Origin of the sequence: Streptomyces odontotermitis (assembly GCF_050510915.1) — a bacterium.
In the GTDB taxonomy this organism is placed as follows: domain Bacteria; phylum Actinomycetota; class Actinomycetes; order Streptomycetales; family Streptomycetaceae; genus Streptomyces.
Window position 1 is genome coordinate 56412 of record NZ_JBNJLS010000007.1, and the last position, 112164, is coordinate 168575.

The 112164-nt window shown below is 74.0% G+C and carries 101 protein-coding genes and 2 pseudogenes (2 of these 103 running past the window's edge); 52 read left to right on the top strand and 51 right to left on the bottom strand.

Features of this window, described 5'->3' with window-relative positions; translation table 11 throughout:
* Positions 1-623, bottom strand: partial view of an EamA family transporter gene (locus tag ACQB60_RS21165; RefSeq protein ID WP_496927613.1) — the 5' portion only. Its footprint begins 277 nt before the window's first position; 623 of the gene's 900 nt are visible here — the first part of the coding sequence; its start codon is at positions 621-623; the stop codon falls past the left edge of the window.
* Positions 624-836: 213 nt separating this feature from the next.
* On the opposite strand from ACQB60_RS21165, the gene ACQB60_RS21170 reads away from it, so the two are divergent.
* The gene (locus tag ACQB60_RS21170; RefSeq protein WP_496927614.1) at positions 837-1703 is read left to right on the top strand and encodes a LysR family transcriptional regulator; all 867 of its coding nucleotides are present in this window, start codon (positions 837-839) and stop codon (positions 1701-1703) included.
* Positions 1704-1795: 92 nt separating this feature from the next.
* Here ACQB60_RS21170 and hemC read toward each other — a convergent pair whose 3' ends face one another.
* Positions 1796-2731 (bottom strand): hydroxymethylbilane synthase, encoded by a 936-nt coding sequence (gene hemC, locus ACQB60_RS21175; RefSeq protein ID WP_496927615.1) that lies wholly within the window; start codon positions 2729-2731, stop codon positions 1796-1798.
* A gap of 337 nt (positions 2732-3068) precedes the next feature.
* Between hemC and ACQB60_RS21180 the strand changes: the two genes are divergently transcribed.
* The gene (locus ACQB60_RS21180) at positions 3069-3536 is read left to right on the top strand and encodes a GNAT family N-acetyltransferase (RefSeq protein WP_496927616.1); all 468 of its coding nucleotides are present in this window, start codon (positions 3069-3071) and stop codon (positions 3534-3536) included.
* 28 nt (positions 3537-3564) lie between these two features.
* Here ACQB60_RS21180 and ACQB60_RS21185 read toward each other — a convergent pair whose 3' ends face one another.
* The 4 genes from ACQB60_RS21185 to ACQB60_RS21200 form a co-directional block, all read right to left on the bottom strand.
* Positions 3565-4038 (bottom strand): carboxymuconolactone decarboxylase family protein, encoded by a 474-nt coding sequence (locus tag ACQB60_RS21185; protein WP_496927617.1) that lies wholly within the window; start codon positions 4036-4038, stop codon positions 3565-3567.
* 116 nt (positions 4039-4154) lie between these two features.
* Complete coding sequence (locus ACQB60_RS21190; RefSeq protein WP_496927618.1) at positions 4155-5021, bottom strand: class I SAM-dependent methyltransferase; 867 nt, start codon at positions 5019-5021, stop codon at positions 4155-4157.
* 54 nt (positions 5022-5075) lie between these two features.
* Complete coding sequence (locus ACQB60_RS21195) at positions 5076-6587, bottom strand: MFS transporter (RefSeq protein ID WP_496927619.1); 1512 nt, start codon at positions 6585-6587, stop codon at positions 5076-5078.
* A gap of 25 nt (positions 6588-6612) precedes the next feature.
* On the bottom strand, positions 6613-8163 hold the full coding sequence (locus ACQB60_RS21200) for an MFS transporter (RefSeq protein ID WP_496927620.1): 1551 nt from the start codon (positions 8161-8163) through the stop codon (positions 6613-6615).
* Positions 8164-8254: 91 nt separating this feature from the next.
* On the opposite strand from ACQB60_RS21200, the gene ACQB60_RS21205 reads away from it, so the two are divergent.
* Together ACQB60_RS21205 and ACQB60_RS21210 are read left to right on the top strand one after the other, a co-directional pair.
* Positions 8255-8995: a vWA domain-containing protein gene (locus ACQB60_RS21205; protein ID WP_496927621.1), complete on the top strand. Its 741-nt coding sequence runs from the start codon at positions 8255-8257 to the stop codon at positions 8993-8995.
* Positions 8996-9129: 134 nt separating this feature from the next.
* Positions 9130-9666, top strand: a complete 537-nt coding sequence (locus ACQB60_RS21210; RefSeq protein WP_496927622.1) for a sigma-70 family RNA polymerase sigma factor family protein — start codon at positions 9130-9132, stop codon at positions 9664-9666.
* Between the two features lie 41 nt (positions 9667-9707).
* Here ACQB60_RS21210 and ACQB60_RS21215 read toward each other — a convergent pair whose 3' ends face one another.
* Genes ACQB60_RS21215 through ACQB60_RS21225 form a run of 3 tightly spaced genes read right to left on the bottom strand, consistent with a single transcriptional unit; the run spans position 9708 to position 12645 of the window.
* Positions 9708-10526 carry an ABC transporter ATP-binding protein gene (locus tag ACQB60_RS21215; RefSeq protein ID WP_496927623.1) on the bottom strand — a complete coding sequence of 273 codons (819 nt, stop codon included), beginning with the start codon at positions 10524-10526 and terminating at the stop codon, positions 9708-9710.
* Positions 10523-11557 (bottom strand): FecCD family ABC transporter permease, encoded by a 1035-nt coding sequence (locus ACQB60_RS21220; protein WP_496927624.1) that lies wholly within the window; start codon positions 11555-11557, stop codon positions 10523-10525. Before ACQB60_RS21220 ends, ACQB60_RS21215 begins: the two co-directional genes overlap by 4 nt.
* A gap of 5 nt (positions 11558-11562) precedes the next feature.
* Positions 11563-12645, bottom strand: a complete 1083-nt coding sequence (locus tag ACQB60_RS21225) for an ABC transporter substrate-binding protein (protein WP_496927625.1) — start codon at positions 12643-12645, stop codon at positions 11563-11565.
* 140 nt (positions 12646-12785) lie between these two features.
* Here ACQB60_RS21225 and ACQB60_RS21230 point away from each other — a divergent pair, with 140 nt between their 5' ends.
* A complete protein-coding gene (locus ACQB60_RS21230; protein WP_496927626.1) occupies positions 12786-13739 on the top strand; it encodes an aminoglycoside phosphotransferase family protein in 954 nt (317 codons plus the stop codon).
* Positions 13740-13744: 5 nt separating this feature from the next.
* Here ACQB60_RS21230 and ACQB60_RS21235 read toward each other — a convergent pair whose 3' ends face one another.
* Together ACQB60_RS21235 and ACQB60_RS21240 are read right to left on the bottom strand one after the other, a co-directional pair.
* On the bottom strand, positions 13745-15298 hold the full coding sequence (locus ACQB60_RS21235) for an ATP-dependent DNA ligase (RefSeq protein ID WP_496927627.1): 1554 nt from the start codon (positions 15296-15298) through the stop codon (positions 13745-13747).
* 124 nt (positions 15299-15422) lie between these two features.
* Positions 15423-17120 carry a sigma factor gene (locus ACQB60_RS21240; RefSeq protein WP_496927628.1) on the bottom strand — a complete coding sequence of 566 codons (1698 nt, stop codon included), beginning with the start codon at positions 17118-17120 and terminating at the stop codon, positions 15423-15425.
* 221 nt (positions 17121-17341) lie between these two features.
* Between ACQB60_RS21240 and ssgD the strand changes: the two genes are divergently transcribed.
* Together ssgD and ACQB60_RS21250 are read left to right on the top strand one after the other, a co-directional pair.
* Positions 17342-17752, top strand: a complete 411-nt coding sequence (ssgD, locus tag ACQB60_RS21245; RefSeq protein WP_496927629.1) for a spore wall synthesis regulator SsgD — start codon at positions 17342-17344, stop codon at positions 17750-17752.
* A gap of 53 nt (positions 17753-17805) precedes the next feature.
* A complete protein-coding gene (locus ACQB60_RS21250) occupies positions 17806-18540 on the top strand; it encodes a siderophore-interacting protein (protein WP_496927630.1) in 735 nt (244 codons plus the stop codon).
* 60 nt (positions 18541-18600) lie between these two features.
* Here ACQB60_RS21250 and ACQB60_RS21255 read toward each other — a convergent pair whose 3' ends face one another.
* From ACQB60_RS21255 to ACQB60_RS21270, 4 genes are all read right to left on the bottom strand, one after another.
* Positions 18601-19626: a Gfo/Idh/MocA family protein gene (locus ACQB60_RS21255; RefSeq protein WP_496927631.1), complete on the bottom strand. Its 1026-nt coding sequence runs from the start codon at positions 19624-19626 to the stop codon at positions 18601-18603.
* On the bottom strand, positions 19623-20882 hold the full coding sequence (locus ACQB60_RS21260) for a D-alanyl-D-alanine carboxypeptidase family protein (protein ID WP_496927632.1): 1260 nt from the start codon (positions 20880-20882) through the stop codon (positions 19623-19625). The genes ACQB60_RS21255 and ACQB60_RS21260 overlap by 4 nt, the downstream gene beginning before the upstream one ends.
* A gap of 356 nt (positions 20883-21238) precedes the next feature.
* Complete coding sequence (locus ACQB60_RS21265; protein ID WP_496927633.1) at positions 21239-22303, bottom strand: AF_0692 family protein; 1065 nt, start codon at positions 22301-22303, stop codon at positions 21239-21241.
* 156 nt (positions 22304-22459) lie between these two features.
* Positions 22460-22867: a peptidase inhibitor family I36 protein gene (locus tag ACQB60_RS21270; RefSeq protein ID WP_496927634.1), complete on the bottom strand. Its 408-nt coding sequence runs from the start codon at positions 22865-22867 to the stop codon at positions 22460-22462.
* 134 nt (positions 22868-23001) lie between these two features.
* On the opposite strand from ACQB60_RS21270, the gene ACQB60_RS21275 reads away from it, so the two are divergent.
* The 3 genes from ACQB60_RS21275 (at position 23002) to ACQB60_RS21285 (ending at position 26575) form a co-directional block, all read left to right on the top strand.
* Positions 23002-23547, top strand: a complete 546-nt coding sequence (locus tag ACQB60_RS21275) for a nitrobindin family protein (RefSeq protein ID WP_496927635.1) — start codon at positions 23002-23004, stop codon at positions 23545-23547.
* A gap of 158 nt (positions 23548-23705) precedes the next feature.
* Positions 23706-24137, top strand: coding sequence for a VOC family protein (locus ACQB60_RS21280; RefSeq protein WP_496927636.1), 432 nt, complete (start codon positions 23706-23708; stop codon positions 24135-24137).
* A 50-nt stretch (positions 24138-24187) separates the two neighbouring features.
* Positions 24188-26575 carry an ATP-binding cassette domain-containing protein gene (locus tag ACQB60_RS21285; protein WP_496927637.1) on the top strand — a complete coding sequence of 796 codons (2388 nt, stop codon included), beginning with the start codon at positions 24188-24190 and terminating at the stop codon, positions 26573-26575.
* A 31-nt stretch (positions 26576-26606) separates the two neighbouring features.
* Here the strand turns inward: ACQB60_RS21285 and ACQB60_RS21290 are convergent, their stop codons facing one another.
* Positions 26607-27095 carry a glutathione peroxidase gene (locus ACQB60_RS21290; RefSeq protein WP_496927638.1) on the bottom strand — a complete coding sequence of 163 codons (489 nt, stop codon included), beginning with the start codon at positions 27093-27095 and terminating at the stop codon, positions 26607-26609.
* A 191-nt stretch (positions 27096-27286) separates the two neighbouring features.
* On the opposite strand from ACQB60_RS21290, the gene ACQB60_RS21295 reads away from it, so the two are divergent.
* The gene (locus tag ACQB60_RS21295) at positions 27287-27889 is read left to right on the top strand and encodes a hypothetical protein (protein ID WP_496927639.1); all 603 of its coding nucleotides are present in this window, start codon (positions 27287-27289) and stop codon (positions 27887-27889) included.
* 650 nt (positions 27890-28539) lie between these two features.
* Here the strand turns inward: ACQB60_RS21295 and ACQB60_RS21300 are convergent.
* The gene (locus ACQB60_RS21300) at positions 28540-29328 is read right to left on the bottom strand and encodes an ABC transporter permease (RefSeq protein ID WP_496927640.1); all 789 of its coding nucleotides are present in this window, start codon (positions 29326-29328) and stop codon (positions 28540-28542) included.
* Between the two features lie 174 nt (positions 29329-29502).
* Between ACQB60_RS21300 and ACQB60_RS21305 the strand changes: the two genes are divergently transcribed.
* The 4 genes from ACQB60_RS21305 (at position 29503) to ACQB60_RS21320 (ending at position 32757) form a co-directional block, all read left to right on the top strand.
* A complete protein-coding gene (locus ACQB60_RS21305; protein ID WP_496927641.1) occupies positions 29503-30588 on the top strand; it encodes an S-(hydroxymethyl)mycothiol dehydrogenase in 1086 nt (361 codons plus the stop codon).
* Entirely contained in the window at positions 30588-31220 is a 633-nt protein-coding gene (locus tag ACQB60_RS21310; RefSeq protein ID WP_496927642.1) for an MBL fold metallo-hydrolase, read from the top strand. Before ACQB60_RS21305 ends, ACQB60_RS21310 begins: the two co-directional genes overlap by 1 nt.
* Before the next feature lie 200 nt (positions 31221-31420).
* Positions 31421-32146, top strand: a complete 726-nt coding sequence (locus ACQB60_RS21315) for a DUF2470 domain-containing protein (protein ID WP_496927643.1) — start codon at positions 31421-31423, stop codon at positions 32144-32146.
* A 32-nt stretch (positions 32147-32178) separates the two neighbouring features.
* A complete protein-coding gene (locus ACQB60_RS21320; protein WP_496927644.1) occupies positions 32179-32757 on the top strand; it encodes an isochorismatase family protein in 579 nt (192 codons plus the stop codon).
* Positions 32758-32778: 21 nt separating this feature from the next.
* Here the strand turns inward: ACQB60_RS21320 and ACQB60_RS21325 are convergent, their stop codons facing one another.
* Positions 32779-33966 carry a lactonase family protein gene (locus ACQB60_RS21325; protein ID WP_496927645.1) on the bottom strand — a complete coding sequence of 396 codons (1188 nt, stop codon included), beginning with the start codon at positions 33964-33966 and terminating at the stop codon, positions 32779-32781.
* Between the two features lie 523 nt (positions 33967-34489).
* Between ACQB60_RS21325 and ACQB60_RS21330 the strand changes: the two genes are divergently transcribed.
* Both ACQB60_RS21330 and ACQB60_RS21335 read left to right on the top strand, forming a co-directional pair.
* Positions 34490-35176 carry a TNT domain-containing protein gene (locus ACQB60_RS21330; protein ID WP_496927950.1) on the top strand — a complete coding sequence of 229 codons (687 nt, stop codon included), beginning with the start codon at positions 34490-34492 and terminating at the stop codon, positions 35174-35176.
* A 149-nt stretch (positions 35177-35325) separates the two neighbouring features.
* The gene (locus ACQB60_RS21335) at positions 35326-36549 is read left to right on the top strand and encodes a cytochrome P450 (RefSeq protein WP_496927646.1); all 1224 of its coding nucleotides are present in this window, start codon (positions 35326-35328) and stop codon (positions 36547-36549) included.
* 65 nt (positions 36550-36614) lie between these two features.
* On the opposite strand, the gene ACQB60_RS21340 is transcribed toward ACQB60_RS21335, so the two are convergent.
* From ACQB60_RS21340 to ACQB60_RS21350, 3 genes are all read right to left on the bottom strand, one after another.
* Positions 36615-37013 (bottom strand): PPOX class F420-dependent oxidoreductase, encoded by a 399-nt coding sequence (locus ACQB60_RS21340; RefSeq protein ID WP_496927647.1) that lies wholly within the window; start codon positions 37011-37013, stop codon positions 36615-36617.
* An 82-nt stretch (positions 37014-37095) separates the two neighbouring features.
* Complete coding sequence (locus ACQB60_RS21345) at positions 37096-38004, bottom strand: aminoglycoside phosphotransferase family protein (RefSeq protein WP_496927648.1); 909 nt, start codon at positions 38002-38004, stop codon at positions 37096-37098.
* Between the two features lie 43 nt (positions 38005-38047).
* Positions 38048-38425, bottom strand: a complete 378-nt coding sequence (locus ACQB60_RS21350; RefSeq protein WP_496927649.1) for a DoxX-related protein — start codon at positions 38423-38425, stop codon at positions 38048-38050.
* Between the two features lie 220 nt (positions 38426-38645).
* Between ACQB60_RS21350 and ACQB60_RS21355 the strand changes: the two genes are divergently transcribed.
* From ACQB60_RS21355 to ACQB60_RS21370, 4 genes are all read left to right on the top strand, one after another.
* A complete protein-coding gene (locus tag ACQB60_RS21355) occupies positions 38646-39941 on the top strand; it encodes an MFS transporter (RefSeq protein ID WP_496927951.1) in 1296 nt (431 codons plus the stop codon).
* Positions 39942-39980: 39 nt separating this feature from the next.
* Positions 39981-40781, top strand: coding sequence for a helix-turn-helix domain-containing protein (locus ACQB60_RS21360; protein ID WP_496927650.1), 801 nt, complete (start codon positions 39981-39983; stop codon positions 40779-40781).
* Positions 40765-40968 (top strand): hypothetical protein, encoded by a 204-nt coding sequence (locus ACQB60_RS21365; RefSeq protein ID WP_496927651.1) that lies wholly within the window; start codon positions 40765-40767, stop codon positions 40966-40968. Before ACQB60_RS21360 ends, ACQB60_RS21365 begins: the two co-directional genes overlap by 17 nt.
* A 305-nt stretch (positions 40969-41273) precedes the next feature.
* Positions 41274-42917, top strand: coding sequence for an ABC-F family ATP-binding cassette domain-containing protein (locus tag ACQB60_RS21370; protein WP_496927652.1), 1644 nt, complete (start codon positions 41274-41276; stop codon positions 42915-42917).
* Between the two features lie 60 nt (positions 42918-42977).
* Here ACQB60_RS21370 and ACQB60_RS21375 read toward each other — a convergent pair whose 3' ends face one another.
* The 5 genes from ACQB60_RS21375 to ACQB60_RS21395 form a co-directional block, all read right to left on the bottom strand.
* Complete coding sequence (locus tag ACQB60_RS21375; RefSeq protein WP_384837852.1) at positions 42978-43172, bottom strand: DUF5999 family protein; 195 nt, start codon at positions 43170-43172, stop codon at positions 42978-42980.
* Between the two features lie 280 nt (positions 43173-43452).
* Positions 43453-43950, bottom strand: coding sequence for a hypothetical protein (locus ACQB60_RS21380; protein WP_496927653.1), 498 nt, complete (start codon positions 43948-43950; stop codon positions 43453-43455).
* A 140-nt stretch (positions 43951-44090) separates the two neighbouring features.
* The gene (locus tag ACQB60_RS21385; protein WP_496927654.1) at positions 44091-45377 is read right to left on the bottom strand and encodes a PucR family transcriptional regulator; all 1287 of its coding nucleotides are present in this window, start codon (positions 45375-45377) and stop codon (positions 44091-44093) included.
* Positions 45378-45604: 227 nt separating this feature from the next.
* Positions 45605-45787 (bottom strand): hypothetical protein, encoded by a 183-nt coding sequence (locus ACQB60_RS21390; RefSeq protein ID WP_496927655.1) that lies wholly within the window; start codon positions 45785-45787, stop codon positions 45605-45607.
* Positions 45788-45863: 76 nt separating this feature from the next.
* Positions 45864-46550: a response regulator gene (locus ACQB60_RS21395; protein ID WP_496927656.1), complete on the bottom strand. Its 687-nt coding sequence runs from the start codon at positions 46548-46550 to the stop codon at positions 45864-45866.
* A gap of 537 nt (positions 46551-47087) precedes the next feature.
* Between ACQB60_RS21395 and ACQB60_RS21400 the strand changes: the two genes are divergently transcribed.
* Positions 47088-49541: a phosphoketolase family protein gene (locus tag ACQB60_RS21400; protein ID WP_496927657.1), complete on the top strand. Its 2454-nt coding sequence runs from the start codon at positions 47088-47090 to the stop codon at positions 49539-49541.
* A 43-nt stretch (positions 49542-49584) separates the two neighbouring features.
* Here ACQB60_RS21400 and ACQB60_RS21405 read toward each other — a convergent pair whose 3' ends face one another.
* From ACQB60_RS21405 to ACQB60_RS21415, 3 genes are all read right to left on the bottom strand, one after another.
* Entirely contained in the window at positions 49585-50115 is a 531-nt protein-coding gene (locus ACQB60_RS21405; RefSeq protein WP_496927658.1) for a DUF4188 domain-containing protein, read from the bottom strand.
* A gap of 20 nt (positions 50116-50135) precedes the next feature.
* Positions 50136-50633 (bottom strand): SRPBCC family protein, encoded by a 498-nt coding sequence (locus ACQB60_RS21410; protein WP_496927659.1) that lies wholly within the window; start codon positions 50631-50633, stop codon positions 50136-50138.
* 92 nt (positions 50634-50725) lie between these two features.
* Positions 50726-51322: a TetR/AcrR family transcriptional regulator gene (locus tag ACQB60_RS21415; RefSeq protein ID WP_496927660.1), complete on the bottom strand. Its 597-nt coding sequence runs from the start codon at positions 51320-51322 to the stop codon at positions 50726-50728.
* Positions 51323-51551: 229 nt separating this feature from the next.
* Between ACQB60_RS21415 and ACQB60_RS21420 the strand changes: the two genes are divergently transcribed.
* Genes ACQB60_RS21420 through ACQB60_RS21430 form a run of 3 tightly spaced genes read left to right on the top strand, consistent with a single transcriptional unit; the run spans position 51552 to position 58533 of the window.
* Entirely contained in the window at positions 51552-53339 is a 1788-nt protein-coding gene (locus ACQB60_RS21420; RefSeq protein WP_496927661.1) for a fatty acyl-AMP ligase, read from the top strand.
* Positions 53339-57484: a beta-ketoacyl synthase N-terminal-like domain-containing protein gene (locus ACQB60_RS21425; RefSeq protein ID WP_496927662.1), complete on the top strand. Its 4146-nt coding sequence runs from the start codon at positions 53339-53341 to the stop codon at positions 57482-57484. Before ACQB60_RS21420 ends, ACQB60_RS21425 begins: the two co-directional genes overlap by 1 nt.
* Before the next feature lie 29 nt (positions 57485-57513).
* Positions 57514-58533 carry an alpha/beta hydrolase gene (locus ACQB60_RS21430; RefSeq protein ID WP_496927663.1) on the top strand — a complete coding sequence of 340 codons (1020 nt, stop codon included), beginning with the start codon at positions 57514-57516 and terminating at the stop codon, positions 58531-58533.
* A 27-nt stretch (positions 58534-58560) separates the two neighbouring features.
* Here ACQB60_RS21430 and ACQB60_RS21435 read toward each other — a convergent pair whose 3' ends face one another.
* Entirely contained in the window at positions 58561-59073 is a 513-nt protein-coding gene (locus ACQB60_RS21435) for a MarR family winged helix-turn-helix transcriptional regulator (protein WP_496927664.1), read from the bottom strand.
* Between the two features lie 19 nt (positions 59074-59092).
* Here ACQB60_RS21435 and ACQB60_RS21440 point away from each other — a divergent pair, with 19 nt between their 5' ends.
* Genes ACQB60_RS21440 through ACQB60_RS21450 form a run of 3 tightly spaced genes read left to right on the top strand, consistent with a single transcriptional unit; the run spans position 59093 to position 61422 of the window.
* Entirely contained in the window at positions 59093-60082 is a 990-nt protein-coding gene (locus tag ACQB60_RS21440; protein ID WP_496927665.1) for a DMT family transporter, read from the top strand.
* Complete coding sequence (locus ACQB60_RS21445; RefSeq protein WP_496927666.1) at positions 60082-61080, top strand: AraC-like ligand-binding domain-containing protein; 999 nt, start codon at positions 60082-60084, stop codon at positions 61078-61080. The genes ACQB60_RS21440 and ACQB60_RS21445 overlap by 1 nt, the downstream gene beginning before the upstream one ends.
* A gap of 60 nt (positions 61081-61140) precedes the next feature.
* Positions 61141-61422, top strand: a complete 282-nt coding sequence (locus tag ACQB60_RS21450; protein ID WP_496927667.1) for a YrhB domain-containing protein — start codon at positions 61141-61143, stop codon at positions 61420-61422.
* 22 nt (positions 61423-61444) lie between these two features.
* Here the strand turns inward: ACQB60_RS21450 and ACQB60_RS21455 are convergent, their stop codons facing one another.
* The 3 genes from ACQB60_RS21455 to ACQB60_RS21465 are packed head-to-tail and all read right to left on the bottom strand — an operon-like array spanning position 61445 to position 63768.
* Entirely contained in the window at positions 61445-61987 is a 543-nt protein-coding gene (locus ACQB60_RS21455; RefSeq protein ID WP_496927668.1) for a dihydrofolate reductase, read from the bottom strand.
* Positions 61984-62781: a thymidylate synthase gene (locus tag ACQB60_RS21460; RefSeq protein ID WP_496927669.1), complete on the bottom strand. Its 798-nt coding sequence runs from the start codon at positions 62779-62781 to the stop codon at positions 61984-61986. Before ACQB60_RS21460 ends, ACQB60_RS21455 begins: the two co-directional genes overlap by 4 nt.
* Before the next feature lie 21 nt (positions 62782-62802).
* Complete coding sequence (locus ACQB60_RS21465) at positions 62803-63768, bottom strand: acyl-CoA desaturase (protein WP_496927670.1); 966 nt, start codon at positions 63766-63768, stop codon at positions 62803-62805.
* A gap of 296 nt (positions 63769-64064) precedes the next feature.
* On the opposite strand from ACQB60_RS21465, the gene ccrA reads away from it, so the two are divergent.
* Positions 64065-65357 (top strand): crotonyl-CoA carboxylase/reductase, encoded by a 1293-nt coding sequence (gene ccrA, locus ACQB60_RS21470; RefSeq protein ID WP_496927671.1) that lies wholly within the window; start codon positions 64065-64067, stop codon positions 65355-65357.
* Here ccrA and ACQB60_RS21475 read toward each other — a convergent pair.
* Positions 65323-66621: a polysaccharide deacetylase family protein gene (locus ACQB60_RS21475; RefSeq protein WP_496927672.1), complete on the bottom strand. Its 1299-nt coding sequence runs from the start codon at positions 66619-66621 to the stop codon at positions 65323-65325. The two genes, ccrA and ACQB60_RS21475, sit on opposite strands and share 35 nt — an antisense overlap.
* 191 nt (positions 66622-66812) lie before the next feature.
* Here ACQB60_RS21475 and ACQB60_RS21480 point away from each other — a divergent pair, with 191 nt between their 5' ends.
* Positions 66813-68798, top strand: coding sequence for an APC family permease (locus tag ACQB60_RS21480; protein WP_496927673.1), 1986 nt, complete (start codon positions 66813-66815; stop codon positions 68796-68798).
* Here ACQB60_RS21480 and ACQB60_RS21485 read toward each other — a convergent pair.
* The gene (locus tag ACQB60_RS21485) at positions 68786-70885 is read right to left on the bottom strand and encodes an ATP-binding protein (RefSeq protein ID WP_496927674.1); all 2100 of its coding nucleotides are present in this window, start codon (positions 70883-70885) and stop codon (positions 68786-68788) included. The two genes, ACQB60_RS21480 and ACQB60_RS21485, sit on opposite strands and share 13 nt — an antisense overlap.
* Positions 70886-71134: 249 nt before the next feature.
* Here ACQB60_RS21485 and ACQB60_RS21490 point away from each other — a divergent pair, with 249 nt between their 5' ends.
* Complete coding sequence (locus tag ACQB60_RS21490) at positions 71135-72991, top strand: ABC transporter ATP-binding protein (protein ID WP_496927675.1); 1857 nt, start codon at positions 71135-71137, stop codon at positions 72989-72991.
* An 11-nt stretch (positions 72992-73002) separates the two neighbouring features.
* Here the strand turns inward: ACQB60_RS21490 and ACQB60_RS21495 are convergent, their stop codons facing one another.
* Positions 73003-73545, bottom strand: a complete 543-nt coding sequence (locus ACQB60_RS21495) for a DinB family protein (RefSeq protein WP_496927676.1) — start codon at positions 73543-73545, stop codon at positions 73003-73005.
* Between the two features lie 52 nt (positions 73546-73597).
* Between ACQB60_RS21495 and ACQB60_RS21500 the strand changes: the two genes are divergently transcribed.
* Complete coding sequence (locus tag ACQB60_RS21500; protein WP_496927677.1) at positions 73598-74425, top strand: maleylpyruvate isomerase family mycothiol-dependent enzyme; 828 nt, start codon at positions 73598-73600, stop codon at positions 74423-74425.
* A 107-nt stretch (positions 74426-74532) separates the two neighbouring features.
* On the opposite strand, the gene ACQB60_RS21505 is transcribed toward ACQB60_RS21500, so the two are convergent.
* Positions 74533-76581: a GTP-binding protein gene (locus tag ACQB60_RS21505; protein WP_496927678.1), complete on the bottom strand. Its 2049-nt coding sequence runs from the start codon at positions 76579-76581 to the stop codon at positions 74533-74535.
* Positions 76582-76808: 227 nt separating this feature from the next.
* On the opposite strand from ACQB60_RS21505, the gene ACQB60_RS21510 reads away from it, so the two are divergent.
* From ACQB60_RS21510 to ACQB60_RS21525, 4 genes are all read left to right on the top strand, one after another.
* Positions 76809-77615 (top strand): Clp protease N-terminal domain-containing protein, encoded by an 807-nt coding sequence (locus ACQB60_RS21510; protein WP_496927679.1) that lies wholly within the window; start codon positions 76809-76811, stop codon positions 77613-77615.
* Between the two features lie 173 nt (positions 77616-77788).
* Positions 77789-79522 (top strand): GAF domain-containing sensor histidine kinase, encoded by a 1734-nt coding sequence (locus ACQB60_RS21515; RefSeq protein ID WP_496927952.1) that lies wholly within the window; start codon positions 77789-77791, stop codon positions 79520-79522.
* Between the two features lie 273 nt (positions 79523-79795).
* The gene (locus tag ACQB60_RS21520) at positions 79796-80335 is read left to right on the top strand and encodes a helix-turn-helix domain-containing protein (protein WP_496927680.1); all 540 of its coding nucleotides are present in this window, start codon (positions 79796-79798) and stop codon (positions 80333-80335) included.
* A 17-nt stretch (positions 80336-80352) separates the two neighbouring features.
* Positions 80353-81618: an MFS transporter gene (locus tag ACQB60_RS21525; protein WP_496927953.1), complete on the top strand. Its 1266-nt coding sequence runs from the start codon at positions 80353-80355 to the stop codon at positions 81616-81618.
* A 55-nt stretch (positions 81619-81673) separates the two neighbouring features.
* On the opposite strand, the gene ACQB60_RS21530 is transcribed toward ACQB60_RS21525, so the two are convergent.
* Both ACQB60_RS21530 and ACQB60_RS21535 read right to left on the bottom strand, forming a co-directional pair.
* Positions 81674-82369, bottom strand: coding sequence for a response regulator (locus ACQB60_RS21530; RefSeq protein ID WP_496927681.1), 696 nt, complete (start codon positions 82367-82369; stop codon positions 81674-81676).
* Between the two features lie 103 nt (positions 82370-82472).
* The gene (locus ACQB60_RS21535) at positions 82473-82940 is read right to left on the bottom strand and encodes a cyclic nucleotide-binding domain-containing protein (RefSeq protein WP_496927682.1); all 468 of its coding nucleotides are present in this window, start codon (positions 82938-82940) and stop codon (positions 82473-82475) included.
* 417 nt (positions 82941-83357) lie between these two features.
* Between ACQB60_RS21535 and ACQB60_RS21540 the strand changes: the two genes are divergently transcribed.
* The gene (locus ACQB60_RS21540) at positions 83358-84227 is read left to right on the top strand and encodes a phytanoyl-CoA dioxygenase family protein (protein ID WP_496927683.1); all 870 of its coding nucleotides are present in this window, start codon (positions 83358-83360) and stop codon (positions 84225-84227) included.
* A 444-nt stretch (positions 84228-84671) separates the two neighbouring features.
* Here the strand turns inward: ACQB60_RS21540 and ACQB60_RS21545 are convergent, their stop codons facing one another.
* Positions 84672-86342: a helix-turn-helix domain-containing protein gene (locus ACQB60_RS21545; protein ID WP_496927684.1), complete on the bottom strand. Its 1671-nt coding sequence runs from the start codon at positions 86340-86342 to the stop codon at positions 84672-84674.
* 173 nt (positions 86343-86515) lie between these two features.
* Between ACQB60_RS21545 and ACQB60_RS21550 the strand changes: the two genes are divergently transcribed.
* Positions 86516-87523: a winged helix-turn-helix domain-containing protein gene (locus ACQB60_RS21550; RefSeq protein WP_496927685.1), complete on the top strand. Its 1008-nt coding sequence runs from the start codon at positions 86516-86518 to the stop codon at positions 87521-87523.
* Here ACQB60_RS21550 and ACQB60_RS21555 read toward each other — a convergent pair.
* Positions 87508-88338 carry a methyltransferase domain-containing protein gene (locus ACQB60_RS21555; protein ID WP_496927686.1) on the bottom strand — a complete coding sequence of 277 codons (831 nt, stop codon included), beginning with the start codon at positions 88336-88338 and terminating at the stop codon, positions 87508-87510. The two genes, ACQB60_RS21550 and ACQB60_RS21555, sit on opposite strands and share 16 nt — an antisense overlap.
* Positions 88339-88366: 28 nt before the next feature.
* On the opposite strand from ACQB60_RS21555, the gene ACQB60_RS21560 reads away from it, so the two are divergent.
* Together ACQB60_RS21560 and ACQB60_RS21565 are read left to right on the top strand one after the other, a co-directional pair.
* On the top strand, positions 88367-88822 hold the full coding sequence (locus ACQB60_RS21560; RefSeq protein WP_496927687.1) for a MerR family transcriptional regulator: 456 nt from the start codon (positions 88367-88369) through the stop codon (positions 88820-88822).
* A 109-nt stretch (positions 88823-88931) separates the two neighbouring features.
* A complete protein-coding gene (locus ACQB60_RS21565; protein WP_496927688.1) occupies positions 88932-89594 on the top strand; it encodes a hypothetical protein in 663 nt (220 codons plus the stop codon).
* A gap of 157 nt (positions 89595-89751) precedes the next feature.
* On the opposite strand, the gene ACQB60_RS21570 is transcribed toward ACQB60_RS21565, so the two are convergent.
* From ACQB60_RS21570 to ACQB60_RS21580, 3 genes and pseudogenes are all read right to left on the bottom strand, one after another.
* Positions 89752-91632, bottom strand: a complete 1881-nt coding sequence (locus ACQB60_RS21570; protein ID WP_496927689.1) for a cytochrome P450 — start codon at positions 91630-91632, stop codon at positions 89752-89754.
* A gap of 317 nt (positions 91633-91949) precedes the next feature.
* Positions 91950-92846, bottom strand: a pseudogene (locus tag ACQB60_RS21575) (PucR family transcriptional regulator); the annotation flags it as partial.
* Positions 92847-93182: 336 nt separating this feature from the next.
* Positions 93183-93392: pseudogene (locus ACQB60_RS21580) on the bottom strand (PucR family transcriptional regulator); the annotation flags it as partial.
* Between the two features lie 117 nt (positions 93393-93509).
* Between ACQB60_RS21580 and ACQB60_RS21585 the strand changes: the two are divergent.
* On the top strand, positions 93510-94415 hold the full coding sequence (locus ACQB60_RS21585) for an alpha/beta hydrolase (RefSeq protein ID WP_496927690.1): 906 nt from the start codon (positions 93510-93512) through the stop codon (positions 94413-94415).
* A 38-nt stretch (positions 94416-94453) separates the two neighbouring features.
* On the opposite strand, the gene rbsK is transcribed toward ACQB60_RS21585, so the two are convergent.
* Both rbsK and ACQB60_RS21595 read right to left on the bottom strand, forming a co-directional pair.
* Complete coding sequence (rbsK, locus tag ACQB60_RS21590) at positions 94454-95353, bottom strand: ribokinase (RefSeq protein WP_496927691.1); 900 nt, start codon at positions 95351-95353, stop codon at positions 94454-94456.
* A complete protein-coding gene (locus tag ACQB60_RS21595) occupies positions 95350-96495 on the bottom strand; it encodes a LacI family DNA-binding transcriptional regulator (RefSeq protein WP_496927692.1) in 1146 nt (381 codons plus the stop codon). The genes rbsK and ACQB60_RS21595 overlap by 4 nt, the downstream gene beginning before the upstream one ends.
* Before the next feature lie 268 nt (positions 96496-96763).
* Here ACQB60_RS21595 and uriH point away from each other — a divergent pair, with 268 nt between their 5' ends.
* From uriH to ACQB60_RS21610, 3 genes are all read left to right on the top strand, one after another.
* Entirely contained in the window at positions 96764-97711 is a 948-nt protein-coding gene (uriH, locus tag ACQB60_RS21600) for a uridine-preferring nucleoside hydrolase UriH (protein WP_496927693.1), read from the top strand.
* Positions 97708-99156, top strand: a complete 1449-nt coding sequence (gene uriT / locus ACQB60_RS21605) for a uridine transporter UriT (protein WP_496927694.1) — start codon at positions 97708-97710, stop codon at positions 99154-99156. Before uriH ends, uriT begins: the two co-directional genes overlap by 4 nt.
* 130 nt (positions 99157-99286) lie before the next feature.
* Positions 99287-99880, top strand: coding sequence for a carboxymuconolactone decarboxylase family protein (locus ACQB60_RS21610; RefSeq protein ID WP_496927695.1), 594 nt, complete (start codon positions 99287-99289; stop codon positions 99878-99880).
* A 10-nt stretch (positions 99881-99890) separates the two neighbouring features.
* Here the strand turns inward: ACQB60_RS21610 and ACQB60_RS21615 are convergent, their stop codons facing one another.
* Together ACQB60_RS21615 and ACQB60_RS21620 are read right to left on the bottom strand one after the other, a co-directional pair.
* Positions 99891-100754: an ABC transporter permease gene (locus ACQB60_RS21615; protein WP_496927696.1), complete on the bottom strand. Its 864-nt coding sequence runs from the start codon at positions 100752-100754 to the stop codon at positions 99891-99893.
* The gene (locus ACQB60_RS21620; protein ID WP_496927697.1) at positions 100751-101662 is read right to left on the bottom strand and encodes an ABC transporter ATP-binding protein; all 912 of its coding nucleotides are present in this window, start codon (positions 101660-101662) and stop codon (positions 100751-100753) included. The genes ACQB60_RS21615 and ACQB60_RS21620 overlap by 4 nt, the downstream gene beginning before the upstream one ends.
* 132 nt (positions 101663-101794) lie before the next feature.
* Between ACQB60_RS21620 and ACQB60_RS21625 the strand changes: the two genes are divergently transcribed.
* Complete coding sequence (locus ACQB60_RS21625) at positions 101795-103006, top strand: sensor histidine kinase (RefSeq protein WP_496927698.1); 1212 nt, start codon at positions 101795-101797, stop codon at positions 103004-103006.
* Entirely contained in the window at positions 103003-103746 is a 744-nt protein-coding gene (locus tag ACQB60_RS21630) for a response regulator (RefSeq protein WP_496927699.1), read from the top strand. Before ACQB60_RS21625 ends, ACQB60_RS21630 begins: the two co-directional genes overlap by 4 nt.
* 24 nt (positions 103747-103770) lie before the next feature.
* Here the strand turns inward: ACQB60_RS21630 and ACQB60_RS21635 are convergent, their stop codons facing one another.
* Entirely contained in the window at positions 103771-104355 is a 585-nt protein-coding gene (locus tag ACQB60_RS21635) for a TetR/AcrR family transcriptional regulator (protein ID WP_496927954.1), read from the bottom strand.
* 101 nt (positions 104356-104456) lie between these two features.
* Between ACQB60_RS21635 and ACQB60_RS21640 the strand changes: the two genes are divergently transcribed.
* Positions 104457-105548, top strand: coding sequence for an FAD-dependent oxidoreductase (locus ACQB60_RS21640; protein WP_496927700.1), 1092 nt, complete (start codon positions 104457-104459; stop codon positions 105546-105548).
* 5 nt (positions 105549-105553) lie between these two features.
* On the opposite strand, the gene ACQB60_RS21645 is transcribed toward ACQB60_RS21640, so the two are convergent.
* Both ACQB60_RS21645 and ACQB60_RS21650 read right to left on the bottom strand, forming a co-directional pair.
* A complete protein-coding gene (locus tag ACQB60_RS21645; protein ID WP_496927701.1) occupies positions 105554-106048 on the bottom strand; it encodes a TetR/AcrR family transcriptional regulator in 495 nt (164 codons plus the stop codon).
* A 183-nt stretch (positions 106049-106231) separates the two neighbouring features.
* Positions 106232-107473, bottom strand: a complete 1242-nt coding sequence (locus ACQB60_RS21650) for an MFS transporter (RefSeq protein ID WP_496927702.1) — start codon at positions 107471-107473, stop codon at positions 106232-106234.
* A gap of 220 nt (positions 107474-107693) precedes the next feature.
* Between ACQB60_RS21650 and ACQB60_RS21655 the strand changes: the two genes are divergently transcribed.
* From ACQB60_RS21655 to ACQB60_RS21675, 5 genes are all read left to right on the top strand, one after another.
* Positions 107694-108461 carry a 3-hydroxybutyrate dehydrogenase gene (locus ACQB60_RS21655; RefSeq protein ID WP_496927703.1) on the top strand — a complete coding sequence of 256 codons (768 nt, stop codon included), beginning with the start codon at positions 107694-107696 and terminating at the stop codon, positions 108459-108461.
* Positions 108462-108576: 115 nt separating this feature from the next.
* The gene (locus ACQB60_RS21660; RefSeq protein WP_496927704.1) at positions 108577-109899 is read left to right on the top strand and encodes an NAD(P)/FAD-dependent oxidoreductase; all 1323 of its coding nucleotides are present in this window, start codon (positions 108577-108579) and stop codon (positions 109897-109899) included.
* Complete coding sequence (locus ACQB60_RS21665; protein ID WP_496927705.1) at positions 109896-110633, top strand: DUF1365 domain-containing protein; 738 nt, start codon at positions 109896-109898, stop codon at positions 110631-110633. Before ACQB60_RS21660 ends, ACQB60_RS21665 begins: the two co-directional genes overlap by 4 nt.
* A complete protein-coding gene (locus tag ACQB60_RS21670; protein ID WP_496927706.1) occupies positions 110630-111925 on the top strand; it encodes a class I SAM-dependent methyltransferase in 1296 nt (431 codons plus the stop codon). The genes ACQB60_RS21665 and ACQB60_RS21670 overlap by 4 nt, the downstream gene beginning before the upstream one ends.
* Positions 111922-112164 carry the 5' end (the start) of a class I SAM-dependent methyltransferase gene (locus ACQB60_RS21675; RefSeq protein WP_496927707.1) on the top strand. Its footprint extends 1134 nt past the window's final position, so only the first 243 of its 1377 coding nucleotides appear in the window; its start codon is at positions 111922-111924; the stop codon falls past the right edge of the window. The genes ACQB60_RS21670 and ACQB60_RS21675 overlap by 4 nt, the downstream gene beginning before the upstream one ends.

The following is a 112164-nucleotide window of genomic DNA, read 5'->3' on the forward strand; positions in this document are numbered from 1 at the left end:
CCGAGCGGCAGCGTGACCAGGGCGGCCACCGACATCGCGATGGCCAGTCCGTCCAGGCGCGGGAAGCGGGCGCCCGCACGGGAGTTGAACACGATGTACGCGGCCCACATCGCCCCGGCGCCCAGGGCGAAGGCCACACCCGCCACGTTCAGGCTGCCGAATCCGTCGCTGCCGAGCAGATACACCCCGGCGAGCGCGAGCCCCGCCCACAGCAGACTGGCGGCGCGGCGCGAGGTGGCCACCGAGAGCAGCAGCGGCCCGAGCACCTCCAGGGTGACGGCCGCACCCAGCGGGATCCGGTCGATCGCCTGGTAGAAGAGGCTGTTCATGCCCCCGAGCGCGAGACCGAAGCCGCAGACCACGGCCCAGTCGGCCCGCGCGTACCCGCGCAGCCGGGGCCGCGCCACGACCAGCAGCAGCACGGCGGCGAACGCGATGCGCAGCGCGACCGTGCCGAGCGCTCCCGCGCGGGGGAACAGCAGCGCGGCGAAGGCCGACCCGAACTGCACGGACAGCGTCCCGGCCAGGACCAGGCCGACGCCGGTGAGGGAGCCGCGGCCGGGGGCGCGCCGCACGACGGTCCCGGCGGCTACGGAAGGAGCCCCTCCCGCGTCCGAAGGCATCGGTTCCGAGGACAGCGGTCCCGAAGGAGTCGCGGGCGCAGGGGTCAGGTGCGAAGGGGGCGCGTGCGCAGGCATCGGTCGCGCAGGCATCGGTGGGGCGGGGGAGTTGTGCGCCGTAGAGGAAAGGTGCGCCCTGGGTGTCATGTCCCCCACGCTAGGAAGCCCCGCGCTCCCTGTGAAATGCCTGTTCCACTGCGGTTATGCTCCGGAGGCATGACCATCGAGCTGCGTCATCTGCGGGCCTTCCTCACCATCGCCGAGGAGGGCGGCATCACCCGCGCCGCCACCCGCCTCCACCTGGGCCAGCCCGCGCTCTCCCGCACCCTGCGCCAGCTCGAGGACCACCTGGGCACCCGGCTCGTCGACCGCTCCACGCACCACCTGGAGCTGACTGCCGAGGGGGAGACGTTCCGCGACAAGGCCGCCGCCGCGCTCGCCGCCGTGGAGACGGCCCTCGACCCCAGGGGCCTCAAGAGCTGGCCGCTGCGGCTCGGCCACACCTGGGCGGCGTTCGGCGACCGCACCGTTCCGCTGCTGCGCCGCTGGGACGAGACCCGCCCCGGCACCCCGCTGGAGCTGCTCCGCGTCGACGACCGCACGGCCGGGCTCACCCGCGGCAAGGTCGACGCGGCGCTCCTGCGCGGCGCGGTCAGCTCGCCCGGGCTGCGCACGGAACCGCTCCTGTACGAGGAGCGGGTGGTCGTCATGGCCGCGGACAGCCCGCTCGCGGCGCTCCCGCAGGTCACCCTGGCGGACCTCGTCGCGCACCCCATTGCGATCAACACCGTGTCCGGCACCACGACCCTCGACCTGTGGCCGCCCACGGCACGCCCCGCCGCGACCCTCGAGGTGACCAACACCGACGAGTGGCTCATCGCCATCGCGGCGGGCCGGGCCGTGGGCGTCTCCACCTCGGCCACCGCGAGCAACCACGCGCACCCGTCGTTGATCTACCGCCCCCTCGTGGGCGCACCCACCGTCCCCGTCGTCCTGGCCTGGCGCGAGGGCGTAGGGCATCCGGCCATCCCGGACCTGGTGGCCCTGGCACACGAGATCTATGGAGCCGGGCAGAAGGGCTAGCTGCTCAGCGGGGGGGGGCAGCTGCCCAGCGAGAGGGTCAGCTGCTCAGCGGGGAGGGCCGCTCGCTCGGCGGGAGGGCCGGTCGCAGTCGCTCAGTGCGGGATGCCGTCGATGAGTTCGCGGGCGCCCTGGCGCAGCAGCGTGACCGCCACCGATGTGCCGAGGGTCGCCGGGTCCAGGGGGCCCGCCCACTCGTGGGCGTTGAGGACCGTCTTGCCGTCCGGCGTGAACACGCGGGCCCGCAGCGAGAGGTCGCCGCCGCGCTCGGCGCGGGCGTACCCGGCGATGGGGGAGTTGCAGTGGCCCTGCAGGACGTGCAGGAACATGCGCTCGGCGGTCGCCTCCCGCCAGGCGTCCGGGTCGCCGAGACCCGTCACCGCGTCGATGGTCTCGGTGTCGTCCTCGCGGCACTGCAGCGCGAGGATCCCGGCGCCGATGGACGGGCACATCGTCTCCACCGACAGCACCTCGCTGGCCACGTCGAGCCGGTCGATGCGCTCCAGGCCCGCGACGGCGAGCAGTAGCGCGTCCGCGTCGCCCGCCGCGAGCTTCTCCATCCGGCGGCCCGCGTTGCCGCGCATCGGCACGCACTCCAAGTGCGGGTGGGAGGCGGCGAGTTGGGCGATGCGGCGGACCGCGGACGTGCCGATGCGGGTGCCCGCGGGAAGCTCGTCCAGGGTCAGTCCGCCCGGGTGGATGAGCGCGTCGCGGATGTCGTCCCGCTTGAGGAACGCGGCGAACGTGGTGCCCGCGGGCAGCGGCCGGTCGGCCGGCACGTCCTTGACGCAGTGCACCGCGAGGTCCGCCTTCCCGGCGAGCAGCGCGGCGTCGACCTCCTTGGTGAAGGCGCCCTTGCCGCCGAGCTTCGCGAGGTCACCCATCCAGCGGTCACCGGACGTCGTCACGGGCACGACCTCGGTGCGGATTCCCGGGTGCAGCGCACCCAGTTCGGCCCGCACCCGCTCCACCTGGGCCAGCGCCATCGGGGAGGAGCGGGAGACGATGCGGATCAGTTCAGGGGCAGACATGCGGTCCACCATAAGTCCTCCGGGGCCCGCTCCCCGCATTCACTTGCACATCGCCGGTGCGTCAACAGGCTTCTGGATCAAGGGGATTGCAGACCGTACGACAAGCCGTACAAGCCCTACGACAAGCCGTACGGCAAGTCCTACGGCAAGCCCTACGACAAGCCGTACGACAGGGGCGCGGCTCGTCGTGCGGCAGGCGCGCGGCACCGCACGCCCCCCCGGCCCCCCCCTCGCTCCGAAATGCGCGCGCCCCCGAGCCCCCTTACCGTGAACCCGCCCGCGCCCCTGGGCGCCCGCTCCGCCCGCTGCTCGCTGCCCGCCGCCTGGGAGGCTCCCGGTGTCCAGCCCCATCACCCTCGCCCCGATGACCGCCGCCCACCTGGCCGACGTCCTCGCACTCGGCCACGAGGTGTACGACACGACGGTGAAGCCGTACACGTCCTGGTCGCTGTCCGCGATCGCCGCGCACATGGAGGGTGCGGGCTCGGCGTGCCGGGTGGCGCTCGACGGGGAGCGCGTGGCCGGGTTCGTGCTCGGCTCGATGGGGTTCGACCAGCGCACGGACTGGGGGAACCTGGAGTGGATCGCCAGCGCCCCCGCGTACCAGGGGCAGGGCATCGCCACCCGGCTGGTCCAGGAGTGCGTCGCGGCGCTCACGGAGGCGGGCGCGGCCGCCGTCGTCACGGACGTGGAGTCGCGCAACACGGCGTCGGCCGGGCTGATGCGGCGCAACGGCTTCCGCGAGACGGTGTCGGTCACGCTCTTCGTGAGGGAGAGCGGAACCGACACGTCCTCGTCTGCCTGACCCCCGACCGCGCGCCCCGGCCGGTCGGCTAGTCGAACATGCCGGGCTGGTAGTCGCCCGCGGGCTGCTGGGTGATGACGTTCACGCGGTTGAAGGTGTTGATGAGGGCGATGAGCGCCACCAGGGCGGCGAGCTGGTCCTCGTCGTAGTGCTTGGCGGCGTTGGCCCACACCTCGTCGCTGACGCCGCCCGCCGCGTCGGCGATGCGGGTGCCCTCCTCGGCCAGCTCCAGGGCGGCGCGCTCGGCCTCGGTGAAGACCTTGGCCTCGCGCCAGGCGGCTACCAGGTTGAGCCGCACGGAGGTCTCACCGGCGGCCACGGCGTCCTTGGTGTGCATGTCGAGGCAGCCGGCGCAGCCGTTGATCTGGCTGGCCCGGATCTTCACCAGCTCCTGCGTCGCGGTCGGCAGCGTCGAGCCCACGATCGCCTTGTTGGCCGCGATGAAGTGCTTGAGAGCCTTGCCGATGACCGCGTTCTCGAAGAGGTTCAGACGGGGTTCCATGGCCCACTCCTTGGTCGTTCCTGTTGGCTACACACCTAGGACGGAACGACCTCGCCGGAATGTGACACGGGGAGGGATGTGACGCGCGTCTCGTCAGCCCGTCAGCCGTCAGCTCGTCAGGGGGCCTTCCGCCAGACGACGGCCTCGGTCCCCGGCCCGCGTTCGGAGAAGCGCCCCGCGGGGGAGGCGCGGCCGAGCAGGCTGCGCAGCTCCGACTCGAAGACGGAGAGCTCGGCGCCGAACAGATGCGGGGCGGAGGACGACAGGGAGAACACCCACGCCACGACGTCGTCGGCGGTGCGCTCCCACTCCTCCCCGCCGGGCACGACATGGCGCTCGGGTCCGGCGAACCCCGCCCGCGCGTAGTACTCCTCCTCCCCGCCGGGCGTCCCCTGCGGCAGCACACCGCGCCCCGCCCGCCGCACGGGCCCCAGGTGACGGACGACCAGCTCCTGGACCGCCTCATACGGAACCACCGGCCACGGCAGCGCACCCCCGGCCGCCGACGGATCCTCCTTCACGTCCGGCTTCACGTCCGAGATGTGCACCAGAGCGCCACCGGGCCGCAGCATGTCCCGTACGGTCGCCGCCACCAGCGCGCGGTCCATCCAGTGGAAGGACTGGGCGAGGGCCACGACGGTGAACTCGCCGAGCCCGGCGGGCAGTTCCTCGGCCCGCGCCCGCACCCACCGGGTCTTCCCTGCGACGCCTCGCGCGGCCGCGGCGCGCACCGCCTCCTCGATCATCCCCGCGTCCGGGTCCACGCCGACGACCTCACCGAAGAGGTCCACGAGCGTCAGCCCGACCGTGCCGGGCCCGCACCCCACATCGAGGAGCCGCCCCCGCCCGTCGAGCCCGAGCACCCCGGCGAGCGCCTCCGCGAGCCCGGCCGCATAGGGCAACCGCCCCCGCCGGTAATAGGCGGCCGTCCCCGCGAACAGACTCTCGTCCCACTCCCACCCGGCCACCACGCCCGTCACCACCTGTCCATGATTCCCTCGACGGCCGACCCGACGATACGGGGCGCATCCCGCCGTTCACCCCCGCTCACCCCCCGGCTCCAACGGCGGCGCCTGCACGCCCAGATGGGACTTGCACTGCGGTGCGTTGCCGGTGTCGCCGTGCCACTGGTCCGGGGTGGGGTGCACGAACACGACCGCTGCCAGGGCCGCCAGGGCGAAGAGGGACGCGCAGCCGAACGCCGCGCGGTGGAAGGAGGTATTGAGGGCGGCCGGGTCCGCGTACGCCGTGCCGGAGAGGCCGACCGCCAGGGGGAGCGCGGCGACGACCAGGAGCTGGGCGATGCGGGCCGCCGTGTTGTTGACGCCGCTGGCCAGGCCCGCGCGGCTCGCGTCGACCGAGGCCAGGACGGTGGCCGTCAGGGGCGCCACGAAGGTGCTCATGCCCAGGCCCAGGACGACGACGGCGGGCAGGACGTCCGTCACGTACGAGGAGTTCGGGCCGACGCGGAGCATGAGCAGGACGCCGGTCGCGGCGATGAGCGGGCCGAGGGTGAGGGGGAGCCGGGGGCCCAGGCGCGCGGCCAGGGCGCCCGCGGGGGCCGAGAGCAGGAGCATCAGGATCGTGATGGGGAGCGTCGCCGTGCCGGCGCGCAGGGCGTCGTAGCCGAGGGTCGTCTGCAACTGGACCGGGAGCATGAACAGGATGCCGCCGATGGCCGCGTACAGGCAGAGCGTCATGAGGTTCGCGGCGGAGAAGAGCGAGGAGCGGAAGAGGGACAGGGGCAGCATGGGATTGGTGCGGCGGCGCTCCGTCAGAGTGAAGGCGATGCCCGAGAGGAGGCCGATCGCCCCTGGGACAGCGGCTGTTGCGGGTGCGTCGCCCGAGGCGCCGATCAGCGCGAAGCTGATGCCCGCGAGGCAGAGCGCCCCGAGGACCGCGCCGGGCACGTCGAAGGGGCGGTCGGCCGCCGACTCGTCGCGGCTCTCCGGGACGTGGCGCGCCGCGAACAGGACCAGGGCCGCCAGCGGGATGTTGATGAGGAAGATCCAGCGCCAGCCGGGCCCGTCGATCAGCCAGCCCCCGAGGAACGGCCCCACCGCGCCCGCCACCCCGCCGAGCCCCGACCACGCGCCCACCGCCTTCGCCTGGTCGCGCGGGCGGAACGAGGAACGGACGAGCGCGAGAGAGCCCGGGGTCAGGAGCGCCCCGCCGACACCCTGCAGGGCGCGGGCCGCGATGAGCATGCCCACGTTCTGGGCGAGCCCGCACGCCGCCGAGGCGAGCGCGAACCACACCACTCCCACGACGAGTACCCGGCGCCGCCCGAAGCGGTCCCCGAGCGCCCCGCCGAGCAGCAGCAGCGCCGAGAGCGTGAGCATGTACGCGTTGACCACCCACTGCAGCGCCGACAGCGAGGCGTCCAGGTCGCGGCCGAGTGTGGGCAGCGCGACGTTGATGACGGTGCCGTCGAGGAGCGCCATGCCCGAGGCGAGGACCGCGCAGGCCAGCACCCAGCGGCCGCGCGCGGAGGCGAGGGCCACCCCGGCGGCGGCCGGTGAACCGCCCTCTGCGGCCGCGGAGTTCATGGATGTACGGGTCTCCTCGCGCTCGCTACATGTGCACCGCGCCGCCGCCCGCGTCGGCCGGGTGGGCCGGGGCGCCCCTGCGGTACAGGACGACCGTGACGACGAGGCCGATCGCGAAGAATATGGCCGACCACCAGTACGCCGTCGAGTAGCTCTGCATCGCCGCCCGGGCCTGGAGGTCCGGCGACGGCTGCTTGCCCACGAGGTAGTCGGTGGCCGCGCTGGTGGCGAGCGTGTTGAGCAGGGCCGTACCGATCGAACCGCCCACCTGCTGGCTGGTGTTGACCATCGCCGAGGCCACGCCCGCGTCGTGCGCGGCGACCCCGGCGGTCGCCATGCTCATCCCCGGTGCGAAGACCAGGCCGAGCCCGGCGCCCGCGACGAGCAGCGGCGGCAGCACGTGCGCCGGGTAACTGCTGGTCAGATCAAGGGCGGTGAACCACACCATCGAGGCGGCCGCGAGCCCCATGCCGAGCGGCACGATCGGCTTCGCCCCGAGGCGCGGCACCAGGTTGTTGGTCGTGATCACCGAGACCACCACCATCACGGCGACCATCGGCAGGAAGGCGAGGCCCGTCTTGACGGGGGTGTACCCGAGGATCTGCTGCAAGTAGTAGGTGAGGAAGAGGAAGACGCCGAACATGCCCGCACCGGAGATGAACATCGCCAGGAACGAGGCGCCCCGGTCCCGGTCCATCACCACCCGCAGCGGCAGCAGCGGATGCACGGCCCGCGTCTGCCACCACGCGAACGCGACGAGCAGCACCGCGCCCACCACCAGGAAGCCCCAGGTCTGTACGTCGCTCCAGGCGTGCGTCTCGGCGTTGCTGAAGCCGTAGACGATGCAGAACAGGCCCGCCGAGACGAGGAGCGTGCCCGGCACGTCGAGCTTCGGGCGGTCCGCGGGGGCGCCCGCGTGCAGCAGCCGGGCCCCGCCGATCATCGCGACGACGGCGAACGCCAGGTTCACGTACAGGCACCAGCGCCAGTTCAGATACTCGGTGAGGACGCCGCCGAGCAGCAGGCCGACGGCGCCGCCCGCGCCCGCGATGGCGCCGTAGATGCCGAATGCCTTCGCGCGCTCGCGCGGATCGGTGAACGTCGTGGTCAGCAGGGACAGCGCGGCGGGCGCGAGCAGCGCGCCGAACACGCCCTGCAGGGCGCGCGCCGCCACCAGCATGGAGAAGCTCGTCGCGGCGCCGCCGATCGCGGAGGCCACGGCGAACCCGGCCAGGCCCGCGAGGAAGACGACCTTGCGTCCGACGAGGTCGGCGATGCGCCCGCCGAGCAGCAGCAGGCTGCCGAAGGCGAGGGCGTACGCGGTGACGATCCACTGCCGGTTGCCGTCGCTGAACCCGAGGTCCCGCTGGGCCGAGGGCAGCGCGATGTTCACGATGGTCGCGTCCAGGACGACCATGAGCTGGGCGACGCCGACGACGGCGAGGATCAGCCAGCGGTGCTCGTGCTTCCCGCCGGTGGACTGCGGGGCGACGGTGCCGGTGGGCGTGCCGGTCACGGGCGGGGCGTACGCGGTGACGCTTTCCTGGCCCGGTTCGGGCGCGGGCGCTCGGTCCATCGGTGGCCTCCAGCCCCCCGGGTCGCACGAGTCGCCCCCCGTCACACGTTAGGCGTAGTCCCCGGGGGTCGCGACCTGGCACTCTTGCGGGGTGCCTCCGAACGACCCCGCCGCCCCCGCCATCAGTCTCACCAAGGTGGAGCGCCAGGCTCCGGGCCTGGTGAACCTCTACAAGAGCGCCGCCGTCAGCCTGCGCAAGCACGCGCTCGAAGGGACCCGCGCGGCCGTCTACCTGGTCCTCGACCGGTCCGGCTCGATGCGCGAGTTCTACCGCGACGGCACGGTGCAGCACCTCGCCGAGCAGATCCTTGGCCTGGCCGCGCACCTCGACGACGACGCCACCGTGCCGCTGACCTTCTTCAGCACGGACGTCGACGGCGCCGCCGACCTGGACCTCGCCAACTACCGCGACCGCATCGCGAAGCTGCACTCCTCCCTCGGGCACATGGGGCGGACCAACTACCACTGGGCGATGGACGCCGTCCTGGACCACTACCTCGACTCCGGGAGCCGGGCCCCTGCCCTGGTCGTCTTCCAGACCGACGGCGGCCCCACCAGCAGGGCCGCGGCCGAGCGCTATCTGTGCAAGGCCGCGCGGCTGCCCCTGTTCTGGCAGTTCATCGGCTTCGGCGACCCCGGCGACAACGAGTTCCGCTTCCTCCACAAGCTCGACGACCTCGCCGTCCCCGCGCAGCGCGTCGTCGACAACGCGGGCTTCTTCCCCGCGGGCCGCGACCCGCGCGCCCTGTCCGACGACACGCTGTACGACAGCCTCCTGAGCGAGTTCCCCGGCTGGCTCGCGGCGGCGCGCGCCCAGGGGATCGCCCCCTGACCCCTTCCTGACTCCGCTGCCGTGGGCGCCCGGCGCGGCGCGGTCGCGTCACATCCGGGGCGGCTGCCGCGTCTACGTGGTACTGAGGCTGCCGCAGTCGGGTGTCGGCGCCGTGACGGATGGGGGCGTGACCCGTGAGCGAGCGGACGGTGCGGGACGGGCAGGCATGGCCGATACGGGAGTTCGAGCTGGACGGACCCCGGCTGCGGGCGCTGGCCCAGCGTTTCCTGGGCTCGGCGGAGGCGGCCGACGCGGCCCTGAGGACAGCGCGGGAGAGGCTCGACCGGGAGACCGGACTCGACCTGTGGCTGACCACGGAGGTGGGGCGGGCGTGTGTGCGGCGGCTGCGGGCGCGGTCGGCGGAGCCAGGCGGGCCGGGTACTGGACCGGGGGCTGGGCCGGGCAGTGGGCCGGGCTGCGCGTCGCGTTCCGACACGGCCGCTGCGGCGGGGCCCGAGCCGGGGGCCGGGGGAGACTCCTTCGTTCTCGCCCTCTTCGTCGTCCTGGAGACCCTGCCGGCCCCGGAGCGCCTCGCGTTCCTGCTGCACCACCTTTTCGCGGTGGCGCTCGACGACGTGGCGGTGACGCTGGGGCGGACCCCTGCCGCCACGTACGCGCTCGTGGCGGACGCGCGGCGCAGGCTGCGGGGCGGTGCGCCGGGCCCCCGGTGACCCGCCCGTCGCCCCGCCCGTCGCCCCGCCCGTCAACTCCCTTACGGCGCCAGCGGATCCGCCGCATACGTGAGGCGGACGACGCCGTCCGCGTCCCGTGCCGCCGAGGCGTTGACGCCGAACACGTCGCGCAGCAGGCCGGGCGTGAGCACGTCGAGGGCGGGGCCCGCCGCGGTGGCCCGCCCCTCGTGCAGCACCACCAGCTCGTCGCAGAGCCGGGCCGCCAGGTCCAGGTCGTGCAGGACGGCGAGCGTCGTCGTGCCGGTGGACCGGATCAGGCCGAGCAGTTCGAAGCGGGCCCGGACGTCGAGGTGGTTGGTCAGCTCGTCGAGGACGAGGAGACCCGGCCGCTGCGCCAACGCGCGGGCCAGCAGCACGCGTTGGCGCTGGCCGCCGGAGAGCGTGGCGAGCTCGCGGTCCGCCAGTTCCCGTACGCCGGTCCGGTCCAGCGCTTCGTCGACGGCCGCGCGGTCCCGCGCACCCTCGCGGCCGAGCAGCCCGTGGTGCGGGGTGCGGCCGAGGGCCACGACCTCCGTGACCGTCAGACCCGCCGGGCCGCCCGCAGGGTCCTGGAGGACGGCCGCGGTGCGCCGGGCGGCCGCGCGGGCGGAGAGCGACCAGATGTCGTCGCCGCCCACCAGGACCGCGCCCGCGTCCGGCCGCAGCGCCCGGTACACGGACCTCAACAGGGTGGACTTTCCACTGCCGTTGGGGCCGACGATCCCGACGATCGCCCCAGGTTCCGCGCGCACCGCGATGTCGTGGAGGATCGGGGTGCGGGAGAGGGAGACGCACAGGCCCGTCACCGTGAGGGTGGTGCGGTGGTCGGTGGGCAGGTGCGAGCCCCGCAGGTCTTTCACGCCGTGTCCAGACTCTTGTTGCGGCGCAGCAGCCACAGGAAGAAGGGCGCCCCGAACAGCGCCGTGAGGATGCCGAGCGGCAGTTCGTTGGGGCGGTCGACGGTCCGGGACAGGAGGTCGACCAGGACCAGGTACAGGGCCCCGGACACCGCGGACAGGGGCAGCAGACGGCGGTGGTCGGCGCCGAGGGCGAGGCGCACGAGGTGCGGGACCATCAGGCCCACGAAGCCGATGCCGCCCGCGACCGCGATGACCGTGCCCGTCAGGAGCGAGGAGAGCAGGAGCAGCACCGCGCGCAACCGGTGCACGTCCACGCCGAGCGCCGTCGCCGACTCCTCCCCGGCGAGCAGGGCGTTGAGGCGCCGCCCGTACAGGGTGAGGAGTGCCGTGGAGGCCGTCACCACGCAGGCGACGACGGGGAGTTGCCGCCACTGGGCGCCCGCGACGCTGCCGAGCATCCAGAACATCACCGCACGCAGCTCGTTGGGCGTGGCCCGTAGTTGCAGACAGCTCGTCGCGGCAAGGAGCAGATAGCCGACCGCCACCCCGGACAGCACGAGCCGCGTCGGCGCGAGCCGGCCGTGCCGCCGCCCGAGGAGGAAGACGAGGGCCACCGCCCCCACCGCCCCCGCGAACGCCGCCGACGACACCCCGAGCCCGCCCAGCGCGCCCGACGCCAGGGTGAGCACGAGCACCGCCCCGAACGAGGCTCCTGAGGAGACCCCCAGTACATAGGGGTCGGCGAGGGGGTTGGCGACGACGGCCTGCAGCACCACGCCCGCCACCGCGAGCCCGGCCCCCGCGAGCGCGGCGAGCAGCACCCGGGGCGTGCGGAACTCCCAGACGATCTGCGCCCGCACCGGATCCCCGGTGTACGAGCCGAGGCCCAGGTGGTCGCGGACGATCAGCCAGGTCTGGCCGGCCGGCACGGACACCGATCCGACGCCGATCGACACCAGGACGGCGACGGCGAGAAGGGCACAGAGCACGCCGAACACGAGAAGCGAGGCGCGCCGTTCACGGACCGCCATGGCGTTCAGAACGCCTCGGGGTGGAGCAGCCGCGCGATGCGCTCCACGGCCAGGTCCGAACTGGGGCCCAGATACATCGAGTCGGAGAGCACGACGTACCGCTTCTTCTTCGCGGCGGGCCACTGCGGGAACTGCCGCAGCACCTTGCGGGCGTACGCGTCCGGATCCGCGTACCGGTAGGAGATGACCACGAGCGCGTCGACGGGCTCGGCGGCCACCTGCTCCTTGCTGAGGTCGGCGAACATCGTCTTCGACGCGCCCGCGAAGGCGTTGGTGCCGCCCGCCTTGGCGAGGATGTCGTTGTAGACGCCGTGCGCGGCCACCGAGCTGAAGTCGTTGGTGCCCATGTTCATGCCCGCGAAGGTCACCATGACCCGCGGCCGCCGCTTCGTCCCCGACGCTCCCTTCGTGCCCGTCGCCTCAACTGCCTTGCTCGCCGCGGCGATCCGCTGCTTCGAGGCGGTGATCAGCCGCTCGGCGCGCTGCCGCACGTCGAAGATCCGCCCCAGGTCGCGGAGCATCGCGTAACTGTCCTCGACCGTCGCGTCCATGCCGTCGTCGCCGGAGGGCGAGCAGTTGCGGTGCGGTGTGTACGCTCCCGCCCCGGCCGTCTCCAGGTCCTCGCGCGTCGCGAACCCGCCGCTCGCGGCGAAGCCGCCGCCCCACGTCGACATCACGAAGTCCGGCCGCAGCCCGAGCATCGGCTCGCGCGGGATGTCCATCGCCTCGTTGAGTTTGATCCCGCCGGTCGGCAGCGCGGCGACGGCCTTGGCCCGCCCCTTCACCTCGGACCTGCCGTAGGACTGCGCGTTGGCGACGATCCGGTCACCGAGCCCGAGGGCGAGCAGCGAGGAGACCTCGGCGACCGAGCCGCCGTTCATCACGACGACCCGGCTCGGGGCCTTCTCGTACGTATGGGTGGTGCCGCAGTTGGTGACGGTGACCGGATAGCCGCCGCCGTCACGGGAGGCTTCGTCGGGTGCGGCGGAGCCCCCGCCCGACTGGCAGCCGCTCACCGCCAGGCAGAGGGCCGCGGACAGCGTGACGGCAACGGACAGGCGCGCGGCGGCGGTTCGTCCTGACGGCATGGGATCTCCCGGGTGGTGCGGTGCGGTGCGAGGTGAGGGGAGCGCGGTCATCGCTCGCACCAGGAGTCGGGGGAGCGGCCCGTGGGGTTCCCGCGAATATTCGGTTGTCGCGCGGCGGGCCCGGCGCGGATCATCGCCGGATGGCCGACACCCCTGCCGCCGCTACCTCCCCCGCTACCTCCCTCGCCGCCTCTCCCGCCGACGGCCGTGCCGGTATCGACGCCGCTCTCGTACGGCGCCTGGTCGCCGCGCAGTTCCCGCAGTGGAGCGGGCTGCCCGTGGCGCCCGTGGAGGTCGACGGCTGGGACAACCGCACCTACCGCCTCGGCGACGACAAGACGGCGCGGCTGCCCACCGCCGCCGGATACGTGGCCGCGGTCGACAAGGAGAACGAGTGGCTGCCCCGGCTCGCGCCCGCGCTGCCCGTCGCCGTGCCGCCGGTCCTCGCCAAGGGCGAACCGGGCGAGGGGTACCCCTTCCCGTGGTCGGTACGCGGCTGGCTGACGGGCGAGACCGTGGCGCGGGGACACATCGAGGACTGGCCCCGACTCGCCGTTTCCGTGGCCGAGTTCCTGCGCGCCCTGCAGCGCTGTGACGCGACCGGCGGGCCCCTCGCGGGGGAGCACAGCTTCTACCGGGGAGCGTCACCCGCGCACTACGACGAAGAGACGCGCCGCTGCCTGGAGTTGCTGAAGGGACGCGTCGACACGGAACGGGCCGCCGTCGTGTGGGAGGACGCGCTGGCCGCCGAGTGGCAGGGCGCGCCCGTGTGGTTCCACGGCGACATCGCCTCCGGCAACCTCCTGGTCGAGCGGGGCGAGTTGGCGGCCGTCATCGACTTCGGCACCTCGGGCATCGGCGACCCGGCGTGCGATCTGGTGGCCGCCTGGGGCATGTTCGAGGGCGCGGGCCGGGAGGCGTTCCGCGAGGCGGTCGGACAGGACGAGGGGACGTGGGCGCGGGCCCGGGGCTGGGCGCTGTGGAAGGCGCTGCTCGTGCTGTCCGAGTGCGTCGACACCGATCCGGTGCAGGCCCGGGTCAACCGGCGGGTGATCGAGGCGGTGCTCACCGACCACGCCCGCTTCGCGGGCTGACCGCCTCAATCACCGTCCCCCGCCTGGTGGTTGGCGAGCACCGTCGCCACCGTGTCCGCCTCGGCGGGTGCCTTGTCCTCGCGGTAGCGCACCACGCGCGCGAACCGCAGCGTGACGCCCGCCGGATAGCGCGTGGACTTCTGCAGGCCGTCGTAGGCGATCTCCACGACGAGTTCGGGCCGGACCGTGACCACGTGCCCGTCGTCCTCGACCGCGAGCTCTTGCAGCCGCTCGGTCTGCCAGGCCAGCATCGCGTCCGTCATGCCCTTGAACGTCTTGCCGAGCATGGCGTACGAGCCGTCAGGACCCCGCGCCCCCAGGTGCAGGTTGGACAGCTTGCCGGTGCGCCGCCCGTGCCCCCACTCGGCGGCGAGGACCACCAGGTCGAGGGTGTGCACCGGCTTCACCTTCAGCCAGGACGCGCCGCGCCGCCCGGCGCTGTACGGGGCCTCGAGCCCCTTCAGGACCACGCCCTCATGGCCCCGCCGCAGGGTGTCCGCGAAGAACGCGTCGGCCGCCTGCCGGGCCGCCGCGTCGGCGGGGTCGGCCACCAGTGTGCGGCGCACCCGCATCGGCTCGGGCACCAGACGGGCGAGGTGCGCGTGCCGCTCGGCGAACGGCAGGTCCAGCAGGTCCTGTCCGTCGACCGAAAGGGCGTCGAAGAAGACGGGGGAGAGGGGCAGTTCGGCCGCGGCGCGCGCGACGTCGACGCGGGAGCCGACGCGCCCCGCGACCTCCTGGAAGGGCCGCGGCCGCCCCGCCCCGTCGAGGGCGATGACCTCACCGTCGAGAATGAACTGCCCCCCGGCCAAGTCTCGTGCGGCCGCGGTGAGTTCGGGGAGGCGGTCGGTGATGTCGTCGAGGGTGCGGGTGTACACCCGCACGTCGTCGGGGCCTTCGCGGTGCACCTGTACGCGGATGCCGTCCAGCTTCTCCTCGACCGCGCACGGCCCGAGCTTGTCGATGCCCTCGGCGACCGACGCGGCGCTGTGCGCGAGCATCGGCAGGACGGGGCGGCCGACGGTCAGCCGGAACGCGGCGAGCGCGGCGGGGCCGTCCGTGAGCAGAGCCCGCGCCACCGGGGCCACGGCTCCGGCGAGCATCACCGCGCGCCGCACCTCCGCCGGGTCCGCGCCCGTCGCCCCGGCGAGCCCCTCCACGGCGACCGCGTCCAGGGCGCCCTGCCGCACCTCACCGGTGAGCAGCCCGAACAGGAAGCGCTGCTCGTCCTCGGTGGCCGCACCCATCAACTCCTCGACAAGGCGCCTGCGTTCGGCCTGCGAGCCGGCCCCGGAGACCGCTCCGAGCGCGGTGAACGCCGCGTCCACCGCGCGCACGGTCAGGGTCGGCCCGGCCGCGGGCGGCACCGGTTCGCTGAGCACCCGCCACCCGACGCCGAGCCGCCCCTGCGGGAGCCGTCCCGCGAGGTAGGGGATGACGAGGGGCGCGTCGTCCGGCTCCGCGTCCCGGAACAGCTCCGCGAGCAGAGCGATCTTCCGGGACCGCGCCGAGGTGGCGGCGACCTCCTTGGACACACGGGCGAGCCGGGCGAGGAGCATGCGTCCATCGTGCAACGTACGGGGGCGGGGCGCCGCCTGTGAGACGTCCCCGGCGGGGGTGCCGGGCGGGGGCAGGGGGTGCCGGTCGGGGCCCTGGCGGGGGCTCGGGTGGAGGCTGGTCCGGTCAGGCGCTGTGGCAGATGACGACCGGGCCGAGCCAGACGCAGGTGGAGCCCTGGCCGGGGTCGGTGCCGGGGTCGGTCCCGGTGCCGGTGCCGGGGTCGGTGCCCTGGCCCGGGTCGGGGTCGGGTGTGGGTTCGGGGTCGACCGGGGGAGGGGTCGGCTCGGGGTCGACGGGTGGGGGTGTCGGGTCGACGGGTGTCGGATCGACGGGTGTGGGGTCCACAGGTGTCGGGTTCACCGGTGTCGGGTCAACCGGCGTGGGCGTCGGGGGAGTTGGGTCGGGCGCCGGGGGGCTGGTGGGTTCGGCGGGCTGTTGCGTCGGGTCCGGGGCGGCCGGGTCCGGGGCGTCCGGCTGGGGGGCGGGCCGTTCGGGCGCGGGCGGGCTCTCGGGCTCCGGAGCGGCAGGGCGCGCGGGGGCCGGGACCACGGGCTTCGCGGTGGGCTGTGAGGGCCGGGCCGCCGGGGCGGGAACCCGCACCCCCACCCCCGGGCTCTGCCCTTGGTCCCGGTCCCGGTCCCGGTCCCGGTTCCGGTCCTGGTCCTGCCCGCCGTCCCCCTGGTCCTGACCACGGCCCCCCTCATCCTGGTCCTGGCCCTGGTCCCGCGACGAGTGATCCCCCTCCTCCGTGGCTCCCCTGTCCACCACGGACGCCCGCTCCGAAGACGCCGGAGCCGCGTCCCCCACCCCACCGAGCACGAGCCCCGCCGCGACCGCCGCCCCCGCGACCGAGACGCCGACCGCCCCGCCCACCGCGACGGAGAGCTTGCCCCCGGCGGTGAGCACGTGACGTATGCCGTGCCGCGCACCGCGCGCCCCCTGCGCGACCGCGCTCAGCGGACCACCGTGCCCCGCCGAAGCGGAACCCGCGGAACCCGCGGAACCGGCAGAGCCCGAAGCCGCAGCCCCCGCCGCCCCCGCCGCCATCACCGGCACCAGGAACTTCCCCGCCCCGCCGAGCACGAAGATGAGCAGCGCGGGACCGGCAAGGGCGGGCAGCCGGTTGTTCGCGCGGGTCAGGAGCGCGAGCCGGGCCCGGCAGTCGGGGCAGTCGTCCAGGTGGGCCACCAGCCGCTCTGACTGGGCGGCCGTGGTCTCGCCGCGTATGTGGCCCGGCATGCGCTCCCAGTGCGGCTCGCACGCGGGGTCCTCCGGCGTGCCGGGGTGTGCGCGCAGGAACGCCTGCCGCATCCCCTCGCGGGCCCGGTGCAGCAGCACCGCCGTCGCCCCGCGGCCCGCGCCGATCCGCCGCCCCACCGCCTCCAGCGGCTGGCCCTCGGCCTCCGCGAGCCACAGGGCCTGCACCCACCGCTCGGGCAGCTGGCCGAGGACGCGCGCGAGCAGGTCGACGGAGCCGAGCCGGCTCGCCGGGTCCGCCGCGTCGCCGTGGTGGCCGTGCACCGAGACCCGCTCGACGGGCTCGGCCGCCTGCGGGTCGTGCGGCGTCTCGCGGGCCGCGCTGCGCCCCACCGCCGTCGCGAGGTGGCGCACCGTCGTCATCAGGTACGCCGGTACGTTCTCGATCTCGTGCCCGGCGGCCAGGCGGCGCCACACGCGGAAGTGGGCCTCCGCGACGAGGTCGTCGGCGACCCAGGGGCTGCCGGTCAGCGAGCGCGCGTAGGCGAGCAGGCGCCGCTGCTCCGCCTCGTAGATCCGGGCGTACGAGGCGGTGGCGGGCACGGCTGCGGGGCCGTCGGTCATGGCAGGACACTCTCCCGTCCCACTGCGGGGAGCTCAGCGGGGGGCTCGGGGATTCGGACGAGTTCGAAACTCTAGGTCCGACATGTCCGACTTTTGAAGGGGGGAGTGGCACAGGTCACAGGGATTGATCCGTGCATCGCGTAATCACGGCCGCCCCTCACGACTCGTAAGGGCACATGAGTCACCCCTCGAAGAGGACTCGAAGAAGAGTGGAGCCCGTCATGACCGTCGCCCTCGAGCAGCCCGCCCGTGCCCGCCTGATCACCGCCGAGGGCCGCGAGCACCCCGTGCCCGTGACGCTCCGCTACTCCGACTCCGACCCCCTGGCGGTCCAGGTCGTCTTCCCGCCCGACGTCTCCCTCGACGGCGCCGAGGTGACCTGGATCTTCGGGCGGCGGCTCCTGGAGGAGGGGTTGCGCGCCCCGGCCGGCAGCGGTGACGTGCACATCTGGCCGTGCGGGCGGGCGCGCACCGTCCTGGAGTTCCACGCCCCGGCGGGGCTGGCCCTGGTGCAGTTCGACCGGGCCGTGCTGCGCCGCTTTCTGCAGCGGTCGTACGCGGTGGTGCCGTCCGGGGGCGAGGCGGACCGGCTCGATCTGGACCGGGGTCTTGCCCGCCTCCTCGGTCCTTAGGTTAGGCTGCCCTAACTCAATAGGGGTCCGGATGTCTCGGGAGGGGATGCGCGGTGGGGCGTGGCTGGCAGGGGGTCGTTCTCAAGCTGCTGAACGGCAAGGACTTCACGTTCACCGTCACCAGGGCCGAGGAGGTCACCGAGCACTACCGGCGACTGCGGCTCACCGACGGTGGCATGCTCGCCGCGACCGGGGTGCACCCGACGATGTGGGTGCGGATGTGGTTCGACGCGGCGGGCAAGCCGCACCAGCGGGCCTACACCCTCGTCGACCCCGACCCGGCCGCCGGCACCTTCAGCCTCGAATTCGCCCTGCACGACGGCCCGGCCAGCGACTGGGCGCGCACCGCCCGGGCGGGCGACACCATCGAGGCGACCGTCCACGGTACGGGCTTCACCGTGCCGGACCCGCTGCCGTCCCGGCTCCTGGTCGTCGGGGACACGGCCGCGCTCCCGGCGGTCAACTCCCTTCTGGAGTCGATGCCTTCGGTGCCCGCGACCCTCTGGCTGGAGACCCAGCACCCCAGTGACCGTGACGTGCCGCTGCGCCTGAACCCCGCCCACCACGAGCGGCGCACCGTCGAGCGGCAGGATTCCGGCGCCCGCCTGGTCCAGCGGGTCAAGGCCGAACTCCCCGCCCTGGTCGAGGATCCCGACGACACCTACGTCTGGATCACCTGTGACACGGCGACGACCCGGACCCTCGCCACGTACGTCCGCAGACAGCTCGCCGTCCCCAAGGAGCGCGTGCACGCCCTGGGTTACTGGCGCGCCACGGCGTCCGTGTAGCGGCCGACTCCCGTGTGACGGCCGGCTCCCGCGGAGCCGCTCAAGCCCCCGCGGAGCCGCTCAGGCGTAGAGCGCGGGCCGCGGCGCCGGCTCCGGCACCGCCACGCGGACCCCTTCGCGCTGCGCCCGCACGCCCGCCTCCGCGACGAGCGCGGCCATGTAGCCGTCCCACGCGCTCGGCCCCGTCGTCCGCCCCTCGCGCACCCCCTCGATCCAGGAGCGCACCTCCCGGTCGTACGCGTCGGCGAAGCGCACCAAGTAGTCCTGGGTCATGGCCTGTTGGGCACCCGACGAGGTCTCGGTGACGAGTCCGTGCTCGGCTCCGATGTGGGCGCTGCCGCGTTCGCAGACCGCCTCGCACCGCACCTGGTAGCCGAAGCCGCAGTTGACGAAGATCTCCACGTCCACCAGTGCGCCCCTGGCCGTCTCGAAGAGCACCAGCTGCGGGTCGCCGAGCCCTTCGGGGGCGTTCGCCGAGGGGTGCGGCATGGCCACCGTGACGGCGGTCAGCTCCTGGCCGAGGAGCCAGCGCGCCGCGTCGATCTCGTGCGAGACCGAGCTGCTGATCAGCATGGGGGTGGTGAAGTGGGGCGGCGAGGAGACGTTGCGGTGCCGGCAGTGCAGCATCAGCGGACGGCCCAACTCACCCGCATCCAGCAGCGACTTGAGGCGCTGGTACTCGCTGTCGAAGCGGCGCATGAACCCCACCTGGATCAGCCGCCGCCCGGCCCGCACCTCCGCCTCGACCACGCGCAGCGACGCCGCCGAGTCCGGGGCGAGGGGCTTCTCGCACAGCACCGGCAGGCCGCGCTCGCAGGCCGTGAGGAGCGCCTCCTCGTGCGCGCTCTCCGGCGACGCCACGAGGACCGCGTCGACGCCCGGCGCGGCGATCGCGTCCAGCGGATCCCCGTAGAGGCGGACGCCGCTGTCCACGTCCAGGCCGTCGAGCGCCGCCTCGGCCCGCGCCACGTCCGGGTCGGCGACCGCCACCAGGCGCGCCCCGCCCACGGACCGTGCGATCCGCCGCACATGGTCGGCGCCCATGTGTCCCGCCCCGAGGACGGCCACCCCCACCGCTTCGCTCACGCCCCGAACTCTCCTCCCGCACCGTCCTGTTCACCGCTCTGCCGGGCAGCCACGGTAGCCGTCCGCCGCCGCGCCACGACCAGGCCCCCGGCGAGCAGCAGCACCGCGCCGCCGACCGACGACAGGACCAGCGCCCACACGTCGGAGTCGCCCGCGTCCCCGGCGGCGGGCACCAGCGACGCCTGCCGGGCCGGGTGCCCCGGGCCCTGCGCGGTGTGCGCCTTGGCGCGCGGCACCAGCGAGCCCACCGGGCGTACGTGCCCGGCCGCCGCGAAGCCCCAGTCGAGCAGCTGCCGGGCCTCCTCGTACACCGTGTAGCCGCCGCCCGCCTGCGGGTTCAGGACCGTCACGAGGAGGGTGCGGCCGCCGCGGGTCGCGGCGCTGATGAGGGTGTTGCCCGCGTGGCTCGTATAGCCGTTCTTGACGCCGACGAGACCGGGATACGGGGCGACGCCGTCGGCGCCCGTGAGGAGACGGTTGGTGTTCTGGATGGGGTACGAGGCCCCGGTGCTCGGGAAGTCGGCGACCGGCGTCGAGCAGTAGCGGGCGAACTCCGGGTCGGCGAGCCCCGCCCGGCCGAAGACCGCGAGGTCGTACGCGGAGGAGACCTGCCCGTCCGCGTCGTAGCCGTCGGGCGAGACGACGTGCGTGTCCCGGGCACCGAGGGCGCGGGCCTTGGCCTGCATCTGCCGGACGGTTTGCTGCCAGCCGCCGTTGAGCCCGGAGAGCACGTGCACGGCGTCGTTGCCGGAGCTGAGGAAGACCCCGCGCCACAGGTCCGCGACCCGGTAGCTGCGCCCCGCCTCGACCCCGACCATGCTGCTGCCCTCGCCCACCCGGGAGAGCTCCGCCTCGGTGACGCGGTGGCGGGTGTCGGGGCTCAGATGGGGCAGGGCGGTCAGGGCGAACAGGGACTTGAGGGTGGAGGCGGGCGGCAGCGGGCGGTGCGCGTCGTGCGCGGCCAGGACCTCGCCGCTGTCGGCGTCGGCCACCACCCACGCCAGGGCGGAGACGTCGGCGGGCAGTTCGGGGGCGCCGGGGCCGGGTCTGGCCTGGGTGCCCGGTCGGTCCAGGAGCGTGGAGGAGTACGCGGGCAGCGGGTGGGGCGGCGCGGGCTCGGCGGGGCCCTGCACCGCCGGGGCCGGGGTGGGCAGGAGGACCAGGGCCCCGATCGCGAGGGCCGCGGTGCGGACGGACGAGGCGAGGAGGGAGCGGCGCGCCAGGAAGGGGCGGCGCTGAAGGTTCCTGATGACCATTCAGCCACCGTAGGAGCGGCGCCGGAGGTCCGCAGATCGGCTTGGCCCGCCTGGCTGTATGCGCCTCGCCCCACCGGCCGCACGCCCACCGGTCCAGCACCCGCGCGCCGGCCGGTGCGGCCGCTCTGCGCCTGAGGGTTGAGCACCTGACTGCCCGTCGATTCGGCCGCTCCATGACCGTGGGTTCGGCGCCTGCATGCCCGCTCTGCGCCCGCGGGTTCAATGCCTGCGCGGTCGCTCGGTGCCCGTGGGTTCAGCGCCTGCGCGTTCGTCGGCGCAGCCGCTCTACACACCCGACGGCTGCGCACCCCACGGCTCCGCACCCGCGCGCCCCGGCGCGGACGCCGCACCCCCCGTCACCTCAGCTGCTGCCGCCCCGTCACCTCCGTGCCCGCCGACCCCTCCTGACGCCCCGTCGCGGCCGGCCCCTCGAAGCGGGACACCGCCCGCCCCGCGCACACCAGCACCGCCAGCGCCACCGCCGCGCACGCCGCGTTGCTCACCAGGTCCGTGGTGAGCGAGCCGCCGCTCTCCGGGCGTACCGGGAACGACGTCCATACGTAGGTCAGCAGCGCACCCGCCGCGAGGGCGAACACGTGCCGTGCGCTCCAGCCGCGCTGCCGCGACCAGCGCGACACGGCCCGGACACCTAGGACGACGACCGCCGACCACACGGCCACGCCCACCCATTCATAGGCGTCGCCGGTGACGAGAACGGCGGGGCCCCAGTACGCGCCCGTGCCGAGCAGCGCCGCCGCGCCCACGGTCCAGGGTCCCGGGGCGGCCCCCGCCACCGGGGCCGGGCGCCGGTTCCGGACCCGGAAGGCGAGCACCACCAGCGCCGCGATGACGGCGCCCGCCGTGGCGAACCGGACCGGCGAGGCCATGAAGTGCTCCTCCGCGTAGTTCCCCCAGAACACGAGGCCCGCGCCGAGCACGTACACCAGCGCGGCGACCGCATACCCCCTGCGCCCCAGCCACGGCGTGCGGGCGCGCTCCGGGAACCACGCCTCCACCAGCGCGATGGGCACACAGATGCTCCACACCGTGTGCAGCGCGAGCACCGACTGGACCAGCTCGACACCCGTGCCGAGGCCCGGTACGAACGAGGGCCCGTGCAGCAGGTCCTGGCCCGCGTAGTCGTCGTTCCACAGGAGCTGGTCGACGGGCCCCTCCTCCATCAGCGCGTACGCGGCGGCGAGCAGCACCATCGCGGGCCACCCGCCCCCGTACCGCCGCCCCGTCTCCCGCACCAGCAGCGCCCCGCACCCGTACAGCGGCGCGAGCACCACCCCGAGCCCGAACTCGGCGGCCGTCAGGTTCCCGAGCAGGAACTCGCCGACGAACGGCGCCAGCAGGAACAGGGCGACGACCGGGGCGAGACGGCGCCGGGTGCGGGCGGGGTGGTGCGTGGAGGCCATGCCTTCGACGCTAGGCAGCGGGGTGGGGCGGGGATGCGCCCGAAGGTCTAGGGCGCGCGGACGAAAGTAGCCCGCGCGGGCCGCGGGCCGTCCGGCGGCGCGTCAGCCGTCTCGCGGCGCCTCAGCCGTCCGCCGGATTCAGCTGTCCCGTCGGGTTCAGCCGTCCTCGCCCGGCGGGGTGCCGCAGCTCGGGCCGCCCGGGCCGTCGAACTGCACCGAGCTGAAGAAGTCGCGGTATGCCGGGAAGAAGTTCCCCTTGCCGGTCGGCCCCGCCGAGGTGACGGCCGTGCAGCCGCTGTAGCCGGTGTCCGACCACAGGTGGATCGTGGAGCCCGTCCGGTTCCAGTCCGACTTCGCGCGGTCGTTCATGCCGACCGTCCCGAGGTCCGGGGTGCCGCCCTTCAGAGCGATCATGTCGCCGGTGCCGTCGAGCCCGGAGAACATGCAGTAACTGCCGTCGGGACACCGGTCGTACCCGTCGGCGGCGTGCGCCGCGGAGACCGGCAGGACCGCCGCCGCGACGGCCGCCACCGGCACGAGCAGAGCACACAAGGTCTTCCTCATCTACGCCCCCTGACCTGAGGTTCATCAACTCGACGCCACCAAAGGTAAGTTGCCCGCACCCCCCGGTCCACCGCTTAGGCTGCCCCGGAGCCGCACCGGCACCGCCGCTGACCGCCGACCCCAGGAGCACCACCATGTTCGACCCCGCACCGGCACCCCCGTACCCCGACGCCTTTCACCCGGACGAGGAGCCCGCGCCGCACCCGCTGCTCGCCCCCGTGCTCGGCTTCCTCGGCAGCTGGCACGGGCAGGGCGAGGGCGGGTACCCGACGCTCGACGGGGACTTCGCGTACGCCCAGCAGGTCACCTTCAGCCACGACGGCAGGCCCTTCCTGAAGTACGAGGCCAGGGCCTGGCTGCTCGACGCCGAGGGGGCGCCGCTGCGGCCGTCGGCGCGGGAGAGCGGCTGGTGGCGGCTGCAGCCCGGCGGCCGCGTCGAGGCGCTGATCACCCAGCCCACCGGCATCGCCGAGATCGCCGTCGGGCAGGCCGCCGACGGCGCGGTCGAGCTCACCACGGAGGAGGTGTCCCGCACCTCCACGGCCAAGGAGGTCGAGGCCACCCACCGCCGCTACACCCTGCCCGACGCCGACACCCTCGCCTTCGTGCACGACCTCGCCGCGGTCGGCCGGCCGCTGCAGCACCACCTCTCGGCCCGGCTGCGCCGCGTACAGCGCTAGCGGCCGACCGGGCCCCGGACGCATCAGCCAGCAGCCACCTCGATCAGAAGACCGCATCGATCAGAAGACCGCATCGATCAGCAGCCCCATCGATCAGGAGCCGCATCGATCAGGATCGGAGAAGCCCCCGGCCCCGGGCCGCGCCTAGCGTGACGGACATGAACCTCAACCTGAACGCGAGCTTCCTCCCGCACACCGACCCGGACGCCTCCCTGGCCTTCTACCGCGACGTCCTCGGCTTCGAGGTCCGCAAGGACGTCGGCTCCGACAGCATGCGGTGGATCACCGTCGGACCGGCCGACCGGCCGGACACCTCCCTGGTCCTGGAGCCCCCGGCCGTCGAGCCCGGCATCACGCCGGAGGAGCGCCGCACCGTCGTCGAGATGATGGCCAAGGGCACGTACGCCCGCGTCCTGCTGGCCACCGACGACCTCGACGCCACCTTCGCGCGGCTGCGCGCCGCGGGCGCCGAGATCGTCCAGGAGCCCGGCGAGCAGGCGTGGGGCGTCCGCGGCGGCGCCCTCCGCGATCCCGCGGGCAACCTGCTGCGCATCGAAGAGGTCGCAGCAGCGGCCCCCGACGTACGCTGACCACGCCATAAGCGGAGCAAGACGGCTTTTGCCCGAGAGATGGAGACACGATGAGCAGGGCCAAGAAGGCGGACCCGCAGGCGTCAGGAGCCGAGGTGCACGTGGCCGACAGCCACGAACTGATCCGCGTGCACGGCGCGCGCGAGAACAACCTCAAGGACGTCAGCGTCGAGATCCCCAAGCGGCGCCTCACCGTGTTCACCGGCGTCTCCGGCTCGGGCAAGAGCTCGCTGGTGTTCGACACCATCGCGGCCGAGTCGCAGCGGCTGATCAACGAGACGTACAGCGCCTTCGTGCAGGGCTTCATGCCGAACCGGGCGCGGCCCGAGGTCGACGTCCTCGACGGTCTGACCACCGCGATCAGCGTCGACCAGCAGCGGATGGGCGCCGACCCGCGCTCCACGGTCGGCACCGCCACCGACGCCAACGCGATGCTGCGGATCCTCTTCAGCCGCCTCGGCAAGCCCTACGTCGGCCCGCCCGGGGCGTTCGCCTTCAACGTGCCCTCGGTGTCGGCGGCCGGCGCCATCACGGTCGGCAACGGCAAGAAGGAGAAGGTCACCTTCAACAAGGTCGGCGGCATGTGTCCGGCCTGCGAGGGCCGCGGCACCGTCTCCGACCTGGACCTGACCCAGCTCTACGACGCCACCAAGTCGATCAACGAGGGCGCCTTCACCATCCCCGGCTACACCGGCGGCGGCTGGAACACCCGTCTGTACGCGGAGTCCGGCTTCTTCGACCCGGACAAGCCGATCGCCAAGTTCACCAAGAAGGAACTGCAGGACCTCCTCTACCGCGAGCCGACCCGGATGAAGATCGCGGGCATCAACATGACCTACGAGGGTCTGGTCCCGCGGATCCAGAAGTCGATGCTCGCCAAGGACAAGGAGGCGATGCAGTCGCACATCCGGGCCTTCGTGGAGCGCGCGGTCACCTTCACCTCCTGCCCGGACTGCGACGGCACGCGGCTCGCCGAGCACGCCCGCTCCTCGAAGATCAAGAAGATCTCGATCGCGGACGCGTGCGCCATGGAGATCAGGGACCTGGCGGACTGGGTGCGGGCCCTGAACGACCCCTCGGTCGCCCCGCTGCTGACTTCCCTCCAGCAGACCCTGGACTCCTTCGTGGAGATCGGCCTCGGCTACCTCTCCCTGGACCGGCCCGCGGGCACGCTGTCCGGCGGCGAGGCGCAGCGCGTGAAGATGATCCGCCACCTCGGCTCTTCGCTCACCGACGTCACGTACGTCTTCGACGAGCCGACGGCCGGGCTGCACCCGCACGACATCCAGCGCATGAACGACCTGCTGCTGCGCCTGCGGGACAAGGGCAACACCGTGCTCGTGGTGGAGCACAAGCCGGAGGTCATCGAGATCGCCGACCACGTCGTGGACCTCGGCCCCGGCGCGGGCACGGCGGGCGGCACGGTCTGCTTCGAAGGCTCGGTCGGCGACCTCCGGGGCAGCGACACGGTCACCGGGCGCCACCTCGACGACCGTGCCTCGCTCAAGAAGTCGGTGCGCGAGCCGGACGGCGCCCTGGAGATCCGGGGCGCCTCGGCTAACAACCTCCAGGACGTCGACGTCGACATCCCGCTCGGCGTGCTCACCGTGATCACCGGCGTCGCGGGCTCCGGCAAGAGCTCCCTGGTGCACGGCTCGGTCCCGGACGAACTCGGCGTCATCTCGGTCGACCAGAGCCCGATCCGCGGCTCGCGGCGCAGCAACCCGGCGACGTACACGGGTCTGCTCGACCCGATCCGCAAGGCGTTCGCCAAGGCCAACGGCGTCAAGCCCGCCCTGTTCAGCGCCAACTCCGAGGGTGCGTGCCCCACCTGCAACGGCGCCGGCGTCATCTACACGGACCTGGCGATGATGGCCGGGGTGGCGAGCACCTGCGAGGACTGCGAGGGCAAGCGCTTCGACGCCTCGGTCCTCGACTACCACCTCGGCGGCCGCGACATCTCCGAGGTCCTTGCCATGCCGGTGGCGGAGGCGCTGGAGTACTTCGCCGAGGGCGAGGCCCGAACTCCCGCCGCGCACAAGATCCTTGAACGCCTGGCGGACGTCGGCCTCGGCTACCTCACCCTGGGCCAGCCCCTCACCACGCTCTCCGGCGGCGAACGCCAGCGCCTGAAGCTGGCCACGCACATGGCGGACAAGGGCGGCATCTACGTCCTGGACGAGCCCACAACGGGCCTCCACCTCGCCGACGTCGAACAACTCCTCGGCCTCCTGGACCGCTTGGTCGACTCCGGCAAGTCGGTGATCGTCATCGAGCACCACCAGGCGGTCATGGCCCACGCCGACTGGATCATCGACCTCGGCCCCGGCGCGGGCCATGACGGCGGCCGCGTCGTCTACGAGGGCACCCCCTCGGACCTGGCGTCGGCCCGCTCCACGGTCACGGGCGAACACCTCGCGGACTACGTCGGCGCCTGATGCGACTGCCTGATCGGACTGCCTGATCCGGCTACGGCAGCGCCTTCTCGATGGCGTCGACGAGTTCGGCGGCGCCGGGCTCGGTCTGCGGCGAGAACCGGGCGACGACGTCACCGCGGCCGTCCACGAGGAACTTCTCGAAGTTCCACCGGACATCCCCGGTGTGCCCCTCGGCGTCCGCCGTCTCGACGAGGCGGGCGTAGAGGGGATGCCGGGAGTCCCCGTTGACGTCGACCTTCTCCGTCATGGGGAAGGTCACCCCGTACGTGGCGGAACAGAACTCGGCGATCTCGTCGGCGGATCCGGGCTCCTGCCCCATGAACTGGTTACAGGGCACGCCGAGGACGGTGAAGCCGCGCGAGGCGTACTGCTCGTGCAACCGCTCCAGCCCCTCGTACTGCGGGGTGAGCCCGCACTTGGAGGCGACGTTGACGATGAGGACGGCCTTGCCCTCGTACTGAGCGAGGTTCGCGGGGCCGCCCTGAAGGCTCTCGATCTCTACTGCGTCGTAAACAGACATGGTCCGGAGCCTACGCTTCAGCTGTCTCGCGACGCACGACGCTCCGCGACGGACCCAAGGCGCCCCGCGGGCGCGCCAGCGATGAGGTACCCCCGGCTGCTGCTCTATTCGCGAAGCGACGATCACCGTCGTCCAGGTGGCTGTGCCGGAACAGGCGATTGCCGCACGACGAAGTACGAGACGATGACGCCATGGATGTCGGGGCGGTGGTGCTTGCTGTGACGGGTGTGGCGGGCACGCTCGGGGGCGCGCTTCTCACGCAGCGGGGCGCCGACCGGGCCAAGAGACGCGAGCTGGAGATGGCCCAGAGGCTTCAGGAGGCCAGGGAGAACCGTGAGCTGCGGCGGCGCTGCTACTCCGAACTGCACCGTGACGCACGGCAGTTCGCCACAGCCCTGAGCCGTCATCTGTACGTCCTGCGGGATCGGAGCGCCGACGAGGAGGACGTCCGTGTTCTAGAAGACACGAAGAGCGCCTACCGTGACCGCTGGTCCGAGGCCCTCATGATCGCCCCCGATGCCGTGGTCGCTCCGGCTCGCGAGCTGAACGGCACCCTGACCCGTGTCCATGGACAGGTGAAACGTCTGGAACAGGGGAATCCGCGTCCGGGTGAGACCCTGCGGTCGGCTGCCGAGGCGCAGCACGGGCTCTGGGCCCTGATAGGGGCGATGCGCGAGGCGATGCGCCGTGACTTGGGGGTCTCGGGCGGGTCCGACGACGCGGCTTCTTCGCCGCGCGACGGCTCGGCCTTCATCGGCGACTTCGCGGAGCCGGATGACGACCTCGCTTCTTAGGGCCTCTTAGGGCCTCTTAGGCGGGGGCGTCAGTTGAGCAGCCGTATCGCCGGGGCTTCGGTGCTCGTGGCCAGGTGTGAGTCGCAGTGTGGGCAGGGCTTGGGCGGGGCGGTCGCGTTGTGTGTCGTGGAACGGGGTCCACCAGAGTCGGCCAGCTCCGCTGTGATCTCGATGCTTCGCAACATCGGGCGATCCTCGCACGGGCCGGACGGCCGCCACCGGCGGTGTGAGCCGGTGCCGGTGGCGGCCGTTGCGCGACAGCACGTGGCTCCCTCGCGGTGTTGTCGCGCGTTGTCCCCTCGGCGCCGGGGCGTGCGGGAGTGCGTCCCGGCTTGGAACTGGCCGAAGGGGGGCCGGGCCAGGGGTGGCGCCGGGCGGGCGCGCGGGAACGTGGTGGCAGACTTCGGTCCCCTGGACGGGCGTCGGAAGAAGGTGTCCCGTGACGGCGGTACCTCTGTGTGGGAGACAGGGTGAAGGGCGCGTCCGGGGTCCGGGGACCGGGGTGACCGGCCGCCGCTGTGCGGCCGGGTTTCACAGTGAAGACTAGGCCGGGCGGGGTGCGCGAGGGTATACAGACGCGGCACCAAACTGGGTGCGTCAATTCCCTTGGTGTGCACACGCGTTGGGCGGACGTGGTGTGGTCGTGCGTCCTACGGGAGTGGGGGTTGCGTGCGGTGGAGGCGGCCCGTGGCGATCAGTTCGACGGTGATCGCGACGGCCAGCGCCTGCACCGCCATCAGCGCGATCAGTACGAAGAGCTGCACCGCCCCGGCGAGTACGGGCGACGCGCCGCCCAGGAGCATGCCGACGAAGGCGCCGGGGAGGGTGACCAGACCTACGGTGCGGGTCTGGTCGAGGCCGGGCAGGAGGGCGTCCGACGCGGCCGGGCGGACCACCTCCACGCGCGCGTCGTGGTCGGTGAGGCCGAGGGCGAGCCCCGCCTCGAACTCGCCCCAGCGGGAGTGGAGTTCGTCGAGGGCACGGCGCCCGCCGAGCACCGTCGCGGTCAGGGCGCCGCCGATGAGGATGCCCGTTACGGGGATGAGTGCGATGCCGCGAACAGGGAGCAGGCCGGCGAGGGTCAGGGACGCGATCACCGGGACGACCGGGGCAGTGATCGGTACCGCCGCCCACCACCACGTTCCGTTCGGGGTGATGCGGCGGCCCGCCGTGCGCGCGGCGACCGCGAGCATGAGGAGGAGGAAGCCGAACAGGGCCGACGTGTGGTGGACCACCCAGCCGATCAGGAGGGACACGGCCGCCAGCTGGGCCGCCGCCCGTACGCCTGCCGTGGCGATCTCGCGGGCCCGGTGGCGTGAGCCGTCGGGGGAGAGGCGGAACAGCGCGGCCGTCGTCGCGGCGATGAACAGGAGGACGAGGAGGGCGGCCGCGAGAGTGCCGTTGACCGGGAGGAGGGCCTGGGCGGCTTGATCACGCACAGGGCCACCCTAGAGAGTGCGCGCCGGGTCGTCGGGGAGTTCCGGCGGCGGTGGCGACGGGGCGTGTGCGATCTGTGAGGATGAGAGCGCGGAACCGCAGGTGAAAGCGCGGAACCAGGAAGCGGAACCGACAAGCGGAACCAGGAAGACGCAGAGAAAGAGGGGCTGGTCGTCGTGGCGCAGCAAGTTCAGGGCGTGATCGCGCGGGCCAAGGGCGAGCCGGTGCGGATCGAGACGATCACCGTGCCGGATCCCGGGCCGGGCGAGGCCGTGGTGCGGGTCCAGGCGTGCGGGGTCTGTCACACCGACCTGCACTACCGGGAGGGCGGGATCAACGACGACTTCCCGTTCCTGCTCGGGCATGAGGCGGCGGGGGTCGTGGAGTCGGTGGGGGAGGGGGTGAGCGAGGTCGCTCCCGGGGACTTCGTGATCCTCAACTGGCGTGCGGTGTGCGGCCAGTGCCGCGCCTGTCTGCGCGGCCGCCCCCAGTACTGCTTCAACACCCACAACGCGAAGCAGAAGATGACGCTCGCCGACGGGACGGAACTCTCGCCCGCCCTCGGCATCGGTGCCTTCGCGGAGAAGACCCTCGTCGCGGCGGGGCAGTGCACGAAGGTCGACCCGGCCGCCTCCCCGGCCGCCGCCGGGCTGCTCGGCTGCGGCGTCATGGCGGGCCTCGGCGCCGCCATCAACACCGGCGAGGTGGGCCGCGGCGACACGGTCGCCGTCATCGGCTGCGGCGGCGTCGGCAACGCGGCCGTCGTCGGCGCGCGCCTCGCCGGGGCCGCGAAGGTCATCGCCGTGGACATCGACGGGAAGAAGCTGGAGACGGCGCGCGGCCTCGGTGCCACCCACGTCGTCAACTCCCGCGAGAGCGACGCCGTCGAGGCCGTGCGCGAGCTGACCGGCGGCTTCGGCGCCGACGTCGTCATCGAGGCGGTCGGCCGCCCCGAGACGTATGAACAAGCCTTCTACGCGCGGGACTTGGCGGGCACCGTCGTCCTGGTCGGCGTGCCGACCCCCGAGATGCGGCTCGACCTGCCGCTCCTCGACGTCTTCGGCCGCGGCGGGGCCCTGAAGTCCTCCTGGTACGGGGACTGCCTGCCCTCGCGGGACTTCCCGATGCTCATCGACCTCTACCTCCAGGGGCGGCTCGACCTGGACGCGTTCGTCACCGAGACGATCCCGCTCGGCGACGTGGAGAAGGCGTTCGAGCGGATGCACCACGGCGACGTGCTGCGCTCGGTGGTGGTCTTCTGATGGCGGCCGCGCGCATCGAACACCTCGTCACCAAGGGCACGTTCTCGCTCGACGGCGGCACCTGGGACGTCGACAACAACGTCTGGATCGTGGGCGACGACAGCGAGGCCGTCGTCATCGACGCCGCGCACGACGCGGACGCCATCGCCGAGGCGGTCGGCGACCGGCGCCTCGTCGCGATCGTCTGCACCCACGCCCACGACGACCACATCGACGCCGCCCCCGCCCTCGCCGCCCGCACCGGTGCGCCCGTGCTCCTGCACCCCGACGACCTGGAGCTGTGGCGGCGCACCCACCCCGACCGGGCGCCGGACGGGGAGCTCGCCGACGGGCAGCAACTGACCGTCGCCGGGGTCGAGTTGACGGTCCTGCACACCCCGGGGCACTGCCGGGGCGCGGTCAGCCTGTACGCGCCGGAGCTCGGCACCGTCTTCACCGGAGACACGCTCTTCGCGGGCGGGCCCGGCGCCACCGGGCGGACGTTCAGCGACTTCCCGACCATCATCGACTCCATCCGGGACCGGCTCCTGACCCTGCCGCCCGATACGGAGGTGCGCACCGGCCACGGTGACAGCACGACGGTCGGCGCCGAGGCGCCGCACCTGGAGGAGTGGATCGCGCGGGGGCACTGACCCCCGTACGCACGTCGCTTCACGCACGACCTCACGGGCGTCATCGGCAAGGCCCCGCGCGACATTTCGCGCGGGGCCTTCGTCGTGCGCGCGGCGGCGCGCCGGCCGAGAGGCGCGCCGGCGACGTGGCCGGGAGGCGTGCTGGCGGCGACCGGCGATCTCCGTTAAGTTAGGCAAGGCTTACCTAATGGAGGTTGAGGATGGCTGTCCGCCCCACCAGCACGACGACGACCGAACCCACGGCAGCCGAGCGCGCCCGCTCCGTGCTCGCCACCGCCTGGTCCTGCTCGGTCACCACGGAGTACGGAAAGGACGAACTCGTCGGCGCGCACAGCGTCACCGCCGAGGGCACGCTGCGCCTGCACGCCCCGCAGGACAGCGCGCTCGCTGCCGCCGTCCTGTGCGCACCGCGCGGCGAGCCGTCCACTCTCCTGGAGTTCGCCGACGTCGCGCCCGTGCCGGTGCGCGAGCGGGTCCGGGCGCGCCTGTGGCTCTCCGGCGAACTCGTCCCGGACGGCGACTGCTTCCTCCTCAAGCCGGTGCGCGCCGTGCTCCACGAGACCGCGTCGGGGCGCGAGGGCATCGACCTCGTGCAGCTCGCCCTCGCCACCCCCGACCCGCTCGCCGAGGCCGAGTCGCGGCTGCTCACCCACCTCGCCGACGCCCACGCCGACGCGGTCGAGCAGCTCACCCGGCTCATCACCCCCGAGAGCCTCCAGGGCGTCGTCCGCGTCCGCCCCCTCGCCGTCGACCGCTTCGGGCTCACGCTCCGCCTCGAACGCGCGCGGAGCCAGGCGGATGTGCGCCTGCCCTTCCACGTCCCCGTCGAGGACGTCGCCGAGGTCACCGACCGCATGCACGTCCTGCTCGGCGCGGCCTCCTCCCGGCGCCGCCCCGTCCTGCGGGCCACCCCACCCGACGCCTGAGCCGCCCCGGGCGCCAGGCATGATGGTGCGTCATGAGTGAGCGTGTGGAACCCGTCCAGGCCCTGATCGTCGTCGACATGCAGTCCGCCTTCGTCTCCGGCGCCACCGCGGTGCCGGACGCGGAGCGCGTGCTCGACCGGGTGCGGGGCCTCGTCGCCGCCGCGCGTGAGGGCGGCGCGCTCGTCGTCCAGCTGCAGAACGACGGAGCGGCCGGGGCCGACGACGAGACGGGCACGCCCGGCTGGGAGCTGCATCTGCCCGTCGACGAGAGCCGGGGCGAGGTCGTGCTCCGCAAGACCGTCGACGACGGCTTCGAGGAGACCGGCCTGGCGAAGCGCCTCGACGCGGCGGGCGTGCGGGCGCTCGCCGTGTGCGGGGTGATGTCGGAGATGTGCGTCCTGGCCACCGCGCGCACCGCCCTCGAACTCGACTACCGCGTGGTCCTTCCGCACGACGGCCACGCGACACAGGACATCCCGGCGGCCGAGGACATCAGCGACGCCGTGCCCGCCGCGACGGTGTCACGCGTCGCCGAATGGGCCCTCGGCGACGAGGCGGAGGTCGTCCCCTTCGCCCGCGACGTCACGTTCACGGCGCCCCCCGGAAGCTGACCCCCTTTCCGGAGCCGAGAGCTACAAGGGCAGCGCGCACACCGCCATCGGCGCCGCGAACGGCTCGCCCGCCGGCCGCAGTTCACCGTTCTTCCCGTCGACCTTGAAGACGCTCACCGACCCCGACTTCTGGTTGGCCGCGAACAGCAGGCGGCCCGAGGGGGACAGCGCGATGTGGCGCGGGAAGTCGCCCTCCACCGGCACCGTGTCCAGGAGCCGCAGCCGTGCCCCGTCCTCCTCGACGGCGTACCGGGTGAGGCTGTTGTCGCCCCGGTTGGCGAGATAGGCGAAGGCCCCGTCCCGCGTCACCACGAACTGGGCGGGGTAGCTGGTGCCCGTCCCGGTCCCGGTGGACTGCGGCGCGCCCGGCGTGAGGCGTCCGCTCTTCGCGTCGTACGCGCAGACCACGGCCGTGTTGTCCACCTCGTTGGCCAGATACGCGAACCGCCCCGCGGGGTGGAAGGTCAGATGCCGCGGCCCCGCGCCCGCCTTCACCTGCGCGTCCGAGACGCGGGTCAGCTTCCCGGCCTTCTCGTCGAGGCGGTACGTGTACACGGTGTCGTTGCCCAGGTCGACGGCGAGCAGATGACGGCCGTCGGGAGCGGTGATGAACTGGTGGGCGTGCGGCCCGTCCTGACCCGGGCCGGGCGGCGGGCTCGTGTGCGCGACGAGGTCGGTGCGCTCGCCGAGGCCGCCGGATCGCTCCACGGGGTGGACGCTCACGCTCCCCGACCCGTAGTTGGCGCTCAGCAGCCAGCGCCCGCCCGGGTGCACGGACAGATGGCAGGGGCCCGCGCCGCCCGTGTCGCGCGTCCCGAGCACACAGTGCGCGCCGTCGGGGGAGAGCGCCACGGCGCTCACTCCGCCCTGCTCGCGCTCGTCCACGGCGTACAGGGTCCGGCCGTCCGGATGCAGCGCGAGATACGAGGGGTCGGGCACGCCCAGGATGGTGCCGGTGCCGGTGATGCGGCCGCTCTCCTCGTCGTACGTGGCGATGCCGATGCCCTGGCCGCCGCCCTGCTGCGAGGTGTACGTGCCCAGGTAGAGGGGGCGTTGGCGGCGCGGGCGGCGGGCGGGCGGTGCCGCCGAGGCGCGGGGCTCCGGCAGGGCCGACACGGCGGTGGCGGTGGTGGCGGCGCCCGCGAGCACGCCGATGAAGCGCCGCCTGTTCCAGCCGCTCGTCTCGGGTCGTGCCGCGCCGCTGCTCATGTCTGCCCCTCCGGGTGAGCGATCAGTGGCAGCCACAGTGCAGGGCCGGGCCCGGCAAGGCAAGAGCCACAACACGGGTTGCGTTCCGTGCAACGGTGCGTGGCGCCGAAGCGGCGGCGGAACCGCCACCGACCCCGCGGAGTCCGGACTGCCGCCGGTCCGCCGCGACCGGATCAAGCGCCACCTCTACCTGGTCCCCAACTCCTCTGTCGTCTCCCGCGGTTGCCCGCACCCCTGCGACTTCTGCTGCAAGGACGCCTCCTTCGAGGGCGGCACGTCCTGCTCAACCCAGGCCGTCGACGACGCCCTCGCGGAGCTCGACCGGCCTGTGGCGCCGACTCGAGGCAGGACCGCATCGTCCAGCGAGCCGGGCGGCGACGAACGGCTGCGGCACCTCGCCCACGCGGGCGGCTGGTTTGTGACCACGCTCGGCGATCTCGTCGATACGGTGTGCGAGCCCGCAGCCGGGCGGCAGTTGACGCAGCGCAGTGACCCGAGGAGCCGTTCAGTGGACCAGAGCCTTGTGACCCGAATACGAACCGTCTTGGCCGTACTCGGCGTCGCGACCGCCGTCGCGGCGGCACCCGTCGCATCCGCGTCGGCGCCGACCGGGGCGCCGCCGCACCCGCCGTGCACGGGTGAGTTCCACGGCGACGCCCGCCTCGGCCCGAAGTGGCTGCCGAAGAAGGGGCAGCCGCCGGTCGGCCCGCTCCTGAAGGACTGGAAGCGCACCGGCAGACTCGCGCCCGCGGCCTTCCTCAAGAAGTACTGGGAGGGCCCCGCCGACAGCGGCACCTGGAAGTACCCGCCCAACGACGGCTTCGGCACGGTCGACGGCCATGTCGACAAGCACCCCGAGCAGCTCGAGGCGGGCGAGGTCCTCGACCGCTTCGGCTCCGAGTACGGCTCCTACCTCGCCCCCGCCGGAGACCCGTACGCACGGCGTGCGCTCCCGCCGCAGAACCTCAACACCCGTGACGCCGCGGCCGCGTGCGACTACCGGGTCTACAAGGTGCGCAAGGCGTTCCACGTCTGGCAGGGCAGCATCGCCCCCTGGTTCGAGCAGCCCGGCGGCGGCCGGCAGATCAAGCTCGACCCGGTCTTCCTCGACCCGGGCGAGGGCCAGCGCCTCAACGTGAAGTGGCTGCTCGACCACGGCTACGTCCAGCAAGTCGCCCCGGTTGCCCCGGTTGCCCCGGTCGCCCGGTAAGAGACGACCCGGTAAGAGACGAGGAGGCGGGGCCGGGGGTTGGCCGAAAGGCGGCCCCGGCCCGCCATCCACCGCCCGGCAGCGCTGTCATGACGATGCGTCACCTGTCATCCTCTGCGGGTCCAGGCCCCGCGAGAGGAGCGCTCGCCATGCCAGAGCAGACCCCCCAGGCCCCGCCCGACACCGGCTCGTACCCCTTCCCGCCCGGCCCGCACGGCGGCTGCCCCGAGGCGTACACGCAGCGGCGCCGCGCCTGTCCGGTCAGCCCCGTCACCCTGCCGAGCGGCGACGAGGCGCTCCTCGCGACCCGGTACGACGACATCCGCGCCGTGCACTCGGGCGCCGCCTTCTCCCGCAATCTGCGCTACCCCGGCGCGCCCCGCATGGTCGCCGACGACTCGGGCATCGGCGACGACCCGTACGCCATCATCAACATGGATCCGCCGGAGCACGCGCGGCTGCGGCGCATCGTGCAGGGCGCGTTCACGCCACGGCGGGCCGAAGCCTGGCGCGCGGAGATCCGGGACGTCGCCGACCGGCTGCTGACCGGGATGATCGCCGCGGGCGCCCCGGCCGACCTGGTCCCCGCCTTCGCCTTCCCGCTCCCCGTCGAGGTCATCTGCCGCCTCCTCGGCGTGCCCGCGCGCGACAGCGCCCGCTTCCGGGGCTGGTCGGACACGCTGCTCTCGCTGACTCCGGCGGACGGGGCGGCGCGGGTGCGGGCCGCGGCCGACTTCAGCGCGTACGTCGACGGGCTCGTCGCCGACCACCGGCGCACGCCCGGCACCGACCTCATCGACGACCTCATCGACGCGCGCGACGAGGGCGACCGGCTCAGCGAGGAGGAACTGGGCAGGCTGGTGCGGGGGTTGATCGTCGCGGGGCACGAGACCACCGCCAACATCATCGGCCGCGGCGTCCTCGCGCTCCTGCGCCACCCCGGCCAGCTCGCCGAGCTGCGCGCCGACCCGTCGCTCCTGCCGGGCGCGACGGAGGAGATCCTGCGCACCGAAATCCCCGGCCACGGCGCCCTGCTGAGGGTGGCGACCCAGGGCGTCGCGCTGCCGTCCGGCGCGACGGTCGAGCGCGGCGAGGCGGTGCTCGCCCCGATGGTGGCCGCCAACCACGACCCCGACCGCTTCCCGCGGCCGGACGCCTTCGACATCCGCCGCGCCGACAACAAACACCTGGCGTTCGGCTTCGGCCCGCACTTCTGCCTGGGCGCCCACCTCGCGCGCGTGGAACTCCAAGTCGCCCTGGAGACCGTGGTCCAGCGCCTCCCGGGCCTCGCCCTCGCGGTCCCGGCCGGCGAGCTGAGCTGGAGCTCGGGGAGCCGGGTGTGCGGCCTCGAGCGGTTGCCGGTGACGTGGTGAGGGGTGAGAGGGGTGACGGGAGCGGCCGTGCGTGACGCCCCGCGTCCGGCCCGGCCGCTCCGGGATCAGAAGGTGATCTCCAGCCCGATGACCGGGTGCCGGGAGTGGCGGCGGGTGAGCGCCGAGTACCAGTCGCCGAGCCGGGCCATCACGTACTTGCGGCGGAGCAGGGCGCCCGCCTTCCTCGTCTCCTCGGCGTCCAGCAGCCGGCCGGTCCCCGTGGCCCGGGCGGCGTCGGGGGCGATGCGGCCGCGCACGGTGCAGACGGTGACCTCGGCGCGGGGGTCGCGGCGCAGCCGCTTCACCTTCCAGGCGTCGGCCGCGCTGCGGACGTACAGCCGGTCGCCGTCCATCGCGTGCCAGACGGGCGTGGCCACGGCGGTGCCGTCCCTGCGGTACGTGGTGAGGCTGACGTAGCGGGCGCGTTGGAACGCGGCCAGGGTGCTGGGCTGCAGTGAGGTCACCTGCCGGACGGTACCCCGCGCGGCGCGGCCCGTGCGGGGCGGCTCCGGACTCCCGTTGCCGCCCGGTGCGGCGGGTGGGCGGTCACCCGGCGGCCTCGGCGAGCACCGCGCCGATGACGTGCCGGGCGTTGCCCGCCATCGCCGGGTTCGTCGCGCGGTAGTGCGGCAGCGCGATCAGCGCCTGCGACAAGGTCCGTGCGCGGCCGCGCCGCCACGCTGCCTCGTCCACGTCGAGCGCCGCGCGGAAGACCTCGCGCGCGTCGGGCGGCAGCAGGTTCCACGCCGGGAACAGGTCGCACGCCGGGTCGCCCACGCCCAGGCAGCCGAAGTCGATCACCGCGGTGAGCCGTCCCGCGTCGTCCACCAGGAGGTTGCCCGGCATCACATCGGCGTGCAGCCACACCGGCGGCCCGTCCCAGGCCGGGGCGCGCAGCCCGTCCTCCCAGACGGCCGTCACCGCGTCGCAGTCGACGCCCTCCTGAGGGAGCGCGCGCAGCTGCTCGATCGCCTTCCGGGTCGCCGCGTCGAGCGTGGCGAGGGGGCCGCCCCGGTGGGCGCTGGGTGCGTCCGGCAGCGTGACGGCCCGCATCGCCGCCACGAACTCGGCCAGGTCCTTGGCCAGCAGCGCGGGCTCGGCCAGCGCGCCCGCCTCGGGGTTGGCGCCCGGCTGCCACCGCTGCACCGCCCACGGCCACGGATAGCCCTCGGCCGGCCGGCCCGTCCCGAGCACCTCGGGGACGGCGGTCGGCAGGAGCGGGGCGAGGCGGGGCAGCCACTCCTGCTCCATCGACACGTCACCGGCCCCGCCCCCGGTCAGCGGCAGCCGCACGGCCAGGTCCTCGCCGAGCCGGTACATGGCGTTGACGGTGCCGCCCGAAGGGAACCGCCGCACCGGGCGGTCCGCCCACTGCGGGAACTGTCCGGCGACGAGCCGCCGCACCAGGTCGTCGTCGATGGGGTACTGGTCCGGACGCGTCCGTGCTGGGGTCATGAGGCGTCATCCGACCCCCGAACGTCCACCGCCGTCAACGGGTTTACCCGGCGCGGGCGACCGCGACCGCCCAGGCGAGGTACGCCGCGTTCACCAGCAACCGCGCCGCCACGCCCGCGCCCCCGTCCAGGAAGCGGGTGGCGGTCCGGGTGTGCCGGGCCGCGTCCAGGTGGCTGACCTGGAAGGCGGAGAGCAGCACGACGGCGGCCCAGCCTCCCGCCGTACGGGTCCCCGGGGCGAACAGCAGCCCCGCGACGGCCAGTTCGGCGACGGCGCTCCCGACGACGAGGGCCGCCGGGGCCGGGAGCCAGACGGGGACCAGCGAGCGGAAGTACGCGGGGAGGGCGAGGTGGGCGAGGGCGGTGGCGGCGAGGAACGCCGCGAGGGCGGGCGCCGCGCAGGCGCACGAGGGCGTGGTCATGGGGTGAGCGTGCGGCGCGTACCCGGGCGCCGTCTTGAACGGAACGATCGTGTGGCCTGAGCGGCCCTGTACGCGTGTGGCCCGGTGGCTCGGCCACCCGGTGGCCGGGTGGGAGGCGGGCGCCCTCTCGGCTGTTTGATCCGGGAGGGCGTTCCGGCTTTGATGGGGGCCGCCGTGCGGTCGGCGGCGCGTGGACGCGAGGCGAGAGGTGGCGGCGGGAGTGGGGGAGCGGCGGTCGCTCGGGCGGCGGTTCGGGTGGCTGTGGGGCGCGTACGCGGTCAGCACGCTGGGGACGTGGCTCGCCTTCGACGCGTTCCGCCTCATCGCGATCCTCGTCCTCGGCGCCGGTGCGGCGCAGGTCTCCCTGCTCGCGGCCGCGGGCCTCGCCGTGGGGGCGGTGGCGGCGGTGCCGCTCGGGCCGTGGGTGGAGTTCCGCCGCAAGCGGCCCGTGATGATCGCGATGGACCTGGTCCGGTGCGGAGCGCTGCTGACCGTCCCCGCCGCGTACGCCCTCGACCTGCTCACCTTCGGCCAGCTCGTGGCCGTCTCCGTGGTGGTCGGGGCGGCCGACATCACCTTCGGCGCGGCCAGCGGCGCGTATCTGAAGGAACTCGTGCCGAAGAGGGACCTGCTCGTCGCGAACGGCCGGTTCGAGTCCACGACCTGGACCGCGTCCGTGGTCGGACCGCCCCTCGGCGGCGCCGCGATCGGCCTGTTCGGGCCCGTCCTCACGGTGATCGCCGACGCGGTGAGATTCCTCCTCTCCGCGCTCGGACTCCGGGCGATCGGCGGCAAGGACCCGCTCCCCGCGCACGCGCGGGCCGCCCAGCGGATCCGCCGCGGCGAGCTGCTCGACGGCTGGCGGTTCATCCTGTCCGACCCCGCGCTGCGGCCCCTGTTCCTCAACGCCGTCCTCAACAACGGGCTGATCATGGCGGCCTCGCCGCTGCTCGCCGTCCTCATGCTCGGCGACCTCGGCTTCGCGCCCTGGCAGTACGGGCTCGCCTTCGCGGTGCCCTGCGTCGGCGGGCTCATCGGCTCCCGGCTCGCCCAGCCGCTCGTGACCCGGTTCGGGCAGCACCGGGTGCTGCTGACGGCGGGCACGCTGCGCGCGTGCTGGCCGGTCGGGCTCGCGTTCGTGGGCCCCGGAGTCCCCGGTCTGGCGCTGGTCATGGCCGTCGAGTTCGGCCTGATCCTGTCCTGCGGCGTCTTCAACCCGGTGCTCGCCACCTACCGGCTCGAACGGATCCCGAAGGACCGGGTCGCCCGGATCCTGTCGGCGTGGTCGGTCAGCACCAAGGCCGCGATCGCCGCGCTCACCGGGGTGTGGGGTCTGCTCGCCGCGGTCATGGGTCCGCGCCCGGCGATCGCGGCCGCCGGAGTGCTGCTCCTCGCGACGCCGCTCTTCCTGCCGCACCGGGAGCACGGGCTTGAACCATCGACGTCTCCGTCTCCGTCCCCGTCTCCGCCGCCGGATGAGCGGTCGCCGGAGGAGGCGGCGGAGAGCCAGGCGTGAGCGGGGAGCGGACCCATGCATGACCGGGGGAGCGGACCCATGAACGGGCGTGCGTACGGGCGAGGGAACGGGCGCGTGGACGGGCGGGCCGTGTTCGTCGCGGACGACGGGGGGCTCACGGTCTTCGCCGAGCCCGAGCCGTACGAGGTCGCCGCGCACCGGCACCCCGCGTGGAAGGTGGTCCTGCCCCTCGGCGGGCACGTGACGGTGAACGGGACGGCCGGCGCGAGCGGAGTTGCGGGGGTGACCCGGGTGAGCGGGGCGGTCGGGGCAGGGGCCGTCGTGCCGCCGGGGTACGCGCACACCTGCGGGAGCTCGTCCGGCTTCGTGGCGGTGTTCCTCGACCCGTGGCTGCTGCGCGACGGCGGGGCACCGCAGCTCCTCGAACCCGGCCGGGCGCGCCGCCTGTTGGACGCTCTCGGCGACCTGGACGCGCCGGATCCCGCGGCCTTCCGCGCGGAACTCGGCCGCGCGCTCGCCGGGCCGCCACCGCGCGCCGTCGACCCCCGCGTCCCGTACGCCGTGGCGGCCGCGGCGCGGAGCGGCCTCCTCGGCGAGGCGGCCGCCGAGGTCGGTCTCTCCCCGGTCAGGCTGCGCGCCCTGGTCCGTACGGAGGCGGGCGTTCCGCTGAGCGCGCTGCGCCAGTGGCGACGGCTCGCAGCGGCGGTCGGGGCGCTCCTCGACCCGGTGGCGGGCGGCGGCATCGCGGGGGCGGCCACCGCGGCGGGCTTCGCGGACCAGCCCCACCTGACCCGCACCGCCGGACGTCTCATCGGCCGCACCCCCGCCTCGCTGCACCGCACGGCGAAACAATCATGGCGTCATGGAACGACCGAGTGAGTTCATCGAGTGCGGAGACTTCGTCCTGCGGCGCCGGCGGGGAGAGAGCGATGCGGCTGCGGCCTGCCGGCTGATCGAGGAGTCGCTGGAGCACCTGCGCCCGTGGACGGAGTGGGTCGCCGCGGGCAGCGGTGTCGACGTGGTCTGGCGCCTGCAACGGCCCACCGCCGCAGGGGAATCCCGCTGACGGCTTCCGGCTGGGGACATCCCGCCGACGAAATTCCGTTGCCCGTGCCGTCGCCCCCTGTTTAAGGTTGCCGACGGCTCTGTCGTCTCCGATTGAGGTGGACCTTGCGCATCTGAGGTACGCGAACACCACGCCCCGTACGGCCCTGTCCGTACGCCTGTCACGTCACCGCGGCTCCGTGCCGCGACGGTGCCGTGCGTGGAAGCGACCTCGATGCCTGCACCGACAGGCCCCTTCGCATGGTCGCCGCGTCGTGCTCGCACACATCGCATCCCCCGAAGACCACCGACGCGATGGGCATCCTCATGACCGCAACCCTCACCGGCAAGAACCTGGCCGCAGGCCACGGCGACCGTTCCCTCTTCCACCGGCTCGACCTCGCGGTGGCACCCGGCGAGGTGATCGGACTCGTCGGGGCCAACGGCGCCGGAAAGTCCACCCTGTTGCGCATCCTCGCCGGGCTCGCCGAGCCGGAGCGGGGCCAGGTGCGCCTCGCCCCGGCCACCGCGACCGTCGGCCTCCTGCCGCAGGAGCCGGAGCGCCGGGACGGGGAGAGCGTCTACGACTTCCTGGCCCGGCGCACCGGAGTCGCGGCCGCGCAGCGCGCCCTGGACGCCGCCACCCACGCGCTGGCCGACGGCGTGCCCGGCGCCGACGACGCGTACGCCGTGAGCCTGGACCGCTGGCTCGCCCTCGGCGCCGCCGACCTGGACGAGCGGGCCGGGCAGGTCGTCGACTCGCTCGGGCTCACCGTCGGCCTGGAGCAGGCCATGACCTCGCTCTCCGGCGGCCAGGCCGCCCGCGCGAGCCTCGCCTCGCTGCTGCTCTCGCGGTACGACGTGTTCCTCCTGGACGAGCCCACCAACGACCTCGACCTGGCGGGGCTCGAACGCCTTGAGCACTTCGTCGGCGGGCTGCGCGCGGGTGCCGTGATCGTCAGCCACGACCGGGAGTTCCTCACCCGCACCGTCACCCAGGTCCTCGAACTCGACCTGGCGCAGCGGCAGGTGCGCCACTACGGCGGCGGCTACGCGGCCTACGTGGAGGAGCGCGAACGGGACCGGCGGCGGGCCCGCGAGGCGTACGAGGAGTACGCCGAGACGAAGGCCGCCCTTCAGGAGCGGGCCACCACCCAGCGGGTCTGGGCGGAGAAGGGGGTCAGGAACGCGAACCGCAACCCGCGCGACAACGACAAGATCATCCGCAAGGGCCGGGTCGAGGGCAGCGAGAACCTGGCCGCCAAGGCGCGCCGGGCCGAGCGGCTCATCGAGCGCCTGGAGGTCGTCGAGGAGCCCCGCAAGGAGTGGGAGCTGCGGCTGAACATCGCCGCCGCGCCGCGCTCCGGCACCGTCGTCGCCACGCTCCGCGAGGCGGAGGTGCACCGGGGTTCCTTCACCCTCGGCCCGGTCAGCCTGCAGATCGACTGGGCGGACCGCGTGGCGATCACCGGCGTGAACGGCTCCGGCAAGTCGACGCTGCTCGGCGCGCTCCTCGGCCGCCTGCGACCGGACGCGGGCGGCGCCGCGTTGGGCTCCGGCGTACGCGTCGGGGAGATCGACCAGGCCCGCGCGCTCTTCCACGCCGACGAGCCGCTCCTGGACGCCTTCCGGGCGGCGGCGCCGGACCTGGAGCCCGGCGAGGTCCGCACGCTCCTCGCCAAGTTCGGCCTCGGCGCCGGTCATGTCCCGCGCCCCGCGGCCACCCTGTCGCCCGGCGAGCGGACGCGGGCCGCGCTGGCCCTGTTGCAGGGCCGCGGGGTCAATCTCCTGGTCCTCGACGAGCCGACCAACCACCTCGACCTGCCCGCCATCGAGCAGTTGGAGTCCGCGCTCGACTCCTATCGAGGGACGCTGCTCCTGGTCAGCCACGACCGGCGGCTGCTCGACGCGGTGCGCGTCGACCGGCGCCTGGACGTGGTGGAAGGAAAGGTCACCGAGGTGCCGGTCTAGCGCGTGCGGGGCGAGGCGGGTGGGTCGGGCCGCCGGAGTGGGCCGGGCGGGCCGGGCGGCTCACGCCGCCATCGCGAGCTCGGTGCCCCTGGGGGGCACCACCCGCCCGTCCGGCAGGAGTTCACCGCTGTCGTCGAACACGATCGTGCCGTTGCACAGCAGGTACCACCCCTGCTCGGGGTGGGCGGCGACGATCGCCGCGGCATCGTGGTCGGACAGCTCGGCGGACGGGCACTGGGGCTGGTGTGCGCACATGACGCACCTCCGATTCATCACCTTGGGAGGGTGTTGGCGAGTCATCAGCAATGTCACTGGTAATGACTCCGTGGAGGCCGTCAACTCATCGTCACAGCACGGTCAATCGAAGCCACGGCGGAAGCGGGCGAGGAACGTGCGCGTCGCTCAGCCCCCGTCGGGCGATCGGTCACCCGGAGGACGACACCGTCCTCGGCCTCTTCGATCCCGTCGTTTATCGGTCTCGAAGCTAGTCAACGCGCGCGTGGCGTACGGCATTCCGGACAGGAACAGGAAAGGGTCAGCGGGCCCAGAACGGCAGCGGCGGGCAGACGTTCGCGCAGGTGTAGCCGCCGGGCATGAGCAGGCCCGCGTCGTCCTCGTTGTTGTCGCCGCCCGCGAAGTACACCTCCGGGACCCAGCCCCAGGAGTCGTTGTCGGCCTTGGTGCTGGCCCACCAGTTGTTCTCGGCGGCGCCGTCCCGGTAGGTCTCGCCCTTCATCTCGGTGACGAACCAGTTGGCCGCGCCGCCCTGTTCGAGGTAGCCGACGACGGTGGAGCCGGGCGAGCGGGTCGCGTGCACCGGGACGTGGCCGCGCGTGATGTTGCAGAACATGACGTCGGTGCCGGGCCAGGCGCGCCCCGACGACGGGTCGACGAGGTCGCGCTTGACCGTGGGGCGGCAGGGGACGTTGTCGGTGGCGTGCGCCGCGGGGGCGGTGAGGCCGGTGAGCGCGGTCAGGGCGGCGAGGGCGGCGAGGGCGGCGGGGATGGTTGCTGAGTGCAGACGGATGCGCATGGAAGTGGTCTCCTTCGCAGGACGGTTGGGGCGAAGGGGACGTTACGGTGGCCTGGTCGGGCCGGTGAGGTGTGGAGGCGGCGCGTCCGGGTGATCACGTACCGGTGGCACCCGCTCGGCGCCGGTCGGTCCGCTCGCGGCTACGCCCGCCCCGGACGCAGGCTCAGCGCGTGCAGTACCAGCTGCATCTCGAACTGGGCCGCCGGGTCGTGCAGCCGCTCCCCGAAGACCTCGTCCAGCTGGCGCAGCCGGTAGCGGACCGTCTGGGGGTGCACGGCGAGCCGGGTGGCGACCTCGCTCGCGTTGTGGCCGCACCGCAGCCAGCACAGCAACGTCTCGGCCAGGCGCTCCCGTTGGGGTGAGCGCACCGCGTCGAGGGGGAGCAGATGGCGCCGGGCGAGCGCGTCGATGAGGGCGTCGTCGTGGAAGAGGAGCAGCGTGGCCAGGTGGTCCGCGCAGTGCAGCGGGCCCGGCCCCGCCAGCACGCCGCGCCGCGCGAGCTCCAGGGTCTCGGTGGCCCAGCGCAGCGAGCGCGCGCTCTCGGCCGGGGCGACCGTGGGGCCGACCGCGGCGCGCATCCCGTGCAGGACCGCGGCGACGGCGCGTGCGCGGCCCGGGCCCTGCGGGTCGGGCACCACGATCACGCCGGGCCGGGTGTCGAAGCGGGCCAGGAACTCGGGCGGCACGATGGGCCGGGTGCCGCCCGGCCCGGCGCCGGGGCCGACACCGGGTGCAGCACCGGGGCCCGCGGCGGGCCCGGCGGTGTCGACGGCCACGACGGCCAGTTCGCGGGGGACCGGCCACTGCGCGGCGCGCGCGAGGTCGCCGATCGCCTCGGGGGAGACCGGCGGCTCGGTGGTGAGCAGGTCGATCAGGCGGTGGCGGCGCCGCTGCAGCTCGCCCGCCGCGTACAGGCGGGCCTCGGTGTGTCCCGCGGCCGTGGCGGCGGCCATCTCGTCGAGGTGCACGAAGATCGCCTCACCGAAGGCGGAGAGCACCTGCCGCGGCAACAGGCCCGCCTCCACCAGGGCGTTGATCCGCCGCCAGGTCACCCGCGCCCCGACCCGCAGGGCGGCCTGGAAGGTGTCCAGGCTGCGGCCCTCCCCGGCCTCGCCCCTGCCGATGCGCTCGTACGTCGCCTTGACCGGTGCCCAGTCCTTGTCCGGCTTGGCCATGCGGGCCAGGAAGTCCTGAAGGGCGCCTTCGACACCCTTGCGCACGACGTGCATATAGGTGTCGTCCCGGGGGCGGGCGTACTCGGGGATCTCGGTGCGGATCGCGGCCACCACGTCGTCGGTGACTTCGTCGAGGAACGGTTCGAGCAGGCCCGCGAGTTCGGCGGGGAACGCGCTGAACGCCATGTACGAGACGTCCGCTGTCTGCTCCTCCGAGGCGTTGTCCGTGGCCGTCCGGACTCCGTTCACCATGACATCGGCTCCCTCCGCACAGGGGGCAGGGCACGGCGGCGTACCCGCTCGGGTGCGTACCGCGTTGTACCGCGTCCCCCGGGGAGCCCGACAGCCACGATGCCGTCCCCCGTCACGCGCGTGACAGTGCGCGGCGGCCCGCCGCGATTTGTCTGTCACCCGCAGGAGCGTCGAGGCGTCAGGGCGGGGGCTGTCGGGCTGTCGGGCTGTCGGGTTGGGTCGGGGTGTCAGGGGGCCGGCTCGTCCGGGTCCCCGGTCGGGACGCCGTGGCGGCGGGCCAGCCACAAGGCGTCGTCCAGATCGCTCTGGGCCACCGAGGCGGCGTAGGCGTCCTCGGCCTCCAGCGCCTCGGCCAGGGCGGCCCTGGCTTCCCGTACGCGCTCGAGCAGCGCTTCGGTGAACGCGCTCACCTGTCCGGTCACCCCCTCGACGGCCCTGTCGGACCCAGCTGTTGGGAGCCCATTGAACCCGGCCGGGACGCTCGGGTCACGACCGGGGGTGCTCGAGTTGTGAGGCGATGACGGCGGCCTGGATGCGGCGCTGCACTCCGAGCTTGCCGAGCAGCCGGGAGATGTGGTTCTTCACCGTCTTCTCGGAGAGGAAGAGGCGCTTGCCGATCTGGCGGTTGGTGAGGCCCTCGCCGATGAGGGCGAGGATGTCGCGCTCGCGGGACGAAAGTCCGCGCAGCGCCGGGGGATCGGTGTCCTCGGGGGCGGGTTCGGCGCGCAGCGTGCTCATCAGGCGCGCCGTGGTCGCCGGGTCGAGCATCGACTGTCCCGAGGCCACCGTGCGCACCGCCGAGACCAGGTCGGCGCCCTTGATCTGCTTGAGGACATAGCCGGACGCGCCCGCCATGATCGCGTCGAGGAGCGCGTCGTCGTCGTCGAACGACGTCAGCATGAGACAGGCCAGCCCCGGCAGCCGGGTGCGCAGTTCGCGGCAGACGGAGATGCCGTCGCTGTCCGGCAGGCGGATGTCGAGCACGGCCACGTCCGGGCGCAGGGCGGGTCCGCGGCTGAGCGCCTGCTCGGCCGTGGACGCCTCGCCGACCACCGAGATGTCCGGCTCGGAGTCGAGCAGATCGGTGAGGCCGCGGCGGACCACTTCGTGGTCGTCGAGGAGGAAGACCCGGACCGGGTCCCCCGGGGTGAAGGTGCGTGCTGCTGCGGTCATGGGCCTGCCCCTGTCCCTGCCTTGTCTGCCGGCCGCCCGGTGTCTGCCCGTATGCCCTGGTGTCGGCTGCCCTGGTGTCGGCCCTCCCTCTGCATCCTCGCTCAGCGGAGCGGTCCGGACCAGGGCCGAACGGGCCCTGTGGGAGCGGGGGTTGGGACCACTCGGCCCTCGCGTGCGGGCCGCCGCCGCGCGACACTGGGGAAAGACCATGGGGAAGCGGCACATCTGGGCGCGCCCGGCGCGCTGTGCCGCCCCGGGGACGCCTGCGCGACGGGGTCAGGACCCGACCGCGCGGGCGTCCTTCGGCGTCACGCGGCACCCCGGCGCTCTGTGCGCGCCGCACCACAGCGTTCCTCCCGCGCCGCACCGAGCGCACCACGCCTCCCGCGCCGCACCGCACATGGCCGATTCCATGCGCCACCAGCAGCCGCCACGGCTCGCGTGCGCGCCTGGAGGGAACACCTTTACGTGGGTCCCGTCGCACACCTTCGTCCACCGCGCACGCCTCGTACGAAGGACTCATCCACGGAGGACCGCATGGGAACGGTGACGCGAGACGGCGGCCGCGCCGCGGCGGGCGGCCTGGCGGACGACGAGCTCGCCGCGCTGGACGCGCACTGGCGGGCCGCCACCTATCTGGCCGCGGGCCAGATCTACCTCAAGGACAACGCCCTGCTGCGCACACCCCTGCGGCCCGCGCACCTCAAGCCGCGGCTGCTCGGGCACTGGGGCACGGTCCCCGGGCTCACGCTCCTCTACACCCACCTCAACCGCCTTGTCAGGCAACGGGAGTTGGCGGCGCTGTGCGTCTGGGGGCCCGGTCACGGCGGGCCCGCCGTCCTCGCGGGGGCCTGGCTCGACGGGAGTTACAGCGAGACCTACCCCGACGTGCCCCGCACCGCGGCCGGGGTGCGGCGGCTGCTGCGGCAGTTCTCCTTCCCCGGCGGAGTGCCCGGCCACGTCGCACCCCAGACGCCCGGCTCGATCCACGAGGGCGGCGAGCTCGGTCACTCCCTCGCGCACGCCTACGGGGCCGCCTTCGACAACCCGCGCCTCCTGGTCGCCTGCGTGATCGGGGACGGCGAGGCCGAGACGGGACCGCTCGCCGCGTCCTGGCACTCCACGGCCTTCCTCGACCCGGTGCACGACGGCGCCGTCCTGCCGATCCTGCACCTCAACGGCTACAAGACCGCGGGCCCGACGGTCCTCTCCCGCCTCCCGGAGCCCGAACTCGACGCGCTGCTGCGGGGGTTCGGCCACGAGCCGCTGCACGTCACGGGGGACGAGCCCGAGCAGGTGCACCGGGACCTCGCGGCCGCCCTGGACCGGGCCGTCGACGACATCACCCGCATCCAGGACGTCGCCCGCGCCCGGCGCGCGGCGGCCCTGGCCCGCGACGCCGGGCACGCCACGCCCCCGGGCCACGCCGCCGACGCCACCGAACGCCCGCGCTGGCCGGTCCTCGTGCTGCGCACCCCCAAGGGCTGGACCGGCCCCGCGGAGGTCGACGGCGTCCCCGTGGCGGGCACCTGGCGCGCCCACCACGTGCCCCTGTCCGGCGCCCGCGACAACCCCGAGCGCCTGGCCCAGCTGGAGAGGTGGCTGCGCTCCTACCGCCCCGAGGAGCTCTTCGACGAGGACGGCCGCCCCACCGCGCAGGTGCTCGCCTGCGTCCCCGAAGGCGACCGGCGCCTCGGCGCGAGCCCGCACGCCAACGGGGGCCTGCGCTTACGGGAGTTACCCGTCGCGCCCCTGGAACGCTTCGCCGTCCGCGTCGACGAGCCGGGCGTCACCCTGCACGAGCCCCTCCGCGTCCTCGGCGCTCTGCTCGCCCAGGTCATGGGCGACACCGGGCACCGCCGCGACTTCCGCGTCGTCGGCCCCGACGAGACCGTGTCCCACCGGCTGCAGGCCCTCCTCGACGTCACCGGCCGGGCCTGGCAGGGCGCCCTGCGCTCCACCGACGAACACCTCGCCCGCGACGGCCGGGTGATGGAGGTCCTCTCCGAACACCTCTGCCAGGGCTGGCTGGAGGGCTACCTCCGCACCGGGCGGCACGGCCTGTTCTCCTCGTACGAGGCGTTCGCGCACATCGTCGACTCGATGGTCGACCAGCACATCAAGTGGCTGAAGACCTCCCGCGCACTGCCCTGGCGCGCCCCCATCGCCTCCCTCAACTACCTGCTCACCTCACACGTCCTGCGCCAGGACCACAACGGCGTCTCCCACCAGGACCCCGGCTTCGTCGACCACGCCCTCAGCAAGAGCCCCGAGGTCGTCCGCGTCTATCTGCCGCCGGACGCCAACACGCTGCTGTGCGTGGCCGAGCACGTCCTGGCCGGCCGCGACCACGTGAACGTCGTCGTCGCCGGGAAACAGCCCTGCTTCGACTGGCTCTCCCTCGACGAGGCCCGCGCCCACTGCGCCCGCGGCGCCGGGGTCTGGGCCTGGGCGGGGACCGACGACGGCTCCCGGGACCCGGACGCGGTGCTCGCCTGCGCGGGCGATGTCCCCACCCAGGAGACCCTGGCCGCGGCGGGCCTGCTCCGCCACCACCTGCCCGGCCTCGCCGTCCGCGTGGTCAACGTCGTCGACCTCGCCCGGCTGCTGCCCCACGAGGAACACCCGCACGGCATGGCCGACTTCGAGTATGACGCGCTCTTCACTCCGGACCGCCCGCTGATCTTCGCGTACCACGGCTACCCGTGGCTGATCCACCGCCTCGCCCACCGTCGCACCGGCCACCCCCACCTGCACGTGCGCGGCTACAAGGAGTCGGGGACGACCACCACCCCGTTCGACACGGTCGTCCGCAACGACCTGGACCGCTACCGGCTGGCCATGGACGTCATCGACCGCGTCCCCGGCCTCTCGGTGCGTGCCGCCGCCGTCCGCCAGACCCTGGCCGACGCCCGGACCCGCCATCGCGCCTGGATCCGGGAGCACGGCACGGATCTGCCGGAGGTGGTGGACTGGACGTGGACGGGCTGAGCTCCCCTCCGGACCGGCCCGTCCACGCCGACTACGCCGCCGACTACGCTGCCGACTCCGTCCGCGCCGCCGGTTCCGTCTCCGACCGGTGCGCGAGCCGCGCAGCGGCGGTGCGCCCGCGCCGGTCGAGAGGCAGGACGCCGGTGGCCGCCGCGAGGCCGCTGGCCGGCATGTCGTAGTAGATCGACTCGTACGAGCCCTCGGAGACGATGTACGTCTCGTGCCACAGGCCCACGTGGCCGTGGAGCTTGCCCGCGCGCCGCTTGCGGTTGGCGATGCCCCAGACCTTGTGGTGGAAGAAGTCGGGCGAGGAGGCGTAGGCGTAGAGCTTCTCCTTGGACTCCCAGTACTGGACGACGTAGTACGTGCGCGGCGAGGCGGTCAGGAGGAGCCTGCCGCGCAGGCCGCGCTCCGGGGCCTTCGCCAGTTCGTGGAGCATGCGGAACATCGCGAACATCACCGGGACCCAGTGGTGCGGCGCCCAGAAGTGGTTGACGCGCATGCCGAGGAGCAGGACGACCTGGTCCCCCTCGGCGGCCGCCGTGGTGAAGCCGCGGTGGGTCTTGGGGAACATGCTGCTGCCTCCAGGGCGGGTCAGGTGGCGGGTGCGAGGTGGGCGGCGAGGCGGTCGAGCGTGGTCGTGATGTTGCGGGAGTTGTGGGCGGGGCGGTCGGCGACGCCGGTGATGAGGATGGCGAGCGGGATGAACCAGAGCGGCGCGCGCACCCAGTTGGTCTCGGTGACCGCGCATCCCTCGGCGGTGGGCTCGATGTCGTACTGCCAGCGGGAGATGGGCAGGCGCAGCGGCGTCGCGGTCACCTCGTAGGCGAAGCGGCGGCCCGGTTCCGCGTCGGTGACGCGGCACTCGGTCGTCCAGCGGCGCAGGCCGTTGCGGTTGTACCCGCGAAAGCGCGCGCCCACGGCCGCCGCCCGTGCACCGCCGAGCCACCGCGCGCGGTGGGCCTCCTCGCCGAGCCGGATCATGACCGGGGGATCGCTGATGACGTCGTACGCCTCCTGCGGCGACGCCCGGACCGCAGCCGTGCCGGTGGCCGCCGGTTCCGGGAAGCGCGGGATGTGCGGTAGGCGCATGGCGGGCCTCCTGGCGACAGTGATGTAAGCGGTGATTACACCAGGGCGCGGCGAAGCGGTCAAGGTTTCCGGTACTGCCAAGTAGCCGGTTCTCAGGGGAGGTTGACGATGCCCAGGCCGAAGGTGTCCAGGATCTGCTCGGCCAGCGCCTGGTCGGGCGGCAGATAGCCGTCGACGATCATCTGCGAGAGCCCGTAGACCACGGCCTGCGCGGTCAGCCGCATCACCTCGGGGTCGCCCTCGCGCAGTTCACCGAGCCGCTGGCCCTCGACGAGCATCTCGGTGAAGGACCGCTCGATGCCGATCAGCCGGTGCTGGAGCCCGTCGGGCTGCGCAGGGCCGAACACCCGGGTCCGCATCAGTGTGAAGCGGTGCGGGTGGCGGATCGCGTAGCGGATGAAGCCCAGGCCGAAGGCGCGCACCGGACCCCCGTACTCCTCCAGCGGCTGGGCGAGCTGCCACGCCTCGTAGTCCGTGATGATCACGTCGGCGACCGCCGTCAACAGCGCCTGCCGGTCGGCGAAGTGCCGGAACGGCGCCCCCGGCGACACCCCCGCGCGCCGCGCCACCTCCCGGACGGTGACCCGCTCGAGCCCCTGCTCGTCGAGGAGTTCGAGCGCCGCCTTGGTGAGGGCGGCGGGCAGGTCGCCGTGGTGGTATCCGGTGCGGGCGGCGGGCTTGTCCGTCATGGGTGTCTTGGTACCACAGGGCGTCGCCGACCTGGCATGCGGGCAGGACGCCGCCCCGTCCTGATCGGTGCCCGCGCACGGCGGCCCCTTGTCAGCGAAGTGACAGCCGCCCGCGCGCCGACTGTCAGTGACCGGTCTTTCGACCCGGTCACGCGGCGGCGGAACCTGGTTCACCGCTCGTCGCCCGCCGTTCACCGCCGTTCTCCGTCGTCCGCCAGGAGCCGCCGCCATGACAGCCGCCCCCTCGCCCGAAGGCCCCCTGCTGACCGACCACCTGCGGCACTGGGCCGCGCACCGCGCGCAGGAACGCGCCGTCACCTACGTCGACTTCCCGGACCCGGGCTCTGCGGGGCTGCACCACACCCTCGGCTGGCAGGCCCTCGACGCGCGGGCCCGCGCCGCCGCCGGGCGCATCGCGGACGTGGCCGCCCCCGGCGACCGGGCGGCGCTGCTGCTGCCGCAGGGGCTCGACTACACCGTGGCGTTCCTCGGCTGCCTGTACGCGGGCGTGGTCGCCGTACCGCTCTTCAGCCCCGAACTCCCGGGCCACGGCGGCCGGTTGGCGGCCGTCCTCGCCGACTGCGAGCCCGCCTGTCTGCTCACGGACGCGGCGACCGCGCCGGCGGTGCGCGCCTTCGTCGCCGGGCGGGGGCTGCCGCCGCTGCCGCTGGTCCGCACGGACGTGGCCGCCCCCGCCGACGCGCCGCCGCCCTCCCGCCGACCCGCCCCCGACGACATCGCCTACCTCCAGTACACCTCCGGCTCCACCCGCCGCCCGGCCGGCGTGGTCATCAGCCACGCCAACGTGGTCGCCAACGCACGGCAGGCCATCGCCGCCTTCGACGCGGCGGCCGGGCGCAGCACCACCGTCGGGTGGCTGCCGCTCTTCCACGACATGGGGCTGCTGCTCAGCGTCGCCGCGCCCGTCGTCGGCGGGTTCCCGGCCGTCCTCATGGACCCGGTCGCCTTCCTGGAGCGGCCGGTGCGCTGGCTGCGGCTCCTCGGCGCCTACCCGGGCACGATCAGCGCCGCGCCCAACTTCGCGTACGACTACTGCGCCTCCCGCATCCCCGAGGGCGCCCTCCACGAACGGCCCGAACTGCGGCTCGACCGCGTCCGCGTCCTGATGAACGGCAGCGAACCCGTCCGCCCCGGCACCGTCGAACGTTTCCAACACGCCTTCGCCGAGGCCGGGTTGAGCCCCGAGGCGCACTGCCCGGCGTACGGCCTCGCGGAGGCCACCGTCTTCGTCACCGCCGACCCGCACACCGCCGCCCCCACCACCCTCACCTGCGACGCGGAAGCCCTGGCCGAAGGGCGCGTCGAGGCGCGGGAGCCGGGCGGGGACGGCGTCGCGCGACTCGTGGTCTGCGGCGGCCCCGCCGGGCAGGAGGTGCGCATCGCGGACCCCGCGACCGGCGTCGGCCAAGAGGCGGGCCGGGTCGGGGAGATCCAGGTGCGCGGGCCCAACGTCGGCCGCGCCTACTGGAAGAAGGCCGCCCTGTCCGCCGAGGTCTTCGGCGTGCGGGCGCCGGGGGCGGCGGATGACGAGGACGGCTGGCTGCGCACCGGTGACCTCGGCGCGCTCGTCGACGGGCGGCTCGTGGTCACCGGGCGCCTCAAGGACCTGATCGTCGTCGACGGCCGCAACCACTATCCGCAGGACATCGAGGAGACCGTGCAGTCCGCCCTCGCGCTCGTCCGCCGCGACCACCTGGCCGCCTTCAGCGTGCCCGCACCGGACGAGGGCGGTGAGAACGGTGAAGTTCCCGGCGAAGAAGCGCTGGTCGTCGTCGCCGAACACCGGCGCGACAGCGAGCCGACCCACGACGACGCCCGCGCCGCCGCCCGTACCGCCAAGGCCGCCGTGTCGGCGCGGCACGGACTGCGCCTGCACCAGCTGGTCCTGGTGCCGCCCGGCACCCTGCCCAGGACCACCAGCGGGAAGATCGCCCGGACGGCGGGCCGCGCCCGCCACCTCGACGGCACCCTGCCCGCCGTGGGCGAGGAGGCGTGATGAGCGTGGCGAGCCCGTCCCGGACACACCTGCGCGCCGCCGTCACCGGCCTGCTGCACGAGTGGTACGGCCGGCACCCGGACGCCGTCGACGACGACCGGCCCCTGGCCGAGCTCGGCCTCACCTCGCGCGACGCCGTCGCCCTCGCCGCCCACCTCACCGAGCTGACCGGAACCCGTCTGCCCGCCACCCTGCTGTGGGAGACGCCCACGCTCGGTGCGCTCCTCGACCGGGTCGAGCACGGCGCCACCGGGCCGGAAGTCCACCACGAGTCCAACAGCCGTCCCGTACCCGACAGTTCAGCGGGCGGTGCGCGCGTCGCCGTCATCGGCATCGGCTGCCGCCTCCCCGGCGGCGTCGCCTCGCCCACCGATTTCTGGCGGCTCCTGAGCGAGGGCGTCGACGCCGTCGGCACCGTCCCCGCCGACCGCTGGCCGCCCTTCGTGCCCGCGGGCACGACGCTGCCGGACGACATCAGCCGCCACGGCGCCTTCCTCGGCGCGGGGGAGGGGGACGGGGAAGGAATCGCCTGCTTCGACGCCGAGTTCTTCGGCATCGGCGCCCACGAGGCCGCCGCCATGGACCCCCAGCAGCGCCTCCTCCTCGAAGTGGCCCGCGAGGCCCTCGACCACGCCGCCCTGCCCGCTCCCGCGCTCGCGGGCAGCGCCACCGGCGTGTTCGTCGGGATCAGCGGCAACGAGTACGCCCACCTCGCCACCGCCGACCCGTCGTCGGTCGACGCCCTCACCCCGCCCGGGGTCGCCCTGAGCGTCGCCGCGGGCCGGCTCTCGTACCTCCTGGACCTGCGCGGACCCAGCATGTCCGTCGACACGGCCTGCTCCTCCTCGCTGGTCGCCGTCCACCACGCCGTGCGCAGCCTCGGCAGCGGCGAGAGCGACGTGGCCCTCGCCGCGGGCGTCAACCTCCTCCTGTCGCCCGCCGTCACCCTCGCCTTCCAGCGCGCCGGGGCGCTCGCCGCCGACGGGCGGTGCAAGTCCTTCGACGCCGCCGCCGACGGGATGGTGCGCGGCGAGGGCTGCGGAGTCGTCGTACTGAAGCGCCTCGCGGACGCGGAGCGGGACGGGGACCGGATCCTCGCCGTCGTGGACGCCACCGCCGTGAACTCCGACGGCCGCTCCGGCGGCCTCACCGCACCCAGCGCCGCCGCCCAGCGCGCCCTGCTCGCCCGCGCCCACACCGCCCCGGCGCGCGTCGACTACGTGGAGGCGCACGGCACCGGCACCGCGCTCGGCGACCCCGTCGAGGCGGCGGCGCTCGCCGGGGTGCTCGGCGCGGGCCGCGCCCCCGAACAGCCGCTCCTCATCGGCTCGGTGAAGACCAACATCGGACACCTCGAAGCCGCCGCGGGAATCGCCGGGTTCATCAAGACCGCCCTCGCCCTGCACCACGGCGAGATCCCCGGCCAGCTCCACTTCACCCGGCCAGGGCCGCACGCCGACCTGCCCGCCCTCGGCCTGCGCGTGGTCACCGGGCCCGAGCCGTGGCCGCGCTACTCGGGCACCGCGACGGCGGGCGTCTCGGCCTTCGGCTTCGGCGGCACCAACGCCCACGCCGTGCTCAGCGAACACCGGCCGCCCAAGGGTGAGCCGGGTGCCCGAGGGAATCTGGATCAGCCCTCCGTACTGCTCCTCGACGGCGTCACCGACGACCGGGTCCGCGCCCACGCGGGCGAACTCGCCGGCTGGCTGGGCTCCCCCGACAGCAGGGGAGTGCGCCCCGCCGACCTGGCCCGCACCCTCGCGGGGCGCTCCGGGCGCGGCCGCCACCGTGCCGCCGTCGTCACCCGCGACCGCGCCACGGCGGCCGCCGCGCTCGCCCGCCACGCCGCCCACGCCCCGGACCCGCACCTCATCACCGTCGGCCTCGCGCCGGGCGGGCCCGGACCGGTCTGGGTCTTCTCCGGATACGGGGCCCAGTGGCCCGGCATGGCCCGCGAACTCCTCGACGCAGAGCCGGTGTTCGCGGCCGCCGTCGACCGCCTCGAACCCCTCCTGCGGGCGCACGCCGGGATCTCCCTGCGCGCGAGCCTGGCCCCCGACGCCGACCTGACCTCCCCCGACCGCGTCATGCCCGCCCTCTACGGCATCCAGGTCGCCCTCGCCGAGCTGTGGCGCTCGTACGGGTTCCAGCCCGCCGCCGTCATCGGCCACTCCCTCGGGGAGATCGCGGCCGCCGTCGCCGCGGAAGCCCTGGACCCGGCGACGGGGGCGCGGATCGTCGCGGTTCGCGCCCGGCTGCTCGCGGGGCTGCGGGGCGGCGCGATGGCGGTGGTGGACCGCCCGGAGGAGTCGCTCGCCCAACTGGCCGCCGCCTACCCCTCGTTGACGGTGGCGGTGCACGCCTCGCCCGTGCAGAGCGTCGTGACGGGCGCGGTCCGGGACGTGGCGGGCCTCGTCGAAAGGGTCACGGGAGAGGGCGGCTTCGCCCGCTCCCTCTCCGTCCAGGGCGCCGGGCACTCGCCCGAAGTCGAGCCGCTCCTCGACGAGTTCGCCTGGGACCTCGGCACGCTGCGGCACGCGGCGCCCGGCTGCCGCCGCTACTCCACGGTCCTCGACGACCCGCGCGCCGACGCCCCGTACGACACCGCCTACTGGGTCGCGAACCTGCGCCGCCCGGTCCGCTTCACCCAGGCGGTGCGGGCCGCCGCCGAGGACGGCCACCGCGTCTTCGTCGAAGTCGCCCCGCACGGCACGCAGTTGCACCCCCTGACCGAGACGCTCCGCGCGGTGCGCCCCGACGCCCCGGCCCTCGTCCTGCCCACCCTCCGCAAGGACACGGACGCCGCCCTCGCCTTCCGCTCGGCCCTCGCGACGCTGCTCGTCCACGGCGTCACGGCGCCGGGCCTGCGCGAGACCCTGCACCCCGGCGCCCGCATCGTCGACGCGCCCACCCCGCGCTGGCACCGCCGCCGCTTCTGGACCGGCGAGACGCCCCCCGAGCCGCCCCGAGCACGGCAGGCGGCCGAGTGGACGTCCGGCCCGTGCACCGAGAGCACCCTCGACCGCCTCCGCGCCTGCGTCGCCGCCGTCATGGGCTACCGCCCCGAACGCATCGACCCGACCACCCCGCTCACCGACCTCGGCCTCGACTCCCTGACGGCCGCCCGCATCAAGGGCGCGGTGGAGCGGGAGTTCGGCGTCCGGGTGGAGCCCGGGACGCTGCTGCGCCAGGGGACGGTGGCGGGGGTCGCGGAGCTGTTGACGGGGGCGCGGGCGGCGGAGGCGGGGCGGCTGTCGGACGGGGCGTCTCAACCGGCCGAGGGGGAGGGGGTGTTCGGGGTCCCGGTGCCGGGGCGGCTGCGCGTGTTTCCCCGGGGTGCTGGTCCGGACGGTTCCCCGCACCGCGCATGCGACGACGGTGCCCCCCTCTTCCTCGCCCACGCGGCCGGGGGCTCCTCCGACGTGTACGGGCGGCTCGCGCTGCGTCTCGGCGGGCAGCGGCCCGTGTACGGGTTCGACCGGCTGGAGGAGCCCGGGGACGTCGTCGGCCGGGCCGCCGAGTTCGCGCGGCGGGTGCGCGAAGTGCGCCCGGACGGGCCGTGGCTGGTGGGCGGGTGGTCGTACGGCGGGCTCCTCGCACAGGAGGCGGCACGGGCGCTCGCCGCGCACGGCACCGTCGGGGCGCTCGTCCTGTTCGACTCCGTGCTGCCCCTGCCCGCGCCCCCGGGCGAGACCCCGCTCGACGTGGCCCGGCGACGCTTCGAGGGCTTCGCCGCGTACGTCGAGCGCACCTACGGCCACCCCCTCCCACTGCCGTACGAGGAGCTGGCGCGGTGCGACGACGCCGAACAGGCCGACCTGGTCCTGAAGTTGCTGCAGCAGGCCGTCGAGCTGCCCGCCGCCGTGCTCGCCCACCAGCGCACCTCCTACCTCGACCTGCGCGACGGCGAACGCCACACCCCGCGCCCGTACTCCGGCCGCACTCTCCTGTACCGGGCGGGCGAACCCGCCCCGCACACCGTCCGTGACGCCCGCTACGAACGCGACGACGAGACGCTCGGCTGGGACGCCCACTGCCCGGACCTGACCGTCACCCCGCTCCCGGGCCACCACCTGTCGCTGCTCGACCCCCCGGTCGTCGACACCCTCGCCGGGCACCTCACCCGCGACCTGCGCGCCTGGTGACCCCCGTCTTCCGGAAGAAGAGGACCGCCATGTCCAAGAGATCACGCACCGCATGGGCGGGCCTCGCCGCCGCCGTCGTCCTGGCTGTCCCGGGCGGCACCGTGGCGCTCGGCGCCCCGGTCGCACCGGGCGCCGCACCTTCCCGTGCCGCCTCCGCCCCTCACGCCACCGCGCGCCTCGCGGGCGTACGACAAGTGGGGGAGCGGACCTTCGACCTCACCGTGGACTCGCCCGCCGTCGGCGGGCAGCTGCCCGTCCGCGTGATCCTGCCCGCCCGGTACGAGGCCGAGCCCGGGCGGACGTGGCCCGTCCTCTATCTCCTCCAGGGCGCGCACGACGACTACACCTCCTGGACCCGGGAGACGGACGCCGAGGACTTCCTCGCCGACAAGGACGTCCTCACCGTCATGCCGTCCTCGGGTCCCACCGGCATCCCCACCGACTGGTGGAACCTCGGCCGCGGCACCCCCGACTACGAGACCTTCCAAGTCGACGAACTGATGGGCCTGTTGAAGGAGCGCTACCGGGCCGCCGACCGGCGTGCCGTCGCCGGGGTCTCGACCGGCGGCTACGGGGCCATGGCCCTCGCCGCCCGCCACCCGGGTTCGTTCGGCGCCGCGGCCTCGTACAGCGGAGTCCTCGACACCACGGCGCTCGGCATGGTGACCGTCGTGGGCGCCATCGTCGCCCGTGAGCTCCAGTTCCCCGTCAGCCTCTGGGGGAGCCCGGTCCTCAACCGCGCCAACTGGACCCGGCACAACCCCCGCGCCCAGGCGAAGAACCTCGCGGGCACCCGGATGTACGTCAGCCAGGGCAGCGGCATCCCCAGCACCGACTACGGCAACCTCGAGGGCGCCGTCCTGGAAGGCACGCTGTGGCGTCAGGCCCACGACTTCACGCGCGAACTGGACCGCGTGGGCGTCCCGGCCACGGTCCACTTCTACGAGGGCGGCTCCCACGCGTGGCCGTCCTGGCAGCGGGAGTTCAAGGCGTCGTGGCCGGTCCTCGCCGCGGGGCTCGGCCTGGAGGGCGCCCGGGGCGGTCGGTGAGGGCGGCCGTCGCCGACGGCTCGGCGGTCAGGGAGCCGCCGGAGGCTCGACCCGCGCCAGCCACGCCGTCAGGAGCCGCTCCAACTCCCGTGCCTCGTCGGCCTCCAGGGCGTCGAGGAGGCGGCGCTCGTTGTGCATGTGCTCCGTGAAGGCCCGGTCGATGAGGTCGCGGCCCGCGGAGGTGAGGGCGACCACGCGGCCGCGGCCGTCCGCCGTGGAGCGGCGGCGCGTGACGAGCCCGGCGCGCTCCAGGCGGTCGATCCGCTTGGTCATCGCGCCCGTCGTGACCATCGTGTGCGCCGCCAGCTCACCCGGCGCCCGCTCGAAGGGCTCGCCCGCCCGTCGCAGCGCGGCCAGACAGTCGAACTCGCCCTCGCTCAGGCCGTGGCGCCGGTACACCAGGCACAGCTGATCCGTGAGCAGCCCGGCCAGCCGGTGCAGCCGCCCGATGACCGCCTGCGGGCGCACGTCCACGTCGGGCCGCTCCCGGGCCCACTCGGCCTGGATCCGGGCGACGTGGTCGAGACGTTTGTCTTCCATGGAAGACATAATACCTTCCATGGAAGCTAGTATCGACTCCGGGCCCGGCCGCGACGGCGGACGCCGTGCGCTGCGCTGGAGCCTCGTCACCGCCGTGGCCCCGGTCGCCTGGGGCACCAACTACTACGTCACGCATGAATTCCTGCCGCCGGACCGGCCGCTGTACGGCGCCGCGATCCGGGCGCTGCCCGCCGGGCTGCTGCTCCTCGCGGTCGCCCGGGCCCGGCCGCACGGGGCGTGGTGGTGGAAGTCCCTGGTCCTGGGCGTGCTGAACATGGGCGGGTTCTTCGCGCTCGTCTATGCCGCGGCCCAGCTCCTGTCGACCAGCGCGGCGTCCACGGTGATGGCCACCTCGTCGCTCGTGATGGCGCTGATCGCCTGGGCGCTGCTCGGGGAGCGGCCCCGGCTGCCGCTCCTGGCCGGGGCCTCGGTCGGCATCGGGGGCGTCTGTCTCATGCTGCTGACCGGGGGCGTGGCGGCCGATCCGCTGGGTGTGCTCGCCTCCGTCGCCGCCATGCTCCTGTCCTCGCTCGGCTATGTGCTCGCCAAGCGCTGGGGCCGCGAGGTGCCCGTGCTCGCCTCCACGTCCTGGCAACTCATCGCCGGCGGGCTGGTGTTGGTACCGCTCGCCGTCGCCGTGGAAGGCGCGCCCCCGGCCCTCGACGGGGCGGCGGTCCTCGGCTTCGGCTATGTGTCCGTGGTGGCGACGGCCCTCGCGTTCGCGGCCTGGTTCGCGGGGCTGCGCCATCTCCCGGCCGCGACGGTCGGTCTGGTCGGGCTGCTCAACCCCGTGACCGGGGTGCTGCTCGGGACGGTGGTCGCGGGCGACACCCTGACGCCCCATCAAGGAGGCGGTCTGGTACTGGTGTTGGGCGGGATCCTGCTCGGGCGGCTCGGTAACGGTTCACGGAACGGCCCGCCCAAAGCCACCCCGGAACGGCGCCTCTCCGGTTCAATGGTCAACCACTCCCGTTCCATGGAGGGTCGAGCGCACAAGGGGGACGCGTGATGATGGTGACCCGGTACACGACGGAGGAACTGCCCGCGGCCGAGCGGTTCGGGTGGTGGCACGACCTCACGGCCCAGGCCCTGATCCCCACCAGCATGGGGAGCGACCACGCCGCCGACTTCCGGGCCCGGGCCCGGGTCCTGGACCTCGGCCGGATCCAGGTGACGTCCCTGGCGTACGCGCCCGTGACGGTCGCGCGCACCCCGCACCACATCCGAAGACGGGACCCCGACTACTTCCAGCTGTCCCTGACGGTGCGCGGCGGCCACGCCCTGTCCCAGGACCGCCGCGACGCGGTCTCCGTCCCCGGTGAGCTGCTCCTGTACGACTCGGCGCGCGAGTTCCACGGCGGCGCCGTCGCGGCGGACGGCGGGGACACCCGGGTCGAGCAGATCGTGGCCCAGTTCCCCAAGGCCCTGGTGCCGCTGCCGGCCGACGCGGTGCACCGCCTGGTGGCCCGCCGCCTCCCCTGCGACGCGGGGTTCGGCGCCCTGCTCGCCCAGTTCCTCACCCACACCAGCGCCCACGCCGACGCCTTCCGCGCCCAGGACGCGCCCCGGCTCTCCCGGGTGCTGCTCGACCTGTTCGGCGGCCTCGTCGCGGACGTCCTGGACGCCGAGGGCCAACTGCCCCCGGAATCACGGGAGAACACGCTCTTCCTGCAGATCCAGGACTTCGTCCAGGAGCACCTCGGCGACCCCGGTCTGACGGCCGCCGCGGTGGCGGCCGCCCACCACGTCTCGCTGCGCACCCTGCACCGCCTGTGCCAGGCCCACGGCGTCACCGCCGCCGCGTGGATCCGCGCCCAGCGCCTGGAGCGCTGCCGCCGCGACCTGGCCGACCCCCTCCAGGCGCACCGCCCGATCCACGCCATCGCCGCCCACGCGGGCTTCCGCCGCCCCGGCGACCTCACCCGCGCCTTCCACGCCGCGTACGGCGTCTCCCCGCGCGCCTACCGGGATGGCGCGCGCAGCGAAGTACCCGGCACGGATTGCTAAGGACGTCCGCCGGGGCCCCGCGCACAGTGGGAGGGACCTGCGTAGGCAAAGGGGGTTCCTATGCGGCTCACTGAAGCCATCGAGGCCGCCCAGACGTTCCTGACACACAGCTGGGAAGAGGGCGAGCCCCTCATGGCGGTCGACGCCGAACTGATCACGCGGCGGGGGCGGATCCTCGTCGTCCCGTACAACGCGGTCCAGTACCTCGCCTCCCGCGACGCCCGCGACATGCTCCTGGGCTGCCCGCCGCTCCTCGTCGACCTCGACACGGGCCACATCGCGTACGACGGGATAGGGGACCGGTACCTGTGGCGGGAGGCGGTGTTGCGCGGGGCAGGCTAGGGCCTGTCCGGCGGATCAGGCCCTAGCCCCTGGTGTACGTGCGGATGCGGTAGCGCAGGCCGGATGCGGAGGACTGCCAGCCCTGGTCCTCGGCGACGGTCCACGTCGGGTCGATGTCCGGGGCGTAGGTGTCACCGGCGACCGGGGCGTCGACCTCCGTCACCGAGAGCGTCGTGGCGTGTGCCAGGGCCGCCCGGTAGATCTCGCCGCCGCCCATCACCCACACCTCGGCGGGGGCGCCCGACTCCGACGGCTCGGCCGCGAGGCCGAGGGCCGCGGCGATGGAGCCGGCGCGGTGCGCGCCCTCGGCCGACCAGTGCGGATCGCGGGTCACCACGATGTTGCGCCGGCCGGGCAGGGGGCGGAAGCGCGGGGGCAGCGAATCCCACGTCCTGCGCCCCATCACCACGGGGTGGCCGTGGGTGGTGGCCTTGAAGTGGGCCATGTCCTCGGGCAGCCGCCACGGGATGCCGTTGTCCGCGCCGATCACGCCGTCGAGGCTCTGTGCCCAGATCAGCCCGACGGCCGTCCGGCCGTCGGCGTGCATGCGGTCACCGGCGGTCATACGGCGACCGGGGCCTTGATCGCGGGGTGGTGCTCGTAGCCGACCACCTCGACGTCGGTGTACGCGTAGTCGAAGAGGGAGTCGGCCCGGCGCAGCCGCAGCTCCGGGAACGCGAACGGGGTGCGGGAAAGCTGCGTCGTGACCTGCTCGACGTGGTTGTCGTAGATGTGGCAGTCGCCGCCGGTCCAGATGAAGTCACCCGGCTCCAGGCCGACCTGCTGCGCCACCATGTGCGTGAGCAGGGCGTAGCTGGCGATGTTGAACGGGACGCCGAGGAACAGGTCCGCGCTGCGCTGGTACAGCTGGCAGGAGAGCTTGCCGTCGGCGACGTAGAACTGGAAGAAGGCGTGGCACGGGGCGAGCGCCATCTTGTCGAGCTCGGCGACGTTCCACGCGGAGACGATCATGCGGCGCGAGTCGGGGTCGCGGCGCAGCGTGTCGAGGACCTCGCTGAGCTGGTCGATGTGCCGCCCGTCCGGTGCGGGCCAGGAGCGCCACTGGGCGCCGTACACCGGGCCGAGGTTGCCGTCGGCGTCGGCCCACTCGTCCCAGATGGTGACGTTGTTCTCCTGCAGCCAGCGGACGTTCGAGTCGCCCTTCAGGAACCACAGCAGCTCGTACACGATCGACCTGAGGTGCACCTTCTTGGTGGTGACCAGGGGAAATCCCTCGGAGAGGTCGTAGCGCAGCTGGTGCCCGAAGACACTTCGGGTGCCGGTGCCCGTCCGGTCGGCCTTGGGGGTTCCGGAGGTGAGGACTAGCTGCAACAGGTCTTCGTACTGGGTGTTCGCCACAGGCGCCGAGTCTACGCGGGATCATGGCGCCTCCCGGACAGGCCCCGGTGGCGCGGGACGGCGCCGGGCGGCCAGGCGCCGCTCGTCCGGCCAGCGCACCTGGGTCGCCCAGCCCGCGCGCTCGAAGAGCCGGATGAGGCGGGCGCTGGAGTCGATCTGGCCGGGCAGGACGCCGTGGCGGGCCGAGGTGGGGTCGGCGTGGTGGAGGTTGTGCCAGGACTCCCCGCCGGAGAAGGGGGCGAGCCACCACACGTTGCCGGAGCGGTCGCGGGCCTTGAAGGGGCGCGCCCCCGTCAGGTGGCAGATGGAGTTGATCGACCACGTGACGTGGTGGAGCAGGCCGATCCGCACGAGGCCCGCCCAGAAGAACGCCGACCAGGCCGCGCCCGTGTCCCAGGTCCCCTCGCCCCACAGCCCGCCCACGACGGCGGGCGCGCCGAACGAGAACAGGACGATCAGGGGCTGCAGGCGGGCGAGGCGCACCAGGTCGCGGTCGGCGAGCAGGTCGGGGACGTAGCGCTCCTTGTCGGTCGTCTCGTTGTGGAGCGTCCAGCCGATGTGCGCCCACACCATGCCCTTGGCCACCGCCCGCACGGAGGTGCCGAAGCGCCAGGGGGAGTGCGGATCGCCGGGGCGGTCGGCGAACCGGTGGTGGCGGCGGTGGTCGGCGCACCAGGTGAGCGCGTCGCCCTCGACGGCCAGGGTCCCGGCGACGGCGAGGGCGATCTTCAGGGGGCGGGCGGCCCGGAACGCCTTGTGCGTGAACAGGCGGTGGTAGCCGACCGTGATCCCGTGCACGGCGACCGCGTACATCACCGCGCCGATGACCAGGTCGTGCCGGCCCACGCCCCAGCCCCACAGCACCACCACGGAGGCGAGGACCGCGACGAAGGGGACACCGACGAAGACGCCGACCACGATCCGGTCGGCTCTGCCCATGGGCGCTCCCGGCACGGCGTCGGCGGTCGTGGGCTGTGGCTGGGCCATGGCGGTGCTCACTTCCCTCGCTCGGTGCGGGCGACCGGGACGTTACTGACGGCCGTGCGGCGGTCTCCAGTCACCGAAGGCGCATCCGCGCATGTCCGTTCATCACGGAACTGACAGCGGGCGGAGGGGAATTGCGGCGGCTGTCGGGAAGTAATGAAAGGGCCCCCGGCCGATTAGCGATCCGGGCGGAATGGCGGCGATCCGCTTGTGAGCGGAAGGCGGCCCGCCGCAGTCTCGGGGGAATCGCCGCGGCCCGCCCCCGGGCCGCGGCCCAGCCGTGCCGAGGGAGGACCGTCATGGATGTGCTCGCTGAGGCAGTCGTCGCGGGAGCCACCGCCGACGAGCTCGAGCGCCTGCCCGTGCCCGCGCACTTCACCGCCGCGCATTTACGGGCGGAGGACGCCGACAGCTTTTCCGGAGTGGCGGACAAGGACGTCCGCAAATCCCTGCATGTGGGCGAGGTGCCGATGCCCGAACTCGCCCCGGACGAAGTCCTGGTGGCCGTCATGGCGAGCGGCATCAATTACAACACCGTGTGGTCGGCGATGTTCGAGCCGATGTCCACCTTTTCCTTCCTGCGGCATTTCGGGAAGAAGGGCGGCTGGGCCGCGCGGCACGATCAGCCGCACCACGTGATCGGCTCGGACGCGGCGGGCGTCGTCGTCCGTGCGGGCGCCGGGGTGCGCCGCTGGAGGGCGGGCGACCGGGTCGTCGTGACGCCCGCCTACGTCGACGACGAGGAGCCCGCCACGCACGCCGACGGCATGCTCGGCGACGCCCAGCTCGCCTGGGGCTTCGAGACCAACTTCGGCGGCCTCGCCCACTACTGCGTGGCCCGCGCCAGCCAACTCCTGCCCAAACCGGGCGCGTTGACGTGGGAGGAGGCCGCCAGCAACCCGCTGTGCGCGGGCACGGCGTACCGCATGCTGGTGAGCGACCGGGGCGCCCGCATGACGCAGGGCGACGTCGTGCTGATCTGGGGCGCGGCCGGCGGTCTCGGGGCGTACGCCGCGCAGCTCGTCCGCAATGGCGGGGGCATCGCGGTCGGTGTGGTGAGCGGAGAGGAGAAGGCCGAGCGGGCCCGCGCGTTCGGCTGCCACGCGGTCATCAACCGGGCGGAGATCGGGCTGACCGGCGCCGAGCCCGCCGACCCGACGGTCATCGGCAAGAAGCTGGGCAAGCGCATCAGGGCGGCCGTGGGGGAGGACCCGCACATCGTCTTCGAGCACGTGGGCCGGGCCACGTTCGGGGTCTCGGTGTTCGTGGTGCGGCGCGGCGGGACGGTGGTGACGTGCGGGTCGAGCACCGGCTACCGGCACGAGTTCGACAACCGCTATCTGTGGATGCGGCTCAAGCGCGTCATCGGCAGCCACGGCGCCAACCTCCAGGAGCAGGCCGCCGTGCACCGCCTGTTCGACCTCGGCCGGCTGCGCCCCGCCCTGTCCACGACGTACGACCTGTCCGAGGTCGCCGAGGCGGCCCGGCTCGTGCAGACCAACCGGCACACCGGCAAGGTCGGCGTCCTCGCGCTCGCCCCGCGCCCCGGGCTCGGCGTCAGCGCACCGCGGACGGCGACCCGGCCGCTGTGAGGTGGCGCCGCCAGCCGCCGTCCGGCCGCTGCCCGACTCCCAGGGCGCGCAGCCGGGCCAGGACCGCCGGGTCCTGCGCGTCCAGCCAGTCCACGAACTGCCGGAAGGAGACCAGGCGTACGTCCTTCTCTCCGGCGACCGCCTTGAGGGTCTCCTCGACGGCGTCCATGTAGATGCCGCCGTTCCACTCCTCGAAGTGGTTGCCGATGAAGAAGGGCGCCCGGTTCGTCTCGTACGCGCGCCGGAACCCGGCGAGATAGGACTCCGTCGCCTGGGTGCGCCAGCCCGGGTAGTGGGCGGAGGGCGCCCGCGTCGAGTTCTTCGACTGGTTGGCGAGGATGTTGTAGTCCATCGACAGGACCTCGAACCGGTGCCCGGGGAACGGGATCTGCTGCAGCGGCAGATCCCAGATCCCGAGCCGCTTGACCGGCCAGCGCTGCAGCCCGCCGGGTGAGGAGGCGTCGTAGCGCCAGCCGAGGGCGCGGGCGGCGGGCAGCAGGTTGTCCTGGCCGAGCAGGCAGGGCGTGCGGCCGCCGACGAGTTCCTTGTCGTAGTCGAAGGGCAGCGACGGCAGGTCGTGGAAGCCGGTGTGGGTGCGCCACTTCTTGACGAAGCCGGTGGCCTGCTCGATCTCGTCGCGCCACTGCGCGGGCGTCCAGCGGGCGACGGTGCCGGTGCCCGCGCAGAAGTGCCCGTTGAAGTGCGTGCCGATCTCGTGCCCCGCGAGCCACGCCTGGCGCACGTACGTGAGGGTCTCCTTGATGTGCGCGTCGGTGAGGTAGCCGATGTCGGAGGCGCCGACGGGGTTGTTGGGCGGGCGGTAGAGGCGCTTCTTCGACTCGGGCAGGAGGTAGAGCCCGGAGAGGAAGAAGGTCATGTGCGCGCCGTGGTTCTCGGCGAGTTCGAGGAAGCGCGGGAAGAGTCCGTTGCCGACCTCGCCCGCGCCGTCCCAGGAGAAGACCACGAACTGCGGTGGTGTCTCGCCCGGTTCGAGCGGGCGCGGCCGCTCCGGCTGGTGAGGCTGGGCGCCGGTGAACGAGGTGGAGCCGTCGCCGATCAGCCGGGGCTGTCTGCGGGTGGGCTGCGCGGGGCGCGCGGGGCGGTGGGCGCCGCCGCCGTGTCCGCTGTCGTGTCCGCCTCCGTGTCCGGGCGGTCCGGCGGAGGGCTCCTGGTCCCCGCACCCGGCGAGCCCCGCGCCCGCCGCCACCGCAAGTCCCCAGCCCAGAGCGCTCCTTCGGTCCACCGCACGGTTCTCCGCACCCATGCCCTCTCCCTTCGCTCACGTCACAGACGCCCCATGTGTTGACGGCAAGGAGAGGGGCTAATCAGACAAACCCATGTTTTTCCCCGAACTTGACCCGTTGTGCTCAAGCGGGCGGGGGCGGAGCGTGAAGGCGGCGGGGCCGTGGCGTGGCAGCCCGTGAGGCGTGGCGGTGAGCCATAGTTTCACCGCTTATGAAGCGTGGTTACTTGCTCAAGAGGGCGTTGGTCGGCCGCCCGTTGGACACCCGGCGGCTGGGGGAGCAACTCCTCCCGAAACGGCTCGCCCTGCCGATCTTCTGCAGCGACCCGCTCTCCTCGGTCGCCTACGCCACCGAGGAGATCCTGCTCATCCTGGCGCTCGGCGGCATCGCCGTGCTCCACCTCGCCTGGTACGCGGCCGCGGCCATCGTCGTCCTGCTCGTCGTGGTCGTCGCCTCCTACCGGCAGACCTGCCACGCCTATCCAGGCGGGGGCGGCGCCTATGTCGTCAGCGCCGAGAACCTCGGCCAGACCGCGGCGCTCACCGCCGCCAGCGCCCTGCTCATCGACTACGTCATGACGGTGGCCGTCTCCATCGTCTCCGGCGTCGCCGCGATCACCTCCGCCGTTCCCCGGCTCGACGGGCACGCCGTCGCCATGGCGGTCTTCTTCGTGGTGCTGCTCGCCTGGATGAACCTGCGCGGCGTGCGCGAGTCGGGCCGCTTCTTCGCCGTCCCCACCTACGCGTTCATCTGCTGCGTGTACCTGATGTTCGCCGTCGCCGCGGTGCGCCTGGCCACCGGCACGACCATCCGCGCCGAGTCCGCGGACCTGCCCATCCACGAGGTCTCCGCCTACAGCGGACTCGCCCTCGTGCTCCTCGCCATGCGCGCCTTCGCCTCCGGCTGTACGGCCCTCACGGGTGTGGAGGCGATCAGCAACGGCGTCCCCGCCTTCCAGAAGCCCAAGGCCCGCAACGCCGCGACCACCCTCGCCGTCATGGGCGCCCTGTCGGTGACCATGTTCTTCGGCATCACCGTGCTCGCCATGGTCTACAAGGTCCATGTCGCCGCCGACCCAACAGAGTTGGGCCTGCCGCCCGGCACGGCCACCTCGACGGCGCTCGCCCAGATCGGCCGGGCCACCTTCGGCAGCTGGGACTTCCTCTTCTATCTGCTCCAGGCCGTCACCGCGGGCGTCCTCATCCTCGCCGCCAACACCGCCTTCAACGGCTTCCCGATGCTCGCCTCGATCCTCGGCCGCGACCGCTACGCCCCGCGCCAGCTCTTCCACCGCGGCGACCGCCTCGTCTACTCCAACGGCATCCTGCTCCTGGCGCTCGCCGCGATCTCCCTCATCGTCGCGTTCAACGCCAACCTCAACCGCCTCATCCAGCTCTACATCCTCGGCGTCTTCGTCTCCTTCACGCTCTCCCAGGCGGGCATGGTCAAGCACTGGAAGAAGGTGCTGCGCACCCCCGAGGGCGCCGCGCGCTCCGGCCACATCCACCGCTCCATGGCCATCAACGCCTTCGGCGCCGCGCTCACCGGCATCGTCCTGGTCATCGTCCTCATCACGAAGTTCACACACGGCGCCTGGATCGTCGTCATCGCCATGCCGCTGCTCTTCCTCGGCATGAAGGGCGTGCGCCGCCACTACGACGCCGTCGCCGCGGAAGTCGCCGTCGCCCCCGACGCCCGCCCGCGCGTCCCCGCCCGGCACCACGTCATCGTGCTCGTCTCCCACATCAACGCGCCCAGCCTGCGCGCCCTTTCGTACGCCAAGGCGCTGCGGCCCCACGAGCTGACCGCCGTCTCCGTGGTCGAGGACCAGGAAGCCGCGGCCCGGCTGCAGGAAGAGTGGGAGACCCACGGCATCGAGGTCCCCCTCGAACTCCTCGACTCGCCCTACCGCTCGGTCGTCCAGCCCGTCCTGCGGTATGTGCGGCGCGTCACCGAGGAGGACCCCGAGATGGTGATGTCGGTGGTCATCCCCGAGTACGTCGTCGGCCACTGGTGGGAGCAGCCCCTGCACAATCAGTCCGCGCTGCGCCTGAAGACCCGCCTCCTGTTCACCAAGGGCGTCGTCGTCATCGACGTCCCCTACCGCCTCGCCTCGGCCCGAGAAGTGGCCCGCGCGGCCCGGGCGGCGGCGCAGCCCCCGGCCCCGCCGCCACCGTCCGCGCCTCAGGCCCGCTGACCCGACCGCCCCTCGATCGCCGCGATCAGTGCCCGCACGGTGGCCGTGCCCGCCGCGCTCGGCACCTCGGCGACCGCCGCGAGGGCCTGGTGGGCGCGGCGCCAGGCCCGGCTGCGGCGCCCCCGCGCCAACTCGACCAGGGCGTGCGCGTACTGCGTCATCGCATGCGTCCAGGCGTCGTGGCGGGCCTGCGGGCGGGCCGTCGCGCGGCGGGCGCTGCGCAGCGCCTCGGCGGGGCGGACCGCGGCCTGCGCCACGGTGAGCACCGCGAGGCTGACCGCCGCCGACGGGCCGTGTGCCGCGTGAGCCGGGATCGTGTCGGCCGCCTCCCGCAGCCGTTCGATGGCCCGCTCGGTCTGCCCGGCCCGCAGCGCCAGCGTGCCCTCGGCGTGCGCGACCCGCCCCACCGTGGCGTCGTCCCCGGACAGCACCGCCACCCGCCACGCCTGCCGCAGCAGCTCCTCCGCCCCGGCGTCCCCGGCGCACACCGCGAGCCAGCCCGCGAGCCACAGCGCCTGCCCGCACAGCCGCGTGTCCGCGCGCGCCAGCGGCAGCAGCCGCCGCAACTGCTCGCGCCCGCGGGTGAGATGGCCGCACACGGCCCACCAGAACCACAGGTCGCGCACCATCGCGAGGGCGGCGACTCCCCGGTCGCCGTGGTCGGGGCCGTGCTCCAGGGCCGCGTACAACTGCCGCTCCTCGTCCCGTACGAGACGGGTCGCGCGCTCGTGCCTTCCGGTGCTCCACAACTGGTGGGCACCGGCCGCGACCTGCGCGTACCAGCCGAGGTGGCGGCCGCGGGCGGCGGCCACCTCACCGGCCGCCTCCAGGCGTTCGGCCGCGAATCCCCGGGCCGCCGCGGACAGCCGGTACCGCGGCGGCAGTACCCCGCCGGGATCCCGCACCGTTTCCAGGACCGAGGCGAGCGCGAGCCGCGCCAGACACGACGGCACCTCGTGCGCCCCGAGCCCGCCGCCCGCGCACACGTACGTCGCCGCGTCCTCGTCGAAGTCGCCCTCGAAGACGCTGAGGCGCGCCCACGTGGACCGCTCCGCCCGGTCGCACAACGCATAACTCGCGCCCACAGCGGCCCGCACCGACCGGTGCCGCCGCAGCGGTGCGTCCGGCGCGCCCAGCCACCCGTGCCCGAGACCGAGCAGCCCGGCCACCTGCGTCACCGACGTCGACGCCGACTCGCCGGCGGCCAACTCGATGGCCAGCGGCACCCCTTCGAGAGCCGCGCACAGCTCCAGAACGGTGCGCGACTCGGCCTCGGCGCCCAGCGGCTGCGCGTCATCCCGGCCCCGGCCCCGGCCCCGGTCCCGGTCCCGGCGCAGGGCCAGGGCGCGGGCGACGAAGAGGGCGACGGCGGGCCCGGGGCGCGGGGGAGGAGGCCCGGCGGCCTCGGTACCCGCCCCGCCTGCGGCGACGTCTCCGGCGAACGCCGAGTCCAGGACGTTCCCCGCTGCCCCGGCGGCTCCGGAGTTCCCCGGATCCTGCGCGGCCCCGGGATCCCGCGCAGGCCCGGGGCGTACGTCCTCGCCGCCCCGGCGCCGTCCCGCCCGCCTGCCCGCCCCCGCCTCGTCCTGCTCCGTCGTCGCCAGCGGCCGCAGCCGGAGCACCGACTCGTGGCCCAGGCCCATCGGGTGCCGCCCGGTGGCCAGGAGCCGTACGCCCGGGGCCTGTTGGAGCACCGCCTGGACGAGACGCGCGCACTCCTGACGTACCGGATCGATGTCGTCCAGCAGGATCAGGACGCGGCGGCCGGTGAGGCGGGCCACGACGTCGGCGCCGTCGAGCGGCCGTCGCCCGCCGCCCTTCGGGGCCTCCGCGCGCTCGGCCGTGCCGCCGTCGAGCGCCTCCGCGAGCGCCTGCGCGGCGGACTGCCGCCGCGCAGGAGCCCCGTCCCACCAGCGCACCCGCACCACGCCGTCCGGCAGCTGCCCGCTCACCGCGGCGGCCGCGTGCGCGGCGAGCGCGCTCTTGCCGACGCCCGCCGCGCCCACCACCGTCACCAGGCGTCCCTGCGCCAACAGGCGCCGCAGCGCCGCCAGTTCACCGGCCCGGCCGATGAGCCCACCCGTCATCTCCCACTCCGCTCGCGTCCCGCTCCACCGCGAGCCAAGCCGCCCGCCCCAGCGCCCTACGTGCCGAGCCCGGCGTGCAGAATTGTTTCTGCATCGGGTTCGGCACCTGCCTTAACTACCGCCGGAACGCCGGGGTACGCGCGGATCCCGGCGAATCACGCGGTGCGGCGAACCCGTGCACACCAGTGCGTGCGGACGTGAGGTCGAACGCCGGGCAGGTGGATCAGCCCGGACGGCGTCCTTACCCCTGTGACCACTGAACACTCTCCGCCCACCGGCCCCGAGTCCGCCCCCGAGAAGCTGTCCGCCGGGGAGACCTGGCGCGCCCTGTACCGGCACTTCCGCCCGCACCGGGGCGTCGTGGTGTGCGGCGCCGCGCTCACCCTGATCGGCTCCCTGAGCGGACTCGTGCAGCCGCTCGCCGCGAAGACCCTCGTGGACCGGCTCGGCGAGGACGAACCCATCGCTGGGGTGCTGCTGTTGCTCACCGCGCTCGTGGTGTGCGGGACGGCGATCGAGTCGGTGGGCGCGTACGTCCTGGAGCGCACCGCCGAGTCCGTGGTGCTCGCGGCGCGGCGCTCCCTCATCGGGCGGCTGCTGCGGCTGCGGCTCTCCGAGGTCGAGCGCACCCAGCCCGGCGACCTGATGTCGCGCATCACCTCGGACACCACGCTGCTGCGCGCGGTCACCACGCAGTCCGTGGTGTCGGCGGTCACGGGCGGCCTCACCTTCCTCGGCACGATCGTGTTCATGGGCCTCATGGACCCGGTGCTCCTCGGAGTCACCCTCGGTGTGATCGTCCTGATCGGCGGCGCCACGGGCCTGGTGATGCCGAAGATCGCGCAGGCCACGCGGCGCGCCCAGGAGGCGGTCGGCTCGATCTCGGCCGCCCTGGAGCGGGCCTTCGGCGCGTTCCGCACGCTCAAGGCGTCCGGCGCCGAGGAGCGCGAGACCGAGGCGGTACGGGCTGCCGCGCGTGAGGCGTGGCGGCACGGGGTGCGCTCGGCGAAGTGGCAGGCGGTGGCGTGGAGTTCGGTGGGGCTCGCGGTGCAGGTGTCGTTCCTCGCGGTGCTGGGCATCGGCGGGGCGCGGGTCGCGTCCGGGGCGATCTCGGTGTCGACGCTCGTGGCGTTCCTGCTGTTCCTGTTCTATCTGATCGACCCCGTGTCCCGGCTCGTCGAGGCGGCCTCGCAGTACCAGGTGGGCTCGGCGGCGCTCGCCCGGATCGTGGCGGCCGAGCGGCTGGAGACGGAGGAGCTCGCGGACGGGCGAGCCGAGGGGGCTGCGGACGGGCGAGGTGCCGTAGCCGCGGAATTCGTCGACGGCGCAGGGTCCGGCGACGTCGCGGGGGCGGTGCGGGGCGCGGGAGCCGCCTCGGTCGCCTTCGAGGACGTGACGTTCCGCTACCGCGAGGGACTGCCGGCCGTCCACCGGGGCGTGAGCTTCGCGATACCCGGACCCGGCATGACGGCCTTCGTGGGCCCGTCCGGCGCGGGCAAGACCACCGTCTTCGGACTCATCGAGCGGTTCTACGAGGCGAGCGGCGGCCGGGTCCTCGTCGACGGCAGGGACGTACGGGAATGGCCGCTCGCCAGGCTCCGCGCCGCCATCGGCTATGTGGAGCAGGACGCGCCCGTCCTGGCGGGCACCCTGCGCGACAACCTCCTCTTCGCCGCCCCCGCGGCGAGCGACGCCGACGTCCACCGGGTCCTGAAGCAGGCCCGCCTCGACGGCCTGGTGGAGCGGCTGCCCGACGGCCTCGACTCCCTGGTGGGGCACCGGGGTTCGATGCTCTCGGGCGGCGAGCGGCAGCGGGTGGCGATCGCCAGGGCGCTGCTGCGCGGGCCCCGCCTGCTGCTCCTGGACGAGGCGACGTCCCAGCTCGACGCGGTCAACGAACTCGCGCTGCGCGACGTCGTCGCCGAGGTCGCCCGCGAGGTGACGGTCCTCGTGGTGGCGCACCGCCTGTCCACGGTCACGCTCGCCGACCGGATCGTGGTGATGGACGCGGGCCGGGTCCGCGCGGTGGGCACCCACGCGGACCTGGTTGCCCGGGACCCGCTCTACGGGGAGCTGGCGGCCACACAGTTCCTGGCGTCCTCGTGAATTGTCGGGGGTCAGCGGCCCACGGAGCCGTCGAGCTGCTCGCGCAGGATGTCGGCGTGGCCCGCGTGCCGCGCCGTCTCCTCGACCGTGTGCACCAGGACCCAGCGGAGCGAGCGCCGCGGTGGCGTGCCGCCGGTGTCGCGGACGCACAGCGTCTCCAGGTCGTCGCAGGCCCGCACCAGCGCGTCGGTCCGCTCGCCCGCCGCGCGGTAGGCGGCGATCAGCGACTCCGCGGTGTCGTCGGGGCCGAGCTCCATGCCGTCCGTCTGCATCTCGGCGTCGGCGCCCTGGAACGCCCACACGAACCAGTTGAACTCTGCCTCGGTGAGGTGCTTGACCAGGCCGAGGAGGCTGGTGCCGGAGGGCACGCCGACCGCACGGGCGCTCTCCTCGTCGATCCCTTGCGCCTTCGAAATGATGGCTGCGCGAAGGTAGTTGAGGAAGGCGAGGAGCGTCTCCCTCTCGTCGGCGTTGATGCCGGGCGGGGGGACGTCGCCCTTGGGGCGCGGGTCGTTCGAGACGGGGGCGGCAGGGGATGCGTGGGATTCGGTCACGGCGGCACTTTAATCCGCGCTCCCCATCTGTCACCTGGTTTAGCGTGAGGCCATGAAGCACCTGAGCCACGACCGCTACTGCTCCGAAATCGTCACGCAGACCGAGCTGTTGAGGGCCCACATCAAGGGCGCGGACCCGGCGGCCCCCGTCCCGACCGTTCCCGACTGGACGCTCGCCCACCTGCTGCGCCACCTCGGCGGCGCCCACCGCTGGACCGAGACGATCGTGCGCACCCGCGCGACCGGACCCGTCGCCCACGACCAGATCGACGACCCGTCCGTCTACGCCGACGTGGACGCGGCCGCGCTCGGGGCCTGGCTCGGCGAGGGCGCCGAACAGCTGGCGGCCGCCTTGCGCGAGGCGGGGCCCGACATCGCCGTGTGGACGGTGGCGCCGGGCGGCACCCCGCTGTTCTGGGCCCGCCGCATGACGTACGAGACGCTGGTGCACCGGGCGGACGCCGCCTCGGCCGTCGGCGCGGAGTACGTCGTCGAGGACGAGGTGGGTGTCGACGCGGTCGAGGAGTGGCTGGGATTCAGCGCGCTGCCGCAAGCGTACGCCTCCGAGGAGGCCCGCACCGCCCTGTGCGCGCCCGGCCGCACCCTGCGTCTGTACGCGACGGACACCTCCCCGGAGGCCCCCGCCGACTGGCTGGCCGACCTCTCCGCCGACGCCTTCACCTGGCGCCGCACCACCGAGCAGGACCGCGACGGCACCGACACCTCCACGCCCACCGCCACCGTGCACGGCCCGCTCGCCGACCTCGTCCTGCTCCTTTACGGGCGCAGGACCCCGGACAGCGAGACGCTCACCGCCCACGGGGACGCCGGGGTGCTCACCGACTGGCTGCACGAGGCGAGCGCCTGGCTGCGCAGGTGAGGTGAACTGCCCGCCTGCGCAGGTCAGGTGAACTGCCCACCAGCGCAGGTGAGGTGACGTGAGGCGACGTGAAGTGAGGTGAGTCCGGGCCGTGCCTGCGGCGGGCCTCAGCGGGTCGCGGTCGCCGGGCGGAAGCCCGCCGGCCGCGACCACCACACCCCCTCCCCGTGCGAGAGGCCCGGCAGCGCCTGCTCGAACTCGTGCACCCGGCGGGCCGCGATCTCACCCGACAGCAGCCCCGAGTCCCGCCCGCCCGAGCTCTCCCTGATCTCGGCCCCGAGCGCGGCGAGGCGCTGACCGACCCCGGCGACGGAGTCGAGCGGCGACTCCACCTCGAAGGAGTGGTAGGGCTCGTACACCCGGGTCCCGGCGTGCTCCAGGGCGCGGGCGAGGACGATCGGGGTGAGGCCGCGGAAGTCGGCGGCGGTGCTGAGCGGGCCGACGAAACCCGAGCGGATCAACGTGACGTGACAGTCCGTCACCGCCCAGCCGTCCGGGCCCGACTGGAGGGACTGCTGCACGGTCTCCTCGATCGCGTGGTGGAACGCGTAGGGCAGGGCGCCCAGTTCGGTCTCGTAGCCGAAGACCACCCCGGAACCGGGCGGGAGCGGTTCGACGCGCAGCCCGACCGTCGCCCAGAACCCGCTCGGCCCCCGGTCGCGGAACGCCATCTCCTCCACGGCCTCGCCCACCCCGGCGGGCCGGGACACACAGACCGTGCGGCTGGGCTCGAAGCGGGCCGCGACGCCGAACTCCTCGGCGAGCGTGTCCGCGACGATCTCCTTCTGCACCTCGCCGTAGAGCAGCACCGAGGTGGCGCCGCCGGGCACGGTCCTGGTGTGGATCAGCGGGTCCTGGTCGGCGAGCGCGAGCAGCGCGGCGTGCAGCTGTCCCGCCTGGGCCGGGTCGCAGGGGCGCACCACCGTCTCCAGGGTGGGCGGGGCGAAGTACGGCTCGGCGGCGTCCGGTGCGTCACCTGTCTCGCTTGCCTTGCCTGCCCCGCCGGCCTTGCCTGCCGTGCCCGCCTCGCCCGCGCCGCCGAGGCGGTCGCCGACCCGGATGCCGGGCAGGCCCCGCAGCCGTGCGATGTTGCCGGGGGTCAACGGCCCGTCCCGGCCCACGACATCGAGGGCGGTGACCCGCCCGGACTCCTCCGTGCGCGTCCCGTCGGCCTCGCGCCGCCAGAACGTCACCCGCTGCCGGGCCGCCAACTCCCCCTCGTACAGCCGCAGGTAGGCGGTCTTCGCCCCGCCCGGTCCACGCTCGACGGCGAAGACGACGCCGCGGGGTGTGGGGGAGGGGCGGCGTGCGGGCGAGGCGTGGGGTGCGGGAGAGGTGTGGAGGTTCGGGGAGGCGGGGAGGGCTGGGGAGGCGGGGAGGGCCGGGGCGGGCATGCCGCGCCTCAACTCCACGATCCCGTCGACGAGTTCCGCCACCCCTGCCCCGCTGAGCGCGGACCCGAAGTGGACCGGGTGCAGCTGCCCGCGCGCGGTCGCGGCGGAGAGTAGCCAGCGCAGTTCTCCGGCCGTCGGTGTGCGTCCTTCGACGAGGTGCTCCAGGACCGTCTCGTCCGTCTCGGCCAACACCTCGGCGAGGCGCTGCCGTTGGGCGACGTCCGCCAGGGGCAGGGCGACGGTGCGGGCCGCGGGGGTGCCCGCGTCGTGGACGGCCGTCATCGGGGCCGCGTACGGGGTGAGCTTGCGGCGGATGTCGTCGAGGAGGGCGTCGGTGCGGGCGCCCGGCCGGTCGGTCTTGTTGACGAAGATCAGCGCGGGCAGGCCGAGCCGCCGCAGCGTCTTCATCAGGACGCGGGTCTGCGCCTGCACGCCTTCGACGGCGGACAGGACCAGAACGGCCGCGTCGAGCACCCCGAGCGCGCGCTCCACTTCGGCGATGAAGTCGGAGTGCCCGGGGGTGTCGATCAGATTGATCTGAACGCCTCGGGCGGTGAAGGGCGCCACGGCGGTACGGATGGTGATGCCGCGCCGTCGCTCGATGCCGCCGGTGTCGGTACGGGTGGTGCCGGAGTCGACGCTGCCGAGCCGGTCGATGGCGCCGGCGTCGAACAGGAGCCGCTCGGTGAGGCTGGTCTTACCGGCGTCGACGTGGGCCAGGACGCCGATGTTCAGCGTGGGTGCGGTGGGTGTGGAAAGCATGGGTGGTCGAGACCTCGGGAACTGTCGTCCGGTCAGGGCGCTGGGGAGTTCCGAGGTGTCGGCGCATTCCGTTTCGCTCCAGTTCCCGTGTCGTCAGTTCCGGTCGCCGGGCATGAGGTCCGGCCGCCGGGTCATGGTGCCAGGGCCCCCGGGAGGGGCCGCAACCGAATTTCCGTAGGTGTCAACTCGTGGTTGACGATTCAGGGCTGTCAACCTAAGGTTGCCTCATGACGAATCCAGTTGGCTTGACCCGTTCCGTCCGTTTGGACGACCTCATCGACGCCATCAAGCACGCCCACACCGACGCCCTCGACCAGCTCACCGACGCCGTCATCGCCGCCGACCACCTGGGCGACGTGGCCGACCACCTCATCGGCCACTTCGTCGACCAGGCCCGCCGCTCCGGCGCCTCGTGGACGGACATCGGCAAGAGCATGGGGGTCACCCGCCAGGCCGCCCAGAAGCGGTTCGTGCCGAAGGGGGCCGCGGGCGGGCTCGCGGACCTCGACCCCAGCCAGGGCTTCGGCCGCTTCACGCAGCGCGCCAAGAACGCGGTGATCGCCGCCGCCAACGAGGCGCAGGCCGCCCGCAACACCGAGGTGCGCCCCGAGCATCTGGTGCTCGGGCTCCTCGCCGACCTGGACGGCATCGGCGCCAAGGCGATCGTCGCGCAGGGCGTACTCCTGGACTCCGTACGGCAGTTGGCGCAGGCGGCGCTGCCGGAGGCGGCCGCGGACGTGCCCGAACTCGTGCCCTACGACGCCGCGGCCCGCAAGTGCCTGGAGCTCACCTACCGCGCCGCCCTGCGCCTCGGCCACAACTACGTCGGCACCGAACACCTGCTGCTCGCCCTCCTGGAGCACGAGGACGGCGCCGGGGTCCTCGCCCGGGCGGGCGTCGACGCGGCGGCCGCCGAGAGGTACGTCGTCGACACCCTCGCGGCGGTCGTCGAACGGCTCAAGGCTGCGGGTGCCGAAGCCGGTACGGGTGCCGGTGCCGCCACGGAAGGGGCGGAAGGGGCACCCGGGGAGTGAGGGGCGGGCGGGGCGTCCGGGTGCTCCGGGTGTTCCGTGGCGCGAGTCCCGGACGCGTCGCCAACTCGGCTGCGAGAGCACGTAGTTGAGGCGAGGGCGGCTCATGAAGAGCGGGGCCTGGCTACCCTGAGGGAGGGGCTTCCCTCCCGGTGGGGGCCAGGTCGGAGGCGGGCATGGGCGGGGACGTGACGCAAGGAGCCGAGCCGCTGGCCCGGCTGCCCCTCGACGACCTCCTCGACGAGCTCCAGGTGCGCATCGCGACGGTCCGCAAGACCCGCGACCGGCTGCACCGCCTCCTCGGCGCCGTCCTCTCCGTGGGCCGCGGCCTCGACCTCCCCCAAGTCCTGCGCGGCATCGTCGAGTCGGCCGTCGTGCTGGTCGACGCCGAGTACGGAGCGCTCGGCGTGATCGGCGGCGGCGACCGGCTCTCCGAGTTCCTGCCCGTCGGAATCAGCGACGACGTCCGCAAGCGCATCGGTGATCTCCCCTCCGGGCACGGCCTGTTGGGGGAGCTGATCCGGCACCCCGAACCGCTGCGCCTGCGCGAGCTCTCCGAGCACCCGGCGAGCTACGGCTTCCCGCCCGGCCATCCGCCGATGCACACCTTCCTCGGGGTGCCCATCCGGGTGCGGGACTCCGTGTTCGGGAACCTGTATCTGACGGAGAAGCGCGGCGGCGGCGAGTTCGACGCCGAGGACCAGTCCGTGCTCTCCACCCTCGCCGTCGCCGCGGGCGTCGCCATCGAGAACGCCCGCCTCTACGAGGAGGCCCGGCTGCGCCAGCGCTGGCTCGAGGCCAGCGCCAAGTTCACCGGCGACCTGCTGTCCGGGACCCCCGAGGCCGAGGTCCTGGAAGCCATGGTCGAACAGGCCCGGCAGATCTCCTCGGCCGAACTCGGCGTCGTCGACCTGATGATGGAGGGCACCGGCGAGCTGCACGCCGTGCTCGCCCTGGGGGAGGGGGCCGAGGCGCACCGGGGCGGGGTGCTGCCCACCGAGGGCACGATGGCGGGCGCCGCCGTCAGCGCCGGGACGATCGTCACCACCGAGGACGTCTCGCGGGACCCGCGTGTCACCCACGCGCCCGAGCGGTTCAAGGGGTTCGGGCCCGCCGTGGCCGTGCCGATGGGCACGCGCGACGGCGTACGGGGGGTGCTGCTGCTCGCCCGCAGGGCGGGCCGGCCGCCGTTCAGCGACTGGGAGACCGAGCCGCTCGTGGGCTTCGCCGGACAGGCCGCCCTGGCGCTCGAACTCACCGACCGGCGCCGCGACGCCGAGCAGATGAGTGTTCTCGCCGACCGCGACCGGATCGCCCGCGACCTCCACGACCTGGCCATCCAGCGGCTGTTCGCGACCGGCATGACCCTGCAGAGCGCCCAGCGGTTCGTGCAGCACCCCGAGGCCGCCGAGCGGCTGCGCCGCGCCGTGGACGACCTGGACACCACCATCAAGATCATCCGGTCGACCGTCTTCGGGCTCCGCGACCACGAGGGCAGCCACAGCGGCTCGGGCCTGCGCATGCGCGCCGCCAAGACCGTCGAGGAGTACGTGCAGGTGCTGGGCTTCACCCCGGGTCTGCGCATGGAGGGGCTCATCGACACGGATGTGCCGCGCACCGTGGCCGACGAGGTGGTGGCGGTGCTCGGCGAGGCCCTGTCCAACACCGCACGGCACGCCCGCGCCCACGCCGCCGAGGTCTCCCTCGCCGTCAAGGACGGACGGCTCACCGTCACGGTCACCGACGACGGCATCGGCGTGGCCGAGGAGGGCCCGCGCAGCGGCCTGCGCAACCTCGCCGAGCGCGCCGCGGGCCTCGACGGCGCCCTCGCCCTCTCGGCGGCCGACGGCGGCGGCACCTGCCTGGAGTGGACGGTGCCGCTGCGGAACCGGGTGAACGGGGAGCGTTGAGAGCCCGGATGAACGGGGAGCGCTGAGGGCCCCAGGGCCCCAGGGCCCCAGGGCCCCAGGGCCCGAGAGGTCGAGAGCCCGAGAGGTCGAGAGCCCGAGAGGTCGAGAGCCCGAGAGGCCGAGAGCCCGAGAGGCCGAGAGCCCGAGAGCCCGAGAGCCCGAGGGGGCAGGAGTCCAGGAGCCGCGGGAGTGTGGGCCCTGGCTCAATTTCCCTTGCTCAATTGTTTGTTCAACCTCTTGCTCAATGGTCAAGAATCGTTGACCATTGCTCGCATGCCAACCGACGATCTCCCCGAGACGTTTCACGTCACCACGGACGAACAGCTGCGCGCCGTCTCCAATCTGACGCGGCACCGGATCATGGGCGTCCTCCGGTTCGAGCCCGCGACGATCACGCAGATCGCCGCGCGCGTGGGCCTCGCGAAGGGGAGTTCCAGCTATCACGTGCGCCTCCTGGAGCGGGCCGGCCTGGTGAAGGTGGTGCGGACGCGGAAGGTACGCGGGGTCACCGAGCGGTACTACGCGATGGCCGCGCGGTCGATCGTGCTGCCGGACCCGGGCGAGGGCGGGCCGGACCTGCTGATGCGGCATGCGGTGGCGGACCTGGAGGCGTCGCCGGCCGACGGCGAGCGGCACGTACGGATGGCGCATCTGCGGCTCACCGAGGAGCAGTTCGCGGAGCTGGGGGAGCGGCTGCAGGCGCTGGCGGACGAGTACCGGGAGCTGTCCGACCCGTCGCTGCCGGACGCGTCACTCGTCTTCGCACTGTTCCACCCGACAGCACAGGCGCAGGCCGAGGGGGACGCCAAGTGACCGCAGGCATACGCACGTTGCCGACCGGGTTCGGACGGCTGTGGACCGCGCAGACGGTCTCCTCACTCGGTGACGGGGTGACGCACGCCGCGCTGCCGCTGCTCGCGCTGACGCTGACGCGGGACCCGATGGCGCTCGCCGTGGTCACGGCCGCAGGGACGCTGCCGTGGCTGCTCTTCGGGGTGCTCGGCGGTGCGCTGGTGGACCGCTGGGACCGCCGGCGCACGATGTGGGTCGCGGACACGGCGCGTGCGGCGCTGCTCGCGATACCCGTGGCCGCGGCCGCACTCGACGTGCTGAGTATTCCGCTGCTCGCGGCCGTCGCCTTCCTCCTCGGCCTCGGCGGACTCTTCTTCGACACCGCCGCCACGGCCTATCTGCCGGACCTGCTCGGCCGCGACCCGGCACTCCTGGAGCGCGCCAATTCCCGTCTGCGCGGCGCCCAGACCGCCATGTCCGGCTTCGCGGGGCCGCCCGCGGGCAGCGCCCTGCTCGCGCTCGGGCGGGCCGTTCCGCTGCTCGCCGACGCGGTGTCGTTCGCGCTCTCCGCGCTGCTCGTACGGACGCTGCCCGCCATGCCCCGGCCCGTGCCGGAGGACCGCGAGTCGCTGCTGCGGCAGGCGCGGGCCGGTGCCTCGTACGTCTTCCGGGACCGGCTGCTGCTCGGCCTCGCGCTGCGCCCGGCGGTCGGGAACATCGCCTTCCTCGCCGTGGAGACCGTGCTCGCCCTCTTCGCGCACGACCGCCTGGGCATCGACACCTACGGCTTCGGCCTGCTCCTCACGGCGGAGGCCACCGGCGGTCTGCTCGGCGCGGCCATCGCCTCCTTCCTCGGCCGGCGGCTCGGCACCGGCGCCGCGCTGACCGCCACGGCCACGGTCGAGGGGCTCGCCGTCCTGGGACTTGCCGCCGCCCCGAACCCGTACGTCGCCGGCCTCGCGCTCGCCGTCTGCGGAGCGGGGATGGGCGCCACGATGGTGCTCGGCCCCTCCCTCCGGCAGGCGATCGTCCCCGGCCACCTGATGGGCCGGGTCGCCTCCACCTCCCGCATGCTCGCCATGTGCGCCGCCCCGTTCGGCGCCTTCCTCGGCGGCTGGCTGGCCACCACCTACGACGTCCGCGCCCCGCTGTACACCGCGGCGGGCCTCCTCCTGGCCATGACCGCCGTCACCGCGACCATGACCAGCAACCGCCGGGTCGAGGCGGCGCTGCGGGCCGCCGCCCCGGCCGATGCTCCAGGAGGCCCGGAGTCCCCGGAACCCGTTCAGGAAGCTGCCCTTTAGGGCACCTGAGGCAGCTGGGGCACCGAGGACACCGTGACGCCGCCGGGCGCCGGTCTCAAGAAGGCTTTCCCGGCGGGGGTTTGAAGTGCGTGGCCAGGGCCGCCGCCTGGATGCGCCGGGTCACGCCGAGCTTGCTGAGCAGCCGCCCTACATCGGTCTTGACCGTCTCCTCGGGCAGATCGAGCCCCCTGCCGATCTGCCGGTTGGTCAGCCCGCGGCCGATCAGCCCCAGGATCTCGCGCTCCCGCCGGGTGAGCCCGGCGAGCGGGTCGTCCGGGTCGGGAGCGCTCCCATTTCCGGTCGTGCGCAGACTGCCCATCAGCCGCGACGCCGACGACGGGTCGAGCAGGGACCGGCCCCCCGCCACCGTGCGCACCGCCGTGACCAGGTCGGCGCCCTTGATCTGCTTCAGCACATACCCGGCCGCGCCCGCCATGATCGCGTCGAGCAGGGCGTCGTCGTCATCGAAGGACGTGAGCATCACACACGCCAACTCCGGCATGAGCGAGCGCAGTTCGCGACAGAGCGTGACGCCGTCCGTGTCCGTGAGCCGCACGTCGAGCACCGCGACGTCGGGCCGCAGCGCGGGACCGCGGATCAGCGCCTGATTCCCCGTGGACGCCTCGCCGACGATCTCGATGTCCGGCTCGGCGTCGAACAGGTCCCGCACCCCCCGGCGCACCACCTCGTGGTCGTCCAGGAGGAACACTCTGATGGGCGCCTGTGTCGAGGCGCCGCGTTGGCCTGACATGCGGGCCTCCACGCCACTCGTCCTGCCGGAGATCGTGCGGGGTCGGGGCCGGCGGACACCAGGGGCCGAACGGCCCCCGTCGGTGCGGAGGCCGTCGACCGCGTCAGCCGGCGCGCAGGGTGTCGGCGCCACCGTACGGCTCGTACATGTCGAGCAGCAGCGAACGGGTCGCGGCCAGACGGTGGCAGAGGACCTTGCCGACCCAGCGCCACACCTCCATGCCCAGATCCCGGTCGTCCTGGCACATCAGGCGGACCGCCATCGCGTCGAACTCATGGGCGCGCACCGGCGTGAGGGCTTCCGCGCCGAGCCGCCACACATAGGGGCTGAACAGCCAGGACCAGCCGACCAGTTCGTCCGCGCCGACCGTTTCCACGACCGGGGCCTGACGGCCGGGCATCCGCATGTCCAGGGCCACCGTTCCCGACTTGAGCACCCAGAAACGGTCGGCACGGCACCCTTCCTCGAACAGCCGGGTGCCGGGCGTGAACGCGGCGTCCCGGGCGAAGCGCAGCAGCCGCGCGCGGTGGCGAGCGGGCAGGCCCTGCGTCAGGGTGACGGTGCTGATCATCCCGTTACCTCCTTGTCCCCCGAATGCGCGACGGCTGTCAGGAATGTCCCCCTCCGGCATTCCTGACAGCCGCGCGCCGCCCGCCGGTGTGGGCTTACTCCACCTTCTGCCGCGAGCCCCCGAGGTGGCAGGGGCCGAGCGGCCCTGTTCACGGTCGAACGGCCCTCGCGGCGGGCCGGTCGGCCCGGCGCACCAGGGCCGGACGGGGCGGATACCGGCCAGCGCCCGCCGCGGGCCGCGCCCCGCGCGGCCCGTGAGCGGAGCGCGAGCGGCACATCACCGCGGTCGTTTTCGGCCCGATGCCGTACGCCGTGGAGTCGCCGAACACCTGCTGGGGCAGGTCTCAACTCGCCGGGCACCCGCGGTACATGGGCCGCCACACGACGGCCCCGGGACCGGTGTGAGGGGTGATGTGCCGTGACCGACACCGATGCCGGCCGAGCGGGTGGCGGGGCCGTGGCGGGGCTCGCGCAGGGCTACGAGAGGGACGGCTTCGTCTTCCTGCCGTCGCTGCTCCCGGTCGGTCTGCTGCGCCGTCTGCGCGGCGAGTTGCCGCGCGTGCTCGCCGAGGACGGCCCGCAGCGCTTCTACGAGGACGACGGCCGCACCGTGCGCGCCGTGTACGGGCTGCACCGCAAGGGCGGGCCGTGGCGGGAGGCGGCGGAGAACTCCGTGCTCACCGCCGTGGCGCGGCTGCTGCTCGACGAGGACATGTACGTCTTCCAGTGGAAGCTCAACCCCAAGGCGGCCAGGACCGGCGACCGCTGGCAGTGGCACCGCGACTTCGACTTCTGGCGCGAGCGGGACGGCATGGCCCGCCCCGACGTCCTGACGGCAGCGCTGTTCCTCGACGACGTGACGTACGAGAACGGGCCGTTGCGCCTGGTGCCGGGCAGCCACACCGTGACCAGCGAGCAGGAGCGGCGGCTCGCGACCGCGGGGCAGGGGGTGGGGCGCGAGTCGGCGGACGGGCGGGGCTGGGCGGGCATGGTCTCCTCCCGCCTCACCTACGCGCTGCCCGAGGGGGCCCGCGCCCAAGTCACCGACGCACGCGGCACGTTCACGGCCACCGGCCCCGCGGGCAGCGTGGTCCTCTTCCACGGCAACATCGTCCATGGCTCCGCCCCCAACACCTCGGCCGCCACCCGCAACCTCGCCCTCATCACGTACAACACGATCCGCAACGCCCCCGCCCACGGGCCGGGCAGCAGGCCCGAGTTCTTCTGCAACCGCGTACCGGCGCCGCTGCCCGATCTGCGGGACATGCACGGTTTCGCGGCGCGGTGACCGCAGGGCCCGGCACGGGGCGCCGGGCCCGTAAGGGGCCGCGGAGGAGGGCCGAACGGCCCTCCTCCGGGGCCCTTCGTCCCCTGCTGCCGAGCCGCGCGCCGGAGCACTGTAGGGAGCAGTCCGCGAGGCCCGCGGACGGAGCGTCTCCTCTCCCGCGGAGGCGGTTCGTCGCGTGACCGCCTCTCGTTTCCGTTCCTGTGACGGGTGCCCAGCGAGAGGCGGACCTTCCTCGTGGTGGCGCCGGGGCACGAGGTTTCTGCGAGACCTCAGGGGAGACCGGCGCGGCCGCTATGGCGGCTCCTCCGAAGGACAGGTCCGGTCCACCTGTCCGCGACGTCGGGGCTGTGGCGATGATCGGGGAGACGGCAGTCTCTCAAGGGGTTCCCGTCCCCGCCACGGCCCCGGCGCACAGCCGGGACCACCCCAACGGGCCGCCGCCACCTACCGGTTGCCGATCTTCCGGTACGTGACCAGGACCGGCTCCTCGCCGAAGCGCAGCCGCTCTCCCGGCCGGGCCGCCCGCTCCGCGCCGTCGAGGGTGCGCACCCGCCGGGCCCCCGCCCCGAGCGGCACGGCCACCGCGTGCTCTCCGCCCGACGCCGTCCACCGGATCGCGAACCGCTCCTGGCCGCGCTCGAAGCGGCACTCGTAGGCGTCCCCGGGCAGCCGCACCTTCGCGCCGCGGCCGCAGTCCGTGACCGACGCCCCGGCCAGCCAGCCACGCAGCAGCCCGATGCGCCGCGCGGCCTCGGTGGGCGGGCCGACGGGGGTCTGCACCACGACGGGCACGGCCGTGCTGCCCCAGCTGTAGAAGTACATCCGCTCGACGTCGTAGAAGCGGCTGTAGAGCCCCGCGAGATAGAACCGGACCGCGTAGTCCGCGCCCCGGCGCGGGCCGAGGGGGCCGACGGTGGCGACGTCCTTGCCGGGGCCGGTGTTCCAGATCGGGATGCCGAGGTCCTTCTCGTAGAGGATCCTGCGTGCCCGGGCGGCGAGTTCGATGATCTCCTCGGGCGGGCCGTCCGCGCGGCGCGGGTGGAGCTTGAAGGCGGCGACGTCGCAGTCCCGGTAGCCCTCGGCCCGCATGAAGGCCCGCAGGAAGTCCTGTCCCGCCGCCTCCCACAGCCTGCCGATCGACGGACACACCACGGTGGCGCCCGGGTCGATGCTCTCGATGATGCCGGCGGCGTGCCGCACCATCGTGGCGAGCGTGCGCGGGCTGCCCGCGTAGTGCGAGGGCGAGGCGACGTTGTCCCACAACTCGTAGGCGTCGATGCGCCCCTTGAAGCGGGTGGCGACCTCCCTCACGAAGCGGTCCCAGTCGGCCATCCGGTGCGGCGGCGAGGCCAGCGAGTCGCCGTACGCCGACCGGCGCCCGCCGGGAGCCGCCCAGCGCGGCGTCCCTCCGAAGGTGAACAGGACGGGGAGGCGGGCCTTGCGGGCGCCCCTCACCAGGTCCTCCATGTACGTCCACTTCGGGCGCCCGCGCTCGGCCTCCACGGTGGCCCACCGCGTGTCGCTCTCCCACAGCCGCACGGAGCCCACACCGAACCCGGGCATGGCACCGGTGTGGCTGTTCATGGTCATCCCGACGTAGGCGGCGGGGACCGGGATGGGATCGTCGGCCCAGTAGTCCGTGGCGCGTCCGGAGACGGCCCCGTCGCCCTTGGAGTCGTGCCGCGCCGCCTGGTACGCGACGGAGCCCGCGAGGGCGGCGACCACGAGAAGGAAGCCGACACCGGCCCCGAGGAGCCGCCGGGCGGGGCGGCCGCGGCGGGGCCGGGGAGGCGCGACAGGAGGCGCCGACTCCGTTACGGAGGTGCCCGGTTGGCCCTCCGGTGTTCCCGGGTCGTCCTGCCGGGCGTCGGCTTCCCGCCGCGCGTCGGCTCTCGCCCAGGCCCGGTACAGCCGGTCGAGCTCCCGCTGGTCCGCTCCGCAGGCCCGCGCCACCGCCTCGACGGTGCCGAAGCTGCCGGGCACGGTGAGGCCCAGACAGTAGCGGTGCACCGAGGAGCGGCTGAGCCCGGTCCGGCGGGCGAGTGCGGTGTAGCTGCGTCCGCAGCGCTCTTTCAACGCCTGTAACAGAACGGCCAGTTCGTCGTCGTCCGACATGTTCGATCCCCCGAGTGTCGTCCCACTGCGCCTGAACGTAGCAGCTCACGCCTGCCCGGCCGTCCCACCGTCCCAGCGGGACGCCGGACGTGTTGCCACCGCCGGTGGGCCGCGCCAAGGTCGTTGACGCCGGCGTTCGGGGGAGCGGCCGGCGAGAACCGGGGGAGAACGTGGTGCTGCGCGTGCATTTCGAGGCCGACGACCTGGCCCGTACGAAGGTCAGTGAGGGCCCCGATCCGCTCTGGGAGACGGTCCTGAGCCTGCACCGGCTGCAGGAGCGCCGGCCGGAACCGGCCCTGGCGGCCTGGCGGCACCACGCCTCCCGGTACGGCCCGGGGCCGCTGCGCGTCCTGCTGCCGCTGGTCCCGCCGCGCGGCTACTTCCCGGACTTCCTGACGCCGTCCGCGGGCGCGGCGGGGCTCGCGCACGGCCTCGAGGCCGTCCTGTCGACGCCCCGACGGCGGCTGCGCGCGGAGCTGCCCGCGCTCGCCGCCGGGGTCGGACTGCCGGGCTGGACAAGGGGCCTTGCCGACGGCGAGGTGCCCGCGCTGCGCCGCCTCGCGACCGCCCTGCGCGCCTATCACGAGGCCGCCCTGCGCCCGTCCTGGTGGCGCGTCGCCGCCCGCGTCGAGGCGGAGCGCACGCTGCGGGCGCACACCCAGCTGTGGTCCGGCGCGGACGCCATGCTGAGCGGCTTCGGGCCCGCCATGCGCTGGCGCCCGCCGGTCCTGGAGGCGGACTACCCGTTCGACAAGGACGTCCACCTCGGCGGCCGCGGCCTGCTGCTCACCCCCTCGTACTTCTGCCGCCGCACCCCGGTGATGCTCGCGGATCCTGCGCTGCCGCCGGTGCTGGTCTACCCGGCTCCGGAGCTCGGTGCGACGCGCGTCAACTCCCCTTCCAGGGACGTTGGTTCACGGCGCGAGGAGCAGCTCGCGCGACTGCTCGGGCACAGCAGGGCAGCGGCCCTCGAAGCCCTCGCCGAACACGGCGCGACGACCACGGAGCTGGCCCGGCGGGCGGGCCTGTCGGTCTCCTCGGCCAGCGAGCACGCGGCGGTGCTGCGCGAGGGCGGACTGATCTCCAGCGTCCGGGTGCGCAACTCCGTGCGGCACGCGGTGACTCCGCTGGGGGCGCGGCTGCTCGCGGGGGAGGAGCCGGGCCGTCACGCGCCGCGCTGACCGTGGGCGACGACCAGGGGAACGGCCAGGAACAGCCGGTCCGCACGGGCCCGTTGCTCCTGCTCACCGATCCACTCCCGGCAGTCGTCCGGGTCGACGAGTCCCGCCGCCCGCACCGACTCGGCGACCCCGCTGAGCAGGGGGAGCGCGGCCGCATCGGTGAACACGCCCATATGGGCCTCCACGGCGACGTCCCGGAACCCCGCGTCGAGCAGGAGCGCCCGGTAGCGGCGGGCGGTGCGCGGTCCGTGGACCAGGTCGGCGCGGGCGTGCACGAGGGCACGGGTGAGGTCGGCGTCGTCCGCGTCGACGAGGAGGCCGTCCCAGTCCTGGCCGATGAGCACGGCCCGGCCGCCGGGCGCGAGGACGCGGCGGGCCTCGCGCACGACGGCGGCGGGGTCGGCGCAGTCGTGCAGGACCTTGTCGGCGCGATACCCGCCGAACGAGCCGTCCTCGAAGGGGAGGTGCAGTGCATCGCCGGCGCTGAAGGTGAGCCGGGGATGCCGCCGCCGCGCGATCGCGACCATGCGCCCATCGAGATCGACGCCCTGCGCCCGCACCCCCCGCGCGGCGAGCTCCCCGACGGCACGCCCCGCCCCGCAGCCCACATCGAGGACCGCCGAGCCCGGGGCCGCGCCCAGGAGTTCGTACGAGTGGTGACGCAGCAGGGTCGCTTCGGGCGTCGCGTCGAGGGCGTCGAGGACGGAGACGAGCGCGTCCACGGCGGAGGCGTCGGGGCGGGCAGGGGTGCCGGTGCCGGTGTCGCGGCCGGTGCTGGTGCTGGTGCCAGTCCTGGTGTGCGGTGTGTTGACCATGCCGATGAGCCTGCGACTTAATGCCGACATGAAGTCAAGGGAGACGCCGCGCGACGGTCAACGAGCGAACCCGGCAGCCGACTTGGCGATACCCATCGGCGCGCTGGCGGAGCGCTTCGGGCTCGCCACCCACGTACTGCGGCACTGGGAGGCGATGGGCCTGCTCGCGCCGGGGCGGGACGCGGCGGGGCGGCGGCGGTACGGGGCGGCGCACCTGACGCGGGTCGCCGTCATCCTGCGCGGCAAGGAGGCCGGGCTCGGACTGCCCGCGCTGCGCGAACTGCTCACCACCACGGACCCGGAGGCCCGGCGCACCGTCCTCCGCCGGGAACAGGCGGCCCTGCGGCGGCGCATCGCGGCGGCCCGGGCGTCGCTCGACCTGATCGACTGCGCCCTGGACTGCGACCACGAAGACCTCGACACCTGCCCGCACTTCCGGCGCTTCCTCGCGGACCGCGTCCCGGACGGGGCTCCGCTGCCCTGAGCTGACGGGGGCACCGCTGTCCCGAGTGACGGGCCCGCTGCCCTGAGTGCCGCAGCACTGAGTACGCCTACTCAGGTCAGGCCCGCCGCACGTCGGCGATACTCACCGCATGACTGCGCGCACGCACCCGCACCCCCGCATACGAAGACACACCGCCCTGGCCGCGCTCGTGGCGCTGCCCCTCGTCCTGGCCGCCACGGGCTGCGGCGACGAGCACCGGGACGCGGCGGGCGGCGACCGGAGCGCCGGGGCGTCGGCGGCTCCCGGGGCCCGTGCGTCGGAGCGGGCCGGAACCGACGCGACCGACGCCCCCTGCCCCGGCGGGCCGGGGTCGCCCACGCCGAGCCCCACGCGCCCGACCGACGACACCGACGACACCGACGACACCGCGGACAATCCCGACACCCCCGGCGACATGCCGCCCAACTACGCCGACAACCACGCCTACCGGTCGACCGTGCCGCTCAAGGGCGAGAGCCGCTGCACGGGGCTAGCCGAGTCCGCGCGGATCCGCGGCGCCCTCGCGCCCCTCGCCCAGACCCGGGAGGCGACCCCGGAGCAGGTGCGGGCCGCGCTGAAGAAGCTCGGCTACCGGGCGTCCGCGATCACCACCGGCGGCTTCGGCGCGGGCCGGGTCAGCTACGTCGTCGACCTGTCCCCGGTCTGCCTGCGGGGCTCCGTGGACGGCGCGGTCGGCACCGGGGTCACCGTCGAGGCGCACGGAGTCCACATCGAGGGCACGGGGTGCGAGGAGCCGCGGGGCGGGCACTGAGAACGGGTGTTTCGGCTGCGCCCGAAACGCGAGGCCACACCAAGTCCTTCGACTGGAACCTCGGCAAGGGCCGCGGAGCCAAGGTGTACCTCTACACGTCCTGACCCGGCACCTCCACCGAGCGCCCGCGGGCCCGGCCCGTGGGCGCTCGGTGGGGTCAGGGGCCGACTGCGGCGCCCGGCGCCGCCTCCAGCTCCCTCTTCAACGCCGCCAGCGTCGTCCGCATCGTCCGCTCGTTGTGATCCGCCCGCGGCCCCGTGTGCCCGAGCCGCTCGTACGCCCGGCCGAGCAGCGTCCCGAAAGGGCCCACGCGCAGGTCGTGCCAGGTCTGCTCGACGCGTGTGCCGTGCTCGGTCGGGGTGAAGGTGAAGGTCCAACGGGACACAGGGAGCGGGGAGTTGACCTCCCAGGTGAGGGTGTGGCCGGGGTGGGCGCGGGTGATGGTGCAGCGGGTGGTCCAGCGGCCGTGCTCGGTGCGGTTGGTGCCGGTGAAACGGGCGCCGACCACGGCTCGGGTGGCGCCGTCGAGCCACGTCCCGCCCGTGCACTCGGGGCTCCACTCGCCCATGCGCGTCACATCGGCGACCGCCGCCCAGGCCGCCTGCGGGGTGATGCCGTCGATGTCCGCGCGCACCGTCACCGTGCGCCGGGGCTCGGCCGCGGCGGGCGCGGGGGAGCCGCCGGGGCGGGCCAGGACGACCGTGCCGTGGGCGGGGACCAGCGTGACGTGGTGGGTGCGGGGTCTCTCCGGGGCCGGGTCGGGGACGGTCAGGTCCGTGCGGGTCAGCACCTCACGGATGATCACTTTCATCTCCAGCAGCGCCAGTTGGGCGCCCACGCAGTAGCGGCGCCCGCCTCCGAACGGCATCCACGCCCGCCCGGCCCGCGCCGCCTCCGCGCCGAGGAACCGCTCCGGGCGGAACGCGTCGGGGTCGGGGTAGGCCGTCGGGTCGCGGTGGACGAGGGGGATGAGCGGTCCCGCGTACCAGCCCGCGGGGACCTCGTAGCGGCCTAGCTTCAGCGGGGCGTCGAGGAGGCGCGGCGCGTCGTACACGACGGGGCGGGCGCGGAGGACCTCCTTCACCACGGCCTCCAAGTAGCGCTCCTCCGCCCCGCGTTCGAGCTCGGCACGGAGCCTGGCCAGGACGTCCGGGCTGCGCAGGAGCCGCTCGAAGGCCCAGGCGAGACCGGTGGCTGTGGTCTCGTGCCCGGCTTCCAGGAGGGTGATCAGTTCGTCGCGCAGCTCCTGGTCGCTGAGCGGGCGGCTGCTCTCGTCGCGCGTCTCGATCAGCCGCGACAGGACGTCGGTGGCGCCGGGCACGGGCTGTGCGCGGCGGCGCCCGATCTCCTCGTAGAGGAGCGCGTCCACGGAGTCGCGCAGGCGCATGAAGCGCGTCGTCGGCAGGAAGCCGAGGCGGAGCGGCAACGGGGACTCGCGCAGCCACGCGCTGATCCGCGGCGGCGTCATGAGCAGCGCCGCCGAGCCGCCGACCCGCACCAGTTCGGGGATCAGGGTCCGCAGCCGGGCAAGGCGGTCGGTGTCGCGGATGCCGAAGACGAGGCGGAGGATGACCTCCAGGGTGATGTGCTGCATCGCGTCGCGCAGCACGAACGGCCTTCCGCGCGGCCAGCGTTCGATCTCGGCGGCCGCGATCCGGGCGATCTCGTCGCCGTACCGCGCGATGGCCCTGCCGTGCAGCGGCGGGCTCAGCAGCCGCCGGTGCCGCCACCACGGATCGCCGTCCAGGCTGAGCAGCGAACCCTTGCCGACGAGCGGCTCCAGGACCCGCCGCCGCACCTCGCCGGCCCGCCCGGTCCCCGCGTCCACGGAGTACACCCGCTCCGCCAACTCGGCGCTCGCGACCATCACTTCGGGCGGGAAGCCCAGCAGCCGCACGGTGAAGGCCGGGCCGTACCGGCGCCGCGCTGACCGGGTGGCGGCGCCCGGCGCGGCCAGGAACATCAGGGTCTGCAGCAGTGCGGGCAGCGGGGAGCCCGGGGGCGGCGGGGAGCCCGAAGGCGGCGGGGCGGGCGGCATCGGCACGCTCCTCATCGACGAGGTCGGTCGGGGCCCGGGGCCCGGCCCGTGACTGCGGGCTGGCCCTGCCTCTCGCGACGGTCCGGTCCCTCGTGCGGTCCGGTCTCTCGCAGGGGGCGTAGGGGGCCGTAAGGGTCCTGCCTCTCGTACGGTACGGAGGTGCACCGGGCGTGTATAGCGCGCCAAGGGCCCCCGCGCCCGCCCGGGATCAGCCTGCTCCTGCCCAGGGTTGCCCCGCTCCTGCCCAGGGTTGCCCCGCTCCTGCCCGGGATTGCCCCGCTCTTGCCCGGGGCTGCCCGCGGTCGCCCCGCGATCCCTCAGTCGTCGAGCAGTCGCCACGCGGTGAGCGCGAGCCGCGCCCGGAGCAGGCCGTCCGGCTCGGTGAGCTCGAAGTCCAGCTCCTTTCCCAGCTGTTCGAGGCGGCGGGCGACGCTGCTGTGGTGCAGATGCAGCAGTTCGGCGGTGCGGCGGAGCGAGCCCGCGGCGCAGTACGCGTCCAGGGTCGTGAGGCGGTCTTGGTGATCCGCGTGGTCCGAGTGGTCTGCGTGGTCCGGGCGGTCCGGATGACCGGCGATGCGGGCGACAGCGGCCACGTCGGCGTTGGCGCGCGCGACGTCCGGGGGCACCTCGGCGAGCAGGGCGAGGGCGCCCAGGCTGTCGTGGTGGACGACCGGTCGGCGCGGGGTGGCGAAGCGCAGGGCGGTGCGCGCCTCGCGCCAGGAGCGGTCGGCGTGGTCGGGGCGTGCGGCGGCGCCGATGCCCGCGCACACCTCCGCCGGGAACCCGGACGCGTCGACGGAGGCCGCCACGAGGGCGCCCACGTCGGCCAGTGGCGCCGCCTTGACCAGGTGGTCCGGGCAGATCAGGGCGCCGATGCGGTCGAGCGGCAGGTCCGTGCGCACGGCGACGACGAACAGCGGCCCGTCGGCGGCGAATCCGAGCAGCCGCAGCGCCCGGGCCCTGGCCGCCTCGTCGCTGTCGGCGCTGACCACCAGCTCGACGAGGGCGGGATCGGCCATGGTGGTGCGGGCCGGCCCGTAGCGCTCGGCGACCGCCGCGACGGCGATGGCGAACCGGTCCAGCAGGGCCTCGTCGAGCGGATTGGGCGGACCGGGTCGCTCCAGCCACACGGTGCCGATCTCCTCGCCGTCGAGGGTGACGGGCGCCGAGCAGGATGCCGCTGGAGTCGGGGCCGGGGCCGGGGCCGAACTCGGGGGCGTGGCAGTGGCCGACGCATCCGAAGCCGGAGCCGGAGCCGGAGCCGGAGCCGGAGCGGGAGCAGGAGCTGGGGCCGGAGCGGGAGCCGAACTCGGGGCCGTGGCGGTGGCCGGCGCACCCGAAGCCGCACCCGGCGCCGGACCCGACGCGGCCCACGTGGCAGATGCGGTTGATGTGGCTGACGCCGCTGGCGCGGGCGATGCGGGCGATGCCGCCGACGCGGCTGACGCGGCCGACGTGGCCGACACGATCGGCGCCACCGGCGCCACCGGCGCCACCGGCGCCACCGGCGCCACCGCCCCCGCCGCCCCCAACACCCCCTCGGGACCAGGAGCCGGTCGGCCGTCGGGCCCCATGCGGATCACCCGGCCCGAGCCGTGCAGCCGGACCCCGGCCACGCACTCGGCCAGGGCCGCCGAGGCCCGCGCGAGCACCGGGAGGTCCACTCGTCGCCGCATCAGCGTGTCGTAGAACATGACCACGCGGACCACGCCCTCGGAGTGCGGGTCCAGGTGCGACAGTCGCAGGGCCAGTGCCTCCATGGCAGGAGGATAGGCCGCAAGTGGCCCGCTGTGAGCGCCAGTTGGCGGACGGCGAGGGGCGGATGTCCGACGCACGGCGGATGAGCGCGGGGGCGGGCGCGCGCCACGATGGCCGTCATGGACCCCGAACTCGAAGCATTCGTCCCGCTGTTCCCCCACTCCGATCTGACGGACCCGGCCGCCGAGCGGAAGAAGCTCGCCGAGCTGGCCGCCGCCGTGCCCGCACCGGACACCTCGGGCATGGACGTCGAGGACCGCACGGTGCCGGGCGAGGGCGGCGATCCCGGCGTGCCGGTGCGGATCTACCGCCCGCGGCAGGCGCAGGGCGCCATCATCTGGCTGCACGGCGGCGGCTGGGTCACGGGCGGCCTGGACACCGAGCACCCCGGGGCCGCCTGGGTCGCGACGAGCTCCGGCGCGGTCGTGATCTCGGTGGGCTACCGGCTCGCCCCCGAACACCGCTTCCCCGCCGCGCTGGACGACGCGTACACCGTGCTGACCTGGGTGGCGGGGAACGCCGCCGCTCTTGGTGTCGCGCCCGAGCGGATCGCGGTCGGGGGGCACAGCGCGGGCGCGAACCTCGCCGCCGCGACGGCGCTGCGGGCGCGGGACGAGCAGGGACCCGCGATCTGCTTCCAGCTGCTCAACCAGCCCGCCCTCGACGACCGGCAGGACACCTGGTCGCAGCGGACCTTCACGGACACGCCCTGGGTGACGCGGCACAAGCAGGCCGTCGCGTGGAAGCACTACCTGGGCTGGCAGACCGCGACCCCGTACGCCGCCCCGGCGCGGGCCACGGACCTGTCGGGGCTGCCGCCCGCCCACATCGCCACCGCGGAGTTCGACCCGAACCGCGACGAGGCCCTCGTGTACGGGCTGCGCCTGCTGCAGTCCGGCGTCTCCGTCGAACTACACCAGTGGCCCGGCACCTTCCACGGCTCCCAGGCGATCGTGTCCGCCGACGTCTCACAGCGGCAGATCGCCGAACTCGGCGCCACCCTGCGGCGGGCCCTGGCCGCCTGACACCCGGGCGGCCCAGAGCGCCCAGGGGCCCGGGGCACTCAGGCGTGCTCGGCGAGCAGTGCCTCCACCTCGTCCCGGTGCGGGGACGAGCCCTGCGCGCCGGTCCGCGTCGTGCTGATCGCCGCCGCCGCGGACGCCCAACGCGCCGCCTGCTCCAGGGAGTTGCCCTCGGCCAGGGCCACCGCGAGAGCGCCGCAGAAGGCGTCGCCCGCGCCCGTCGTGTCCGTGGGGCGGACCGGGAAGGCCGGGATGTGCAGGCTCGCCGAGCCCTCCAGGAGGAGGACGCCGTCGCCGCCGAGCGTCACCAGGACGGCGTCCGCGCCGGAGAGCTTGCGGGCCGCCGCGGTGACCTCGTCGATGGTCTCGGGCTCCGCCGAGCCGGTGAGGGCGGCGAGTTCGGTGCGGTTGGGGATGAGCAGGTCGACGTGGGCCGGAGGCTCGGCGCCGGTGACGGCGGGGGCCGGGTTGTAGAGGACCATGCCGCCCGCGAGCCGGGCCGCCGCGTGGTTGGCGGCGTCCGGCACCTCCTGCTGGAGCACGGTGACCCGGGCCGAGCGCAGCGCCTCCGCGGCCGCCTCGCAATCGGCCGCCGTCAGGCGGGAGTTGGCGCCGGGGCTGACGATGATGGAGTTCTCGCCGGCCGGGTTGACCGCGATCAGCGCGCGCCCGGTGGGCACGTCGCGCGTGCGCAGCAGGTGTGTGGTGTCCACGCCGTGGCCGCGGGCCGACTCCATGAGGACGTCCGCCGCGTCGTCGTCGCCCACGCGCCCCACCAGGGTGACGGCGCCGCCGAGCCGGGCCGCCGCCACGGCCTGGTTGGCGCCCTTGCCGCCGGAGTGCTGCGCGATGTCGCCGCCGAGCACCGTCTCACCGGGCACGGGGTGGTGGGGGACGGGTGCGACCAGGTCCAGATTGAGGCTTCCTACGACCGTAATCACTCTGCTGCTTCTTCCTTTGAGTCCTGCGAGCCCTGCGAGTTCTGTGAGCCCTGCGGGTTCTGTGAGTCCTGTGAGTTCTGTGAGTCCTGCGGGTTCCGAGAGGGGGCGAGGGGCGCCGGAGCGTCCGGCGCCGCCGCGTGCCGGGGCGCACTGGAACCCCGTACGACAAGTTCGGGAGCCAGCCGTATCGCCCGCTGAGCCGGTGTGCCGCCCTCCCCGGCCAGCCGCCGGTCGAGCAACCGGGCTGCCTCGGCGGCGAGTTCGGCCACGGGCTGGCGGACCGTGGTGAGGCCGGGGGCCGCGAGGCCCGCGAGCGGGATGTCGTCGAAGCCCGTGACGGCGACGTCGTGGGGGACCCGGGCGCCGAGCTCGTGCAGCCGCTGCAGCGCGCCCGCCGCGATGAGGTCGTTGGCGCAGACGACGGCGTCGGGCCGGTGGTGCCACACCGCGTCGACGGCGGCCCGGCCCCACTCCACGGAGAAGTCCCCGAGCACGATGCGGCCCGGCGCCTCCGGGTCGAGCGCGCCCGCGCCCGCCTCGTACGCGGCCCGGCGCTCGGCGGCCGCCGACGCGGTTCCGGCGGCGCCGAGGAAGCAGACCCGGCGGCGCCCGGCCGTGGCGAGGTGGTCGAGGACGAGCGCCATGCCGGCCGCGTTGTCGACGGCGACGGAGTCGGCGATGCCCGGACCGCAGCCGCGGTCCATCAGGACCAGCGGCACCCGGGCCGCGGCCAGGGCCACCGCCTCGCGGCTGCGGCGCGCGTCGGCCGGGATGACCAGGAGCGCGTCGACCTGGCGGCCGAGCAGATCGGCGAGGTGCTCGGCCTCGGCGGCCGGGTCGTCGTCGCAGTCGGCGAGCAGGACCGCGCGCCCGTCGGCGTGCAGGGCGTGCGTCAACTCCCGTACGAGAGCGGGGTAGAAGGGGTTGGTGATCTGCGGCAGGACCAGGCCGACCGTGCCGGTGGCCTTGGAGCGCAGGGCGCGGGCCGCGTGGTTGGGGCGGTAGCCGAGCCGCTCGGCGGCCGCGCGCACCCGCTCGGCGGTCTCGGCGCCGACGGGGCGGGTCCCGGCGAGCACCCGGGAGACCGTGGCGACCGAGCAGCCGGAGGCCAGGGCCACATCTCTGAGCGTTACGTCCGCCACGCGGTGGACACCCCTTCGGTAAGTTTCGGCAAACGTTATCAGCGGCCCGCCCGCTCGGCCAGGGTCGATTTCTCCCGCTTCTTTCTCCACCTATCCGTACTGAACGGACAGGATCCGGGTCGCACTGTCCGGGTGTGCGGTGGACCATTGACATAATTCGCACCTGCGCACAGAGTCTCGGGAGAACGTTTTCCCGAGGGTGGCGCTGCCGCACAGCTGCATGACCGCACGACCGCACAGCCGCCCTGCCGAACAAAGAGGTTCCGCGATGCCCCGAAAGATCATTCTCGACTGCGACCCGGGCCATGACGACGCGATCGCCATGCTCCTGGCCCACGGAAACCCGGACGTCGAGCTGGTCGCCGTGACCACCGTGGTCGGCAACCAGACGCTGGAGAAGGTCACCCGCAACGCCCTCTCCGTGGCGCGCATCGCGAACATCACCGGCGTCCCCTTCGCGGCGGGCTGCCCCCGGCCCCTCGTGCGCACGGTCGAGACGGCCCCCGAGATCCACGGCGAGAGCGGCATCGACGGCCCCGTGATGCCCGAGCCGACCCTCGGCCTCGACCCCCGGCACGCCGTCGACCTCATCATCGACACGGTCATGTCCCACGAGCCCGGCGAGATCACGATCGTCCCCACCGCCGGGCTCACCAACATCGCCCTCGCCGTCCGCAAGGAGCCGCGCATCGCCGAGCGGGTCCGCGAGGTCGTCCTCATGGGCGGCGGCTACCACGAGGGCAACTGGAGCCCGGTCGCCGAGTTCAACATCAAGATCGACCCCGAGGCCGCGCACATCGTCTTCAACGAGCGCTGGCCGGTCACCATGGTCGGCCTCGACCTCACCCACCAGGCCCTGGCCACCCCCGAGGTCACCGAGCGCATCGCGAAGGTCGGCACCGGACCGGCGGTCTTCGTCAACGAACTGCTCGACTTCTTCGGCGCGATGTACCTGGAGAACCAGGGCTTCGAGGCCCCGCCCGTGCACGACCCGTGCGCCGTCGCCTACGTCATCGACCCGTCCGTCATGACCGTGCGCAAGGCCCCCGTCGACATCGAGCTCACCGGCACGCTCACCCTCGGCATGACCGTCGCCGACTTCCGCGCGCCCGCCCCCGACGACTGCCGCACCCAGGTCGCCGTCAAGCTGGACCACCAGCGCTTCTGGGACCTCGTCGTGGACGCTCTCGTCCGGATCGGTGACGTGCGCCCGTGAACGCCTCCCTCGCCGACGCCCCCGCCCAGCGGACCGGCGGGCGCCCCACCCGCGTCTGGGTCCTGGTCACCGCGCTCCTCGCGGCCTGCTTCGCCTTCCAGCTGAACGCGAGCATGCTCAGCCCGGCCCTCAAGAACGTCGAGGACTCCCTCGGCGCCACCACCGCCGAAGTCGGCCTCACCCAGACCGCGTTCTTCACCTCGGCGGCCCTCTTCTCCCTCTTCCTGCCGCGCCTCGGCGACCTCATCGGCCGCCGCAAGGTGCTCACCGGGATGCTCGCCCTGATGGTCGTCGGCTGCGTCGTCGCCGCGCTCGCGCAGAGCGTGCCGGTGCTCTTCGCGGGCCGTGTCATCCAGGGCGTCTCCGGGCCGACCGTGCCGCTCTGCCTGATCATGCTGCGCAACGAGGTGCACGAGCCGAAGAAGTACGGCACGCTGCTCGGCGTCATCACCGCCGTCAACGGCGGCATCGCGGGCGTCGACTCCATCGCGGGCGGCAAGCTCGCCGACAACTACGGCTTCCACTCGGTGTTCTGGGTCATGGCCGTCGTCGCCGCGCTCGCCACCGTCCTCGTCGCGACGCTCACCCGCGAGTCCGTGGCCGACGGCACCGCCGAGAGCGAGCGCCGCATGGACTGGCCGGGCGTCGCCCTCCTGGTCGTCTCCGTGGGCGCCGCCCTGATCGCCCTCAACGAGGCGGGCAAGCTCGGCAAGGCCAACTGGCCGCTCGTCGCGGGCCTGCTGGTGGTCGCCGCGCTCGCCTTCGCCCTGTTCTGGCGCACCGAGGACCGCAGCAGCCACCCGCTGGTCGCCACCCACCACCTGCGCGAGCGCTCCACCTGGGCGCTGCTCCTGACCACGGTGCTCACCATGACCGGTGTCTTCGCGGTCATGAACGGCATGATCCCCGCGTTCGCCCAGGACGCCGGGATCGGCTTCGGCATGAGCGCCGAGCAGTCCGCGTGGTGGACCCTCACCCCGTACGCCCTCGCGGGCCTCGCGATGGGCCCGCTCGCGGGACGGCTCGCCGCCACCTACGGCTACGGCCGCATCCTGCGCCTCGGGCTCGTGGGCTCCGTCGCGACGGTGGCCCTGATGATCGTGATGCTGCACGGCGACTCCCGGGCGCTGCTGCTCGCCGCGTCGCTGCTGCTCGGCGTCGCGTACGCGGGCATCGGCAACATCGTCCTCAACGGCCTCGGCATCGTGCTCTCCCCGCGCGACAACCCGGGCTTCCTGCCCGGCCTGAACGCGGGCGCCTTCAACCTGGGCGCGGGCCTCAGCTTCGCGCTCCTGTACGCGGTGCAGACGGCGGCCCAGCCCGCGGACAAGGCGTCGGTCGGGGGCTACTCGGCGGGCATGATCGCGGGCGGGGTACTGCTCCTGATCGCCCTGCTCACGTCGTTCCTGATCCCCAAGCCGGTCGCGGCGGAAGCGGCGGACTGAGCGTCCGGCGCCGGAAGGCGAGAGAGGGGCCCGCGTCGCCGCGGGCCCCTTTTCCGTATGCGCGCCCGTCCTTCTCCGTACGGGCGTTGCGTGCGTACCGCGCCGGACGGGTGCGGCGTAGCGTGACCGGATGCCCTCCGAGAAGCGTGAGACGCCCGCAACGCCCCGCATCCCGCCGCAGCCCCCGCAGGAGTGGGCCGAGGAGCTGCGGGAGACGCTCACCGCCGATGTCAGCGGGCTCGGCCTGGGGCTCGCCACCCTCGGCGAGGCCCGCATCTTCTCCACACTCGCCCGCCACCCCGAGCTCTTCCAGGTGTGGCTGCCGTTCGGGGTGAAGCTGACCGGCGGCGAACTGCCCGCCACCGACCGCGAGTTGCTCATCCTCCGGGCGGCCCACAACTGCGCCTCCCCCTACGAGTGGGGCCACCACGCGCGGACCGCCGAGCGGGTCGGACTCTCGGCGGCCGAGGTCGCGCGGGTCGCGGACGGCCCGGACGCCCCCGGCTGGAGCGAGCGGCAGGCGCTGCTGCTGCGGGCGGCGGACGAGCTGCACACCGCGGCCCGCATCGCGGAGGAGACCTGGCGGGGCCTGGCTCGGCTCCTCACCGAGCACCAGCTCATCGAACTCCCCATGCTGGTGGGCCACTACCACCTGATCGCCTTCACGCTGAACTCGCTCGGAGTCCAGCCGGAGGACGGCCTGCCCCCGCTTCCTCCCGCCTGAGGGCGCGCTGTCACACGTCCCGGCGGTCCACCGTCACGACCGCCAGGGCCGCCGCCCCGAGCGCCCACAGCCCGAGCACCGTCCACGAACCGGCGACCGTCGCCGGATACGGGTCGGGCCGCATGAACTCGACGGACATGGCGACGAGTTGTTCCCACGCGCCCATCGGCGTCGCGTGCCGCACCACGGCCGCCCAGTGGTACTTCCTGTCGTCGATGAACGACGGCAGCATGATCAGGCCGAGCGTCGTGACCGCCACGCTCCCCGCCCCGTGCCGCACCACCGACCCGATCCCGAGGCCCGCGAGCGCGCACACGGGGGCGAGCAGCGCCGACGCGAGCACGACCCGCAGCGCCCCCGGATCGCCGAGCGAGACCTCCGCGCCCCGCCGCGCCAGGATCGACTGGGTGGCCCAGAAGGACGCGAGGGAGCACACCGCCCCGTACGCCGTCATCACCCCCGCGACGACGGTGACCTTCGCGGCGACCAGCGAGCGCCGCGCGGGCACCGCCGCGAACGTCGTCCGCACCAGGCCCTGCGCGAACTCGCCGACCAGCACCATGGCCCCGACCCCGCACGCGACCAGCATGAGGACGGCCGCCGCCCCGTCGGTGAACGCGTCCCGCAGCGCCCCGGCCGGCGCGAAGCCGGCGCGGACGGCGGGCTCGTAGCGGGGCCAGTTCAGATAGTCGGCGTACGCGGCGTTCGCGTTGAGGGCGACGACCACGAGGGCGGCGAGCCCGAGGCTCCAGGGCGTCGAACGCAGCGCCCACAGCTTGATCCACTCGGCGGCCAGGAGGTCGCGGAAGCGGGGGCGTGCGTCCTGGGCGCGGCCGGTGGCGGTCGGCGAGGCAAGACCTGTCGTGGCGGTCATCGGTGGTCTCCGGCGGTGTACTCGACGCGTCCGGCCGTGAGTTGCATGAAGGCGTCCTCCAACGAGGCCGTACGCGGCGTCAGTTCATGCAGCGGCAGCCGGTGCTCCAGCGCCAGCCGGCCGATCCGCGCGGCGCCGAGCCCCGTCACCCGCAGCGCCCCCTCGCCCGCGCCCCGCACCTGCGCGCCCGCGCCGGACAGCACGCCCGCGAGGGCGGTGGCCTCCGGTGAGCGCACCAGGACGTTCGTGCCCGTGGCGCGCGCCGCGAACTCCGCGACCGTCTCGGCGGCGATCAGCTCGCCGCGCCCGATGACGACGAGCCGGTCCGCGGTGTGCTCCATCTCCGTCATGAGGTGGCTGGATACGAAGACCGTGCGGCCCTCGCCGGCGAGGCGCCGGAACAGCCCGCGCACCCACAACACCCCTTCCGGATCAAGCCCGTTGACGGGTTCGTCGAAGAGGAGGACCGGCGGGTCGCCGAGCAGGGCGGCGGCGATCCCCAGCCGCTGCTTCATGCCGAGCGAGAAGCCCCCGATCCGGCGCCGCGCCGCGTGCGCGAGCCCCACCTCGTCGAGCACCTCGTCCACCCGGCGGCGCGGGAGGGCGTTGGTGCGGGCCAGGGCCGCGAGGTGGGCCCGCGCGGTGTGTCCCTTGTGCGCGTCGTGCGCGTCGAGGAGCGCCCCGACGTGCCGCAGGCCGCGCGGCCGGTCCCGGAACGGGCGGCCGTCGATCGTGGCGGAGCCGCTGCTGGGCGCGTTCAGCCCGAGGAGCATCCGCAACGTGGTGCTCTTGCCCGCCCCGTTGGGCCCGAGGAAGCCGGTGACCTGCCCCGGGCGGACGGTGAAGGTGAGCCCGCTGACGGCGGTGTTCGGGCCGTAGCGCTTGGTGAGTTCCCTGACATCGATCACGCGCTCCACGGTGTCGCGCGGCGCGGCCCGCGGGCATCGGGCCGTCGGCGACAACCGGGGCGGTCGCGTACGACCACGGGCTTAATCCCCTGGTCTATCCCCTCTGACCAGGGGTTTGGCTACGATCGGCGCATGTCCGCCACGCTCCGTGCCCCGATACCCACGCGGCTGCCGCCGGGCGCCCGCGCGGCGCTCGCCTGGTGCGCCGCGTTCGCCTACCCCTTCCTGGCGGGCTTCGCCGCGATCCTCGCCAAGGACACCTCCGGCGAACTCCGGCTGCTGGGGCCCGCGGTGGCGACGGTGCTGACCTTCCCGCTGCTGCGCCGCCGCCCGCTGCCCGCCCTGCTCCTGCTGCTCGTGGGGGCGACCGCCGCGACCCTCCTCGTACCGGAACCCTCCTACGTCAACGGGGTCGAGATGGTCCGTCAGGAGCGGACGGAGTGGTACGCGTACCCGCTGGCCCTCGCCGCCGACCTCGCCGTGGCCCACATCGCCGCCACCCGGCGCCGCCGGCTCTCCCTCACCGCCGCCGCCCTGACCTGTCTGAGCCAGGTCGGCGCCGCCCTCGTGTACGTCCATGGGCCCAACGCGCTGGGCAGCAGCGCCCTGTTGCTCCTCCTCGCCGTGACGACGTCCTGGTTCGCCGGGGACGCGCGGCGCCAGCGCCGGGACCACGCCGAGACGCTGCGCGCCCAGGCCGTGGCCGCCGAACGGCTGCGCATCGCCCGGGAGTTGCACGACATGGTCGCGCACAGCATCGGCATCATCGCGATCCAGGCGGGGGTGGGGCGGCGGGTCATCGAAACCCAGCCCGCCGAGGCCCGCGCCTCCCTGCGGGTCATCGAGGACACCAGCCGCGACACCCTGTCCGGGCTGCGCCGGATGCTGGGCGCCCTGCGCCGTGTCGAACCGGACGGCGGCGACGCGGAGTCCGTCCCCCTCGACCCGACGCCCGGCCTCGCCGACCTGGACCGCCTCGTCGCCGCCGCGCGGGACGCCGGGGTCGAGGTCGACGTGCGGCTGCGGGGCGCCGGACCGGAGCGCGGACTCCCCGCGGAACTGGACCTGTCCGCGTACCGCATCGTCCAGGAAGCCGTCACCAACGTGGTGCGGCACGCGGGCACCGGCCGCTGCCGCGTCACCGTCGACCGGCGGGAGCAGGAGCTCGGCATCGAGATCGCCGACGACGGCAGGGGCGGCGTCGTCTCCGGCTCGGGCTACGGCCTGGTCGGCATGCGCGAGCGAGTCGCCCTGCACGGCGGGGAGTTCACGGCGGGCCCGCGCCCCGAGGGCGGCTTCCGGGTGGCGGTGCTGCTGCCCGTACCGGCGGAGGCGGCGCGATGAGCGACGTGCACACGGGGGTCGATGAGGGTGCGGGGCGGCCCGTGCCCGTGCCCGTGCGCGTCCTCCTCGTCGACGACCAGCCCCTGGTCCGCAACGGCCTGCGCGTGCTCATCAACGACCACCCCGACCTGACGGTGGTGGGCGAGGCCGGGACCGGCGGCGAGGCGGTCGCGCTGGTCAGGGACACCGCGCCCGACGTCGTCGTGATGGACATCCGCATGCCCGGCATGGACGGCATCGAGGCGACCCGGCAGGTCACCCAGGGGCCCGCCCCGGCCCGTGTCGTCGTCCTGACGACGTTCGACGACGACGAGTACGTGTACGCGGCGCTGCGCGCGGGGGCCAGCGGCTTCCTCGTCAAGGACATGGCGCTCGACGACATCCTCGCCGCGATCCGCGTGGTCGCCGCCGGGGACGGCCTCATCGCGCCGAGCGTCACGCGGCGCCTCATCGCGGAGTTCGCGGCCCGCCCCGAGCCGACGCCGCCGCGCCGTGCGGCCGGGACGGGCGGCCCCGGCGGCTCCGGCGGCCCCATCGGGCTGGTCACGGAACGCGAGCGCGAGGTGCTCACCCTCGTCGGCCGCGGCCTGTCCAACACCGAGATCGCCGCGGAGCTGTTCATCACCGTCGCCACGGTCAAGGCGCACGTGGCCCGCCTCTTCACCAAGCTGGAGGCTCGCGACCGGGTCCAACTGGTCATCATCGCGTACGAGTTGGGGCTCGTCTCGGCGTCCGGCTGACCGCTCGCTGTCGGCCGGACGCCGTCAGGGGGACCTCGGGTACACGGCGTCCAGGAGGTCGCGTACGAAACGGTCGAGGTCGTCGAGCCCGGCCGCCGCGAGGGTCGCGGGGCCGCCCGACAGGAGGTGCGGGATCGCGGCGTGCAGCGCGAGCGTCACCGCCGCGTTCCGCTCCGGCGTGACCGGCAGCCCGGCGGCCCGCTGGAGCAGCTCGAACCCGGCGAAGTCACAGGCCCCGATGGGGTCGAGCGTCTCGGCGAGCCAGGGCCTGCGCGCAGACTCGGCCTGGAGCTCCAGATAGGCGAGGAGCCGCCCCCGGCCCGGCCCCGCGACGTTCTCCAGGAGCGTCCGGAACACGGTGGCGAGCCCGTCGCGATCGCGCGGCCCCGGCCCGCTCGCCGCCTGCTCGGTGAGCGTCCGGTACTGCTCCAGGCAGCGCTCGGCCGCCGTGCGCAGCAGGGCCTCGCGGGTGGGGAAGTAGTTCTTCGTCGTGCCGGAGGGCACCTCGGCGGCCGTGTCGACGGCCCGGTGCGTGAGGCCGCGCCCGCCCGCTTCGGCCAGCACCTCGATGGCCGCGTCCCGCAGCCGCTCCCGGCGGTCCGCATTCACCGTGCGCACTCTTCTCTTCGCTGCATGCCTTGAGCTTACTACCCCAGCCGTGGTACCACAGGTGTGGTAGTCGCTGCGATGGATGCCTCTGGAGGGACGTCATGAGCGGAACGGCAGTCGTGGTGGGCGCGGGCATCGGCGGCCTGGCGACGGCGCTCGGGCTGCGCCGTGCGGGCTGGTCGGTGTCGGTCCTGGACCGCAGGCCGGACGTCGAGCGCTACGGAACGGCCTTCGGCATCCACCCCACCGCGCAGGCCGCGCTCGAACGCCTCGGCGCGGGAGGGGAGTTCTGGTCCCGCGCGGTGCCCTACCGGGGCGCCCGGATCCGCACCCCCGACGGCACGGTCCTCGCGAGCCTGCCCCTGGAGCGCATCGAGAAGAGGGCCGGCCGCCCCGAACTCCTCATCTCCCGCCCGTACTTGGTGGACGGCCTTCTGGAACGGCTGGCGGCCTTCGGCGACGTACCCCTGAAGTTCGGCGAGCGCGTCGAGGGCGCCGACGACGTGGCGAAGCTGCTGTCCGACCATCACCTGGTGATCGGCGCCGACGGCATCAACAGCGCCGTCCGGACGGCCCGGTTCGGCACCCGCTCCGCTCCCCGGCGCATCGGCACGGTCGCCTGGATCGGCACCGCGGACTTCGAGACGGGCGTGTACGGGGAGACGTGGGGGAGTGGCCGCTTCTTCGGCATGACCCCCGTCGAGCCTGGCCGCACCAACTGGTACGCGACGGTGCCCGAGGCGACCACGGCCACCGAACTGCGCGCCGCCTTCGCGGACTGGCACGCCCCGATTCCCCGCATCCTCACCGACACCGACCCGGACACCTGGATCCGCTACGAGATGCGGCACCTGTATCCGGCCCTGCCGACCTTCGTCGCCCCGTCCGCCCCGTCCGCCCCGTCTGTCCCGTCTGCCCCGTCCGCTCCGGTGGCCCTGGTCGGCGACGCGGCCCACGCCATGACCCCCAACCTCGGCCAGGGCGCCTGCACGGCGCTCCTCGACGCGGAGGCGCTCACGCGCGCGCTCGCGGACCACGGCCCCGAGGGCCTGCCGGCCGCCCTGCGCGCCTACGACAAGGAACGCCGCCGCAGCGCCCAGCGGGTCGCACTGGGCTCACGCACCCTGCACCGCTTCATGAGCGTGCGCCGCACGGGCCTGCGGAACGCGCTGCTGCGCACCCTGCCCGGCTGAGTGGCTCAGCCGGGGGACACGTCGGGCAGGAGCTGGCGCAGCATCGCCTCGAACTCGTCGGTCGTCGGCGGCTCGTCGGCCATGAGGGCCTGGAGCAGCAGACCGTCGTAGGCGTTGACGAAGACCTTGGCCCGCAGCGGGTCGTCGGTGAAGAGCCGGGCGAAGTCGTCGAGCGTCCGGTGCCAGAGCCGGGTCGGGCCGCGCAGGTCCGGGCGGCGGGAGGCGAGCAGGCAGAGTTCGAACTCGGCGAGCAGATGCCCGGGGCGCGTGAGGATGTCCGTCATGAGGAGGGCGAGCTTGCGGCGTGGGTCGGTGCCGTCCGCGGGCGCCTCCGCGAGTGCGCGCAGCCGCTCCGCGTCCTCGTTCATGCAGGTCGTGAGGGCCGCGGTCAGCAGCGCGTCGATGCTCTCGAAGTAGTAGGTGCTCGCGGTGACCGGAAGCCCCGCCTCGCGGCCGACGCTGCGGTGGCTGACGCCCGAGGCGCCATCGCGTTCGATCACGCGCAAGGTGGCCTCGATGAGTGCGCGTCGACGGCGTTCGCCCTTGGCCCGGCGGCCGTCGGTGCTCGGCTCGTTCAGTGTGGATCTCCCGTCCGGTCGTGCTCACCCGCGACGATACCCGGGCGCCGGTGTCACCTGCCGGGCAGGTGACACCGGCGCGGAGCAGCGGCTTCGGCCTCGCTCTCAGCCGCAGACCGCGAGGGTGGTGTCCTGCGCCGGTTCCGCCGCCCGGGCGTCGGCGCGCGCGGTCTCCGCCATGAGGTGCCGGTGGCCGAGCAGCGTCGTGAGCAGGGCGAGCGCGCCCACGGTCACGGCCACCGTGAACCCCGCCCGCGTCCCGAAGGAGTCGACGACCTGTCCCGAGGCGGCGGCGCCGAGCGCCACCCCGACCTGGAGTCCCGCGATCATCCAGGTCATCCCCTCGGTGAGCCGGGAGGCGGGGGCGACCTTCGCCACGATGCCCATGACGGTCACCATGGTGGGCGCGAAGAACACGCCTGCGAAGAAGACCGCCAAGGACAGGGTCGCGATGCTGTTCACGACGAGGAACGGCAGCGTCGTCAGGGCGGTGCCGGTCACCCCGAGCAGCAGCAGCCGGGGCAGCGGAACGCTCAACTTCAGTGCCCCGAAGGCCAGTCCGGACAGGGCGGACCCGACGGCGTACACGGCGAAGACGATCCCCGCCGCCCCCTTCTGCCCCTGGTCGGCGGCGAAGGCCAGGCCCATCGTGTCGACGGTCCCGGCGATGGCGCCGCCGAACATCAGCGTGAGGGCGGGCAGCAGGACGGCCCGTGACCTGATCACCGAGCGCCCGGTGGCGGGCCCGTCCGTGCGCACCGGCGGTTCGGTGCGCTTCTGCGGCACGAAGAGCAGCACGCCGACCGCGAGCAGGACCGTCGCCACGATCGGCCCCGCCTCCGGGAACAGGGTGGTGCCCAGCATCACGGCGATGGCGGGTCCGACGATGTACGTGAGCTCGTCCACCACGGACTCGAGCGAGTACGCGGCGTTGAGCTGCGGCGAGTCGCGGTAGAGGTGCGTCCAGCGGGCCCGGACCATCGCGCCCATGCTGGGCATGAAGCCGGCCAGGAACGCGAAGACGAAGAGGGTCCACACGGGGGCGTCGTAGGACGCGCACAGCAGCAGCCCGCCGAGGGCGGCGACGCTGACGCCGGTGGCGGGCAGCAGGACCCGCCCCTGGCCCAACCGGTCCACCACGCGCGAGATCTGAGGGGCTATCAGCGCCATGGCCAGGGTGAACGTCCCGGCGACGGCGCCCGCGAGCGCGTACTGCCCGCGCAGTTCGGAGAGCATCGTGAGGATGCCCATGTGGGTCATGGGCAGCGGCAGCCGGGCGAGCAGCCCGGCGGCCGAGAAGCCGAGGGTGCCGGGTGCGGAGAAGAGCCGGCGGTAGGGGTCAGCCATGGCCCGTCCCCTGGTCGCATGTGGGCAGCGGGAAGTGGTGCATGAGGGCCTCCGCGGCGCATCACGAGAAACTTGAACGAATGACTTAGTTTCTATCACGGGGGGGCCTGCCCCACGCCGACGAGGGGGCGCGACGTGGGCATGGACCCCACACCCCCGGCGCGCTTTGTGGGTTCCGGTGCCATAGGACCCGCGTACGGCCGTCCCTACGGTTTCCGCCATGACAAGCGCATTTCCCGAGGCCGGCTTCCTCGCCGGCCGCACCGCCCTGGTGACCGGCGGCGGCAGCGGCATCGGCCGGGCCTGTGCCGCGGCCCTCGCCGGAGCGGGCGCCGCCGTGCACGTGGTGGACGTGGACGCGGCGGCGGCCAAGGCGGTGGCCGAGGAGACCGGCGGCCAGGCCCACGTCGCCGACCTCGCCGACCCCGCCGCCATCGGTCAACTCCCCGCCGCCGTCGACATCCTGGTCAACAACGCCGGACTCCAGCACGTGGCACCGCTCACCGACTTCCCGCCGGAGCGCTTCGCCCTCATCCAGCAGGTCATGGTCACCGCGCCGTTCCTGCTCCTGCGCCACACCCTGCCGCACATGTACGCGGCGGGCTGGGGCCGCGTCATCAACATCTCCAGCGTCCACGGCGTGCGCGCGAGCGCCTACAAGAGCGCGTACGTCGCCGCCAAGCACGCCCTCGAAGGGCTCAGCAAGGTCGCCGCCGTGGAGGGCGCCCCGCACGGCGTGACCAGCAACTGCGTCAGCCCCGGCTACGTCCGCACCCCCCTGGTCGAGGGTCAGCTCCACGACCAGGCCAGCGCCCACGGCATCACCCCTGACGCGGTCCTGTCCGACGTGCTCCTGACCCGCTCCCCGGTCAAGCGCCTCCTCGAAGCGGAGGAGGTGGCCGCGGCGGCGCTCTGGCTGTGCGGCCCCCACTCCGGCTCCCTCACGGGCACGTCCCTGCCCCTGGACGGCGGCTGGACGGCCACCTGATCCCACCGGCGCCTGATTCCCGACCGATCCGCTCTCCGTTCCTGACCAATCCGCTCTCCCCCCGGCTCCGGATTACGCGCGAGATCGCGTCCGCGGCCGAGCAGGAGGAGAAGCGATGCCAGGCGTTGCACGGACGGGGCCGTCCGCGACCGGCGGGGACGGGGGTGCGGACGCGGACGGGCGGCGGCGCACGGCGGTCGTGGGCAGCGGAGTGGCCGGGCTGACCGCCGCGTACGTGCTGAGCCGGTCCCGTCACGTCACCTTGTACGAGGCCGACGACCGGCTCGGCGGGCACGCACACACCCACGACATCACCGGCACCGACGGCGTGACGCGCCACGTCGACTCCGGCTTCATCGTCCACAACCGGCGCACCTACCCGCACTTGCTGCGGCTCTTCGGCGAACTCGGCGTCGCCACGCAGGAGTCGGAGATGAGCATGTCGGTGCGGTGCGCCGGGTGCGGCCTCGAGTACGCGGGCGCGCGCGGGCCCGTGGGGCTCTTCGCCCAGCCGCGCAACGCGCTGCGCGGCGCCTACCTGCGGATGCTCGCCGAGGTGCCCGCCTTCCACCGTGCCGCGCGCCGCAGCCTCGCCCAGGAGCCCGCCGGCGCCGCCACCTTGGGCGAGTTCCTCGCGCGGGAGGGATTCTCCGCCTACTTCCGCGCCCACTTCGCGACGCCTCTCGTGGCCGCGGTCTGGTCCTGCGACGCCACAACGGCCCTGCGCTACCCGGCCGTTCACCTGTTCCGCTTCCTGGCGCACCACGGGATGCTCTCCGTGACCGGCGCACCGGCCTGGCGCACCGTGACGGGCGGCTCGCGCACCTACGTCGAGCGGATTGCCCGGCGGCTGGACGCGGTGCGCACGGCCGCCCCGGTGCGCGCCGTACAGCGGCACTCCGACGGCGCCGACGTCACCACGCACGACGGCGCCACCGAGCGGTACCACTCCGTGGTCGTCGCCACCCACCCCGCGCAGGCCCTCGCCCTGCTGGCCGACCCGACCCCGGCGGAGAAGGAGGTCCTCGGCGCGTTCCGCTACTCCCGCAACGAAACCCTCCTGCACACCGACACCCGGCTGCTGCCGCGCGCCCGCGGCGCCCGCGCGTCCTGGAACTACCTGATGCCGGCCTGCTCGACCGGTTCCGCCCAGGTCCGGGTCAGCTACGACATGAACCGGCTGCAGCGGCTCGACGCCGCCGAGACGTACATCGTCACCCTCGGCGGCGAGGACCGCGTGGCGCCCGAGCGGGTGCTGGCCCGGATGGTGTACGAACACCCCGTCCACACCCCGGAGTCGGTCGCCGCACAGGCGCGGCTGCCCGAGCTCGGCACCGCCGTGACCGCGTACGCGGGCGCCTACCACGGCTGGGGGTTCCACGAGGACGGCTGCCGCTCCGGGGTGCTGGCCGCCGCGGCCCTGGGGGTGCGCTGGTGACGGCCGCCGCCCCCGCCCTGTACCGGTGCACGATCCGCCACGTGCGGACCGTGCCCGTGCGCCACGCGCTGCGCCACCGCACGTACATGTGGCTGATCGACCCGGACCACCCGCCACAACTTCCGCGCGGACTGCGCGTGTTGGCGCGCTTCGACGCGCGCGATCACTTCACCGGCGGGCAGCCGTCGCTGCGGGCGCGCCTGGACGCGTTCCTGGCCGGGGAGGGCGTGGACCTGGACGGCGGTCCTGTCGTGATGCTCACCCACGCGCGCGTGTTCGGGTACGTGTTCAACCCCCTCACCCTCTACTGGTGCCACGGCGGCGACGGCCGCCTGCGGTGCGTGGTCGCCGAGGTCCACAACACCTACGGCGAGCGGCACGCCTATCTGCTCGGCCCGGACGGTGCGGGGCGGGCCTGCGCGGACAAGGAGTTCTACGTCTCGCCCTTCTTCCCCGTCGACGGCCGCTACCGGATGCGGCTGCCCCGGCCCGGTGAACGGCTCGATCTCACCGTGCAGTTGGAGCGGGACGGCGGCAGGCCCTTCACCGCGACCGTGCGCGGCAGCCGCCGCGAGGTCACCGCCGGGGTGCTGCTGCGCCTCGCGCTGCGCCACCCGTGCGCCACGCTCGCCGTGTCCGCGGCCATCCGCCTGCACGGCATCCGCCTCGCCCTGCGCGGGCTGCCGGTCCAGCCCCGCCCCGCGCACCGTCACCGCCCGGAGGACGCGTCATGACGACAGCCGAGCCGTCCCGCGCCCTGCGGCGGCACGCGCCGCCACCCCAGCCCCCGCCCCGGCGCGCCGCCGTCGACCCGGCCCGCTGGCCGGACGTCGCCGCCGCGCCGAAGGCGTCCCCGCTGCGCACCGCCGTCGCGGCGGCCGTCCTGCGCCGCACGTTCCAACGCCTGCCGCTGCACGTCCGGTTCGCCGACGAAACCACCGCGGGCCGCGGCGGACCGCTCCTTGCGATCCACGACCCGAAGGCGTTCCACGGCCGGATCGGCGCGCACGGGCTGATCGGCTTCGGCGAGTCGTACATGGCCGGCGAGTGGGACGCGCCCGACCTCGTGGCTGCCCTGACTGTACTGGCCCGCCACGCCGAGGAGTTGATCCCCGCGCCCCTGCAACGGCTGCGCGGACTCTGGGCGTTGCGCCCGCCGCGCTCCCTGCGCAACACGCCCGACGGCGCCCGCGACAACATCAGCCGCCACTACGACCTGTCCAACGACCTCTTCGCCCTCTTCCTCGACGACACCCTGACCTACTCGTCGGCCGTCTTCCGCGGCTTCCCGGCCCGCCGGGACCTGCTCGCCGCCGCCCAGCACCGCAAGATCGACCGGCTCCTCGACCTCGCCGGGGTCGGTGCGGGCACCCGCGTCCTGGAGATCGGCACCGGCTGGGGCGAACTCGCCGTCCGCGCCGCCGCCCGCGGCGCCCACGTCACCTCGCTCACCCTCTCCCGCGAGCAGCGCGACCTCGCGCTGTCCCGGGTCGCCGCGGCGGGGCTCACCGACCGCGTCCGGATCGACCTGTGCGACTACCGCGAGGCCCGGGGCGTGTACGACGCCGTGGTGAGCGTGGAGATGATCGAGGCCGTCGGCGCGGACTACTGGCCGGAGTACTTCCGGACGCTGGACGACCGCCTGGCCCCCGGCGGGCGCGCGGCACTTCAGGCCATCACGATGCCGCACCCGCGCATGCTCGCCAGCAGGGACACCTTCACCTGGATCCAGAAGTACATCTTCCCCGGCGGGCTGCTGCCGTCCGTCGAGGCGGTGGCCGCGACCGTACGGGACCACACCCGGCTGAGCGTGGCGCGGCGCGACGCGTTCGGCGCGCACTACGCCGAGACGCTGCGGCTCTGGCGCGAGCGCTTCACCGAGCGCGCCGACGAGGTCGCCGCCCTGGGCTTCGATTCCACCTTCCGACGCATGTGGACCCTGTATCTCGCCTACTCGGAGGCCGGGTTCCGCTCCGGATACCTGGATGTGCAGCAGTACCTGTTCACCAAGGAGACCTCCCATTGACGCGCCTCACCCGAACCGCCCAGGCCGGTGCCACACGGACCGGTGCCACACGGACCGGTGCCGCTCGGACCGGTGCGGCCCACCGGCTCGCCGCCCTCGTCGAGTCCGCGCTCGGCGGCCCGCTCCCGGTGCGGCTGCGCCTGTGGGACGGCAGCGAGACGGGCCCGCGCGAGGGACCCGTCGTCGTGGTCCGGTCCCGGCGCGCCCTGCGCCGCCTGCTGTGGCAGCCCGGCGAACTC

Bases quoted from the DNA above. Each gene is read 5' to 3' on its own strand.
- ACQB60_RS21650 (WP_496927702.1), bottom strand. From the start codon at position 107,473: ATGGCTGACCCCTACCGCCGGCTCTTCTCCGCACCCGGCACCCTCGGC.
- ACQB60_RS21200 (WP_496927620.1), bottom strand. From the start codon at position 8,163: ATGGACCGAGCGCCCGCGCCCGAACCGGGCCAGGAAAGCGTCACCGCG.
- ACQB60_RS21380 (WP_496927653.1), bottom strand. From the start codon at position 43,950: ATGCGCATCCGTCTGCACTCAGCAACCATCCCCGCCGCCCTCGCCGCC.
- ACQB60_RS21285 (WP_496927637.1), top strand. From the start codon at position 24,188: ATGAGCAGGGCCAAGAAGGCGGACCCGCAGGCGTCAGGAGCCGAGGTG.
- ACQB60_RS21315 (WP_496927643.1), top strand. From the start codon at position 31,421: ATGGCTGTCCGCCCCACCAGCACGACGACGACCGAACCCACGGCAGCC.
- ACQB60_RS21275 (WP_496927635.1), top strand. From the start codon at position 23,002: ATGTTCGACCCCGCACCGGCACCCCCGTACCCCGACGCCTTTCACCCG.
- ACQB60_RS21445 (WP_496927666.1), top strand. From the start codon at position 60,082: ATGATGGTGACCCGGTACACGACGGAGGAACTGCCCGCGGCCGAGCGG.
- ACQB60_RS21630 (WP_496927699.1), top strand. From the start codon at position 103,003: ATGAGCGACGTGCACACGGGGGTCGATGAGGGTGCGGGGCGGCCCGTG.
- ACQB60_RS21530 (WP_496927681.1), bottom strand. From the start codon at position 82,369: ATGTCAGGCCAACGCGGCGCCTCGACACAGGCGCCCATCAGAGTGTTC.
- ACQB60_RS21430 (WP_496927663.1), top strand. From the start codon at position 57,514: ATGTCCAAGAGATCACGCACCGCATGGGCGGGCCTCGCCGCCGCCGTC.
- ACQB60_RS21230 (WP_496927626.1), top strand. From the start codon at position 12,786: ATGGCCGACACCCCTGCCGCCGCTACCTCCCCCGCTACCTCCCTCGCC.
- ACQB60_RS21480 (WP_496927673.1), top strand. From the start codon at position 66,813: ATGAAGCGTGGTTACTTGCTCAAGAGGGCGTTGGTCGGCCGCCCGTTG.
- ACQB60_RS21290 (WP_496927638.1), bottom strand. From the start codon at position 27,095: ATGTCTGTTTACGACGCAGTAGAGATCGAGAGCCTTCAGGGCGGCCCC.
- ACQB60_RS21560 (WP_496927687.1), top strand. From the start codon at position 88,367: ATGAAGTCAAGGGAGACGCCGCGCGACGGTCAACGAGCGAACCCGGCA.
- ACQB60_RS21440 (WP_496927665.1), top strand. From the start codon at position 59,093: ATGGAAGCTAGTATCGACTCCGGGCCCGGCCGCGACGGCGGACGCCGT.
- ACQB60_RS21325 (WP_496927645.1), bottom strand. From the start codon at position 33,966: ATGAGCAGCGGCGCGGCACGACCCGAGACGAGCGGCTGGAACAGGCGG.
- ACQB60_RS21515 (WP_496927952.1), top strand. From the start codon at position 77,789: ATGGGCGGGGACGTGACGCAAGGAGCCGAGCCGCTGGCCCGGCTGCCC.
- ACQB60_RS21260 (WP_496927632.1), bottom strand. From the start codon at position 20,882: ATGGTCATCAGGAACCTTCAGCGCCGCCCCTTCCTGGCGCGCCGCTCC.
- ACQB60_RS21295 (WP_496927639.1), top strand. From the start codon at position 27,287: ATGGATGTCGGGGCGGTGGTGCTTGCTGTGACGGGTGTGGCGGGCACG.
- ACQB60_RS21405 (WP_496927658.1), bottom strand. From the start codon at position 50,115: ATGTTCCCCAAGACCCACCGCGGCTTCACCACGGCGGCCGCCGAGGGG.
- ACQB60_RS21450 (WP_496927667.1), top strand. From the start codon at position 61,141: ATGCGGCTCACTGAAGCCATCGAGGCCGCCCAGACGTTCCTGACACAC.
- ACQB60_RS21240 (WP_496927628.1), bottom strand. From the start codon at position 17,120: ATGACCGACGGCCCCGCAGCCGTGCCCGCCACCGCCTCGTACGCCCGG.
- ACQB60_RS21375 (WP_384837852.1), bottom strand. From the start codon at position 43,172: ATGTGCGCACACCAGCCCCAGTGCCCGTCCGCCGAGCTGTCCGACCAC.
- ACQB60_RS21310 (WP_496927642.1), top strand. From the start codon at position 30,588: ATGGCGGCCGCGCGCATCGAACACCTCGTCACCAAGGGCACGTTCTCG.
- ACQB60_RS21395 (WP_496927656.1), bottom strand. From the start codon at position 46,550: ATGACCGCAGCAGCACGCACCTTCACCCCGGGGGACCCGGTCCGGGTC.
- ACQB60_RS21465 (WP_496927670.1), bottom strand. From the start codon at position 63,768: ATGGCCCAGCCACAGCCCACGACCGCCGACGCCGTGCCGGGAGCGCCC.
- ACQB60_RS21535 (WP_496927682.1), bottom strand. From the start codon at position 82,940: ATGATCAGCACCGTCACCCTGACGCAGGGCCTGCCCGCTCGCCACCGC.
- ACQB60_RS21640 (WP_496927700.1), top strand. From the start codon at position 104,457: ATGAGCGGAACGGCAGTCGTGGTGGGCGCGGGCATCGGCGGCCTGGCG.
- ACQB60_RS21225 (WP_496927625.1), bottom strand. From the start codon at position 12,645: ATGCCGTCAGGACGAACCGCCGCCGCGCGCCTGTCCGTTGCCGTCACG.
- ACQB60_RS21655 (WP_496927703.1), top strand. From the start codon at position 107,694: ATGACAAGCGCATTTCCCGAGGCCGGCTTCCTCGCCGGCCGCACCGCC.
- ACQB60_RS21510 (WP_496927679.1), top strand. From the start codon at position 76,809: ATGACGAATCCAGTTGGCTTGACCCGTTCCGTCCGTTTGGACGACCTC.
- ACQB60_RS21485 (WP_496927674.1), bottom strand. From the start codon at position 70,885: ATGACGGGTGGGCTCATCGGCCGGGCCGGTGAACTGGCGGCGCTGCGG.
- ccrA (WP_496927671.1), top strand. From the start codon at position 64,065: ATGGATGTGCTCGCTGAGGCAGTCGTCGCGGGAGCCACCGCCGACGAG.
- ssgD (WP_496927629.1), top strand. From the start codon at position 17,342: ATGACCGTCGCCCTCGAGCAGCCCGCCCGTGCCCGCCTGATCACCGCC.
- ACQB60_RS21420 (WP_496927661.1), top strand. From the start codon at position 51,552: ATGACAGCCGCCCCCTCGCCCGAAGGCCCCCTGCTGACCGACCACCTG.
- ACQB60_RS21195 (WP_496927619.1), bottom strand. From the start codon at position 6,587: ATGAACTCCGCGGCCGCAGAGGGCGGTTCACCGGCCGCCGCCGGGGTG.
- ACQB60_RS21280 (WP_496927636.1), top strand. From the start codon at position 23,706: ATGAACCTCAACCTGAACGCGAGCTTCCTCCCGCACACCGACCCGGAC.
- ACQB60_RS21555 (WP_496927686.1), bottom strand. From the start codon at position 88,338: ATGGTCAACACACCGCACACCAGGACTGGCACCAGCACCAGCACCGGC.
- ACQB60_RS21410 (WP_496927659.1), bottom strand. From the start codon at position 50,633: ATGCGCCTACCGCACATCCCGCGCTTCCCGGAACCGGCGGCCACCGGC.
- ACQB60_RS21500 (WP_496927677.1), top strand. From the start codon at position 73,598: ATGAAGCACCTGAGCCACGACCGCTACTGCTCCGAAATCGTCACGCAG.
- ACQB60_RS21400 (WP_496927657.1), top strand. From the start codon at position 47,088: ATGGGAACGGTGACGCGAGACGGCGGCCGCGCCGCGGCGGGCGGCCTG.
- ACQB60_RS21415 (WP_496927660.1), bottom strand. From the start codon at position 51,322: ATGACGGACAAGCCCGCCGCCCGCACCGGATACCACCACGGCGACCTG.
- ACQB60_RS21585 (WP_496927690.1), top strand. From the start codon at position 93,510: ATGGACCCCGAACTCGAAGCATTCGTCCCGCTGTTCCCCCACTCCGAT.
- ACQB60_RS21345 (WP_496927648.1), bottom strand. From the start codon at position 38,004: ATGACCCCAGCACGGACGCGTCCGGACCAGTACCCCATCGACGACGAC.
- ACQB60_RS21235 (WP_496927627.1), bottom strand. From the start codon at position 15,298: ATGCTCCTCGCCCGGCTCGCCCGTGTGTCCAAGGAGGTCGCCGCCACC.
- ACQB60_RS21320 (WP_496927644.1), top strand. From the start codon at position 32,179: ATGAGTGAGCGTGTGGAACCCGTCCAGGCCCTGATCGTCGTCGACATG.
- ACQB60_RS21370 (WP_496927652.1), top strand. From the start codon at position 41,274: ATGACCGCAACCCTCACCGGCAAGAACCTGGCCGCAGGCCACGGCGAC.
- ACQB60_RS21385 (WP_496927654.1), bottom strand. From the start codon at position 45,377: ATGGTGAACGGAGTCCGGACGGCCACGGACAACGCCTCGGAGGAGCAG.
- ACQB60_RS21360 (WP_496927650.1), top strand. From the start codon at position 39,981: ATGAACGGGCGTGCGTACGGGCGAGGGAACGGGCGCGTGGACGGGCGG.
- uriH (WP_496927693.1), top strand. From the start codon at position 96,764: ATGCCCCGAAAGATCATTCTCGACTGCGACCCGGGCCATGACGACGCG.
- hemC (WP_496927615.1), bottom strand. From the start codon at position 2,731: ATGTCTGCCCCTGAACTGATCCGCATCGTCTCCCGCTCCTCCCCGATG.
- ACQB60_RS21545 (WP_496927684.1), bottom strand. From the start codon at position 86,342: ATGTCGGACGACGACGAACTGGCCGTTCTGTTACAGGCGTTGAAAGAG.
- ACQB60_RS21265 (WP_496927633.1), bottom strand. From the start codon at position 22,303: ATGGCCTCCACGCACCACCCCGCCCGCACCCGGCGCCGTCTCGCCCCG.
- ACQB60_RS21660 (WP_496927704.1), top strand. From the start codon at position 108,577: ATGCCAGGCGTTGCACGGACGGGGCCGTCCGCGACCGGCGGGGACGGG.
- ACQB60_RS21270 (WP_496927634.1), bottom strand. From the start codon at position 22,867: ATGAGGAAGACCTTGTGTGCTCTGCTCGTGCCGGTGGCGGCCGTCGCG.
- ACQB60_RS21365 (WP_496927651.1), top strand. From the start codon at position 40,765: ATGGAACGACCGAGTGAGTTCATCGAGTGCGGAGACTTCGTCCTGCGG.
- ACQB60_RS21185 (WP_496927617.1), bottom strand. From the start codon at position 4,038: ATGGAACCCCGTCTGAACCTCTTCGAGAACGCGGTCATCGGCAAGGCT.
- ACQB60_RS21335 (WP_496927646.1), top strand. From the start codon at position 35,326: ATGCCAGAGCAGACCCCCCAGGCCCCGCCCGACACCGGCTCGTACCCC.
- ACQB60_RS21520 (WP_496927680.1), top strand. From the start codon at position 79,796: ATGCCAACCGACGATCTCCCCGAGACGTTTCACGTCACCACGGACGAA.
- ACQB60_RS21670 (WP_496927706.1), top strand. From the start codon at position 110,630: ATGACGACAGCCGAGCCGTCCCGCGCCCTGCGGCGGCACGCGCCGCCA.
- ACQB60_RS21350 (WP_496927649.1), bottom strand. From the start codon at position 38,425: ATGACCACGCCCTCGTGCGCCTGCGCGGCGCCCGCCCTCGCGGCGTTC.
- ACQB60_RS21625 (WP_496927698.1), top strand. From the start codon at position 101,795: ATGTCCGCCACGCTCCGTGCCCCGATACCCACGCGGCTGCCGCCGGGC.
- ACQB60_RS21565 (WP_496927688.1), top strand. From the start codon at position 88,932: ATGACTGCGCGCACGCACCCGCACCCCCGCATACGAAGACACACCGCC.
- ACQB60_RS21570 (WP_496927689.1), bottom strand. From the start codon at position 91,632: ATGCCGCCCGCCCCGCCGCCTTCGGGCTCCCCGCCGCCCCCGGGCTCC.
- ACQB60_RS21425 (WP_496927662.1), top strand. From the start codon at position 53,339: ATGAGCGTGGCGAGCCCGTCCCGGACACACCTGCGCGCCGCCGTCACC.
- ACQB60_RS21435 (WP_496927664.1), bottom strand. From the start codon at position 59,073: ATGGAAGACAAACGTCTCGACCACGTCGCCCGGATCCAGGCCGAGTGG.
- ACQB60_RS21610 (WP_496927695.1), top strand. From the start codon at position 99,287: ATGCCCTCCGAGAAGCGTGAGACGCCCGCAACGCCCCGCATCCCGCCG.
- ACQB60_RS21455 (WP_496927668.1), bottom strand. From the start codon at position 61,987: ATGACCGCCGGTGACCGCATGCACGCCGACGGCCGGACGGCCGTCGGG.
- ACQB60_RS21170 (WP_496927614.1), top strand. From the start codon at position 837: ATGACCATCGAGCTGCGTCATCTGCGGGCCTTCCTCACCATCGCCGAG.
- ACQB60_RS21220 (WP_496927624.1), bottom strand. From the start codon at position 11,557: ATGGCGGTCCGTGAACGGCGCGCCTCGCTTCTCGTGTTCGGCGTGCTC.
- ACQB60_RS21475 (WP_496927672.1), bottom strand. From the start codon at position 66,621: ATGGGTGCGGAGAACCGTGCGGTGGACCGAAGGAGCGCTCTGGGCTGG.
- ACQB60_RS21505 (WP_496927678.1), bottom strand. From the start codon at position 76,581: ATGCTTTCCACACCCACCGCACCCACGCTGAACATCGGCGTCCTGGCC.
- ACQB60_RS21615 (WP_496927696.1), bottom strand. From the start codon at position 100,754: ATGACCGCCACGACAGGTCTTGCCTCGCCGACCGCCACCGGCCGCGCC.